The following is a 115343-nucleotide window of genomic DNA, read 5'->3' as shown; positions in this document are numbered from 1 at the left end:
CACGGCCTCCATCCCATAGGTGCCGCCGCCGGGGACAAGCGCCACCGCATCGGCGTTATAAACCTCTTTCAGCATGCCAGAGATGTCGCGCATCACCTTCTGAAAGGCCGCCGACATATGGTTCAGCGACCGGTCCGTAAACACCACCGAAAATTCGTCCAGCCCCGTGGGGTCGATCTGATCAAGCAAAGCCATCCGCAATCTCCTTTTGTTGCGCAGTGGCTACTCGTTTGGCCGCGATTTGGCAAAGAGATTAAGCGCTCAGATAGGTCCCGGCAAACGCTCTTCGCTGAGCAGCACGTTGGCATCGAGGTTGCCCATCCCGGGCAGGGTCATGATCCGCCGCCGCAGAACGCGTTCGAAATCCGAGATATCGCGCGCGACCACCCGCAGGCGATAGTCATAAATGCCAAGGACGTGTTCGATGGTCTGGACCTCTGGGATGGCGCTGACGGCGCGTTCGAAATCCTGCAAGGACACGCGCCCCTTGGTGGCGAGCTTTACCCCCAGAAACACCGTGACGCCAAATCCCATCGCCTCGCGGTCCAGATCCAGCCGCAGGCCGCGAAACACCCCCGCCTCGCGCAGGCGTTTGATCCGCCGCCAGCAGGCCGGTTGCGACAGACCCAGATCGCGCCCGAGCGCTCCGGCGCTTTGCGTGGCATCCTGCGCCAAGGCGCGGATCAGCGCGCGGTCTGTGTCATCAAGATCAATCACAACGGCAGGCTTTCGTCGGTCTTGAGCCGCGCCACATGCATCAGCGCATCCACATCGGTGATGTGCGGCAGGGTCAGGATCTGCCCGCGATAGACCTGCTGATAATGCGCCATGTCGCGGGCGATCACCGACAGGCGCGCATCCACCTGCCCGAGAAAGGTCTGAATCTCGATCACCTCGGGCACAACCCGCGCGGCGGCGGCGAATTCGTCAAAGGCGCGCGGCTCGGATTTGTCCAGCGTGACGCGCAGGGACACCTCGACCGAATAGCCAAGCACCTTCCAATCGATCTCGGCCCGCACGCCGCGCAGAATGCCGGTGTCGCGCAACCGCTCGACGCGTCGTGACAGGGTCGCAGGCGACAGCCCTGCCCGTTCGGCCAGCTCTGCGCCGGTCACGTCTGGGGCCGCCTGCATCTGGCGCAGAATGCGCCGGTCGGTGTCATCAAGCATGAAACCCTCATAAATCCATAATCTGACGAATGATCCTTCTTCTCTTTCCCAAATACGCAAAATAAACGCAACCACACACGCGCCGTTCAAGGTAATGTGCGGCGCATAACAACGGATAAAAATCCACGGAAGGAAGACACCATGCGCGTTTATTATGACCGCGATTGCGACATCAACCTCATCAAGGACATGAAGGTCGCGATTCTCGGCTATGGCAGCCAGGGCCATGCCCATGCGCTTAACCTGCGCGATTCGGGCGCGAAGAACGTTGTCGTCGCCCTGCGCGAAGACTCTCCCTCGGCCAAGAAAGCCGAAGGCGAAGGTCTCAAAGTCATGGGTATTGCCGAAGCGGCAGCCTGGTGCGACCTGATCATGTTCACCATGCCCGACGAGTTGCAGGCCGAAACCTACAAAAAATACGTGCATGACAACCTGAAGGACGGTGCGGCGATTGCGTTCGCCCACGGCCTGAACGTGCACTTTGGTCTGATCGAGCCCAAGCCCGGCACAGACGTCATCATGATGGCGCCCAAAGGCCCCGGCCACACCGTGCGCGGCGAATACACCAAAGGCGGCGGCGTGCCCTGCCTTGTTGCGGTTCACAACGACGCCTCCGGCAAAGCGCTGGAAATCGGCCTGTCCTATTGCTCGGCCATCGGTGGCGGGCGTTCCGGCATCATCGAAACCAACTTCCGTCAGGAATGCGAAACCGACCTGTTCGGCGAACAGGCCGTTCTCTGCGGTGGTCTGGTCGAGCTGATCCGCATGGGTTTCGAGACGCTGGTCGAGGCCGGTTACGAGCCCGAGATGGCGTATTTCGAATGCCTGCACGAAGTGAAGCTGATCGTGGACCTGATCTACGAAGGCGGCATCGCGAACATGAACTACTCGATCTCGAACACCGCTGAATATGGCGAGTATGTTTCGGGCCCGCGCATCCTGCCCTACGACGAAACCAAGGCACGGATGAAAGCGGTTCTGACCGACATCCAGAACGGCAAGTTCGTGCGTGACTTCATGCAGGAAAACACCGTCGGCCAGCCGTTCTTCAAGGCAACGCGCCGTCTGAACGACGAGCACCAGATCGAACAGGTCGGTGAAAAGCTGCGCGCCATGATGCCGTGGATCTCGGCCGGCAAGATGGTCGACAAGGCCAAGAACTAAGGCAACCCCGATTTCCGCTACTGCAAAGGGCGCCCTGATGGGCGCCCTTTTTTCAATCTATTGGCCCGAACCGAGTTACTTTTCACCCGGGGTGGGACCGTCCGATGCCAGCGCGCTTTTGGGCGCTGTCGGATCATTCTTGCGCTGTTCGGTCTTGTGCTTGCTCCAAAGCGAAAACACGATCACCGCAAACATGGTCATCAGGGCCAAGACGGGCACGATGAAATTTACTTCCATTGGTCTCTCCTGTTCTTGAATGTCAGCAAACGCTCTAACGCTAGGGTTGTTCCCGGGGCGACGGTACAACTTGGGCCCCCGTGCGCCTCTCACGTCCCTATTTCAGACATGAAACAGGGCTATTTCGGCAAACCTCCGCCTAAATCTACAAAAGATCGCGGGCGCAGGGCACAATTTAGGCTTTCGCGCATTCTTCTTCCATGTAAGCCCGCAGATCCCCGGACTGGGGCAAGAGGAGATGGATATGCGCCTAACACTGCTTGACGGATTCCGGGGATTCTTTCTCCTCTTCATGATGATTGCTCATGTGAATGGGTCGTTTGACGCTGTGATGGGCAATTACAACCATCACATGCTGGGCTGGGTCGAGGATGCGCAGGGTTTTGTTTTTATATCGGGGTTTGTGGTGGGGCTGGTCTATACCAAAACGCTTGATCGCAAGGGTCCTGGGGGCATGGGTATCGCCGTGATGCGGCGCATCCGCACGATATACACCTATCAGGCAGCGATGATCCTGTCCTTCTGTGCCGTCGCCCTCGGACTTGCCGCATGGGGACTGGAGCCATCTGTACTCGATCAATATGTCGACGACCCCGTTGTCTTTACTCTTGCCTCACTCATGCTGGTGACAGGATCACTTCACATGGGCATCCTCGCGCTTTACATCTGGCTGATGCTGCTCACGCCCTTCGCGCTTTTGGCATTTCACAGGGGCTGGGCAAAATGGTGGGCTCTCGCCTGCGTTGCAGCCTGGCTTCTTGCACAATCTGGTCTACCGGATGCCGCACAGATTCCAGTGGAATCTGCGCTTAAGGATGCAGGTCACGGCATCAATATCGGCATCTATTTCAACGTCTTCGGCTGGCAGACACTCTATTTTCTCGGCCTGTTCCTGGGTTTTCTCTTTGCCCGCGACCGGCTTGATACCTCTTTCCTGCGTGATCCTCATATGCGCCCGGTCTTCTGGCTGGCGGTGGCCGGAATGGTGGCCTTCGCGATTTTCGACCGCGCCATGAGCCTTGGCTGGATCGAAAAGGATCTGCGCAGCACACTGTGGAGCCAGATCGATAGGGGCAACATGCACATCGTCTATCTCGCGAACTTCCTGCTCGACCTGTTCGTGATCAGCTGGTTGCTTGTTGCTGGCCCGACCAGCGGCAACCGCGTGCTTTCCGCGCTCGGCCACGGGATCGGCTGGCTGTTCACGCGGCGTCCGCTTGTGTTTCTGGGCCAGCATTCGCTGCAGGTCTTCGCCGCCCATGTGGTGCTGACATACATCATCATGTGGGCCATGACCGGGCGGGAACTCCATGCATTCTGGGACAACCTGCTGCTTCTTCTGTCCGTAGGCGCGCTTTTTGTCGTGGCGTGGGGACATGCGAAGCTGCAATCCCTGTTGCGCCCACGCAATAGGCCCACCCCAGGCCCGCTGCCAACCGCACAGCGCAGCACCGCAAGCTGATCCCACTTTACCGCATGACAAAGGCCCTGACGTTCAAACGTCAGGGCCTTTGATATTTCAAAAAGCGTCGACACCGCTATCCAGATCTCGGCTCTGGAAGGCTGCGATATCCCAATCACATGTCGTTTTTCAGTTGGTAAACACACCAGCCCAGCAGAACGATGAGGATAAAGATCGGCAGAATGTAAAACATGATTTCCTCCATTCAAACTTCCCCAAAGGTAATGGTAGAGGCGAAAAGGACAAGCATCCGCAACGGCTGATGCCCCAATCGGCAAGCCTGGTGGTCAAAACAAATGCAGACGGACGCAACGCCCCTTCCCCAGATCAGCAGGACAAGCTGGCTCATGGTGGTCAGTCTTGGCCTGGTCTGGGGCAGCACCTTTGTGGTGATCGAAGTTGCCCTGCGCGGCATCACCCCGTTCTGGCTGGCGGCAGCACGGATCAGTTTTGCCATGCTGCTGATGCTCATGTTCTGGTCGCTGCGGGGATTTCCCCTGTTCCTGAGCAGGGCAAGGCCATGGGGGCGACTGGCGTTGATCGGTCTGCTGTCCTCGGCGCTGCCCTTCACCCTTCTGGGCTGGGGTCAGCAATATGTCACCTCGGGCTTTGCAGGGGTCTGCATGGCCGCCGTCGCGCTGATGGTCCTGCCTCTGGCGCATGTCTTTCTGCCAGGAGAGCGCATGACACTGCGCCGAACGACCGGGTTCCTCATTGGTTTTGCCGGAGTTTCCTTGCTGATCGGTGCCGAGGCGTTTCAGTCCAGCGGCGCCACACTTGAACCGCTCGGGCGCCTTGCCTGCCTTGGAGCTGCCTGCTGCTATGCGGTCAGCGCGGTTGTCATGCGCCGTCTGCCGCCGATGGATCCGATCGGCATCGCCACCGTACCTCTGATTTTTGGCACGCTGATGGTCATTCCCACCGCCTGGGTCGCCGAAGGCCCGCCACCGCTCCCCCCGGCGCAGACGCTTCTGGTGCTATTATTTTTGGGGCTGATTCCGACTGCGGCTGCAAACATGCTGCGGGTGCTGGTGATCCGCAGCGCCGGCCCAGTGTTCATGAGCCTGACCAACTATCAGGTGCCGATGTGGTCCGTTCTTTTGGGCGTGCTGCTGCTGGGGGAACCGATGCGCGCCAGTCTGCTGGCGGCACTGGCGCTGATCCTGATGGGGGTCGCCATCAGCCAGTGGGGCGCTCTCCTGCGGCTGTTCCCCGCAGCACGCTAAGCCGGTCCAGCTTACCTTTCTTTCGAGATACGCCGGGGGCCGCCCATCAGGGCGACGGGGCAGCGCACCCGCCACCCCCAGATCCAAACGAAAAGTTGCGATCACTCCCAGCAGCTGACCAGCACAGTCATGCCCACAGCCAGCACCGTCAGATCCTCGGGTGCAAGGTCAGCGCCGCCCTGCGCGACCGTGGCGCGCAGACCGGCGCGGGTCAGCAGCGCCTGTATTTCATCGGCCCCGGTGGCAAAGCTCACGTCTTCGGGCAATTGCCGGTTGCTGTCCTCGCGGGGCAACAGCATTCCCAGCACCGATCCACCGGCATCAAGTACCGGACCGCCTACATCGCCGGGCAGCGAAGCAAGCGCCAGCCGCTGTATGTTTTCTTCCCCCGCAAGCCCGCGAACATCCTCCAGCGTGCCAAAGGTCAGCGTCGGCGCGCTCAGCACGCCGCCAAAGGAATAGCCCGACACCGCCACCTCGGATTTCAAAAGCGGCAGACCAGAGCGGAACGCCGCCACAGATTGCGGCGCGAGCGTCTTGTCAGTGCGCAAGACGGCCACGCCCGTCGCCGCATCCTCAGCCAAAACCCGCGCGTCATACTGATCCTCAAGCGTGATCCGCCCGCAACTCTGCACAGCTTCCCGCGCCGTCACGACGGTGCCGACGCCATCGACGTAAAACCCCGATGCCGTGCCCTTGGGCTGGCGGATCTGCAGTCCCGCCAGCAGATCGACCGAAGGCTCTGTGCCAGGTCGCGCACTTGACTCAAGCACATCCGGAATGGTTTCGAAACTCGCCTGCATCGCCTGCAAAACCCGGGTGCGCCGCTCTTCGTCATTGGATGGCCAGACAAGGGTAAAGCCTTTGATCTGCCCGTTCTCCAGCCGAACCTCGGTGTGGGACACGATTCGCGCATTTGTCCCGCTCAGCGTGAATCCATCGCGCCGCAGTTCACGCGCGCCTTCAAGTGGCACAATTTCCAGCGTCTGCATGATCTGATACAGCCCGTTCAGGGTGCTCTGATCGCCCTGCAGGCTGATCAGAAAAACCTGCACCGGCAAATCCCCGGTCGGCTCATAGCGCACAAAGGGGGCAGCATAGGTGTCAAAGGCCACAACCCCTGTCGGCATCTGGATCGATATGCCGGAACGCGTGTCGGTGATCTGACGCATCTCCAGACCGTCAAGCACGGCATTATACTCGCCCAGCAGTGCTGCGCGCTGACGACTGGTCAGGATGCCCGTTTCCTCATAGCCGTTCGCCTGCTGCCAGGCTGCCATGGAATTGCGTGTGCCCTGACCGAATGCGCCATCAATGCCGGAATTGTAAAAGCCCGCCCACCGCAACGCGATCTGCAGCTGTTCCCGCTCACGGCTGTTCAACCGCGCTTCACCAGCAGCGGCCTCTCTCGGGGTTTCCTCCACGAACAGCGGCTCTGTGATAGCGGCATCAGCCGGCTGACCAGAGTCAGGAAACTGGCCCGCATCGGGGACCTGGTCCAGCGGCGTTTCGGTGATCGGATCAGTTGTGATCTGACCTGCGACGCCTGCAGCGCCCACAGGCCAGAACTGACGCCCGAAAAAATCGGGACCGGCAACATAGCTGTCCTGCGGGATCTGCCCCTGAATGCGCAGCTGACGCAGGCGGGCCTCGGCCTCGGCCCGGTCATAAGGCCCAAGCGCGATGCCGTACCATCCGTTGTTGAGCGCAAAGCCGTTCACATCCCGCAAGTATGACGAATAATCCCGTGCTCTCTGCTCGGCCCGGACAAGCGCCGGCTGCGCCTCGATTTGGATATAGGTCGCATCCTGCGCGACAACCGCTTGGGCCGTCAGAAAAACGGCCGCCAGAAGCGCCATCACCAATCGTGTCATACCGTCGTCTTCCCCGAACCAATTGCCTGTTTCCCTGCTCTTATCCAAATATTGTTGGGGCCACATCCCCTATGGGTCAAAATATGGCGAGTGGTGCAATTGACCCCCGCCCGCCTAAAGCCTAAGCAGTCGGAAACGCATCTCGGGGCATTTCGCATGGACCAGACCACCGGAACAAATGCGGGCAAACCGCGCAGCTTTCAGGAAATCATTCTGCGGCTGCAGAATTATTGGGCGGCCAAGGGCTGCGCGATCCTGCAGCCATATGATATGGAGGTCGGGGCTGGCACGTTTCACCCGGCCACGACGCTCCGTTCTTTGGGCACGCAGCCCTGGGCTGCGGCCTATGTGCAGCCTTCACGACGTCCCACCGACGGGCGCTACGGTGAAAACCCAAACCGCCTTCAGCATTACTATCAGTACCAGGTGCTGATGAAGCCCTCGCCGCCAGATATGCAGGCGCTGTATCTGGGCTCACTGCAGGCAATCGGCATCGACATGGGGCTGCACGACGTCCGCTTTGTCGAAGACGACTGGGAATCCCCCACGCTCGGCGCTTGGGGTCTGGGCTGGGAGGTCTGGTGTGACGGCATGGAAGTGTCGCAGTTCACCTATTTCCAACAGGTCGGCGGACATGACTGTCACCCGGTTTCGGGCGAGTTGACATATGGCCTCGAACGGCTGGCGATGTACGTTCTTGGCATCGACCATGTGATGGACATGCCGTTCAACGATCCGCATTCCCCCATTCCGCTGACATATGGCGATATCTTCCGTCAGACCGAAGAGGAATACAGCCGCTGGAATTTCGACGTTGCCGACACCGCGATCCTGCTGCAGCATTTCATCGATGCTGAAACGGAATGTGCACGCATTCTGGATCAGGCTGCAGAGGACCCCAAGACCGGCAAACGTATCGTCATGGCCCACCCGGCCTATGACCAGTGCATCAAGGCCTCGCATCTCTTCAACCTGCTCGACGCGCGTGGCGTGATCTCCGTCACTGAACGGCAGGCCTATATCGGGCGGGTCCGCACTCTGGCAAAACGCTGTGCAGATGCTTTCGTCACAACGCCGGCTGGCGGCTGGGCCGCCTGATGGCAGACTGCCCCGTCGCGATCAAACTGAACTGGACATAGACCTTGGCGCAGAACATCACTGGCAAGATCATGGTCGCTTTCATTGTGGTCACGGCACTTTTCGCAGGCGGATTGCTTTATTACACGCAGGTCTATGCCTATTACTACGAAGTTACAGCCACCGGCACCGACGATGTCCAGCTGACGGGCATGGTGTCGGGCCTGCCAGAGACAATCCTTTACGAGGATTTCCGCGCCATCGATGCAGATTCCTCGCCCATCCGGTATCGCGCGTGTTTCACAACCCCCTCGCCCGCTGACCAGTTGCGCGACACCTACAAGCTGTATCCCGGGGCAGAGCCGCGCGTTGCGCCCAGCTGGTTCGACTGCTTCAATGCCGAGGCCATCGGTGAAGATCTGGCCGCGGGACGCGCGGTGGCCTTTACCGGTCAGCGCAACATCACCTATGGCATTGACCGCGTTGTGGCCGTCACACAGGATGGTCACGGCTACATCTGGCATGAAATCAACGAATGCGGCGACAAGGCCTACGACGGCACACCCTTGGGTGACGATTGCCCAGAGCGGGAATAAGCGCATCCTGACAGCGTCAACAATGTAAGCCGCAAAACCAAAGACTTGACTTTGTCCTTTGCGAAAACCGGGAACCGCGGGGCGCCTCCGTGCGCTACTCCTGCGTCAGAGGAGTGTTCCAGAATGTCCAACACAGCCCCACCCTGGGTGGTACCAGTCATGCGTGCCGGATACGCGGCACGCGGCGCCGTATATACTGTCGTCGGCGGCCTCGCCCTCGGCGCGGCCTTCGATGGGCGCGAGGCCGAAGGCACGACCAGCGCCCTTGCCGAATTGCGTGATGAAGTTTGGGGAATTCCCATGCTCTGGGCCATCGCCCTTGGCCTTTGGGCCTACACAATTTGGCGCCTGATCGACGCCGCGCTGGATCTTGAGGATTACGGAGCCGATGCCAAGGGCCTGATCGCCCGCGGCGGACAGATCGTGACCGGGCTCATCCACGCCACGATTGGTATTTCCGTCGCAGGGCTGGCTTTGGGTCAAAGCAGCGGCGGGGGCGACAGTGCAAAGGACTGGACCGCAAAGATCATGACCCTGCCCTATGGACCCTCCCTCATCATTGGCGTGGGCCTCGTGACCTTGTGCGCCGGGATCTTCTATATCCACAAGGGTCTCGCTGGAAAATACAAGCGTACGCTGCGTGTCACGCCCCTGACAGAACGGCTCGACCCGGCCATGAAATACGGTTTTGTCGCGCAGGGCGTGGTGATAGGCATCATCGGCGCACTGATCGTCTATGCCGGTTTCACAACCGACCCCGAACAGGCAGGCGGTGTAGGCGAAGCCCTTCATCAGTTGCGCGGCGTCGCCTATGGCCGTATCTTGCTGGGCGTGGTCGCGCTTGGCCTCATCGCCTTTGCGGTCGAGAATTTTGTCGAATCCGTCTACCGCATCATTCCGCGTTGTGCGGGGCCGGACATCCGCACCCTCGCCATGCAGGCCAAAGCCAAGGCGCAACAGGCTGCATCCTGACCAATCGGCTGGACGTCGGGCGCCCATAGGTCTATCCAGCTTTCGACTGACCGCGCGCCCTTTCGCGCGCGGCACTTCGAAGATTTGGTGACCCGATGCCCGACCTGCTGATCGAACTCTTTTCCGAGGAAATCCCCGCACGGATGCAGACCCGCGCCGCAGAGGATCTGAAATCCCGCGTGACCAACGGTCTTGTCGAGGCGGGGCTGACCTATGCCGGCGCCGCCGCCTTTTCGACCCCGCGCCGTCTGACCCTGGCCATCCAAGGCCTGCTCGACAAAAGCCCGACCTTGCGCGAAGAGCGCAAAGGCCCCCGCGTCGATGCACCCGAAAAGGCGATTGAGGGCTTCCTGCGCGGTGCTGGTCTTACCCGGGATCAGCTGATCGAACGGGACGAGAAAAAGGGCCGCGTGTTCTATGCCCTGATCGAAAAGCCGGGCCGCCCCGCTGCAGAGATCATCGCCGAGGTGCTGGAGGATACGATCCGCAACTTCCCCTGGCCCAAGTCAATGCGCTGGGGCGCGGGATCGCTGCGCTGGGTCCGCCCGCTGCACCGTATCCTGTGCGTGATGACAACCGAGGCCGGGTCCGAGATCGTTGCGATGGACGTGGACGGCATCACGGCAAGCAACGTGACCGAAGGCCATCGCTTCATGGCCCCCGCGCCCTTCGCTGTTCACTCGTTCGAGGACTATGCCGCTAAACTCAAGCGTGCGCATGTGATCCTGTCTGCTGAGGAACGTGCCGAGGCAATCTGGCACGACGCCACCAACATGGCCTTTGCCAGCGGTCTTGAGGTGGTCCAAGACAAGGGCCTGCTGGCCGAGGTTGCCGGTCTGGTGGAATGCCCCGTGGTGCTGATGGGCCAGATCGGTGCCGCCTTCCTTGATCTGCCGCCCGAGGTGCTGCAAACCTCGATGAAGGAACATCAGAAGTTCTTTTCGGTGAAAAACCCCAAGACGGGTCGGATCGAACGGTTCATCACCGTCGCCAACCGCGAAACGGCGGACCATGGCGCGACGATCCTTGCAGGCAATCAAAAGGTGCTGTCGGCGCGGCTGTCGGACGCGAAATTCTTCTGGGAAAACGACCTGCGCGTGGCAAAGTCAGAGGCGGGATTGTCGGTCTGGACCGATCAGCTGTCCAACGTCACCTTCCACAACAAGCTGGGCAGCCAGAAGGACCGGATTGAGCGCATCGCCGCATTGGCCCGCGAACTGGCCCCGATGGTCGGCGCAGATGCAGATCACGCGGAACAGGCCGCGCGCGTCGCCAAGGCCGATCTGCAATCGCAGATGGTTGGCGAATTCCCGGAACTGCAGGGCCTAATGGGTCGCTACTACGCTGCGGCCGCTGGCCTGCCGTCCGATGTGGCCGCCGCCTGTCAGGAACATTACTCGCCCCTCGGCCCGTCCGATGACGTGCCGACCGCGCCGGTTTCCGTCGCTGTGGCACTGGCTGACAAGCTCGACACGCTGACTGGGTTCTGGGCGATTGATGAAAAGCCGACAGGGTCCAAGGACCCCTTTGCGCTGCGGCGGGCGGCTTTGGGGGTGGTACGGCTCATTTTGAATAATGATCTGAAAGTATCATTGCTTGAAACTGTTTGGCGAGCATTTAGCGATTTGCCAGATGCTTTGCTCGAGACCACGCTCGAAAAAATCGCCGACTTTGAGGATCAAGTTGCGAATTATCTTGATATGGACGTGAACGAAGTTTTCGACGCGCGCTTATCACGCGAGGATAAAAGTGGGGAATTGACGCTAACCAACGCAATGGCTGAAAATCCTCTCTCTCAGCTTATTGAGATTGGCCCTAGAGCTTTGCTTGGCTTCGACCTCCTCAACTTCTTCCACGACCGCCTCAAGGTCTATCTGCGCGACGAAGGCATCCGCCACGATGTCATCGACGCCTGCCTTGCCATGCCCGGCAATGACAACCTCTCCCTGCTGGTCGCCCGCGCCCGCGCCCTGTCGGACACGCTCAAGACCGAAGACGGCACCAATCTTGTCCAGGGCTTCAAGCGGGCCAACAACATCCTCAGCCAGGCCGAGGAAAAGGACGGCGTCGAATATTCCTTTGGCGCCGATCCGAAATATGCCAGTGACCCTGCAGAACATGCCCTGTTCGACGCGCTGGATCTGGCAGAGGCAAAGATCACGCCCGCCATGACATCCGAGGATTTCGCCACGGCGATGCAGGCCATGGCGGCAATGCGTCCCGCCGTCGATGCCTTCTTTGACGCGGTGCAGGTCAATGCCGACAGCGACGTGTTGCGCCGCAACCGGCTCAACCTGCTCAGCCGCATCCGCACAATCTGCCTACAGGTGGCGGACCTCACCAAACTCGACGGCTGACACAACAGCTCCCACCCGGCGTCATGGCCTTTGCTCCGCGCCGGGTTTGCCAGCCTCTGACGCTGCGTGCCAGGCCAAAGCGCATGCTTTACTTAAGCCGCTTCAGGCGTATTCTGCCAAAAGCAAAAAGGTGCTGCAGTGCAGAATATCGACCCGATCATCCCCACAGAGACGCCTGACCCGGATGTGACGCTGATCCGTCCGGCGGCGCCCATCGCCACGCCCACCCATGGCGGACGCGCGAAATGCCTGCAGCGGCTTTTGCGGCTTGATCTGCCTGTGCCCTGCACCGTCGCCCTGTCGTTCAAGACTGTTTACGGCATCGCCCATGGCCGTATGCCCGATCTGGACAGCATCCTGCAGTATTTTGATCCCGATGCCCTGCTGTGCGTGCGCCCCTCTTCGGAAGATCCCGATTGGGGCGGGCCGGGGGCTGTGCTCAACATCGGGATGAACGATGCGCGCTATGTGACTCTGACAGCACGTTTGGGCACGGAGGCGGCGACCAACCTTTATCTGCGGTTCATCAAATCCTATGCCATCCATGTGGCACGGCTGGACCCCGACCTGTTCGACAGCATCGCGGACGACGGGAAAAAGGCGCTGATGCAGGCGCTGCTGACCTATGAGGAAGAAGCCGAAGAGCCCTTTCCCCAGACCCCGGCCCGCCAGTTGGCCGAGGTCCTGCGGTCGATGGCCCGCGCATGGGAGGGAACGACAGCCCGCCTGCTGCGTCAGGCCAAGGGCGCGCCGGTGAATGCGGGACTGGGACTGGTGGTGCAGGAAATGGCGCTGGGGCTGGGCAATGGCGAATGCGGATCTGGCGTGCTGCAACTGGTGAATTCCGACACCGGCGCGCTGCAGATCACCGGACGATATCTGAGCCAGAGTCAGGGCCGGGATGCGCTGCAGCGCGGTGCGGCGTCACTTTTTTTGGAACGTGACCAGCGTGGCCCGTCCCTGGAAGAGCTGGCCCCAGAGGCGTTTGCCGAGCTCAAGGCCGACGCCGCACTGATGCGCAAACGCCTGCGCGCCGAGATGCAGATCGAATTTACCATCGAAAACGGCAGGTTGCACATTCTGGACGGCGTGCGTGTGCGCCGCTCCTCGCGGGCATCTGTTCGGATTTCGGTGGGTCTGGCACAGGATGGGATCATCACCCCGCAAGAGGCGCTGCTGCGGGTGGAACCCCGCGCGCTGTCGGAACTGCTGCACCGCCAGATTGCCGAGGATGCGCCGCGTGACATGATCGGCAAGGGTATCGCCGCCAGCCCCGGTGCTGCCACGGGCCGGATCGTGTTTTCCGCCGCTGATGCGCAGTCCAGCGCCGCGCGGGGCGAAGCTTGCGTTCTGGTTCGGCGCGAAACCTCCCCCGAGGATATCCGGGGCATGCACGCGGCCTGTGCGGTGCTGACTGAACGGGGCGGCATCACCAGCCACGCAGCGGTGATCGGTCGCGGCATGGGCCTCCCCTGCGTCGTCGGTGCGGCGCGCATGCATTTCCATCTTCGCCGCAAGATACTGATCTCTGAAGATGGCCGCAACTTTCGCGAAGGCGATGTGATCACAGTTGACGGTACCAACGGCCAGATTCTGGCAGGCGCACCACAGATGGTGGAACCGCTGCTGGACGACAGTTTCCAGACGCTGATGGCCTGGGCCGATGCAGAACGCGACATCGGCGTGCGGGCCAATGCGGACACACCCGCCGATGCCCAGACCGCGCGCAACTTCATGGCTCAGGGAATCGGCCTCTGCCGGACAGAGCACATGTTCTTTGAACCCGGACGCCTGACCGTCATGCGAGAGATGATCTTTGCCGATGATGTTGAAGATCGCCGCGCTGCTCTGGAATTGTTGCTTCCTATGCAACGTGCTGATTTCAAAAAACTTTTTACTATCATGAAAGGTCAGCCGGTCTGCATCCGCCTGTTCGATCCGCCCCTGCACGAATTCCTGCCAACCGACCGTGCAGGACTGCGCGACCTGGCCGAGGCACTGGATCTGCCAGTGTCAGACGTGACCAGACGGGTCGAGGCGATGGGCGAATACAACCCCATGCTGGGCATGCGCGGCGTGCGTCTGGGCATCACAGTGCCTGAAATCTATGACATGCAGGCACGCGCCATCTTCGAGGCGACGATCGAGACGAGCCTAGACGGCGATGCGGTGGTCCCGGAAATCATGATCCCCCTCGTCTCTGCCAGCCGCGAGGTTGAAATCGTGCGCAAGCGGATCGATGCCGTTGCGTCTGCCGTGCGCAGCGAACGCGGCGTGGATTTCACCTATCGGTTGGGGGTGATGGCCGAAACGCCCCGCGCCTGCCTGCGCGCCCACGAGATCGTGCAACACGCACATTTCCTGAGTTTTGGCACCAATGACCTCACCCAGATGACCTATGGCCTGTCGCGCGACGATGCAGGGCGGTTCATGTCGGAATACGTCCGCCAAGGGGTGTTTCCCGAGGATCCGTTCCACCGCCTGGACACCGATGGCGTGGGCGAATTGTTACGCATCGGAGCCGAGCGGGCACGTGCCGGTCGACCACATGTGACCCTGTCGATCTGCGGCGAACATGGCGGCGACCCCGAATCGATTGCCTTTTGTAGGGCTGCTGGATTCGATTATGTCAGCTGCTCACCGTTTCGCGTTCCACTTGCGCGTCTCGCAGCAGCACAACTTGCAGTAAAAGATAAGATTTCTTAAAACCCCCTGAAATTCCACTTGATTTTTTAAAAGCCTGTCTCGATGGGCGGTCTTACGCCGATTGCGACTCTCCCAAACTTTACCTCACTGCCGTTTCTGCCTAAACCGCCCGAGTTTTACGCGGTCTGAAAACTGCTCGAAACCATCCGCAGAGGTAGAGGCAAGACATGTTCAAAGTACTTTCAGTCGCAATTTTGGCGACCCTGGCGTTTTATCAACCGGCCTATGCCGAGCGCCAAATCACCAATGCAGACACATTGATCAAAGTCGAACAGCGCGGACTACGTGCGGCAAAACCAGCGCATCTTCGAAAGCTTCTGACACCCATGGGCCAACCCGAGGCCACCGCCGTCGCCTACAATCGCGACTGGATCAACCAGCAGCCCAAGGCTGTGGGCGACAAGCAATGGCAGTGCCTCGCCGAGGCACTGTATTTCGAGGCCCGCGGTGAAAGCGTCAAAGGCCAGTTTGCCGTCGCCGAGGTCATCCTCAACCGCGTGGACAGCCCGCGCTATCCCAATTCGGTCTGCGGTGTCGTCCATCAGGGCACCGGCAAGAAGTATAGCTGCCAGTTTTCTTACACTTGTGACGGCAATCCGGAATCCATCCACGAACCCAAGGCCTTTGCCGAAGTCGGCAAGGTGGCCAAGCTCATGCTCTCGGGCGCGCCCCGCGCGCTGACCGACGGCGCTACGCATTATCATACTGGAAAAGTAAAGCCTAAGTGGGCTAGAAAGTTCCCGCTGACCGCGCAGATCGGCACTCATCTTTTCTATCGCCAGCCCACCCGACTGAGCCTGAACTGAGAAAACCGATACCAAAGATGGCACAAACCGTCGCTTTCGGCGGATGTGCCCGGCGCCCGGCGCTGATAGAGTGATCACAACACCGCCGCCCCGGAAGACCGCCATGACCAACGATATCCATCTTGCCTTTTCGCACCCCTCTGAACGGTCGCTTGTAACGGCTGGAGAGGACCCGCGCGATCGCATCTCGCTGCGTGACCATATTGCCGAGGTCGAGATCGGCGCATTTCAGGCGGAACGCGGCACCACCCAGCGAATCTGTTTCAACGTCGTGGTCGAGGTCACGCCGTTCACCGGGCCATTGGACGACGATGTGGATCGCATTCTGTCCTATGACCGGGTGACAGAGGCGATTGCCCATGAGCTTGCCGCCGAACGTCTGAACCTACTGGAGACTTTGGCCGAAAAGGTGGCCGAGCGGATCCTGCTGGAACCCCAGGCGCTGCGCACCTTTGTACGGATCGAAAAGCTGGACCGCGGTCCTGGCGCCCTTGGGGTCGAAATCGTGCGCTCCCGCCGTGATCTGGGCGCGCGCCTGCAAGAAGTCGCACAGGAACGCCCGCACCCCCGGGTGATCTATCTTTCCAACCCCGCCATCGGGTCAGACAGCCTTAAGGGCTGGATCGACAGGCTGCAGGCCTCGGACGTCCCCGCAATCCTGTGTGTCGGATTGCCCGATGTCACCCTTCCCCATGCCGGGCACAAGCTCGCCCAACGCCGGATTGATCTGCTGGGGATAGAGCAGAACGCCTGGGTGTTGGCAGGTCGCGATCCGCGCTGCAAGGTGGTCGCCACCCGGACGGAACTGGACTGGGCCATGAAGAACGGGCAGATCTGTGTTTGGGCACCTTCCAAGATGGTGCTGGACGCAGCCCATGGGGCAAGCCTGCCACGTGGTGATGCCACCGCCCTTGCCGCCTGGTTTGGCGAACAACTGACTGCACGCGAACTGCTGATCATCGGCGGAGAGCCGCCCGAACGCGCCACGATCCCGGTTCGCGTCACAGAGGTGCAGGACAGCGCCATCTGATTGCTTGCCAACCCCTGCCAGATACCCCATTCAGAGCCGCATGAGTGACTATTTTCGACCCCTAATTTTAAATGATCTGCAACGCCCCGAGGACGCAGTTCCGCTGGCGGGCGGCTCTGGATGGTTCACAGATGTTGAACATCTGCGGCGGGATCGCCCCAGCGAAATCCTGCCAGCAAGCGCTTTGCCAGACAACGCGCTCAATGCCTTGTCTGAACCCCGCCAGCCCATCTGCGGGCTCAGCATGGACAAGCCGCGGATCATGGGCATCCTCAACGTAACCCCGGACAGCTTTTCCGACGGCGGCAAATTCAGCGGCCCTGCCCTTGCGGCGGCCCACGGCCGCCAGATGGTTGCCGATGGTGTCGACATGATCGACGTCGGTGGCGAATCCACCCGTCCAGGCGCGCAGACCGTGCCGGTGGAATCTGAGATCGCCCGTGTCGAGCCGGTGATCACCGCACTGCGTCACGCAGTGAGTGTTCCCATCTCGATCGACACGCGGAAATCGACCGTTGCCGACGCCGCAGTCGCGGCTGGCGCGACCTTGGTGAACGACGTGTCCGGCTTTACCTATGACAAGATGCTGGCACTCTACTGCGCGCGCAATGATCTGCCGGTCTGCGTCATGCACGCCCGGGGTGATCCGGAGACGATGCAAAAGGATCCCCGATACGAGGATGTACTGCTGGACGTCTACGACTTTCTCGCCGCGCAGGTGTTGATGCTGCAAGAGCTCGGTATTCCGCGCAGCCGGATTATCGTAGATCCGGGCATCGGCTTCGGAAAGAATCAGACCCACAACCTGAAGATCCTGCGTAATGTCAGCCTGTTTCACGGGCTGGGATGTACTGTGCTGATTGGTGCATCGCGCAAAGGTTTCATCGGTCGGATCTCGGGCGTGGGCGAAGCAGCGCGGCGCATCCCTGGCTCTGTCGCCGTTGCCCTCGCCTGCGTCGCGCAGGGCGTTCAGATCCTGCGGGTTCATGACGTGCCCGAAACGGTTCAGGCAATTGCACTCTGGAAAGCGGTAGAGACAGGAGAAAACGATGTCGCGTAAGCTCTTTGGCACTGATGGCGTGCGCGGCACAGCCAACACCCATCCGATGACAGCCCCCATGGCACTGGCCATCGGCGCCGCGGCAGGACGCTACTTCCGCCGTGAACACAGCGGTGTGCATCGGGTGGTGATCGGCAAGGACACGCGCCTGTCGGGCTACATGTTCGAAACCGCGCTGACCGCCGGTCTCACCTCGACTGGCATGAACGTGCTTCTTCTGGGCCCGGTGCCGACGCCGGCTGTGGGCCTGCTCACGCCGTCAATGCGCGCCGATCTCGGCATCATGATCTCGGCCTCACACAACCCCAGCGCGGACAACGGGATCAAGTTCTTCGGCCCGGACGGCTTCAAGCTGTCGGACGATGTGGAAGCTGAGATTGAAGCGCTGATCGACACGGGCGTCGAACCGGCGGCAGCGGATAATATCGGCCGGGCCAAACGCATCGATGACGGTCGCTCAAGGTATCAGGAGCGGGTGAAATCCACCTTTCCGGCGGGCATGCGCCTGGACGGCATGAAAGTGGTCATCGACTGCGCCAATGGCGCGGCCTACCGCGCTGCGCCAGAGGTGCTCTGGGAATTGGGCGCCGATGTGATCCCCATCGGGGTTTCGCCCAACGGCAAGAACATCAACCTCAACTGCGGCTCGACCAAGCCGCGCGTCGCCGCCGAAACGGTCGTCGCCCATGGTGCCGATATCGGTATCTGCCTAGATGGCGATGCCGATCGCGTGATCATCATCGACGAAACCGGCAAGGTGGCCGATGGCGACCAGATCATGGCGCTGATGGCCGCCCGCTGGGCCGAGGAAGGCCGCCTGAACGACAACACACTGGTGGCAACCGTGATGTCCAACCTTGGGCTGGAACGGTTCCTGCAGGAGCGTGGTCTTCGGCTGGAACGCACCGGCGTTGGCGATCGCTATGTAGTCGAGGCGATGCGTCGCGGCGGCTGGAATCTGGGTGGAGAGCAGTCCGGACATATCGTGATGACCGATCATGCCACCACCGGCGACGGCCTCATGGCAGGGCTGCAGTTCCTGGCAGAGATGGTGCGGACGGCACAGCCAGCCAGCGCGCTGGCGCGCAATTTCGAACCTGTGCCGCAGCTGCTCAAGAACGTGCGCTATTCTGCCGGTCAGAAACCGCTGGAAACTTCGGCGGTGAAAGACGCAATTTCGGCGGCGCAATCGGCCCTTGGCCTCAAAGGCAGGTTGCTGATCCGCAAATCCGGGACAGAGCCGCTGATCCGTGTCATGGCAGAATGCGAGGATGAGGACCTGCTGACCCAAGTCGTCGACAGCATCGTGGACGAGGTCACAGCCGCCGTCTGATCCCTCGGTCGGAATGCCAAGAGTTTTCATAAAACTCTTGGCAAAACTCTTTTAAAGAGTTTCGGGTCCTGACCCAATGCCGAGCCTGAGCTGGCAAGCACGCAAGGTTGGCCGTATCAACCGAAAACCCTTGCGCGCCCGGCGATTTCAGCGCTGGGTCAAACCATAGATCGCTGCGACCTTTTCCACGGCGACCTCGGGCGAAAGCTCTTCGCTTTCCCCCGTACGGCGCGAGGTCAGTTCGACAACGCCATTTTTCAGCCCGCGCGGGCCGACCGTGATCCGCCAAGGCAGACCGATCAGATCCATCGTCGCGAATTTGGCCCCGGCCCGCTCCTCCCGATCATCGTAGAGCGACTCAAGCCCAAGCGCATTCAGCGCATCATAAAGCGCCTGACAGGCTGCATCAGCCTCTGCATCGCCCTGCTTGAGGTTCACAATCCCGCAATGGAACGGCGTGACACCTTCGGGCCAGATGATGCCCTTGTCGTCATGATTGGCCTCGATGATCGCCCCCAGAAGACGCGACACGCCGATCCCGTGCGAGCCCATGTGTACAGGAACCTTCGCTCCCGTCTCATCGGTCACGGTGGCGCCCATTGCATCGGAATATTTGGTGCCGAAGTAGAAGATCTGACCCACTTCGATCCCGCGTGCCACGCGGCGGCGCGCCTCGGGCACCTGCTCGAACAGAGCCGCATCATGCGTCTCGTCCGTGCGGGCATAGCGCGACGTGAATTCCTCAAGCACAGCCTGACACTGCTCGACCGAATCGTAATCAATCGCCCTGTCGCCGAATTTCAGATCGGTGATCTCAGCATCGTAGAAGACTTCGGATTCACCGGTCTCAGCCAGCACCAGGAATTCGTGCGTGTCGTCACCGCCAATGGGGCCGGAATCCGCGCGCATTGGGATCGCCTGCAGACCCATGCGCTCATACGAGCGCAGATAGGACACCAGATGCCGGTTGTAGGCGTGCAGCGCATCCTCTTTGGTCAAATCAAAGTTGTAGCCGTCCTTCATCAGAAACTCTCGGCCCCGCATCACACCAAAGCGTGGGCGCATCTCGTCGCGGAATTTCCACTGGATGTGGTATAGTGTCATCGGCAGATCCTTGTAGGACCCGACGTGGCTGCGGAAGATATCCGTGATCATCTCTTCGTTGGTGGGACCATAGAGCATCTCACGGTCCTGGCGGTCCTTGAAGCGCAGCATCTCGGGGCCATAGGCATCATAACGCCCCGACTCTTTCCAAAGATCGGCAGATTGCAGGGTCGGCATCAGCATCGGAATATGCCCGGCGCGCTGCTGTTCCTCGTGAACGATCTTTTCGATGTTGCGCAGCACCTTGTAACCCAGCGGCAGCCAGGAATAGATCCCGGCGGCAGCCTGCTTGATCATGCCGGCGCGCAGCATATAGCGGTGGCTGACGATCTGCGCCTCGGCGGGGGTCTCGCGCAGCACGGGCATAAAGTAACGGCTCAGGCGCATCAGGTCTTCCTCTGGTCGAAAAAATTGGGTCGTCTCGGGTTGTGAGCCAAGGGGCGCAACTTGGCAAGGGGGCCGAAACGCCGGATAAGGTTGCAAAGCCCCACTGTCAGTGCAGGCACTGGGCCAGTTGGGCGGGTGAGCTCGCTCTCTGGACCGCAGACCTCTTGAAACCTGACCTGTAAACAGCGATGTAAAGACCTAACCCCGAGCCCGGAAAGGACCCTGGCGTTGTCCGCACGTGATCAACTAAAATACTGGGGCATCGCAACGCTCATCATTGCGGTGACTCTCTGGTATCTGGGCGATGTCCTGCTGCCTTTCCTGATCGGCGGGGCAGTGGCTTATTTCCTTGATCCGGTTGCGGACAGGTTGCAACGCCTCGGGTTCAGCCGGTCCCTGGCAACCGCGACCATCACTCTGGTTGCCCTGCTGATCTTTGTCATTCTGATGCTGCTGGTCGTGCCGCTGCTGATCCAGCAGACCGGCCAGTTGATCAACACCGCGCCGCAGCTTTTTGACAATCTCCAGACCTTTCTGGCGGAACGCTTCCCGAACCTGCTGGATGAAGGCGGTGTGGTACGCGAAACGCTGATTTCTCTGGGCAATGTGATCCGAGACAAGGGCGGAGAGTTGCTGAACACCGCGATTTCATCGGCCGCATCACTGATCAACATCGCGCTGCTTTTTGTGATCGTGCCGGTTGTGTCTGTCTATCTGCTTCTGGACTGGGACCGCATGGTGGCACGCGTCGATGACCTGCTGCCCCGCGATCACGCCCCCACAGTGCGCAAGATCGCAGGCGAGATCGACAACACACTGGCTTCCTTCATCCGTGGAATGGGCACCGTCTGCCTGATTTTGGGCACCTATTACGCGATTGCGCTGATGCTGGTCGGATTGCAGTTCGGCCTTGTGGTCGGGTTTATCGCAGGACTCATCACCTTCATTCCCTATGTCGGGGCGTTGGTGGGCGGGACGCTGGCCATTGGACTGGGCCTGTTTCAGTTCTGGGGCGACTGGCTGTCTCTGGGGATGGTGGCGGCGATCTTTGTGCTGGGTCAGGTGATCGAAGGAAACGTGCTTACCCCAAAACTTGTCGGGAACTCCGTTGGCCTGCATCCGGTCTGGCTGATCTTTTCGCTGTCCGTTTTCGGCACGCTCTTCGGCTTTGTCGGCATGCTGATCGCCGTACCCGTGGCCGCAGCCTGCGGCGTTGTTGCCCGGTTCGCTGTGGCTCAATACAAGGACAGTCGGCTCTACCGTGGTGGAACTGATGGCCTGGCGCGCAGCGCGGCTGACGTCCGGGACTAGCGAATGGCGCGCCAGCTGAAACTCAAGCTTCCGTTCCGGATCGCACTGGGGCGCGGTGATTTCTATGTCTCTCGCACCAACGCGCTGGCCACCGCCCAGATCGACCGCTGGCGCGACTGGGTGGGGCGCAAGCTGGTGCTGACCGGGCCGCAGGGATCCGGCAAGACCCACCTCGCCCATGTCTGGAGTTCGGAATCGGGCGCCACCATCCTTCGCTCGCGCGATCTGATCGACGCAGATATTCCGCGTCTTGCCGAAGGGCATGTCTGTGTCGAGGATGTGCCTCAGATTGCAGCGAACGAAGAAGCCGAACAGGCCCTGTTTCACCTTCACAACCTCACCCTTGCCGAGGGGCATTCACTGATGTTGACAGCCCTGACACCCCCGTCTCACTGGCAGCTGAGCCTGCCGGATCTGTCCAGTCGTGTCATGGGCATGCAGATGGCGCGCCTATCCCCACCCGATGACGACCTGCTCAGCGCCGTGATGGCCAAGATGTTCGCAGATCGTCAAATCGTGCCGGCCCCGGATGTGATACCCTATCTCGTGCGCCACATGCCCCGCTCCTTTGCCATGGCGGGTCGGCTCGTGGATGCGATCGATGATGCCGCCCTTGGCACACCAAAAGGCGCAAGCCGCCTGCTGGCCCGCCGCATACTTGCAGAGCTTGAACCACAAATCGTCGACGGCGCCCCTGACGTCATATAGTTTTTACAAGACCCACGGATAAGGCACTCATGACACAAGCAGATTTCCTCAAAGCCCCGCTTCCAGAGCCGGTCGAAATGCCCGATCTTGACCTCTCAGGCCCTAGCCGTTTCTACAACCGAGAGCTGAGTTGGCTCGGCTTCAACTGGCGGGTGCTGGAAGAGGCAGAGAATCCGCGTGTCCCTCTCCTCGAACGCCTGCGCTTTGTTTCGATCTCTGCGGCGAACCTTGATGAATTTTACACTGTCCGCGTCGCGGGCCTGCGCGAACTCGCCCAGGCGGGCAACACGACCCCTGCCGCCGACGGGCTGACGCCCCTCGCCCAGCTGATTCTGATCAACGAAGACGCGCGCAAGCTTATGGCCGCGCAGCAGCGCGTTCTGACCGCCCTGCGCGCAGAGATGGAGACGCAGGGAATAACCATCGTTTCGCGTGCTGAACTGACACCCGAGGACGCGGAGCATCTGCGCGAAACGTTTCTCGAACAGATCTTTCCGGTCTTATCGCCTCTGGCCATTGATCCGGCGCATCCCTTCCCCTTCATCGCAAACAACGGCTACTGCCTTGCCCTGCAACTGGAGCGCAGCCGGGACAAACGCGGCCTGCAGGCGCTTTTGCCGATCCCGGCACAGATCGACCGCTTTGTTGCCATGCCCGCCCCTGAAGGGCAGCACCGGTTCATCTTCCTTGAGGATGTGTTGCTCGTGCATATCGACAGCTTGTTTCCGGGCTACCGGGTCAAGGATCAGTTCGGCTTCCGCGTGCTGCGCGACAGTGACCTTGAGGTCGAGGAAGAGGCCGAGGATCTGGTTCGCGAATTCGAGGTGGCGCTGAAACGCCGCCGTCGCGGTGAAGTCGTGCGTCTGACCATCTCTGCCGGTGCACCCAAAAGCCTGAAATCCGTTGTGATGCGTGAATTGCACGTCAAGGATGACGAGGTCATCGAACTTGAGGGCATGATAGGTGCCGCCGATCTTAAGGAACTGGTACTGGACGAACGCCCTGACCTGCTGTGGCCCCTGTTCACCCCGCGTGTGCCGGAACGTGTGCAGGACCACGACGGCGACATGTTTGCCGCGATCCAGCAAAAAGACATGCTGCTGCACCACCCTTATGAGACCTTCGAGATGGTGACGCGGTTCCTGGCCCAGGCCGCCCGTGATCCAAACGTGGTGGCGATCAAGCAGACGCTGTATCGGACCTCGCGCAACTCTCCCATCGTCGATGCGCTGTGCGAAGCGGCCGAGGACGGCAAATCGGTGACTGCGCTGGTCGAGCTCAAGGCTCGTTTTGACGAGGCGGCCAACATCCGCCAGTCACGCCGTCTGGAACGATCCGGCGCGCATGTGGTCTATGGCTTCCTCGACTGGAAGACCCATGCCAAGATTTCTGCGGTGGTGCGCCGCGAAGGCGCAAAGCTGGTGACCTACACCCATTTCGGCACCGGGAACTATCACCCGATCACCGCCAAGATCTATACAGACCTGTCGTTTTTCACATGTGATGCGAAACTGGGACGCGATGCGTCAAAGGTCTTCAACTATCTCTCGGGCTATGCACTTCCCGAGCGGCTGGAAAACCTTGCGATCTCACCCCATTCACTGAAGCCCAAGATCCTCGAGATGATCGCCGCAGAGGCCGAGCATGCCCGCAATGGCAGGCACGCGCAGATCTGGGTCAAGATGAACTCTCTGATCGAGCCAGACATCATCGACGCGCTCTATGCCGCATCTCAGGCCGGAGTAAAAATCGATCTGGTCATCCGCGGCATCTGTGGCATTCGCCCCGGGATCAAGGGACTGTCTGAGAATATCCGGGTGAAATCCATCGTCGGGCGGTTCCTGGAACACAGCCGGATCGCCTGCTTTGGCAACGGCCACGGGCTGCCGCACCGCAAGTCGCGGGTCTTCATCTCATCCGCAGACTGGATGGGGCGCAACCTGAGCAGACGCGTCGAAACTCTGGTCGAGATCGAGAATGACACAGTCAAGGCCCAGATCGTCAGCCAGATCATGGCCGCAAATCTGGCGGACACGGCTCAAAGCTGGGTGATGGAACCGTCCGGCGCCTTTGTCCGTCATCCAATGGCCGAAGGCGAATTCTCCTTCAACTGCCACCGCTTCTTTATGGAAAACCCGTCGCTTTCCGGGCGCGGCTCCGCAGGGGCAAAGGATGTTCCGCAGCTGACCCATACCGATGATAACTGAAAGATCACATCGCATATGGCGTCACAGTCAAACAGCAAGTTGCGCCATATTTCGGTCAAAATAACGCCCCGAAAACGCCTGTTTCTATCAACGAAACTTTAACTGGTGTTGCCGCATATTAATATTTGTCCGGAAACGTTGTGATCCACAGGTCAGTGTATGACCTGTGCATTTCCAAATGGATAACAACAGCTGACATTAGTGTCAGACGACTGCGTAGAACGCGCTTCATGAAAAATATGGGTGTTTTATGTCCAGTATCCTGACAAACCAAGGGTCCATGGTGGCGCTGCAAACCTTGCGCTCTGTAAATCACGGCCTCGCACAAACGCGGATCGAGATAGCCACAGGAAAATCTGTGGCGACCTCCGCCGACAACGCGTCAATCTGGTCAATCTCAAAGGTGATGGAGTCGGATGTATTCAGTTTCAGAAAGATTTCCGACAGCCTGACATTGGGCGACTCCACCATTGCGGTTGCGCGCCAAGGGGCCGAAACGATCACCGACCTGCTGAGCAACATGAAAAAACTGATCGTCTCCGCCCAGGTCGGCAATGTCGACCGTGAAAAAATCCAGACCAACATCACAAAATTGAAGGAACAGATCGAAGGGATCGTCGGCATGGCGAGCTTTAACGGTCAGAACCTACTGCAAAATACCGCAACAACTGCAAAGTCGGGCAAAATCTCAATCCTGTCCTCTCTGGACCGCACTTCAAGCTCCATCGACTCTTCGCATATCTCTGTCCGTCGCCGCGACATGAACACGGGCGCAGCGACCATTGCCGCATCCGGGGGCTCCTACACGGCGAATACTGTCACAGCGACCCTGGACGCCACCCAATCCGTGACGCTCGACGCCAGCGCAGTGCAGGTCGAGGCGGGCGCCGCCTATTCTCTGTCAATCTTTGGCACCGATGCAGATTTATCCGTTTTCAACACTTCTGATCTGAACAGCGCTGCAGGCGCGATCCAGAGTCAGGCGGAAATGGCAGCCTCTGAACTCAGCTATGTTGCTCGCGACGGCGACACGATGAGCGATGTGGCACGCGCCCTGACTCTGAAATTTGCGGGATATGCGGCGCGGCGCGAAATCGACAGTTCTGTTCTGACCCTCACCGCCACGGGAAGCACCATAACGGCACGCTCTGACGTCACCAGCGGTACCGATACGATCGCGATTGGCCTGAATCTGCTTGAGGCCGATGCCGGTAACACCATCGGCGGCGGGCTGGACATGCTGAGCACGTTGAACGTGACCACGGATGAGGGCGCCCGCGCCGCATTGGGCCAGATCGAGGGAATGATCCAAACCTCGATTGATGCCGCTGCTGCTTTGGGTTCGGATCAGGGGCGGCTGGAAACCCAGTCAGAGTTCATATCAAGCATCAGCACAGCACTGAAAAGCGGTATCGGACAGATGGTTGATTTTGACCTGATCGAAACTTCGGCCCGCCTGCAGGCCCTTCAGGTGCAGCAACAGCTCACAATACAGGCCCTGTCGATTGCCAATGATGCTCCGCGCGCGCTGCTGCCATTGTTCCGCTGACCTGCCGCTTTGGCGACGTGCCTTGACAGCAGGGGCAGCACTGGCAGCCTTGCCCACCCTCGTGTAATGTGGGCATCCCAAGCACCTGTGACGTAAAGAAAACCCTCTGCTTTCTTGACGCGAGGGGACCGGTAAGCCATGTTGCGCCCAAGCTTCAGGGGATGATCATGAACAGCATTTCGGACCCATCTCATCCCGAATGGGGGCCTTTTGGTCGACCGCTGTTCGACGATCCACTCGCCCGGGCGCTCTCACGTGTGGGCGTTATCGACATTGGGTCCAACTCTGTCCGCCTGGTGGTGTTTGATGGGGCAGCTCGATCTCCTGCATATTTCTACAATGAAAAGATCATGTGCGGTCTCGGTGCGGGCATGTCCGACACCGGTCGTCTGAACCCCGAAGGCAAGGTGCGCGCCTTTGCGGCAATCCGCCGGTTCCAAATGCTGGCCGAAGGAATGAACCTGCCGCCGCTCACCGCCGTCGCAACAGCCGCCATGCGCGAGGCCGAGGATGGCCCGGCCTTTCGCGAAGAGGTCGAAGCGGCCACCGGTCTGCGGATCTGGGTGATTGATGGCGAGGAAGAGGCCCGCCTGTCAGCGCAAGGCGTGCTTCTGGGCTGGCCCGGGGCCTACGGGTTGATCTGCGACATCGGCGGGTCGTCCATGGAACTGGCAGAAATCGCAGATGGCCGGGTGGGCCGCCGGGTCAGTTCGAAGCTCGGCCCGCTTAAATTGCGTGATCAGCCGGGCGGCAAGAAACAACGCGACATCGTGATCCGCGAGGCTATGAATCAATTGTCCCAGACCATGGGCACACAGCGCGACCGGCTGTTCCTGGTCGGCGGTTCTTGGCGGGCCATTGCGCGGATCGACATGCACCGTCAGGCCTATCCGCTTCACGTGCTGCACGAATACCGCATGACTGCAAAGACCGTGCAGGCCACGATCAAATACATCGAAAAGGCCGACCTTGAGACGTTGCGCAGCGAGTGCAACCTGTCCTCTGCCCGGATGTCCCTTGTGCCCTATGCCGCCGAAGTGCTGCGCCGTCTGATTCAGGTATTCAAACCCAAGGACATCGCGATTTCGAGCTACGGCATCCGTGAAGGTCTGCTGTATGAGCAGATGCCGCAAAGCCTGCGCGACCGCGATCCACTGGTCGAATCCTGCCGCTTTGCCGAGGCAAAGGATGCCCGTCTGCCCGGCTTTGGCAAGACGCTGTACAAATTCGTTTTTCCGATCTTTCGCAACGCTCCCGAAGCAAAGCTGCGTCTGGTCAAGGCCGCATGCCTGTTGCACGATGTCAGCTGGCGCGCCCACCCCGACTATCGGGCCGAGACCTGTTTTGACAACGCCACCCGCGCCAACCTCGGCGGGCTGAGCCATGCGGAACGCGTGTTCCTTGGCCTTGCGCTTCTGCACCGCTACCGAAACAAACGCGAAGGCACCCGGTTCGAGGATCTTTACGTTCTGCTGGATGAAAAGGGCAAGCAACAGGCCGAAATCTTGGGCAAGGCCATGCGATTCGGCGCCATGCTCTGGATGTCCGACACCTCGCAGGCAGGCGCATCGCTGGAATGGCAGCCCAAGAATAAGGTTCTGAAACTGAAACTCACCAAGGCGGCCCAGCCGCTTTTTGGCGAAGTGGCCGAGTCGCGTTTTGGCTCTCTAGCCCGATCGATGGGGGCACAAAGCCAAGTCATCCGGGTCTAAAGCGTCCCGCCTTAAACTTGGATCGATTGTTCGCTGCCTGTCGGCTGCGCCTCCAACGCTAAAAGCGATGAGTGTGTTTCAGGTTAAAGCCGAGACGCTCTGGATCCTGTGCCTTCAACGTCAGTCCCGAAGCCAGCCCGCACGCAGTTAATCCGGTAAAAACGATCTTCCTGCTGTCGGCGTGCCCTTGATCAAGAGTATGGAGCGTCATATCTCGATTTCTTCGGCTTCCGGCTCCGGCGCCAGTTCTTCGGGAGTTTTGTGGCGCATGATGATGTCACCGTTGGGCAGCATTTCAGGCGGATGATAGACTGACCAGTCGTCCACTTCGCCCATCAGATCACTCAGCGCCGGGCCCATCTGCTGAACAAAGTCCCGCATCTTGGGACCCATTTCTCCGGTCAGATCCTGCATATCGCCCAGAACTGGCCCCATCTGCTGCATCAGCCCGCGAAACAATTGGCGCGCGCCTTCTTTCATGAGGTCAAAACCTTCACCCTCAGCCTCCTGCGCATGCAGGGGTGTGGCGAGTGTGACAACAAGGGCGGCGGCTGTAAGTTTTTTCATGGGATCAATATAGTCACGCCAAACCCACGCTGTAAGGGGTCCGCCGCAATATCAAACCCGACGTCCATAGATCCAGCCTCGCACACCACGACGTTTCGACTTGGACCCGAAACAAGCTCAAGTCGAAACGTTTTATGCCGTCGCTCGGGACGACACCTCTTGCCAAGCGCGGTTGATATCGATCAGGCGGCGTTCAGACATCTTAACCGCTTCGGGGGGCACACCACGCGCAATCATGCGGTCCGGGTGGCTTTCGCGCACAAGTGCCTTCCAGGCTCGGCGCACTTCGGAAATTGGCGTATCTGGGGCGACCCCAAGAACGCTGAACGGATCAGGCGCGGCATCGGGCACAAAGCGCGTGCGCAGAGCAAGAAACTGACTTTGCGACAGGCCAAAAATCTGCGCCACCCGCTCCAGAAAGGCATCTTCGGCCGGATGATAAACGCCATCGGCCATGGCGATGCGGAACAGCCCTTCCATAAGATCGCAAAGCGCGGCGGTTTCTGTCCCGAACATCGCGCGGATGCGGCGGGCATATTCCTCGAATCCCGCCACGTCCTGTCGGGCAAGGTTGAAGACACGCGCCGCCCCCGCCTCATCCTCGGGAGCGATGTGAAAGATCTCGCGAAAGGCAGTCACCTCGGCCCGGGTGACCAGACCGTCGGCCTTGGCCATCTTGGCGCTTAGGGCAATGACCGCAATCGTGAAGGCGACAGACCGTTCCGGCGGTGAGCGCAGCTTTTCAAAGACGGCAGACAGCCCTTCGCCCTTTGTCAGGGCGGCGACGGCATCGGATATGCGTTTCCAGATCGACATGGTGTCATTTTATGCTAACCGCGCCGGATTGTCAGCGCGGTTCGTCAAATTGCAGCAATTCTGTCGCCCCTGTGATCAGGCCGTGGGCGACCCTCCACTCAAAGCCTCTTTTGCATCAGGATTAGGTCGATCCAACGATCAAATTTATGACCGACCTCGGGCAAACGGGCGATCTCGGTAAAGCCAAGAGCGGCATGAAACGGCACGGCAGCGGGATTTTCGGCGCTGATCCCGGCCCAAAGACTGTGCACCCCTTCGGCGCGTGCGTGATCACACAGCGCCGACATCAACCCACGCCCCACACCCTGGCCGCGCGCCTGAGGTGCCAGCATAATGGAATGCTCCTTGGTGCGGGCATATCCGGGGCCATTGCGAAACGGGCCATAGGTGGCAAATCCGACAACCTGTCCCTCCAGATCCGCCACCTGAAAGGCGGCGCTGCGCGCAGCAATATCTGCACAAATACCGGCCTCTGTCTTGAGTTCGGTGGTAAAGGTGATTGCAGTGCCTTCAATGACATCGTTCCAGATTGTCACAATCTGGTCCGCATCCCGGCCCTGTGCCGCGCGCACCTTCACTGCAGGATTCTCCGACCCGCCTTGGTCACGAAATCTGCCACAAGTCCCGGCGCGTCACCCCTTTCGAAAGACACACGGCCATCGGCAAGCACCGGCTGCAAAATCTGACGCAGTTCATCCGCCTCTGGATGGCACACGCGCAGCCTTTGCAGCTCTGGACCGCCAGTGTCCATCGACGTGCCGGGCGGCACCGGGCTGTGCCATTGGATCAGCGCAGGAAACAGGCCGTCAAACCACAGCTGCCCGTCCGCGGGCACCGCCATGGACCATTCAAGCGTGCCGCGGCTCAGCCGCACCGGAAGTCCCGCCCTCGGCAGTCTCTTAAGCGCCGCATCCAGATCCTCGACGCGACAGATCCATTTATCCAGCCGCGGACGCCCGGAAAAACCGTCCAGACCGAACCAGCGCGGATAGGATTTTGGTGGCGCAGCTGGGTCTATGGCAATCGCTTCGAGGTAAAGGCCGTCAGCAAGCCCGAGAAGCCGGTTATGGGTGGCGTAATGTTCGTGTTTGCCGCCGGGCAAAAGCGGAAGGCCCAGCGCAGTTTCAACATAAACGGCGGCTTCGTCCAACGTTTCGCCCAGTACGGCGATGTGATCCAGAACCAACACTCTTTCGCCCCCTTCTAGATATTCTTGCGGCGACGATAGGCCAGAGCGTGGGAACTGAACAGACACAAGGCATTGCGACATTCTGGTGTGTCAGCCGGGCAACGGGGCCAACACCAACTGGCGTCCCGCCGCCGCGGATAAGACAGCCGTGCGGGATGCTCTTTTGGGTCTTGTTCAGGCCCGCGCCGCGCGGATCAGTTTCAGGATGTCCTGCGCCGCTGTCGGGATGTTGGTGCCCGGTCCAAAGATCGCCTTGACCCCCGCATCATACAGAAACTGGTAATCCTGCTGCGGGATCACGCCACCACACACCACCAGAATATCCCCGGCCCCCGCATCCTTGAGCGCCTGAACAAGTTTCGGCGCCAGCGTCTTGTGCCCCGCCGCCTGAGACGAAATGCCGATCACGTGCACATCGTTGTCAACAGCATCCTGCGCCGCCTCTTCGGGGGTCTGGAACAGGGGGCCGACATCGACGTCGAACCCGATATCGGCAAAGGCGGTGGCGATGACCTTGGCGCCGCGGTCGTGGCCGTCCTGCCCCATCTTGACCACCAGCATACGCGGGCGACGCCCCTCTTCCTCGGCGAAATCCTCGACCGATTTCTGGATCGCGGCAAAGCCTGCATCCCCTTCATAGGCCGCACCATAGACGCCGGCCAAGGTCTTGACCTCGGCCCGGTGGCGGCCAAACACCTTTTCCATCGCCATGCTGATTTCCCCCACAGTGGCCCGCGCCCGGGCGGCATTGACCGCACCGTCGAGCAGATTGCCACCCTCGGACGAGCGACGTGTCAACTCTTCGAGGGCTGCGGTACAGGCCGCCTCGTCCCGGGTGGCGCGGATGCTCTTGAGCCGGGCAATCTGGCTCTCGCGGACTTCGTCATTGTCGATGTCGCGAATGTCGAGCGGGTCTTCCTTGTCCTTGCGGTACTTGTTGACACCCACAATGACCTCGGTGCCCCGGTCGATATCAGCCTGACGACGGGCGGCGGTTTCCTCGATCCGCAGCTTCGGCATGCCGGTGGCAACGGCCTTGGTCATGCCGCCCATTTCATCGACTTCCTCGATGATCTCCCAGGCGGCTTCGGCCAGATCGGCAGTCAGCTTTTCCACGTAATACGAGCCAGCCAGCGGATCGACCACGTTGGTCACGCCGGTTTCCTCTTGCAGGATCAGCTGGGTGTTGCGCGCGATCCGGGCAGAGAAATCGGTGGGCAGGGCAATCGCCTCGTCCAGCGCGTTGGTGTGGAGGGATTGCGTGCCGCCCAGAACCGCGCTCATCGCTTCATAAGCCGTTCGGATCACGTTGTTATAGGGGTCCTGTTCGGCCAGCGTCACACCGGAGGTCTGACAATGGGTGCGCAGCATCTTGGATTTCGGGTCCTGCGCGCCAAGTTCGGTCATGATCCGGTGCCAAAGCATACGGGCCGCGCGCAGCTTGGCCACCTCCATGAAGAAATTCTTGCCGATGGCGAAAAAGAACGACAGCCGTCCGGCGAATTTGTCGATGTCCATGCCGCGCGCCATGGCGGTTTTGACGTATTCCTTGCCGTCGGCAAGGGTAAATGCCAGCTCCTGCACCAGGTTCGCGCCGGCCTCTTGCATGTGATAGCCGCTGATGCTGATCGAATTGAACTTTGGCATCTCGGCGCTGGTATATTCGATGATATCCGCAATGATCCGCATCGACGGCTCGGGCGGGTAGACATAGGTGTTGCGGACCATGAATTCCTTGAGGATGTCGTTCTGGATCGTTCCAGACAGCACTTTGCGGTCATGTCCCTGCTCTTCGCCCGCGACGATAAAAGAGGCAAGGATCGGGATCACCGCGCCGTTCATCGTCATTGACACAGAGACCTGATCCAGCGGGATGCCGTCGAACAGGATCTTCATATCCTCAACGGAATCGATAGCGACACCGGCCTTGCCCACATCGCCCTCGACCCTCGGGTGGTCGCTGTCATAGCCACGGTGCGTCGCCAAATCAAAGGCAACAGAGACACCCTGCTGACCGGCGGCCAGATTGCGGCGGTAAAAGGCGTTGGATTCCTCGGCGGTTGAGAAACCGGCATATTGACGGATGGTCCAGGGACGGCCGGCATACATCGTCGCCTTCACGCCCCGGGTGAACGGCTCCTGCCCCGGCAACGTTCCCAGATGTTCCAGGCCTTCGACATCCTCGGCCGTATAGACCGGCTGCACGGCGATGCCTTCGAGCGTCATCCAAGTCAGATCGTCGACACTGCGCCCGCGCAGCTCTTTTTCGGCAAGTGCGCGCCATTGCTCGTTGGTGGCTGTCATGGTCCTGTCGTCCTCTTGTCAGAAGCTCCGGAGGTCAATCTCTGGCCTCGTCTGGTTCTCTGGGTTGGCGTTCCGGGCTGGCGCGCGCCTGTGAAACCACGCACCATAGCAAACTTTTCTTGGCTCCTGGCGCTTTGGCAGTTCGCTTTGGCAGCGCGAGCCCCTATATCTCTTTGTATGAGAACAGGCTTTGCCCTTGCTGTCGCAGCATTTTTCGCCATCACGCAGCCGGTCCTTGCGGCCGGCGCGGATGCCATGCCCGACACCGACGAGATGATCATCTCTGCTGAAGGGCATGACCTGAGCGAATTCAAATGGTTGAAACGACCCGTCGTAGTGTTGGCCAACAATCCGGCAGACCCGCGATATGTGCAGCAGATGGAGCTGATCACCGAACGGCTCGACGTACTGGCCGAACGCGATGTGGTGGTGATCACCGACACCGATCCTGCCGCCAAGACCGCGATCCGCGAACAGTTGCGGGCACGGGATTTCATGGTTGTGCTGCTGTCCAAGGAAGGCACCATCGTGCTGCGCAAACCATTCCCCTGGGATGTGCGCGAACTGTCGCGCGCCATAGACAAACTGCCGCTGCGCCAGCAGGAATACCGTGACCGGCGCGATATGCTGCGGCGCTGAGGGAAACCACAGCGCACCTGCCCCGAACACAGCCCCTCAGCCCCGATTGCACGGCGGGTTGAAACACGGGTCTGGGGCAGGACGCGCGGCATCGGCCTATTCGAACTCCAGGATCACATCATCCACAGCAAGACTGTCACCAGCGGCGGCATTGACCTTGGCCACGATGCCCTTGCGTTCGGCACGCAGGATGTTTTCCATCTTCATCGCCTCGACCGTGCAGAGCGCCTGACCTTCCTGCACCTCATCACCGGCCTCGACATTGACCTTCACGATCAGGCCCGGCATCGGGCAGAGCAGCAGTTTTGATGTGTCGGCGGGCACTTTTTCAGGCATGAGACGCGCAAGTTCCGCCTGACGCGGGCTGCGCACATGCACCTTGAGATCCGCGCCGCGCGAGCGGATGCGGAAGCCGCCCGAGATCTTGCCAACCTTGAGCACCAGAGGCGCGCCATCGACATCCATCGTGGCCAGCTGATCGCCCGGCGTCCAGTTGCCCGAGACGCGCAGAGTCGCACCGTCGGCAAAGGTGACGCTGGCGCCGTCGTGATCGGCCGCGATGGTCACATCATGGCTTTGGCCCTGAAGTGTCACGTTCCAATTGTTGCCAACCTTACGTTCGTGGTTGTCCAGCGTGCCCGATACCCGCGCGCGGCGAATTTCGGCAACGCGGTTCATCGCAACACAGGTGGCCGCAATCCGGCGCAGCGCATCATCTGAAAGGTCGACCCCGTTGAAGCCCTCGGGATATTCCTCGGCGATAAAGGCGGTGGTGATGTTGCCGCTGACGAATTTGGGATGGTCCATGACGGCAGACAGGAACGGCAGGTTGTGACCGATCCCCTCAACCTCGAACGCATCCAGCGCGTTGCGCATCGCCTCGATCGCCTGTGCGCGGTCGGGGGCCCATGTGCACAGCTTGGCGATCATCGGGTCGTAATACATGCTGATCTCGCCGCCCTCGAATACACCGGTGTCATTGCGCACCTTGGCACCTTCGACGGCGATTTCGGCGGGCGGGCGATAGCGGGTGAGACGTCCGATCGAGGGCAGGAAACCGCGATAGGGATCTTCGGCATAGAGGCGGCTTTCCATCGCCCAGCCGTTCAATTTCACATCATCTTGGGTGATGCTGAGCGCTTCGCCATTGGCGACGCGGATCATCTGTTCGACAAGGTCGATGCCGGTGATCAGCTCGGTCACCGGATGTTCCACCTGCAGACGGGTGTTCATTTCGAGGAAGTAGAAATTCCTGTCACCATCAACGATGAATTCAACCGTTCCAGCGCTGGTATAGCCCACGGCCTGAGCCAGCGCGCAGGCCTGTTCGCCCATCGCCTTGCGGGTTTCGGGATCAAGGAAGGGGCTGGGCGCCTCTTCGATAACCTTCTGGTTGCGGCGCTGGATCGAACATTCGCGCTCGCCTAGGTAAATGCAGTTGCCATGGGCGTCGGCCAGCACCTGAATTTCGATATGGCGGGGTTGTGTGACGAACTTTTCGATAAAGATCCGGTCATCACCAAAGCTGCTTGCTGCCTCGTTCTTGGAGGATTGAAAGCCGTCACGAACCTCGTCCTCTTTCCAAGCGATGCGCATGCCTTTACCGCCGCCGCCGGCAGAGGCCTTGATCATCACCGGATAGCCGATCTCGCCCGAAATCTTGATCGCCTCATCCCCGTCGGCGATCAGACCCATATAGCCGGGAACGGTACTTACCCCCGCCTCCTGCGCGATTTTCTTGCTGGTGATCTTGTCGCCCATCTTTTCGATGGCGCCGACCGGCGGGCCGACAAAGGCGACGCCCGCTGCGGCAAGAGCCTCGGCAAATTTCGGATTTTCAGACAAGAACCCATAGCCCGGGTGCACCGCCTGTGCGCCACTTTTCCGGACGGCCTCCATCACCTTGTCGATCACGATATAGGATTGGTTGGCGGGGGATGGCCCGATATGCACCGACTCATCCGCCATTTCGACATGCAGGGCATTGCGGTCGGCATCAGAATAGATCGCAACCGTTTTGATCCCCATCTTGCGGGCGGTCTTTATGACCCGGCAGGCAATCTCGCCCCGGTTGGCGATCAAAATCTTATTGAACATACCTGTCCCCCTTCAACGCATGTCTTGGCCGTCGGGAAATCCCGCAGCATCGCAAACAAAAAAACCACCAGAGCACGAGGCTCTGATGGCTTTAATTGGTCTGATAGGGCCGCGTGTGGCCCGGAATCTCAGATCAGCGGCAAACGTTCCGTGCAACGTTGTCACAGGTAACGCCTGCTGCGATACCCGCAGCCGCGCCGATGGTGCCGTCACCGCCAAGGGCACGGTCAACGGCATAACCGCCAACACCGCCCAGCGCGCCACGCTCAAGATCACTACCTTCACACGCCGCAAGGCCGGTGAGAGCGAGAATAGCTGTGAGTTTTGCAAAGTTCCGCATCGAATGGACTCCCTATTTTTCATGCCTGTCGATAACCGCATAACTCTCAAACGTGATGCATTGTTCCAGCCAAATCTGAAAACACCCATCTCGTCGGCGGAGCTCCGCCTGTAGGCGGCCTTTCCTTCTGCCCCGCTGCCAACGCATGCGCAACGGTCGGGTTTGGCGGCAGAACGCACCCCCGACGCGCTGCGCATCTGCATCGGCTGGGGCAGAAGGTTCACGTCCAAAGACCCTTTTCAAAGGCATCCGGGAAGGAACGGCGCGCTATCTGCTCGTCTATGACCAGCAATGCCTCATAACTTTCGGGATCGAACGGATCTTCCACGGGCAACACTTCGCGCCCGAACAGCCAGCTCAGCCGCCCCGCGTCCAGATTGCCACGCTCGAAAGGCTCATCCCCGAAATGCGCCCAAAGCGCCGCCATGAACCACAAATCGGCGCGCTTGTCCGGTGGTCGGCGGTCCGCATAGCGTTCGCGCTTGGTCAGGGGCGTTGCGCCCTTCGGGTTAGCGCGACGGACGACGAATTGAAAATCTGTGCCGGGCAATCGCCCGGGAAAGCCACGGTGCTTCAGCAAAAGCGGCCCTCCTCTTTTTGAAGGACCATGAAATGGCCGGAAACGGTGGCGCGGTGCGGGACAGGCCTCAGGGCCCGTCCCGGCGTCTTATTACTTATACTTACCAGTGTACACAGGCTCGGCAGTGATCGGCTCCGGCGCGACAACCACATACTCTTCTTCCTGCTGTTGCTGGCCACATGCAGACAGCGCGGCGACAAAGCCGAACATTGCAAACAATTTGATGCTCTTGGACATTTCATACTCCTGACAGATTCAACGGAACCGACATAGCCCGACGGGCCAGCCAATCCTCGTCCTTTTCGAACGGTCACTCTGATGTAACCGTTCCCACGATTATCGAAAAAATTGCGAAAAAGAAATGGAATGCCCGCTGAGCGGGTAACCTGTGCCCCTAAAGCCTCACAAAGCGGCACCGCCTCACGCTCAGGCTCCCTGCACACCCTCATCAGAACGGCTCCCAGACGCAGCGACCATCGTTAAGGCTGTAAGATTCAAAGAACTGGGTGATCTCAGGCGAGGGCACGCCAAAGTCAGTCGGCGCTTGAGAGAGGGAGATCACGATCAGCGATGGGCGCGCCCTCAGATCTGGCAGTCTGCCCAAGGCGTAGCTTTGACACAGCTCCTCCATATCCGCGGTCACGCGGTCATACTCCGCACCATCCGCGACCCAAGGCGCGACAAAGCGGAACCGCGCGACCGGTGCCATCCCCGACGCGTCCTCGATCACTTCCTGAAGCTGCGCGGTATCTCCGGATGACAAGGTGATGATTTCCTCCGTGACATCACTCGCCGCAGAACTGGCTTGCCCCAAAGAACCCGCTGCCAACATCATTATGACAAAGACGCCGCCGCGCCCCCGTTGCAGAACGCCTTGCGCTGGGGACGTGCGGTACTGGGTCAGGCCCACGGTTCTATGCACTGGCCTCAAAGACATCAGCCCTGCCCCCCAACCCGCGCCCAAGTGCACCAGCGTGCACGGCGCGCCGGATCGTTCAACAGCACCTCAATCCGCTGCACAGCAGACCTTGTCGCAGGGCCAGACATCAGTCGCCCCCCGGCACGCACGCACACGCTATCGCCGTCTTGTGACACCTCGACCACCGGGGAAAACCCCCGCAACCCCTGCAATTCGCGCCAGAGGTCCTGCCGGATCTGCCGCGCCAGTCGGCTGGCCTTCACCCGGGGCAAACGGGTGCTGGCGCAGAGGTCAAACCGGGCGGGCAAGTGGCGCGACAGAGTATAGCTGCCCGCAATACGGGTCACATACCAGCCGTCGCGCAGACGCACGCCGGTTTGCGCCAGCGGCATCTGCGCGCCATCAGCGCGCGACACATCCAGAGATTTGATAACGTCAGTCACATCGGCCTCTTGCCACCGGGGCATTGCGTATAAAATCCATCAGAAACAGGGCATCAAAGCGGAATATTATCGTGTTTTTTCCAAGGGTTGGTCAGTTTCTTGCCGCGCAGCGCGGCAAAGGCCCGACTGACCCGCTTGCGGGTGCTGCGCGGTTGGATCACTTCGTCGATAAAGCCACGTTCGGCGGCGACAAAAGGATTGGCAAAGCGGTCCTCATAGCTTTTGGCATGGGCGGCAATCTTTTCAGCATCCCCAAGATCCGCACGGTGAATGATCTCGGTCGCGCCCTTGGCGCCCATAACGGCGATTTCCGCCGTGGGCCAAGCATAGTTGTAATCGCCCCGCAAATGCTTTGACGACATCACGTCATAGGCCCCGCCATAGGCCTTGCGGGTGATCACCGTCACTTTGGGCACCGTCGCCTCGCCATAGGCGAACAGCAGCTTGGCGCCGTGCTTGATCACACCGCCGAATTCCTGCGACGTGCCCGGAAGGAAGCCCGGAACATCAACCAGCGTCAGGATCGGGATTTCAAACGCATCGCAAAACCGCACGAACCGTGCTGCCTTGCGCGAGCTGTCGATGTCGAGGCATCCAGCCAGCACCATCGGCTGGTTCGCCACCACACCCACGGTCTGCCCCTCAAGGCGCATGAACCCGGTGATGATGTTCTTCGCGAAATTCTCCTGAATCTCGTAGAAATCCGCCTCGTCCGCAATCTTGAGGATCAGTTCCTTCATGTCATAGGGCGTATTGGCATTTTCGGGGATCAGCGTGTCGAGCGATTTTTCCACCCGGCCCGGTTCGTCAAAGAACGGGCGCACCGGCGGCTTTTCACGATTGGAGAGCGGCAGAAAATCCACCAGACGCCGCACTTCGGCCAGCGCCTCGACGTCATTCTCAAACGCGCCGTCTGCGACGGACGACTTGCGCGTGTGGGTCGAGGCGCCGCCAAGTTCCTCGGCAGTCACCACCTCGTTCGTCACCGTCTTGACCACATCGGGGCCCGTCACGAACATGTAGGACGAATCCTGCACCATAAAGATGAAATCCGTCATCGCGGGGGAATAGACCGCGCCTCCGGCGCAAGGGCCCATGATCAGCGAAATCTGCGGCACCACGCCGGACGCCATCACGTTTCGCTGAAACACCTCTGCATAACCGGCAAGCGAGGCCACACCCTCCTGAATACGCGCACCGCCGGAATCGTTGATGCCGATCACCGGCGCACCATTCTGCATCGCCATATCCATGATCTTACAGATCTTCTGGGCATGGGTTTCCGAAAGCGACCCGCCCAGAACAGTGAAATCCTGACTGAAGACATAGACCATACGCCCGTTGATCGTGCCCCATCCGGTCACAACCCCGTCGCCATAAACCTTGTTCTGCTCCATGCCGAAATCGGTACAGCGGTGGGTGACGAACATGTCGAATTCTTCAAAACTGTCCTCGTCCAGCAACAGCTCGACCCGTTCGCGCGCGGTCAGCTTGCCTTTGGCATGCTGCGCGTCGATGCGGTTCTGACCTCCGCCAAGGCGGGCTTCGGCGCGACGGCCTTCGAGTACCTGAAGAATATCTTTCATGGTGGTCTCCCTCGTTTGGGCAGAAAATACAGGGCCTGAGACTTGGCTCAAGTGTCTTTTAGCAAATTTGCAAACTTTGGAGACGAGACATAATGCAAAATGCAAATTTGCATATTCGCTGCTTTTTGCAACCTGTCATTGGACATGGCCTCAGCATCGGCTTAAGTCGCTGCAGATGCAAGATACTCCGATCGTCCGGTTTCTGGACCGCTCCACGCCGCCCCATATCTCGACCTTGATCCTGCTCGCAGGATTATCGGCATTGGCGATGAACGTTTTTCTGCCCAGCCTGCCGCATATGACCGAGTTCTTCGACACCGAATACCGGTTGATGCAGCTCTCTGTGGCGATCTATCTGGCGGTGAACGCCCTGCTGCAGGTGTTCATCGGCCCGATTTCGGACAAGCTCGGCCGCCGCCCCGTGCTGCTGGGCGGTATTGCGATCTTCTGTGTCGCCACTTTGGGCTGTCTTCTGGCGCGGGACGTCTATGTGTTCCTGACCTTCCGCATGCTGCAGGCGGTGATCGTCTCTGCAATGGTGCTGTCACGGGCCGTGGTGCGCGATATGGTTCCACAGGAACAGGCCGCGTCGATGATCGGCTATGTCACCATGGGCGTGTCGGTGGTGCCGATGATCGGTCCCGCCATCGGCGGCCTGCTGGACGAAGCTTTTGGCTGGCAATCCACCTTTTGGCTGCTGCTGGTCCTTGGCCTCGGGCTGCTATGGCTCACCTGGCGCGATCTGGGCGAGACGGCCACGAAAAGCACCCTGACACTGGGCCAGCAGTTCCGCGAATACCCTGAACTGCTGCGCGCCCCGCGATTCTGGGGCTATGCGCTGGCCTCCGGTTTTGCTTCGGGCGCGTTCTTTGCCTATCTGGGCGGTGCTCCTTTTGTCGGCTCGGTGGTGTTTTCCCTCAGCCCCTCTGCTCTGGGCCTTTACTTTGGTGCGCCCGCCATCGGGTATTTCGCGGGCAACTTCCTGTCCGGGCGCTATTCCACCAGCGTCGGCGTGAACCGGATGGTCTACTGGGGCACCCTGTTCAACGCCCTCGGGATTGGCCTGAACCTGCTGGTGCTGGCCCTCGGCCTTGGCACGGTCGAAACCTTCTTCGGCCTCATGATTTTTGTCGGCCTTGGCAACGGCATGTCGATCCCAAATGCCACGGCGGGCATGCTGTCGGTGCGTCCGCATCTCGCCGGCACAGCCAGCGGCCTTGGCGGCGCGATCATGATCGGCGGCGGCGCGGCCCTGTCCGCGCTGGCCGGTGCGCTGCTACAACCCGGAACTGGTGCCTGGCCGCTGCTTTGGATCATGTTCGTGACAAGCCTGCTGGCCGTTGTCTGCATCCGCTTCGTGATCTGGCGCGAAAAGCAGCTGATAGGGCTGGACCCAGCCTGACTTCTTTGCAAACCTGACACAGCAGGTTTGCAAAGGATCCCGCGATGTCCGCCAGAAAGCTTTACGCCGGCGCCAAGCTGCGCGAGATCCGCACGCGGCTCAGCCTCACGCAAAAGGATTTTGCAACCAAACTGGGCGTCTCGCTGCCCTATCTCAACCAGATGGAAAATAACAATCGCCCGGTCAGCACGACGGTGGTTCTGGCGCTGGCGCAAGAATTCGGTCTGGACGTCACCGAACTGGGCCAAGGCGATTCCGAACGGCTGGTCAGCGACATGCGAGAGGCGTTGGCAGATCCGGTGTTCGGCGATGCCGCGCCGCCCTTGGCCGATCTGCGCCTGACAGCCTCAAACGCCCCTGCCTTTGCCCGCGCCTTTCTGGAATTGCACAAGGCGTACCGCCAAACCCATGAACGCCTTGCCAGTCTGGACGAGGCTTTGGGGCGCGAAGGCGCACAACTGCAACCCAGCCCCTGGGAAGAGGTGCGCGACTTCTTCCACTATTGCGACAATTACATCGATGCGGTGGACCGCACGGCCGAACGCTTTGCTGATCTGCTGCAGGGCGAAGGCGACATTCGCAGCGCCACCATCGCCCGCCTGGCGCGCAAGGGCATCACTGTGCGCTTTGACCACACCAGCCCCCTGCGGCAGTTCGATCCAAAGACCGGGGTTCTGACCCTGTCCACCCTTGCCCCGCCCGAAACCCAGACCTTTCAGCTGCTGCTGCAGGTGGCGCTGCTGCGTCAGGATCTGCCGCTGGAGGCAACGCTGGATCTGGCCAAGTTCCAGACCGAGGCGGCGCGCAGCATCGCCAAGATCGGCCTTGCGAACTACTTTGCCGGGGCGGCGATGATGCCCTATGCTGCCTTCCTGCGCGCCGCACAGGACACGCGCCACGATCTCGAACGCCTCGCCACGCTGTTTGGCGCCTCGATCGAACAGGTGGCGCATCGGCTGTCCACACTACAGCGTCCCGGCGCCAAGGGAATTCCCTTTTTCTTTGTGCGCGTCGATCAGGCTGGCACAATCACCAAGCGCCATTCCTCGACTCGGCTGCAATTTGCCCGCTTTGGCGGGGCCTGCCCGCTGTGGAACGTGCACGGGGCATTTGAAACGCCCGGGCAGTTCCTGCGCCAGCTGGCAGAAACCCCGGATGGCGTGCGCTATATCAGCCTCGCGCGGGATGTGAGCAAACCCGGCGGCCATTTTGGTGCCCCGGTACGGCGCTACGCGATTGCTCTGGGGTGCGAAGTGAAACATGCCCGCGCTATGGTCTACGCCGATGGGATGGATCTGGACCGCGATGCCGCGTTCGAACCCATCGGGATCTCGTGCCGCATCTGTGAGCGGACAAGCTGCCATCAGCGCTCTGTCCCCCCCCTGGAACGCAGGCTCTATGTCACGCCCAACCGGCGCGGCGTACTACCTTACGAGCTGGAATAGCGGCAGCTGACAGGCCCTGCCTCAGCCCGCAGGCCAGCGCGCAGCAAGATCGGCCATGAGGGCCGTGTCAGCGTCGCAAACCGCGCCGCCCGCCCCGGGGCGAAACCGCTCACGGAAGGCCTGCAACAACAGCGCTTCACCCCCCTCAGGCAGAGCATAGCCAAAACGCTGAGCATCGCGGTAAAAATCTCCACCAGCGCGGACTTCGGGCCAGATGGATAACCCCAGACGCGCCAGCCGCCGCCAGTCGAACCTTGGACCCGGATCGATCTTGCGCCCCAGCGCCATATCCGCATGGCCGATCACACCTTTAGGCGCGATGCCCCAGCGCGTCTGGATACCGATCAACAGATCGTCCAGCACCGCCATCTGCGGTTCTGAAAAGGGTTGCGCGCCGGTATTGGCCAGCTCGATCCCGATAGAATGGGAATTGACGTCCCTGACCGTGCCCCACTGCCCCGCCCCGGCATGCCAGGCGCGCTGCTCTTCGGCCACCAGATGCCAGATCTGCCCCTTGGGGCAGATCACGTAATGCGCCGACACCTCTGCCTGCGGATCACACAAGCGATCCCGCGCCGCGATTGCCGTTTGCATCGCTGTATAGTGGATCACCACCAAAGACGGTACCGCGCCATCCCGACGCGGACCGCAATTCGGCGAGGGATGCCAGAGCGCCGTCAGTTCCTGCGGACCGCGCGATAGGGGCTCGGATCCCAGGCGCAGGCATAGCCGTCACCATCGGGATCGAGGCTATAGCGGTCCCGCTCGGGGCCACCCGCAGCCAGAAACGCCTCCTGCGCCAGATCGGGCGAAGCATAGCCCGCACAGGCGCGCGCAGCCTTTGTTTCGGATTTGAACACCGAGCGGGTGTAAAGCGGCGTGCCGATGGAATTCGAGGTGTTCAGCGCATAGGCGACGATATTGGGCCCGCTGGCCCCCGCCCGGCTGGGCAGCGCCGTGGGCTGGATCACCTGATACTGCGCGCGGTTGCGTGCAATCATCGCGGCATCGGCTGCGATGTCCCGCTCACCCGACACGGCATCAAAGTTGTTCTCTTGCGAAATGCCGGCCGCATTGGTCGCCACCTGCGGCTCCAGATTGGACCCCGCGCTGCTGAAAGTCGATCCGCCCAGCGCGGATTCAGCCGCGGCAATCGCCGGATCGCCATTATCAAGATTCGAGGACATCACCCCGGCCGGTGCCGGAACAAAGCCGCCCTGACCGCTGTCCTGCGCATTGCCCAGCAGCTCTGCCTCGCGGCGGGCCTGACGATCGCTGATATCAGTGCCAGATCCGGCACAACCCGCCAGCGTCAGCGCCGCCACACCACATAAGAGAAACTGTTTCATCCGTCCTGTCATCCTTTGCGTCCCCAAGCCGCCTCTTACCACCATTTGGCAGGCTTTGCGACAAAACCCGCAGCCTGCTCAAGAGCATAGGCCGTGTTCAACAAATCGCCCTCTTCCCAGGGCCGCCCGATCAGTTGCAGCCCCAGCGGCAACCCCTGCTTGTCCAAACCCGCCGGAACACAAACGCCTGGAAGCCCCGCAAGGTTCACGGTGACGGTGAAAACATCATTCAGATACATCTGAACCGGGTCCGCATGGCTCATCTCACCCAGACCAAAGGCCGCCGACGGTGTCGCAGGCGTCAGGATCGCGTCGATGCCATCGGCAAAGACGGTTTCAAAGTCGCGCTTGATCAATGTGCGTACCTTGCGGGCGCGATTGTAATACGCGTCATAAAAGCCTGCTGACAACACGTAGGTGCCGATCATCACTCGGCGCTGTACCTCGGGGCCAAAGCCTTCGGCGCGGGTCTTTTCATACATCTCGGTGATGCCGTCACCCTGCCCCAGCTGCGCACGGTGGCCATAGCGCACTCCGTCATACCGCGCGAGGTTCGAAGATGCCTCGGCCGGAGCAATCACATAATACGCAGGCAGCGCGTATTTCGTATGCGGCAAAGAGATATCGACGATCTCGGCACCTGCATCCTTCAGCATCTTGGTGCCCTCAGCCCAGAGCGCCTCGATCTCCTGCGGCATGCCGTCCATGCGATACTCACGCGGGATACCGATCTTCTTGCCGCGGATGTCGCCGGTCAGCATCGCCTCGAAATCCGGCACCGCCAGATCGGCGGATGTGGAATCCTTCGGGTCAAAGCCGCACATGCCCTGCAGCATGATCGCCGCGTCGCGCACATCTTTGGTCATCGGCCCCGCCTGATCGAGCGAAGAGGCAAAGGCCACGATCCCCCAGCGCGAACAGCGCCCGTAGGTCGGCTTGATCCCAGTGATGCCGACAAAGGCCGCAGGCTGGCGTATCGACCCGCCGGTATCGGTGCCTGTGGCACCCAGACACAGATCTGCCGCAACCGCCGAGGCAGAGCCGCCGGACGAGCCGCCCGGGGTCAGTGCCGTATCGTCGTCGCTGCGCCGCCACGGGTTGACCGCATTGCCATAGGCCGAGGTCTCGTTGGACGAGCCCATGGCGAATTCATCCATGTTGAGCTTGCCCAGCATGACCGCGCCCGCATCAAACAGCTGGCTGGTCACGGTGCTTTCATACTCGGGCTTGAACCCCTGCAGAATGCGGCTCGCCGCCTGGCTCGGCACACCCTTGGTGCAGAACAGATCCTTGATCCCCAGCGGAATACCGCAGAGGTCCGGGCTTTCACCAGCTTTGATCCGCGCATCAGCCGCCTTGGCCTGCTCCAGCGCCAGATCAGGCGTCTTGTGCACAAAGGCGTTCAGCGCGCCGGCCCCTTCGATGGCAGACAGACAGGCCTCGGTCAGCGCAACCGAGGTCAGATCCCCCTTGCGCAGCGCATCGCGCGCCTCGGAAATCTTGAGCTTGGTCAGATCCGGCATCATTCCACCACCTTCGGTACGGCAAAGAATCCTTCGCGGGCATCGGGCGCGTTGGCCAGGATCTTGTCCTGCATCCCGCCATCCGTTACCCCGTCCTGCCGGCGCGGCAGGCGCATCGGCGTGACCGACACCATCGGTTCGACCCCGTCAACATCCACCTCCCCAAGCTGCTCTATGAACCCCAGAATGGTGTTGAACTCTTCGGCAAGCGCCGGCAGGGCGTCTTCAGCCACCTTGATACGGGCCAGCTTGGCCACGCGGGCGGCGGTCTCTACGTCAATGGACATGGGGGCCTCTTTGGTCTGAACTCGGACGTGTGCTCTTGAAAGATGCGTTTACCCGTGCCCGGCGCCGCCCGCAAGCATCTGGCCCGCCAAAACCACGTGCCGCTGCAAATCACGCCCCCTGCGTTCCCTTTTCTGGTTTCATCTGCCCCTAAATATCCCGGGGAGTGTGAGGGGCTGGCCCCTCACGGCGCTGCTCTCGACTTGCCCGAAGACCAGATCATACTTACCTGCGGTGCAAACATCACAAAGGACAGTTCCCCATGAACATCATCTGGCTCGGCCACAGCGGCTTTCGCATTGAAATTGCAGGGCAGGTGCTGCTGCTTGATCCCTGGCTCAATGGCAATCCCATGCTGCCCGAAGATCAGCACGCCGCAGCAACCGACGGCGCGACACATATCCTGCTGACCCATGCCCATGGCGATCACGCGGCTGACGTGCTGCCGCTGGCGAAAAAGGCCGGCATCCCGGTGGTTGGCCAATATGACCTCATGAGCCATTGGGAAGCCACCGAAGGGATCGAGGTTGTCGGCTTCAACAAGGGCGGCACGGTTTCCCTGGGCGATGTCAGCGTGACCATGGTTCATGCCACGCATTCCACATCGATCTCGACCCCCGGCGGCCCGCAGGTCACGGGCAGCGAATGCGGCTTCATGATTTCCGGCGAAGGGCACACAATCTATGTTTCGGGGGACACCGATGTGATGGCCGACATGGGGGTGTTCCAGGCGCTGCACCAACCCGATATCGGCATTCTCTGCGCAGGCGGGCATTTCACCATGGACATGCGCCGCGCCGCTTATGCCGCCAAAACCTTTTTTGACTTCAAGACGCTGATCCCCTGCCATTACCGCACCTTCCCGCTGCTCGAACAATCCGCAGACCTGCTGGTGCGCGAACTGCCCGGCGTCGACGTCGTTGAACCTCAGGTGATGTCGCCCATCACACTCTGAAGACTGCTGCCACCCTCAGCCGCGCCGGGGCCCTCATTACAAAGGACCCCGGCCACGCGTCACTTGGCGCGATACCAGTCAGCGATGTTCCAGATCTGGCTGTCCCAACTGTTCATCCGCACCCCGGCCAGCGTTCTGGCCTTGCCAGAAATGATACGGCGATGGATCAGCGGCACGATGGAATAGGACTCGATCAGCAGATCATTCATCTTGCGCGCGATCTCGCCCCGCGCTTCCAGCGACGCCGCCGTGCGGAACTCCGTGATCAGCGCCTCATACGCGTCCGAGCAGAAACGCTGGATATTGTTGCCCTGCCACTGCGTTTCGGGGGACGGGATGTTCGCGCAGCTCCAGTTGCCCAGAAATGCCTCGGGGTCCTGCCCCTTGGAATTGTCGGTATACATCTGAACATCGGCAAAGAACTTCTGCCGCGTGTCCGGTGACCCGGGGTCCGCGCCGAAAAAGACCGAGGCGTCGATGTTGCGCAGCTCGGTTTCCACGCCGATCTGGCCCCACCAATCCTTGATCATCGCCTGACTGTCCTGACGCACGCCATTGGTCGAGGTCTGGAACAGGATCGACAGCGGCCTGCCATCCTTGTCCCGCACCCCGTCACCATCGCTGTCGCTCCAGCCTGCCGCATCCAGCAGCGCCTTGGCACCCTCCAGGTCTTGGACCACGCAGCCATCATTGGCATTCGACGTGTACAGATCCGGCGCAGGTACAACGGCGCAGCCCGCCTGACCCGCATCCCCATACAGCGTCTCGGCGATCAGGGTCCGGTCGATGGCCATCGACAGCGCCTTGCCCACACGCGGATCGCTCAGAAACGGATGTGCGCGCCCCGCCGCGGTGGACCGCGCCTCGCCCAGTTCGGGATCAGGATCGCTCTGGTTCAGGAACAGGAATTCCACCGCCGGACCATCGCCGGTGATCATCTCGCCGGGACCATCCGACATCTGGGTCAGCACATCCGGCGAAAGCTGCAGGTTCCATGCGTAATCCACCTCGCCCGTCTGCAACACGGCGCGCGCGGCCGAGGACGGATCACCACCGCCCTTGATGGTCACCGTGGCAAAGGCCGGCTTGTCCGCCTCGCGATACTGCGGGTTCAGGACATAGGTGATCACATCATTGGCGCGGAAATCGTCGACCATATAGGGGCCGGTACCGATGGGATGGGTATTCTGTTCGGTGCATTGCGCCACGCGCGCACCGGTGCAATCTGCAAACTGGACCGCTTGCAGAAGCGGCGCTTCAGAGCTGACAAAAGCGTTGTAGGGATAGGGCTTCGGTTCAGAAAACTGCACCTCGATCGTGCGCTCATCCAGCGCCACAATATCCGCGACCCCATCGAACTGCGACAGCGCCGCGCAGCCGCTTGCCTCGTCCGTGCAGTATTGCCAGGTAAAGATCGCATCCTGCGCCGTCACCGCGCTGCCATCTGACCAGCGCAGCCCGTCGCGCAACCGCCAGGTGATCTTTTTCAGATCCGCGCTGACACCGCCATTTTCGATTGTGGGAATATCCTCGGCCAGGATCGGCACCAGCGCGCCCGTCTCGTCAAACCGCGCCAGCGGTTCCAGCACCAGTGACGCCGCTTCGACCTCCTTGGCGATGCCCGACAGATAGGGGTTCATCGTCGATGCGGCCTGCCAGTACAGGATGCGCAAGGCCCCGTCGCTGCCGCGCTCTGCGCTGGCAGTCATCGGAAGCAGCGACAGCGCCGTTCCGACCATCAGTGCAAATGTCTTCATCAGAGGACTCTCCTGTTGGATCTTTGCCCGAACACATGTGCGCGTCCGGCCAGATGGGTGCGCCCGGCCCTGGCAATCTTGCGTCGCCTGTCGGAGCATTTGTAATAAATGTTGCGCAGCATTCAGCAATCAGTCAATATGTATCAAACAATACACGTCGGATTTTTTGGCGCCCCCATGGATTATTCTGAAAACCTTGCAGCGCTGCTGCGCAATTCGGCCGTCTCTGCCGCCGAACGCAAACTGGCCTCGGCCTTTGCCGACAACTTTCCCACAAGCGCCCTCGGCACGGTCGAGGCGCTGGCCACCCGCGCCGGGGTCAGCGGGCCCACCGTGCTGCGCTACCTCACCAAACTTGGCTTCGCGCGCTTTGCGGATTTCCAGACCGCCGTGAGGCAAGAGGTCGACCGCCAGCTGGGCTCCCCCCTGTTGCAGCTTGAACAGCCCGTCGGGCAGGACCCGCAGGATGAACATCTGTACCGCCGGGTGCTGCTGATGCAGGCAGAAAGCTTTCGGCGGATGGCGGATCGGGTCGTACCGGCCGAATTTGACGCGATTGCCGATCTGCTGGCCGATCCGAAACTGTCGATCAAGGCGCTTGGCGGGCGCTACAGCCGCAACCTCGCCCAGCGCCTCGCGCTGCAGCTGGGTCAGGTGCGGGCCAATGTGGCGCTGCTCGACCAGTCGCTTGGCTTTGCCTATGACCAGCTGATCGACCTTGGGCCGCGCGATGTGATCATCCTGTTCGACTATCGCCGTTATCAGCCAGAGATGCTTCACTTTGCCAAAGGCGCGCGGGCGGCAGGTGCACGGATCGTCCTGCTGACAGATTTCTGGCGCTCTCCCATCGCGGCACTGTCCGAGGCGGTGCTGACCGCCCCGGACGACTCCGCCTCTCCCTTCGGATCGCGCGTCGTGCCCACCGCCCAGGTCGAAGCCCTGATCGCCGCCGTGGTAGAACGGGACCGCGACACCGCTCGCCAGCGGCTGGCACGGCTGGAAGCGCTGCGCAAAGGCAACGATCAGCCAAAGGGTGACACGCAACATGACTGAACATCCCATCGTGCTGAACCCCGAGGGACGCTTTCCCGGGCTGATCGTGGTTGACCACGCGGGCACCTCGACACCCCTGCGCTTTGGCGGGTTGGGCCTTGCCGAACATTGGCACGACACCCACCATTTCTGCGACCTCGGTGTTGCGCCGCTGGCCCGTGCGCTGGCAGAGCGGCTGGATGCACCAGTCATCCTGGGCACTGTCAGTCGGCTGGTGATCGACCTCAACCGCTGGCTCGACGATCCGCGCTCGATCCTCACCCATGCCGAAGGCAGGTTGATCCCCGGGAACCTGTCGCTCAGCGATGCGCGGCGCAAAACCCGTCAGGATCAGATCTTCTGGCCCTATCACGCGACAATCACCCAGCTCTGGACCCGGATCGCAGCGCGGCATGTGGATCCGATCTTCTTTGCGCTGCACAGCTGCACCCGGGATTTCGATGGCCAGCGCCGCCCATGGGATGGCGGAACAATCTGGAACGAATCCCCGCGCCTCGCCCATGCCCTGCTGGACGCGCTTGGCCCCTCGGGCGATCTGGCCTTTGGCGACAACCAGCCCTATTCCGGCCGCGACGGCGTCTATACGCTGGACCGCCACACCTGGGGCAGCGGCCACCGCGCCTGCGGATTCGAGGTCAGCAATGACCTGTTGAAGACTGAGCAGGGTCAGGCGAACTGGTCCGCGCGGCTGGGCGGCGCACTTGCCAGCCTCGCCGGGGCAGAGCTGCACCTATGACTTGCCCCGCTGTCGTGACCGAACCGCCCTATGCCCTCAGCGCGCCCGCAGCACCCGACGCCCCGCCGCTTGACACCAGCCTGACGGTGGATGTCGCCCTGGTCGGGGCCGGGTTCAGCGGCACAATCGCCGCGCTGGATCTGGCCCGGCGCGGCCTGTCTGTTGCCCTGATCGAAGCGGGTGAGATCGGACAGGGCGGATCGGGGCGCAACCACGGGCAATGCATCCCCGTCTTTGGCTATCTCGACCAGAACACGCTGCCCCGCCACGGCTTTAACCTGCTGCGCGACTCCGGGCGGCTTGTCTTCGATCAGATCGCCGCGCTTGGAATTGACTGCGAGCCGGTGCAAAACGGCTGGCTGAATGCCGCACATGATGCCGCCGGACTGGTGCGGGCACGCGCCGCGCATGCAAAATACGCAGCCCTTGGCAAATCGGGCGCCTTCCTTGGCCCGGACGAGGTCACAGCCCTCAGCGGCATTCCCGGCTATCTTGGCGGCTGGCTGCACCGCGATGGTGGCCATCTTAACCCGCTGGCCTATGTGCGCGGGCTGGCGCAGGCCGCGCAGACCGCAGGTGTCACCATTCATACCCGCACCCCGCTCAGCGGACTGAGACGCGCGCCAGACGGCACGTGGCTGCTGACCACGCCGCAGGGATCAATCACAGCCCGCAAGGTCGGTCTTGCCACCAATGCCTATGGCACTGCCGCAATTCCCGCCCGGATGCGCGCCAGCATCGTGCCGATGACCTCTTATGGGGTGGCCAGCGAACCGCTCAGCCCTGCACAGCGCGCCGCCGTTCTGCCCTCTGGCGTGAATTTCAGTGACACCCGCCGCGATCCGATGTTCTTTCGCGTCGATGCCGCCGGGCGCATCATCACCGGCGGGCTGGTGGAACTGCGCCGGGGCCGCGTTGCTGCACCAACCTTTGCCGCGGCAGGCCAACGGCTGACCGCACGCTACCCGGTGCTGCAGGGGCTGCAGTGGGGGCATCACTGGACCGGAACCGTCGGCATTTCTGCCAAACAGCGCCCCGCGATCTTTGAACTGGACGACGGCCTCTGGGGGCTGCTCGGCTACTGCGGGCGCGGCGTGCCCACCTCTGCGGTACTAGGCCGGGCCTTTGCGGCCACCCTTGTCGATCCGGCAGATGGGGCAAGGCTCTGGCCCGCAGACAGCCCCGCAATCATCCCTGCCGCCCGCGCCATCGGCCTGGCGGTGCAGACCCTGCGCGGCCCGCTCAACAAACTGCGCGATGGCCTGTCGTTCTGACGGGGCGGGATCTTTCTTAACCATTTGCACCTAGCGTTGGTGCGCCTGCAGGCTCTGCGGATGCGACCCTCGGGCAAACCTGCGCCCTGCTTTGACAATCCTTGGCGAAATGAGGATGGTTCGGAACTGAGCTGCAAAGACACATGCCCGCATTGAGCGCCCGTCCCCGCCAAAAACGGCCCAATCATGACGCAAGACCGGTCTGAAACCAAAGACATACTGAACAAAATGAACCCAGAATTCGAAATCCTCAGGACACGGACCGTCATCAATCCCAGACAGCTCCAGTCCCGCATAGGAAACGAAACGCTGGTTGTATGCGGCTCTCCCCGGGGCATGACATCGCTTGTGGCCTTCAGCATCTACGAACTGGGGTATTTTATCGGCCATCACCTTGGCGCCAAGAACTTCGAAGATCAGGATTTTCTGGGTGCCATTCCGCCCGCAACTTAGCTGCCCGTCTCGCTCATCAACCGAAAGAAGTTTGTGGATCTGGTGGCAGACCGAAATGCCAGCCACACGCGCTGCGGATTCAAGCTGCCCCGTGCCTCTGAACATATCCCTGCGCTCAGAAAACATCTGCGCAATCCGATTTTTGTGGTCTGTGCCCGCAATCCCTTGGGGATCGCCTGTTCCGTGCAGCACCGCCAAGCCCAGTTCGACGGCACCCTGCGCGATCTGCTGACCATCGGCACACGCTACATTCAGGCCATTGAATTGTTGTCTCAGGACACGGAAACGCCGCCGATCATCGTAAATGTGGAAGAAGCGTCACACATCCCCGCAGTCTTTCTGCAGGAGTTGTCCGAAACACTTGGCCTGCAAGGGGACGCTGCGGCCATAAAGAACCGGATCACCGGCTGGGGCTATAAGGAAGGATCGCCGCGCGACGGTGTGACCTTCAAGAACCAATAGCCTGCATCGCCTCCGTTGCCCGGCCCGCCTCTATCGCCTAGACAGGGTCAGGTATTTTCAAGGGAGGAGATCATCATGACTGACGGACCCAGCTACGGCTTTGACACGCTGCAGATTCACGCGGGGGCACGCCCCGACCCCGCCACGGGCGCGCGGCAGACGCCGATCTATCAGACCACGGCCTATGTGTTCCGCGACGCCGAACATGCCGCCGCACTGTTTAACCTGCAGGAGGTCGGCTATATCTATTCGCGCCTGACCAACCCCACGGTTGCGGTGCTGCAGGAACGCGTGGCCACGCTTGAGGGCGGCGTCGGCGCGGTTTGCTGTTCCTCGGGTCACGCGGCGCAGATCATGGCGCTGTTTCCGCTGATGTCCCCGGGCAAGAACGTCGTCGTCTCGACCCGGCTCTACGGCGGCACGGTCACCCAGTTCAGCCAGACGATCAAGAAATTCGGCTGGTCTGCGACATTTGTCGATTTTGACGACAGCGCTGCCGTCAAGGCCGCGATCAACGACGACACCCGCGCGGTGTTCTGCGAATCTATTGCCAATCCGGGCGGCTACATCACCGACCTCGACGCGATCTCCACGATCTCGGACGCAGCAGGCATTCCGCTGATCGTCGACAACACGAGTGCAACGCCCTACCTATGCCGCCCCATCGAACATGGCGCCACACTGGTGGTGCATTCGCTGACCAAATACATGACCGGCAACGGCACCGTCACCGGTGGCTGCGTGGTGGATTCGGGCAAGTTCGACTGGTCCGCCAGCGACAAGTTCCCCGCCCTGTCGCAACCCGAGCCCGCCTATCACGGCCTCAAGTTTCACGAGACCTTCGGCCCGCTTGCCTTTACCTTCAACTCCATTGCCATCGGCCTGCGCGATCTGGGCATGACGCTGAACCCACAGGCGGCGCATTACACGCTGATGGGGATCGAGACGCTGTCGCTGCGGATGGACCGCCACGTGCAGAACGCGGTCAAGATCGCGGGCTGGCTGGAAACGCATCCGGCGGTTGAGACTGTAACCTACGCGGGCCTCGAATCCTCGCCCTATCACGACCGCGTGGCGCGAATCTGCCCCAAGGGCGCGGGCGGCTTGTTCACCATCGCGCTCAAGGGGGGGTACGAATCCTGTATCAAGTTTGTCGAATCGCTGGAGATCTTCAGCCATGTGGCCAACCTTGGCGACACGCGCAGCCTGGTGATCCACTCGGCCTCGACCACGCACCGCCAGCTGACCGAGGCGCAGCAGGTCGCGGCTGGTGCGGCGCCGAACGTCGTGCGCATCTCGATCGGGATCGAGGATGCAAAGGATCTCATCGCCGATCTGGATCAGGCTCTGACCAAAGCGAACGCCTGAAACGCAAACGCCGGGGCACTGTGCCCCGGCGTCCTTTTTTCTGAATGCTGCAGGGCCAAAGCCCGCCGATCACTCGCCGATGGCAAACACCATGTTGACCGACGCGGTGATACCGGTTTCGCCCTCGGCGACCGGCACCTTCATGTCCGCCGCCCGCATCGACATCATCGCCTCGGGGCGCGGCGTTGACGTGCCGCCTTCGCTGATCGACAGCACCGGCCCCAGCGTCAGACCCGCCGCTTCGGCATAGGCCTTGGCCCGTTCCATCGCATCCGTCACAGCATCACGCCGCGCCTCGACCAGCAGCGGCTTGGAATCCTTCAGACCAAAGCTCAGCCCGCCCAGACGGTTGGCACCATCTTCCAGCACGGCGCCCAGCACATCCCCCAGCGAATCAAGCTGCTGCACCCGGATCGTCACCTGATTCGACGCCTCATAGCCTGAAATCTTCGGCTGTTGATTGTCCTGCGGCTCATTTGACCAGACGGGGTTCAGCGACAGATCGGATGTCTGCACATCCCGCGGCTCGATTCCCATCTCGCCCAGACGTGCCAGAATGCGCGCGCCGGTTTCAGAGGTTTGGGCCATCGCATCAGCGGCATTTTCCGCCTGCGCCGTGACGCCCAGCGTGATAGTGGCAACGTCCGGCACGGCATAGGCTGTGCCTTCACCGCTCACCGAAATGGATGGCGCGGGTCTTTCCTGCGCGAAGGCGGGCACCGCCAGCAACAGGGCCAGAGGCAGAACAGCGGTAACAAGAGCGTTTCGGCGCATGAATTATCCTTTGCAGATCCTTGCGATCCTCCCATATGTGGTGTTCAGAGGTCATGGCTGCAACCAGTCTTTGCAGCCTTCGGCAAAGTCTTGCTCTAAAATAAATCGTGATCGAACTGCAGACTCCCCCCATGTCGGGATCAATGGTAAATCTATGACCATGAAGCTGAATTTTGCACTGTCGCTGTCGTTTGAAGGCATTTCTTTGCTGGGCCGTGTGCCCGGTGGCTGGGCCGTTCTGGATGAGGTCGCGCTGGACGCCCGCGATCTGCACGGCGCACTCGGGGCGCTGCGCGCCACCGCCGACAGACACGGCGCCATTGATGGCCAGGTCAAACTGGTGATCCCCAACGAACAGATCCGCTACCTCAGCCTGCCGAAATCCAAAGGGGATCAGAACGCCGACATCCAGCGCCTGCTGGACGGGGCGACGCCCTATCCCGTGGCAACTCTGGCATATGACACGACACAAATCGGCGACATGCTGATGGTCGCCGCCGTCGCGCAAGAGACGCTGGATGAGGCGGAAACCTTTGCCCGGGATCATTTCTTTGTTCCGGTCAGCTTCGTTGCCCGTGCCCCGGCAGGTCAGTTCGCGGGCGAGGTGTTCTTTGGCACCGTGTCCCGCTGGAAAGGGGAACCGCCGCTGCGGGACCCCCTCGCAATGACGCTCCTGCCCCGGCCCGACACGGTATCCGAGCCTGTGGCCCTGGCCGTGGCAGGAACCGCCGCGACCACGCCCGCGCCGCAGGCTCAGAAAGCCCCGGCAGAGGCTGTCGTCCCGCCTAGGCCTGCACCCGTGGCGGGCGAACCACTGGTTGCAGCCGGATCTGGCACTGACACACGCAGAATCCCCTTAGAGGACAGGCCTGCCTCGCCAGCCCGGACCGTCGCGGCCGAAAAATCCGCCCCCGCGAGGACTGCTCCCCCCGTCGAGCCCCCCTTCGTCCAGACCCCGGCAGACAAGCCCCCCACCGTGTCGAACCGCCGCCCCGTGGCATCCCGGGCCGCTGTTCGGCAGCGCAGTGCGGCACCCGCCTCCAGATCCCTGCCAGCCGCAGACAGCCCCACCCCGGCAGAGCCTTCTGCCGCCTTTGTCAGCCTGCGCGCGAGCCGCAACATGTCCGATGACACGGCGGATCAGCCGATGACACAGGCGCCTCCACAGGATCATGTCAGGCCTCTGCCCCAGCCCCCCAGACCGCAGCCAAAGGTGGCAGCGCCGCTGCCGCCGCGGACCAGCGGTGCAAAAACCGAACCCGAGGTCCCAGATACGGCGGCTCAGGCGCCGATTGACAGCCTGTCGCGACCCTCTGTGCTCGCCTCGGACCTGCCTCTGGACGAGACGGCCAAACCGGCCCCGAGCCGAAGGCTCACCGGCATCTTCAGCCGCCGCAGCCCGCAGCGGCAAGACTCCGCTCCGGCCGCGCCCCCGTCCGGAAGGCTGAGCCGCACCGGCCCCGGCGCTCCTCTGCCGCCAGATCCCGAGCCCGCACCCCCGGTGCCCGTGCTCGCGCCCCCAGTCAAGGTCAACCCGACGCCGGACACTCCTGTTGTGGGCAAGAGCGCTCTGAACAAAGTCCCGGACAGAGCCGCGCCACCTATGACGCGGGCCCTGCCCATGGGCACCAACAGCACGCGCAAGCTCAGCGCCAAGGAAGAAGAGCGGCTGCGCATGACAGTCTTCGGCGCGCGCCCAAAGGCGGACGAACAGATCCAGGGCAAGCCGCGCTTTCTGGGGCTGATGCTGACCATCGCGTTGCTGCTGATCCTCGCCGGTGTCGCGGCCTGGGCAAATACCTATGTGGACGGTGGCCTCGCACGGCTGTTGCGTCCAGACGCAACGTCGCAGATCGAAACCACCCAAGGCACCCCCGCGCAGATCGACAGCTCTGATTCGCAAGCCAAGTCCGACACAGATCTGGCCGCCCTGTCCGACGAGCTGTCGACGGATACGCCCGCCCTGACGGACAGCACCCCGGCCGAAATGTTTTCCCTGCCCGAACCCCGCCGCATCCTGACCCCGTCAGAGGCGGATACCGCCTATGCGTCCAGCGGCATCTGGCAACTCGCCCCGCCCCCCCCGCAAGAACCGCCGCTAAGCGGGATCGAGGATCTTTATGTCGCCTCAATCGACGCGGCCGTGCCGGAATCCGATGCCATCGCCCTGCCGGCCATCTCCAGCCTGCGCAGCGACATACCATTTGACGCGCCGCACTCGCCCCTCTCGGCGGATGTGACCTTTGACCTTGATGAACGCGGCCTTGTGCGCGCCACGACCAAAGGTGCGATCAATCCGGATGGCGTGATGATCTATGCGGGCCTGCCGCCGCTGGTGCCGCCTGCGGCCATCGGGCAGCCAGTGCTGACGCAACCTGACCTTACGCCTGAGGAAAACGTCGCAGCCGTGGCGCAACAGATCCGCCTACAGGCCAACTCTCCGAAGGCACGGCCCGACAATCTGATCGAACGCAACCAGCGCGCGACCCTTGCGGGCGCCTCGCTGGCCGAACTCTCCGCGCTGCGCCCCAAACTGCGCCCGGACCTGCCCCCCGCAGCCGCCACAGCACCCACCACAGCATCCGCCACATCGCTCGAAGGCTCGGAAGAGGCGAATGAGCCAGAAATCGCCGCAACCGAATTGGCCATCGCCTCCTCGGTCAAACCCTCACAGCGTCCCAATGACATCCAGCGCATCGTCAACGCCGTGCAAAGCGCCCCGGCGCAACCGGTCGAGGTCGCCTCTGTCGCGCCCCGCAGCGTGCAACCGTCGATCCCCTCCAGCACCTCGGTGGCGCGCGAGGCGACCGTGAGCAATGCGATCAACCTGCGCGACGTCAACCTGATCGGCGTCTTTGGCAAGGATTCGGGTCGCCACGCGCTGGTGCGGCTGTCGAACGGCCGCTACCAGAAGGTCAAGATCGGCGATTCCATCGACGGCGGCCGCGTCGCCGCCATCGGAGAAGCGGAACTGCATTACATCAAAGGCGGGCGCAACGTCGTCCTGCAGATGCCCCGGGGCTAACCCATCCAAACGACACTGTTTTCAGCAGACGCAGCACCGCCTTTCGCCTGCCGAAACAATTCATCGGCCCGTCTGCCAAAGACCCTGCTGAATTGAACCGCGCAGCGCACACCCACAAAGCTGAACGCCACACGCCTGCGTGAGTTTACAGACATTTCATGCTGAAACGCGCATCTTCGGTTGTGCTTGTAGGACCTGCGCCCTCATCATGAGGGAAGGATAACAAAGGGTCGTATTCGGATGGAATCGTTCCTGTTTCAGGCGTCAGTGTATTTGCTGGCTGCGGTAATCGCCGTGCCTCTCGCCGCGAGGTTGGGGCTGGGATCGGTACTGGGCTATCTTCTGGCCGGGATCGTCATCGGTCCGGTCTTCGGATTTGCCTCTGAAACCAGCGATCTGCAGCATTTCGCGGAATTCGGCGTGGTGATGATGCTGTTCCTGATCGGGCTTGAACTGGAACCCCGCGCGCTCTGGGATATGCGCCACCGGCTGATCGGTCTGGGCGGGCTGCAGATCGCGCTGACCACACTGGCCGTCATGGGCGGCGGCATGCTGCTGGGGCTGGCCTGGGCGCCCGCTCTGGCTGTCGGGCTGCTGATGGCGCTGTCCTCGACCGCCATCGTGCTGCAGACGCTCAGCGAAAAGAACCTGATGCAGACCGGCGGCGGGCGCTCTGCCTTTTCCGTGCTGCTGACACAGGACATCGCGGTGATCCCGATGCTGATCCTGCTGCCGCTTCTGGCGGGTGTGGCAGAGCCGGTTCTGGGACTGGACGGGTCGATCCAGCGGGTTGTAAACGGAACACACGCCGTCGCCGATGCCAGCCATGGCGCGCCCATGTCGCTGGTCGATGGCCTGCCCGGCTGGGGTGTCACGCTGGTCACGCTGGGCGCTGTCGCCGCGATCATTCTGGGCGGCGTCTATGGCGCGCGCCCCCTGTTCCGCTTCATCAATGCCGCGCGTCTGCCGGAAATGTTCACCGCCGTCGCCCTGCTGATCGTGGTCGGTATTGCCTTTCTGATGCTGATGGTGGGCCTGTCGCCTGCCCTTGGCACCTTCCTCGCGGGCGTCGTGCTGGCCAACAGCGAATTCCGCCATCAGCTCGAATCCGATATCGAACCGTTCAAGGGCCTGCTGCTGGGCCTGTTCTTCATCACCGTCGGTGCGGGCATCGACTTTGGCGCTTTCCTCTCGGCGCCCTTCATCATCCTCGGGCTCGCCCTTGGCATCATGGCGATCAAGGGCGCGGTGCTGTTCGGCCTCAGCCTTCTGTTCGGCCTGCGCGGACGGGACAAATGGCTGTTCACCCTCAGCCTTGCCCAGGCGGGCGAATTTGGCTTTGTGCTGATCTCCTTCTCGGTACAGCAGAACGTCGTCACCAGCATGCTGGGTGAACGGCTGCTGCTGGTCGTGGCCCTGTCGATGCTGATCACCCCGCTGCTGTTCATCCTCTACGACGTGCTCTCCAGCCGTTTGGTGGACAAGGACGACAGACCCGCAGATGACGAAATCGACGACGAAGGCCCCGTCATCATCGCAGGGATCGGGCGATTTGGTCAGATCGTGAACCGGCTGGTGCAATCCTCTGGGTTCAAGACGGTCGTGCTCGACAACGACCTCAAGACCATCCAGCTGATGCGCAGGTTCGGCTTCAAGGGCTTCTTTGGCGATCCGAACCGCCCCGAACTGCTGCACGCGGCAGGGATCGACAAGGCGCGCGTTCTGGTCGCGGCAATGGATGATCCGGCAGCCGTGACCAAGCTGGTGGCCTATGCAAAGCGGCTGCGCCCCGACCTGCATGTGGTCGCCCGGGCACATGACCGCCAGCATGTCTATGCGCTCTATCAGGCGGGGGCCGATGATATCGTGCGCGAAATGTTTGATTCCTCGCTGCGCGCCGGGCGCTACGTTCTCGAAAACATCGGCCTCAGCGAATACGAGGCCGCACAGGCGCAGGAAACCTTTTTCCATCATGACCGCCACACCGTGCGCGAACTTGCCGGGCTGTGGAATCCGAACATTCCCGCTTACGACAATGCCCCCTATATCGAACGCGCCAAAGAGCTTGAGAAGGATCTGGAAACCGCGCTTCTGGCCACGCTCGACAACAAGAGCGACGCGGCTTGACCCGATCAGACAAACAAAAACCGCGCCAAAGGGCGCGGTTTTTCTGACGTGAAAGTGATCCGCAAATCAGGCGGCGCGGCCGACCAGAACTTCACCCACCTGCTTGGCGGCTGCCAGCTCATCCCCACCGGACACGGCGGCAACTTCGCGGGTCAGACGTTCCAGCGCGGCTTCGTACAGCTGACGCTCTGAATAGCTCTGCTCGCGCTGATCGTCGGCGCGGTGCAGATCGCGCACCACTTCGGCAATGGCGATCAGATCACCCGAGTTGATCTTTTGTTCGTATTCTTGCGCACGGCGCGACCACATGGCCCGCTTGACCTTGGCTTTGCCCTTCAGCGTCTTCATCGCCTGGCTGACCACATCGGGCGAGCTGAGCGAACGCATGCCGATTTCCGTCGCCTTGTGCGTAGGAACACGCAGCGTCATCTTGTCTTTTTCAAACGAGATGACGAAGAGTTCAAGCGAGATACCCGCAATGTCCTGCTCTTCAATCGACAGGATCTGACCCACGCCATGGGCGGGATAGACAACATAATCGTTGGGGCGGAATTCGGACTTCTTCGACTTTGTCATTCAGTGCTTCCTTACAAGCTCACCCGCGCACAGGCGACAAGAAGGCGACCGGAGGAAGCCCTCCGCCCACCTGGCTCAACGTCTTGGGATTATCCCCCGGTGTGCTGCATGACCGGGCCGTATGCGCGTGATGTCATCATTTGTGACATCATCATAACACAAAATTTGATCACTTCCTAGCGCGGTTCGGAGAACACAAATTTATAAGCGGCATCAAAAGCTTGCACCGCACATTCACGCTCATGTCACTGCCGCCGACCCTTGGGCGGCGAATCAGGCGTCAGCCGCCCTCGCCCGGCGCCTCGGAAAAGTATTTCTCAAGCTTGCCGGTTTCTCCGTCGCGTTCTTCGGCCTCAGGCAGAGGGTCCTTCTTCGTGATGATGACTGGCCACAGCTCGGAATACTTGCGGTTGAATTCAACCCACTTTTCCGCATCCGGCTCTGTGTCCGGGCGGATGGCATCAGCGGGGCATTCCGGCTCGCAGACGCCACAGTCGATACACTCATCCGGGTGAATCACCAACATGTTCTCACCCTCGTAGAAACAATCTACGGGGCACACCTCAACACAGTCGGTGAATTTGCAGGCAATGCAGGCGTCGTTGACGATATAGGTCATTCTGGCTCGGTCCGTAACTTTGTCCAAGCCTTGCTAGTTCACTCGTCCGGATCAATCAAGCGCCTGACCGCGGGTTTGATCCATCAGACGGCGATCCCGTTTCGTCGGCCGCCCCTTGCCCTCGAATTTCGGCACCTGGGGTTGCAGCGCGCGCTCTTCGCGGGGCAGCGGCGGCGCCAGATCCTCATAAAGCATCTGCGCTTCGGGGGCAGGTCCGCGCCGGGTGCCGGGGGCGACAACCTTGATAACGCGGGTCTCTTTGGCCTGGGGAAAGGTCAGCACGTCACCCGCGCCGATCAGGGCCGCCGGTTTGGCCACGCGCGCGCCGTTCAACTGCACGTGACCACCCGTTACAACCTTGGCCGACAGGCTGCGGGTCTTGAAGAACCGCGCCTGCCAGAGCCATTTGTCCAGCCGGATTCTTTCCGCCGGACCCGTCATTTAGGACTTGTCCTTGAACCCCATCAGCGCTGCGGCAAAGGGGTTGTCGGGATCGATCGCCTTTTCACGGCGGGGGGGACGCGCCTCAAAGGACTTGGCGCCCTTGTCCTCACGCTCGGGGCGATTGCCACCGGGTTTGCCACCCGGCTTGCCGCGGCCCTTGCCACGCGGACGCTCGCCCGCGGCACCTTCGCCGCCACGACCCTGTCCGCCTTCGGGGCGCCGTCTCTGGCCACCCTCGCCACCCCGTGCCTGTGCGCCTTCGCCGCCTGCCTGCGTCGTGTCAGAACGACGGCCACGATTGCCCTGACCACCCTCTCGGCGGGGGCCGCGTTCGCGGTTCGCGCGATTGCCACCCCAAGTGAAGGAATAAAACACTTCCAGCTCACCACCGGCCACAGGCGCATCCGGCGCTGTGCCAATCGGCACGTCTTCAGCGGCAACATCGGCCACAGGGGCCTCGGGCGCGGGCTCTGCGGGCTCTGCCGGTTCTTCGGAAATCGGCGCTTCGCCCACATCGGGAACGGCGGTCACCGCCTCGGGAGCCTCGGGAACGGCATCCGTCACCTCGGGCTGTTCGGTGATGGCGCCCTCTTCGGCCACCTGACCCGCATCGAACACCGGCGTGTCGGCATTCGCTTCGGCAGGTGTCTCTTCCAGCGGACGCGCAACTTCGGCTTCGGCATCCTTGGGCACAACCGTGTCCACGGCCTTGACCTTGGTCCGCTCGCCTTTTTCCGCCTTGTAGCCCATGCCGCCCATCAGGTCGGCGAACTGCTCCAGCGTCATGCCGGTGATCGACAGCATGTCGGCCTTGGCCTCAAACCCTGCGCGGCTGTCTTCGGCGCGCAGCAGATCCGCCAGACGTTCCAGCATGTCGATGCGAATCGCCCTCTGACCGGACTTGCGATAACCCGCGATCATATAATGATCGGCCGGGATATCCTCGATGTTGGGCACGGTCACCAGACCCGCAGGCGGCGCCTCGGGGAAGGTGTCCAGACCCTGCTTGAGGCTCCACAGCACAAGACGCAGGCGCGTCGGTGCCGGTTTCAGCAGCAGCGGCATAAAGATCGTGTACTGACCGAATCGGATGCCGTGCTTGCGCAGGGCTGACCGGGCCTCTTGATCCAGCGACTTCACATCCTCGGCAATCTCGACCCGGGGAATGATCCCCATCGATTCGACGATGCGGAAGCCAAAGCCGCGCGCCAGACCGGTCAGCGTCTCATCGTGCTGGATGTTCAGCAGCGGCTCGAACAGCGCGGCAATCTTGCGGTCGATGAAATGCTGCAACCGGCGCTGCACCTTTTGCAGCACATCTGGCCCCGCCTCATCATCGACAAAGGCCACGACACGCGGTTTCAGCGCGTCATCCCCCGGCGTCAGCTTGCCCACCGCCTGGGTGCCCCACATAAGGCCGCCCTGCTCGGTGAAATCAATCTCGGTATCCGGCGCGTTATAGAAACGATCCGCCCGCAGATGGAAATGCGGCGCAAGCGCCTGCAGCGACGCTGTTTTCAGCGTCTTGGCCTCTTGTCCTGTCGCGTCCTTGTCCTGACGAAACCGGAATCCTTCAAGTTTCCCGACGAATTCACCTTCGACGGTCACTTCACCCTTGTCATTCACTTCGGCCAAGAGGGCCTCCTTCTGCTTCAACCGGCGCAACAGAACTGATGTCCGCCGGTCAACAAATCTTTGCGTCAACCGCTCATGCAAGGCGTCTGACACCCGATCTTCTACAGCGCGAGTCTCCTCACGCCAATGCAATTCGTCACGCACCCAGCCCTTGCGTTGTGCCACATAGGTCCATGTGCGGATATAAGCCAGACGTTTCGACAATGTATCGATGTCGCCATCGATCCGATCGATCCGTCTGACCTGCCCCGCCATGAAGTCATCGGGCACGCCCCCGCGCTGGTGCAGGTGACCGAATATAACTTCCAACAGGCCCGCATGTTCCGAATGACTTATACCACGAAAATCAGGGATTCGGCAGACGTCCCACAGCAACTTGACCGATGCCGGGTCCGACGCCCGCGCCATGACCTCGCCCACCTGCCCCAGGGTCCTGAGCGACATGAGGTCATCGGCATCCCGCGCCCTGACCAGACGTTCATCCGTGGGTGCCTTTTCCAGCGACTGGATCAGCCGCTCGATGCTGCCAAAACTCAGATCCGCATTGCGCCAGTTGAGCTTGCGCAGCGGTGTGAACTGGTGATTGCAGATCGCCTCGGCCCATTCATCGGGCAGCGGACCGGCTTCGCCCGTCACGCCAAAGGTGCCGTTGGACATGCCGCGCCCGGCGCGCCCGGCGATCTGGGCCAGCTCATTGGGCTGCAGATCGCGCATCCGCCGCCCGTCAAATTTGGTCAGCGACGAAAACGCCACATGGTCGATGTCAAGGTTCAGACCCATGCCGATGGCATCGGTCGCCACCAGAAAATCCACATCACCGTTCTGATACAGCTCGACCTGCGCGTTCCGGGTGCGCGGGCTCAGCGCGCCCATCACAACAGCGGCCCCGCCCTTCTGACGGCGCAACAGCTCGGCAATGGCATAGACGTTGTCCACCGAAAACCCGACGATGGCACTGCGCGGCGCAAGGCGGGAAATCTTCTTGGATCCGGTATAACTCAGCTGGCTCATGCGTTCGCGGCGCACAAATTCGCAGCCCGGCACCAGCGCGGCAATCGGCCCGCGCATCGTGTCCGACCCCATGAAAAGCGTCTCATGCTGGCCACGCATGCGCAGCAGCCGGTCGGTGAACACATGGCCCCGCTCGGGATCGGCGCAGAGCTGGATCTCGTCCACACCGACAAAATCCGTGCCCATGCCCTCGGGCATCGCCTCCACCGTACAGACCCAGTATTTGGCGCGGGGCGGTACGATGCGTTCCTCGCCCGTCACCAGCGCGACCACGCCGGGGCCGCGCACCGACACGATCTTGTCATAGACCTCGCGCGCCAAAAGGCGCAGCGGCAGGCCGATCATACCTGTGCGGTACCCCAGCATTCTTTCGATGGCATAATGGGTTTTGCCAGTGTTGGTCGGGCCAAGAATGGCCGCGATCCGTGCGCGTTCGGCCATGAACCGCCCTTTATTTCTGTCTGAAGCTGATTACAGCTCGGTGCCACGCACCCGTGTTTCTAGCCGTTTCAGTGCTTCCTCGACATCCGTGTCATGCGGACGGATCTCCAGTACCCGTGAATAGGCGTCATAAGCAAGGGCCGGCTGATCCAGCTCTTCGAACACCGCCCCCAGTCCGCGCAGCGCGCCAAAGTGGCGGGGGTTAAGCGCAAGCGTATGTTCCAGCGCATCCGCCGTCAGCCCCAGCCTGTCCGCCTGAAAATAGGCCAGCGCCAGCCCGTGCCAGCCTTCGGCAAAGTCAGGCGCATGATCGGTCAGCGCGGTGAAATGATTGATCGCCTTGGGGATGTCGTTGACCTCCATCGCATCCTGCCCGCGCTTGAGCAGCAGATCCATCGCCGCAGACCCGCTCTTGGACCATTCCAGACGAATCTCCCGCTCCAACCGCTCGGCACCCGCCGCATCTGCCTGCGCCAGATCGCTCAGCAAGGCATCGCTGCGCGCACTCATCTGCGCCTGCGCCGCCAGCGGCAGGGAAAAACTGACAAGGACAAGAAATGCCGTTACGGTAGATTTGTATTTCATCTGCACCACGCTCATATCTTTTGTACAGATTAGTGCGGGAAACTTAAAATACCACCCGCCACAGCCATGCAAACAGCGGAGAGCACAGATGAGTGATTATATGAGCGAAGCCATGAAGGCCCTGAACGAAAAAATGGCCGGTGCAGACTTTGACGGCACCGCCAAATTCGATGTGACAGGCGAGGGCAGCTTTATGCTTGATTCGACCGGCGCCCATGCCGGGGACGGCGACTCTGATGTGACCCTGAAAGCTGATGCTGACACCTTCCGCGCGATCTTCGAAGGGGATCTGAATCCCACAAACGCCTTCATGTCGGGCAAGCTCGCCATTGACGGTGATATGGGCATGGCGATGAAGCTCGCCTCGGTGCTGGGCTAGACCTCAGATGGAACTGCCCACCGCCCCCTTCCGCGCCGATCTGGCCGAAGGCCCGGTCGGGGCACACGCTTACTGGGTCCATGCCGATGATGGCGTGCGCCTGCGTGTGGCGCGGTATCCCTCCGCCGGCCCCTCCGAAGGCACCCCATCAAAGGGCACCGTGCTGCTCTTTCCCGGGCGCACCGAATATGTCGAAAAATATGGCCGCACCGCAGCGGATCTTTCGGCGGCGGGCTATGACACACTGACCATCGACTGGCGCGGTCAGGGCCTGTCGGACCGGTTGCTGGCTAACGGGCTTGTCGGCCATGTGCAGCTGTTCACCGACTACCAGCGTGATGTCGCCGCCCTGCTGACGGCGGCCCGCGAACTGGCCCTGCCCCAGCCGATGCATCTGATCAGCCATTCCATGGGCGGCGCCATCGGCCTGCGCGCTGTGATGGATGGACTGCCGGTGGCCTCCTGCGTCTTTACCGGGCCCATGTGGGGCATCCGCATCGCGCCCGCCATCCGGCCCGCCGCCTGGGCGCTTGGCTGGGGCAGCGGGCATATCGGCCTCGGGCATCTTTATTCCCCCGGCACCAAACCGGCCAGCTACGTGATCAGCGAACCGTTCAAGGACAACATGCTGACCCGCGACGCCGACATGTATGCCTATATGCGCCGTCAGGTGGCCGAGGTGCCGGCACTGGCGCTTGGTGGCCCGTCGCTGCGCTGGCTGCACCAGTCGCTGCTGGAATGCCGCACGCTTGAACGGCGCGCCTCTCCCGATCTGCCCTGCCTGACCTTTGTCGGCTTGAAAGAACGCATCGTCGATGTCCCCCGTATCCGAAACCGCATGGCCCGCTGGCCGCACGGCAGGCTGGAACTGGTCGCGGGCGCAGAACATGAGGTGCTGATGGACAGCGCCGAAACCCGCAAGGCGGTCATGTCCCAGATCGTCGCCCTGTTCGACAGCGCCTCCGCCAAGCCCCACAGCGCCCAATCCGCCTGACCCCACTGGCAGGCGGCACCACCACCCCTATATCAACCCCATGCGCGCACCCGTCCTCACCTTCACCGACCGGGGCATCTTCTGTCCCGCAGGCGGCTTTCACATCGACCCTTGGCGCCCGGTTGACCGCGCGCTGATCACCCATGGCCACGCCGATCACGCCCGCCCGGGGCACGGGCACTATCTGGCCACCCAACAGGCCGCACCGGTCATCCGCCACCGGCTGGGCAACATCGTCATCGACACAATCCGCTATGGCGAAACGCTGCGCATCGGTGATGCTGCGGTCTCTTTCCACCCCGCCGGACATATCCCCGGCTCGGCCCAGATCCGTGTCGCTGTGGCGGGCGAGGTCTGGGTGGTGTCGGGTGACTACAAGGTTGCGCCGGACGGGCTGTCCGAACCGTTCGAACCGCTGCCCTGCCACAGCTTCATCACCGAATGCACCTTTGGCCTGCCCGTGTTCAAATGGCCAGATCAGGCTAAGGTTGCACGCGACCTTAACGCATGGTGGGCGGGGAATGCCGCTGCGGGCAAGACCGCGCTCCTCGGTGCCTACTCGCTGGGCAAGGCCCAGCGCCTGATGAAGATGCTGAACACAGACATCGGCCCCCTGCTGACCCATGGCGCGGTCGAGGCGACAAATGCCGTGCTGCGCGCTCAGGGCTACACTCTGCCCGACACGCAACAGGTCACGCCCGACCTCAGGATCAAGGATCACCCCGGCGCCCTTGTCATCGCGCCACCTGCCGCCCTTGGCACACCCTGGGCGCGCAAGCTTGGGGCGAGCTCCACCGGCTTCGCCTCGGGCTGGATGCGTCTGCGCGGCGTGCGGCGGCGGCGCGCGGCGGATCGCGGCTTTGTCCTCTCTGACCATGCCGACTGGGACGGGCTGCTGTCAGCGATCCGCACCACCGGGGCTGAAAACATCTATGCCACCCACGGCTATACCGACATCTTTGCCCGTGCTCTGACCGAGATGGGCTGGAACGCACAGGTCGTCCCCACCCAATTCGGCGGGGATGAGGATAGCGCAGAAGAGGCTGCCGCATGAAGGATTTCGCCAACCTCTTCACCACCCTCGACCAGACCACCAGAACCAGCCTCAAAACACAGGCGCTGGCCGCGTATTTCACCGACGCCGCCGATACGGACAAACTCTGGACCATCGCGCTGTTTTCAGGCCGCCGCCCCAAACGCGCCGTAACCACAACCCAGCTGCGCGAATGGGCGGCTGAAAAGGCCGGTGTCCCCCTCTGGCTGCTGGAAGAATCCTATCCCATCGTTGGCGATCTGGCCGAAACCATCGCACTGATCCTGCCAGAGGCCGCAGCGACCTCTGATCTGCCCTTATCTCACTGGATCAACACCTTGCGCGCCCTCTCGAACGTGCCCCCGGAAGAGCGCAAGCACCAGATCCTTGCCGCGTGGGACCAGCTCGACGCGACCGAACGCTTTCTGTTCAACAAGCTGATCACCGGCGGCTTTCGCATCGGCGTGAGCCAGAAACTGATGACCCGCGCCCTCGCGCAAGCAACGGGTCAGGACGAAGCCAGCCTTGCCCACCGGCTTATGGGCGGCTGGACGCCCGACACCACCACCTATCACGCCCTGATCGAGGCGGAGGACAAGGCCGCCGATCTCTCGCGCCCCTATCCCTTTTATCTTGCGTATCAGCTCGACGACACACCCGACGCCCTGGGCGACCCAGCCGACTGGCAAGCCGAATGGAAATGGGACGGCATCCGCGGTCAGCTGATCCTGCGCGCCGGAGAACACCATATCTGGTCGCGGGGGGAAGAGCTGATCACCGACCGCTTCCCCGAACTGGCCCGGGCAAAGGATTTCCTGCCCGACGGCACGGTTCTGGATGGAGAGATTGTGACCTGGGACGGCACCGCCCCGATGTCCTTCAACACGCTGCAATCGCGAATCGGGCGCAAGACCGTGCCCAAAAAACTGCTGAAAGACGCCCCCGTGATCCTGCTCGCCTATGACCTGCTCGAAGAAAACGGTCAGGACCTGCGCGGCACCCCCTTGCGTGAACGCCGCGCGCACCTCGACAAACTGCTTGCCAACCTCCCCCCCGACGCCCCCCTCAAACCCTCCGCCCCGATCCCCTTCACGAACTGGCAATCTCTGAGCGACACCCGCGCCAAGTCCCGCGAGATGCGCGCCGAAGGCCTCATGCTCAAACGTCTCGACAGCCCCTACCTTGCAGGCCGCAAGAAGGGCGACTGGTGGAAATGGAAGCTCGATCCGCTGACCATCGACGCCGTGATGATCTATGCCCAGCAGGGCCACGGGCGCCGCGCCAACCTTTTCACCGACTTCACCTTTGCCGTCTGGCAGGGAAACGACCTCGTGCCCTTCACCAAGGCCTACAGCGGCCTCACCGACGTCGAATTCACCCAGATCACCGCCTGGGTGCGCAAGAACACCCTTCAACGCTTTGGCCCGGTGCGGCAGGTCCGCCCCGAACACGTGTTTGAAATCGCCTTTGAGGGCATCTTTGAAAGCCCCCGGCACAAATCAGGCGTCGCCCTGCGCTTTCCCCGCATGGCGCGCTGGCGCCACGACAAACCGGTGGCCGAGGCGAACACACTGGACGATCTGCGCGCCATCCTGACCGCCTATGCCTGACGCAACCGCCCAAGGGGGCCAGCCCCCGTCGCGCAAGCGCGACTCCCCCGGGATATTTAGGGGCAGATGAAGACAGGTCGGTTTGCTCTTGAGGACGGACGCATCGCACCCTACCTCTTGGTGCAAGAAATATCAGGAGAGACCCATGACCCAGCGCCCGCTTTTCGATGCCAATGCCTCTGCCGGGGGCAAGGACTTTGGCGACCTGCCCGAATGGGACTTGAGCGACCTCTACACCAGCCCCGACGCGCCGGAGCTCAAGCGTGATCTGGACTGGCTGGAACAGGCCTGCGCCAGCTTTGCCGCCGATTATCAGGGCAAACTGGGGGATCTCGACGCTGAAGGTTTCCTCACCGCCATCCACCGCCATGAGAAAATCGAAAACGTCGCCGGGCGCATCATGTCCTTTGCGGGCCTGCGCTATTACCAGCTGACCACCGACAGCGCGCGCACCAAATTCCTGTCCGACACCCAGGAAAAGATCACCATCTACACCACGCCGCTGGTGTTCTTCACGCTGGAACTGAACCGGCTCGACGATGCCGTGCTGGACACGCTTTTTGCCAGCAACAGCGACCTCGCCCGCTACAAGCCCGCCTTTGACCGCATCCGCGCGATGAAACCCTATCAGCTGTCGGACGAGATGGAGAATTTCCTGCACGACATGGGCGTGGTCGGTGACGCCTGGGAACGGCTGTTTGATGAAACCATCGCCGGGCTCGAATTTGAGATCGACGGCGACGCCCTGCCGATCGAGGCCACGCTGAACCTTCTCACCGATCCCGACCGCACCAAACGTCAGGCCGCTGCCGAGGAACTCGCCCGCGTCTTTGGTGCCAACATCCGCACCTTTGCCCGTGTGCACAACACCTCGGCCAAAGAGAAAGAGATCATGGATCGCTGGCGCGGCATGCCCACCGCCCAGACCGGTCGGCACCTGTCAAACCATGTGGAACCCGAGGTGGTCGAGGCGCTGCGCAACGCCGTGGTTGCCGCCTACCCCAAGCTTTCGCACCGCTATTACAATCTCAAACGCAAATGGCTGGGGTTGGACGTGATGCAGGTCTGGGACCGCAACGCGCCCCTGCCCCTGGAAGACCCCAAAGTGGTCAGCTGGGACGACGCCCGTGCCACCGTCATGAATGCCTATGCGGAATTTGATCCCCGCATGGCTGACATCGCGCAGCCGTTCTTTGACAAGGGCTGGATCGACGCCGCCGTGAAACCCGGCAAGGCACCCGGCGCCTTTGCCCATCCCACCGTGACAGATGTGCACCCATACGTGATGCTCAACTACCTTGGCAAACCGCGTGACGTGATGACGCTGGCGCATGAGCTTGGCCACGGCGTGCATCAGGTGCTGGCGGCCGGTCAGGGCGAAATGCTGTCCTCCACCCCGCTGACCCTTGCCGAAACCGCGTCGGTGTTCGGCGAAATGCTCACCTTCCGCCGCATGCTCGACAACGCCAAGACCGACGCCGAACGCAAGGTTCTGCTCGCGGGCAAGGTCGAGGATATGATCAACACGGTGGTCCGCCAGATCGCGTTCTACGACTTCGAGTGCAAGCTCCACGCCGCCCGTCGCGGCGGAGAGCTGACGCCTGACGACATCAACGCGCTCTGGATGTCAGTACAGGCCGAATCCCTGGGTGAGGCGTTTGACTACATGCCGGGATACGAGACGTTCTGGGCCTATATCCCGCATTTCGTCCACTCGCCCTTCTACGTCTACGCCTATGCCTTTGGCGACGGGTTGGTGAACGCGCTTTACGCCGTCTATCAGGAACAACCCGAAGGCTTTCAGGAAAAGTACTTTGACATGCTCAAGGCCGGTGGCTCCAAACACCACAAGGCGCTGCTGGCCCCCTTCGGCCTCGACGCCTCAGACCCCAAGTTCTGGGACAAGGGCCTGTCGATGATCTCGGGCTTCATTGATGAATTGGAAGCAATGGAGGGATAATCCCTCCAAATCCACAGTACGCCCGCCCGGACTCACGCGCAAAGCGCGCCGGGCGAGCGTCTGGCCGATCCGACGCTTCCGTGGCGTTCCGAAACGCATCAAACTGGGGTCTTTAAGATTTCTCGATCAGCGAACGGGCATCAGCAGGCATATAAATGTGCTTCATCCCGAGATCAGAAAGCACATTTATCCCCCCTCACTTCAACTGCGAATCCTTTGATCCCCGCCGGTTGATCCCGCTGCGTGCCTTGAACGTGCCGTCGCGTTCCTGCTGGCAGTCGATGCACAGCTTTACGCCCGGGATCGCGACGCGCCGCGCCTCGGGGATCTCCTCTTCGCATTCCACACAGACCAAGGCGCTTTCGCCCACCGGCCCGCGCCGGGACTTGAGCCGCGCCAATTCATCCGCAATGGATGCTTCGATCTGTTCATTTACCGCGCCGTCGCGCGACCAGCCACCTGCCATGGGATGTCCTCCGTAAAGCTAAAAGATAATCACGCATCTGTGCGTTGCCTAGGGGGCCAAAACGCTCTTGAAACGCCCTCCCCTGTGCTATCTTTCAACGCAGGAGGCGCCAAAATGATCCGTACCCTGACCGCTCTTGCCCTGACCCTGACCACCGCCCTGCCCGCCGCAGCGCTGGAAACCTTCACATTTGCAAATATCGATGGTGGTGAAATCAGCTCTGCCGACTGGGCCGGGCATCCGGTTCTGGTGGTCAACACCGCGTCCAGATGCGGCTTTACCCCGCAATATGACGGGCTTCAGGCGCTTTACGATGACTACAAGGATCAGGGCCTGATCGTGCTCGCCGTGCCTTCGGATGATTTCCGCCAGGAGCTGTCTAGCGCCGAGGAGGTCAAGGAATTCTGCGATGTGAATTTTGGCCTGACCCTGCCGATGACCGACATCACCCATGTGCGCGGCGATGCGGCGCATCCGTTTTACAAATGGGTGGCAGACACGGCAGGCTTCACCCCGGGATGGAATTTCAACAAGGTGCTGATCGCCCCCGATGGCAGCATCGCCGCCACCTTCGGATCATTGGCGCGCCCGCAATCCAGCGCGATCACCGACCCGATCAAGGCAATGCTCGCCGGGTCGTGATTATCATCGCTGCGCTTTTCGCCAGCCTGCCTTGACCGCTTCAGCCTCGGAGCAGAACCAGTGCTCGCCCGCCCCTTCGTTGATACGGGTCTTGTCGTAAAACGCCTGCCCGGGGACGTGATAGATCCGCGTGCCATCGCGCGACACGTTTCCCTTTATGGCACAGCCCTGAACCTCGGGCTGTTGCGGTTTTTTCGGTGCGGGCCGCTGCGCCTTGCGATACTCTGACGGCAGTTGCATCTGTTCACTGTGCAAACCAACGCCTGCCACCGCCGCCGCCTTTTCCGTCAGATCGTAATCCCAACCGTACTGCCGGTAAGCAAAGGCCAATCCGTCGGAAACAAGAGCTGCACCGACGTCCTGCCCGTTCACCGAACAGCGCGCCACCACCCGGCCATAGCGGTCGGTATCCGTCGCCTCGCAGATCGCCCATTGCCCCTGATAGCGCTTGCGCACCTCCTGCGTGACCCAAGCCCCGCAGGCCCAGGCAGGCGTGCCACAGGTCTGCGCCTGTTCCGGCGCATCCACCGCGTGCAACCGCACCCTGACCTTGCCGACATCAAAGGTATCGCCATCAATGACCCGCAGAATCCCATTTGGCGCCGCCAGAACCGACGACGCCAAAGCACATAGAACGAATATCGAACAAATTCTTAACATTTGGTGTATATCACGGGGCGCGCCCCGGACATCAACCCGAATTCGTCAACAATATTAACGTTGTGCGGTTTCCCACCGGGGGCTGATCCAGGGCGCGTCATTCGCCGGGGGCAACTGCCGCTCCAGCACATGATCAGCGATCTTTTCACCCACCATGATCGATGGCCCGTTCAGATTGCCATTGGTGATGCGCGGAAAGATCGAGGAATCCGCCACCCGCAGCCCCTCGACCCCGATCACCCGGCCCTGCGGATCGACAACCGCATCAGGATCACCCGCCGCCCCCATCCGGCAGGTGCCGCAGGGATGATAGGCGCTTTCTGCATGTTCGGCGATGAACGCATCCAGATCGGCGTCCGACTGCACGTCCGCCCCCGGCTGAATTTCGTGCCCCACATAAGGCGCAAACGCCTCCTGTTCAAAGATCTCGCGCGTCAGACGGATGCAGGTGCGGAAATCCTCCCAATCTTCGGGATGGCTCATGTAGTTGAATTTGATCACCGGATCATCACCCGGATTGGCAGACCGCAGCGTCACCGCCCCGCGCGACTTTGACCGCATCGGGCCAACATGGGCCTGAAATCCATGCCCCTCGGCCGCGACCTTGCCGTCATAGCGCACGGCGAGCGGCAGGAAATGATACTGGATGTCGGGATAGGGCACCCCGGCTTTGGAACGCACAAAGGCTGCCGATTCAAACTGGTTCGACGCGCCGGGCCCATCCTTGCGCAGCATCCAGCGCGCGCCGACATAGGCCTTGCCCAACAGGTTCCAGTATTTGAACAGCGTCACGGGCTGCGTCGCCTTCATCTGCAGATAGAGCTCAAGGTGATCCTGCAGATTCTGCCCCACGCCGGGGCGATCCGCCACAACCTCGATCCCATGCTCGGCCAGATGCGCCGCCGGGCCGATCCCCGACAACATCAGCAACTTGGGCGAGTTGAGAGAGGAGGCCGCCAGAATGACCTCTTTATGCGCTGTAATGACCTCGGTCTTGCCCGCGCGCACAACCTCGACCCCGACGGCGCGCCCGTCCTGCATCACCACCTTCTGCGCCAGCGCGCGCACCACCTGTGCCCCCAGCTTTTCCGCCGGGCGCAGATAGGCCTTGGCCGCGGACCAGCGTTCCCCCTTGTAGATGGTCGCCTCCATCGGGCCAAAGCCTTCCTGCTTTTCGCCGTTGTAATCCTCAGTCGCCTCATAGCCGGCCTGAACACCCGCCTCGACAAACGCCTTGACCAGCGGATTCTCCCGCTTGCCGCGCGTCACATGCAGCGGCCCCTTGGCGCCGCGCCAGTCGGATGTGCCGCCATGCCAATGCTCCATGCGCCGGAAATAGGGCAGCACATCGGCGTAGCCCCAGCCGTCGGCACCGGATTCGCGCCAGTGGTCGAAATCCATCGCATGGCCGCGCACATAGACCATGCCGTTGATGCTGGACGATCCGCCAATCACCTTGCCCCGCGGACAGGCCAGCTTGCGACCCCCCAGATGCGCCTCAGGCTCGCTCTCATAGCCCCAGTCATACATCTTCATGTTCATCGGATAGCTCAGCGCGCCGGGCATGTTGATGAACGGCCCCGCATCCGACCCGCCATGTTCGATGACCAGCACCGATTTCCCGGCCTCGGCCAAACGATACGCCATGGCGCAGCCCGCTGACCCCGCCCCTACAATTACATAATCCGCTTCCATCTTTTCCACCTTTCCTCGGTGAGTCTGCCGTGGGTCAAGGTTCGGCACAGCCGACGCCTTGAGGCATGGGAGACTCGCCTCATAAACTCGCCTGAGCACAGGGATGGGCAGACCTGCCCATCACCCGCGTCTCAGCACATTGTCTTCTTTGCCCTCTCCCCCCAACGCCACGCCGCGCGCTTTGCGGCGCGGGGCGGGCGGGTGGGAGCGACGCAAAGCGCGCCTCAGTAAGGCGCTTCCACATGGCCCATGCGCACATAGACCGTCTTCAGCTGCGAATAATGCTCGATCGCGGCCTTGGAGTTTTCACGCCCCACGCCGGAGTTCTTCATGCCGCCAAACGGCGCCTCGACCGGCGCATCGTTGTAGGAGTTGATGAAACAGGTCCCGGCCTCAAGCTGCGCGATCACCCGGTGCGCGCGGGTGAAATCATTGGTGAACACCCCCGCCGACAGGCCGAATTCGGTGGCATTCGCCCGGGCGATCACCTCATCCTCATCCTCGAACTCCAGCACCGACAGCACCGGGCCAAAGATCTCTTCGCGCGCAATGGTCATCTCATCGGTGACACCGTCAAAGATCACCGGTGTGATCCAGAACCCCGGCTTGTCCAGCCGCTCACCGCCGCACACCAGCGTGGCGCCTTCTGCGACACCCTTGGCGATATAGCCCTGCACGATCTCCATCTGGCGCGCACTGACCAGCGGGCCGAAATTCGTCTCGGGGTCCATCGGATCGCCAATCACCGCAGTGCCCAGACGTTCGGCCAGCCGTTTCACGAATGCCGCGCGAAGGCCCTTTTGCACAAAGACCCGCGTGCCGTTGGAACAGATCTGGCCGGAAGAATAGAAATTCGCCAAAATCGCGCCGCCCACGGCATCCTCAAGGTTTGCATCGTCAAAGATCACCAGCGGCGACTTGCCGCCCAGCTCCATGGTCACATGCTTGATGCCCGCAGCTGCGGCGGCATAGACCTTCTTACCCGTCGGCACCGACCCGGTCAGCGACACCTTGTCAACGCGCGGGTCCGTCACCAGCGACGCACCCACCGCGCCCATGCCCTGCACGACGTTGTAGAGGCCCGCAGGGGCGCCAGCTTCCATCAGGATCTCGGCCACCTTCAGCGCACACAGCGGCGTGTTTTCCGAGGGTTTGAAAATCATCGCATTGCCGCAGGCCAGCGCCGGTGCGCCCTTCCAGCAGGCGATCTGCGTCGGATAGTTCCAGGCGCCAATGCCCACGCACAGACCCAGCGGTTCACGACGGGTATAGACCCAATCATCCCCCAGCTGGATATGCTCGCCGGTCAGCGACCCGGCCAGCCCGCCGAAATATTCCAGCGCATCCGCGCCACTGGTGGCATCCGCGACAGATGTCTCCTGATAGGGCTTGCCGGTGTCATAGGTCTCAAGCACCGACAGGTCGTGATTGCGTTCGCGCATGATGTCCGCAGCGCGGCGCAGCACACGGCCCCGCGCGGTGCCGCTCATCTTGGCCCAGTCCTTCTGGGCGCGATGGGCCGCCGTGATGGCCTGCTCGATGATCGCGGGTGTTGCGGCATGGACCTTGGCGATCACCTCGCCCGTGGCCGGATAGACCACCTCGATCAGCTCACCGCTGGTATCTTCGACATACTGCCCGTCAATGAAATGGCTGGCTTTAGGTTGCGTCTGCATCGTGTCTCTTTCCTTTTCGGGTCCGCCCCGGACCCTGTGGCTCGGGGCGTCAGGCGCTTAATCGAGGTCAAGCGCCGGTTTCTTGTAGGTTCCCTTCACATCGCTCAGCACCTCGCGGTGGCGCATGGCGATGGTGACCAGCACGCCGACATAGAGCGCGATAACCACGCCGCCGACCCATTCGATCTGCAGCCACTGGCTCTTGAACAGCAGCGTCAGCACAAACAGCACCGCCGTGTTGCCCGCCACATAGGTCCATTTGCCAAAGCGTTCGGTCGTCAGGTTCAGGTTGTCGGTGTAAAGCCGGATCAGCGAATCAAGCGAATTGATCACAAAGGTCGTGCCGACAAACACCATCGCCCAGTTCACCAGACCATCGGTCGAAATGCCGTTCTGATAGTAGAAATACAGCACCGAAAACCACACAGCCAGCGGGATGGACGGGATGATCATCAGCGCCGCCAGCATGTGCTGCACCTTCATGCCGCCCACAAAGCGGGACGTGAACTGCCCGATCATCACCGACCAGGCGAACCACCAGAACAGATAGAATTCGTGATAATCCGTCAGTGGCAGCACAAACCGTTCGATATTTGCGAAATACCCGCCGACATTGCTGATGGTTGTGCCAAATTCGCTGATCGACATGCCCGCATAGATCCACATGCCGACAATCAGCCCCAGAAACAGCAGGGTTGACCCGATGCTCAGCACCTTCACGAACTTGATGTCTGTCGAACTGTAGGACGCCGCCAGGATCACCGCAAAGACGATGACATAGAAGGTGGTGACCACCGTTTCCCCATCGCCGATGCGGGGCAGATAATAGGGCAAGTAAATCAGGAACAGCGACCCGGTAAAGGCGCAGGTGGTGACGATCACCATGTTATTGACCAGCCGCACAAACGGCTTTTCAAAGAACTTCACCCGCGGCTCGATCGCGCAGAAGTAAAACGCCGTCAGGAAATAAAAGGCCCAGATCAGAAAGCCCCAGAACCCGAATTCCAGCGCCAGCGGATTGGTAAAGGCATAGGCCGGGTTCGCCTCTGTGTCCGCATAAAGCGGAAAGTCGAAGGCCAGCGGGAACATGATCAGCCCCACATCCAGACCCGAGGTGAACAGGATCGCGATAAACACGAACATCGGCACCGGGTCCGGCCCGATCAACCGCAGGTTCCACCATTTGATGGTCACAAAGATCACAAGACCAAAGGCCATCAGGATCCCGAATGAGATAAGGTAGGTCATGAACGTGTCCCCTTGTTGTTTCTTCTTATCCGGCTTGCCGCCGGTTCGGATGTCACAGGACAACAGGCCCTGCCCGCCATTGTTCCTCGTTTTCGGCGGAAATCTGCTAAGTCACTCTCCTCTAGGGAACCTTTTGTCCCCTTCCAGATCGTTCAGATCCATGTGATTGCGCATGTAACGCTCGCTGGCCTTCTGCAGCGGCTGGTAATCCCAGGGGTAATATCCCCCCTGCCGCAGCGCGCCGTAAACCACCCAGCGCTGCGCCTGACTTGCACGCACATCCGCGTCTAACGCCTCCAGATCCCAGCGCTCGGCGGCCATGATGCGGAACCGCTCCAGCACCTTTGCCTGCGCGAGATCCTCGGCCAGATTGCTCAGCTCATGCGGATCGGCCTCAAGGTCAAACAGCTGCTCGGGGTCCAGCGCGCAGTTGGTGTATTTCCACCGCCCCTGCCGCAGCGCCACCATAGGCGCATAAGACGCCTCTGCTGCATATTCCATCGCCACCGGACTTGCGCGCGTGCCACCCTGCCCCAGCGGCATCAGGCTCTCTCCCGTGGTCCAGGGCATGACCTCGTCCATGCTCACCCCCGCCAGCGCGCAAAGCGTCGGACAGATGTCGATATTGCTCACCGGCGTTGCGACCCGTCCCGGCGTCATCTGGGGCGCTGCGATCATCATCGGCACCCGCGACGACCCCTCAAGAAAGGACATCTTGTACCACAGCCCGCGCTCGCCCAGCATATCGCCATGGTCGCTGACAAAGACCACAATCGCCTCTTGGCGGGTGCGCTCCAGCACATCCAGCACCTCCCCGATCTTGTCATCAAGATACGAGATATTGGCGAAATAGGCCCGGCGCGCCCGGCGGATATGCTCTTCGGTGATGTCATAGGACCGCCAGTCATTGGCGTCAAAGATGCGCTGCGCATGCGGATCATGATCGTCATAGGACATCGCCGGAACCTCTGGCAGCAGATGTTCGCAGTGTTCGTAAAGGTCCCAGTATTTGCGCCGCGCGACGTAAGGATCATGCGGGTGGGTGAAACTCACCGTAAGGCACCAGGGCCGCGCATCCGCCCCGCGCGCAAGGTCATACAGCTTCTGTTGCGCCAGAAAGGCGACCTCGTCATCATATTCCATCTGGTTCGACGTCTCGGCCACCCCGGCGCCGGTGACCGACCCCATGTTGTGATACCACCAGTCAATCCGCTCGCCGGGTTTGCGGTAATCGGGCGTCCAGCCGAAATCGGCGGGATAGATGTCGGTGGTCAGGCGCTGCTCGAACCCGTGCAGCTGATCCGGCCCGACAAAATGCATCTTGCCCGAGAGGCAAGTCTGATACCCCGCCCGGCGCAGATGATGCGCATAGGTCGGGATAGAAGACGCAAATTCCGCCGCATTGTCATAGACCCCAGTGCCGCTGGGCAACTGGCCAGACATGAACGCCGCCCGCCCCGGCGCGCACAGCGGTGAGGCAGTATAGGCATTGGCAAACCGGGTAGAGCGCGCCGCCAGCCGCTTCAGGTTCGGCGCATGCAGCCACTCGGCGGGCCCATCCGGAAACAGTGTGCCGTTCAGCTGGTCCACCATCACGATCAATATGTTTTGTGTCATGTGTTCTGCTCTCTGATCAGTGCCTCGACACAGGTCATGACCTGCGCTGCGGCGTCCTCTTCAAATCCCGCGCCACCCAGGGCCGCGCGCAGATACATCCCGTCAATCAACGCAGCCAGCAACTCGGCGGCGGGGCCGGGCCGCGCCATATGGGCGCGCAGCGCGTGTTTCAGGTTCGACCGCAGCCGCCCCTGATAGATCCGCAACAGCCGCCCCGCCTCTGGGTCGCGCTGCGCCAGCACGTAAAAATTCAGCCAGGCCGAAATCACCGCCGGCTCGAAACAGCTGTCGGCAAAGTTCGCCGCAATCACCGCGCGCAGCCGGTCCTGCGGCCCCTGCGCCGCCACCAGCGCCTCGCGCACCTCGCGCGAATAATCTGACAGAATGTGCCGCATGGCCGCAGACAGGATCTGCGCCTTGCTGCCAAAATAATGATGTGCCAGCGCGCTGGACACGCCCGCGCGGCGCGCAATCTGACCCACGGTGACGTTCAGCGACCCCGCCGCCCCGATCTCGCAGATCGCGGCCTGAACCAGCGCCGCCCGGCGCTTCGGCTCCATTCCGATCTTCGGCATAACGATTCCCCTATAAGGCAGGCAGCATGGCGTTGATTGATTGATCAGTCAATCAAAACGCAAAACGCCCGCCCGCCGCCTAAACTTTGGTCGCCGGGGACGGCGGCGTCACATAGCGCCGCTTCAGCCGCGCCTCCCGCCAGGTGATAAAGCTGACAGCGGCAAGGATGACACAGCCCCCCGCGACCACCCAAGGGTCGATCGGCTCGCCAAAGACCGCAAGCCCCACCATAACCGACCAGACCAGCTGCAAAAAGGTCACGGGCTGCGTGAGCGTCACCGGTGCTGCGGCAAAGGCCAGCGTCATGGCATAATGCCCCGCCGTGGCAAAGCAGGCCACACAGAACAGGATGCCGACATCCCCCAGGCGCGGCGTCACCCAGACGGCATAGGCAAAGGGCGCAAGGCCAATCGTCACCATCACCGACAGCAGTGCCACAACCACCACCGCCGACAGCTCATCCGACAGGATCTTGGCGGTAAGATAGGACGCAGAATAGAGCACCGCCGTCCCCAGCATGGCAAAATGCCCCGGATCCAACTCGCGAAACCCGGGCCGCAGGATCAGCATCGCCCCCCCGAGGGCGGCACAGATCGCCAGGATCCGCCGCACCGCCAGCCGCTCGCCCAGCACGATCACCGCAAGGATCGTCACCCCCACCGGCGTTAAATATCCCATCGCCGTGACCTCGGCCAAGGGCAGGCGCGACATGGCAAAGAACCACAGCAGAACCCCCACAGAATGCACCGCGCCGCGCAGGGTGAACAACCGCCATTGCCGCCGCGTCAGGCGCAGCGCCACAAGCTCGCGCCACACCGGAATCAGAAACACCAACCCCATCAGATACCGCAGAAACGCGCTCTCGGCCGCCGGCACCCGCCCGTGCAGCGTCTTGACCAGCGCGGTCACCCCGACAAAGCACAGCCCCGTCACCACCATCCACAGAATGCCCGCCAAAGGCCGCTGCCCGGCCACACGGGGCGCCACCGCTGCCGCAGAAGAAGATGTCATGTCGTGGTCCCGCTCTTTAAGTCCCGAATGACCTGCCGCGCGCGCGCCCCGCATGCAAGCAAAATCCCCCCGTTTCACCTGTCCCCAAATATCCCGGGGGGGGGCGCCGTCAGGCGGACCGGGGGCAGCGCCCCCTGACACTCTTTCGTCGCGCACAGCGCGACGGGGGCAGCGCCCCCTACAACATCTCGACGCGGCACAGCGCGACGGGGGGCCCCGCCCCCCGATAATCACCTGTCGCGCACAACGCGACGGGGCCGCGCCCCTATCCCACCAGCAGCGACACCGCGATCAGCCACATCATCCCACCGATCGCGCCGTCCAGCACCCGCCAGGCCCCGGGACGCGCCAGCAGCGGCGACAACAGCCGTGCGCCATATCCCAGCGCAAAGAAGAACACAAAAGACGCCGCCATCGCCCCCAGCGCAAACCCCAGCCGGTCCTCATATTGCGCCGCCACCGCGCCCAGCAACACCACCGTGTCCAGATAGACATGCGGGTTCAGCCAGGTCAGCGCGATGCAGGTCAGCAGCGCCGCGCGCAGCGACGGAGCACCCGTACCGGCGCGCAACACTTCGCCTCCCCGCCAGGCCGCCGCCAGCGACCGCGCGCCATACCAAAACAGGAATCCCGCCCCGAACAGCCGCATCCCCCATTCCAGCCCCGGCACCGCCTGCGTCAGCGCACCGAACCCCGCCACCCCGGCGGCAATCAGCACCGCATCAGACAGCGCACAGGTCAGACAGACCGCAAACACATGCGCGCGCCCCAGCCCCTGCCGCAGCACAAAGGCATTCTGCGCCCCGATCGCCAAAATCAGGCTCAGCCCCAATCCGAATCCCGCCAGTGCCGCCTGCATACCCACCCACCTTGTTGTTGTGACAGGGGCAGCCCTAGCCGGTGATCCATGATAAGAGTAATTAAACTTTCTCATGCTGATGAAGGATTGCTAAAGCGTCTTGCATTTTATCTGACTCAGGTACATCGCAAGATGCGTTCGACCGAAGGGAGAGGCCGCGTCTTGCTGTTCAAATCAAATGCAAAGTGCTCTAATGCAGCTTGATGCCGCCCAGCTTGCCGCGCTCTCGGCCATTCTCACCCATGGCAGCTTTGACGCCGCCGCGGCGGCGCTTTCGGTCACCCCCTCCGCCATCTCTCAGCGGCTGCGCGCTCTCGAAGACCGGGTCGGCACGCCGCTCGTGCTGCGCACCAGCCCCTGCACCGCCACGCAAACCGGCGCACGCCTCGCCCGGCATGCCGATGAACGCGCCCTGCTCGAAGCAGAACTCGCCTCGGATCTCGGCCAGTCCTCCAGCCCCGCGCGGGTGCGCATCGCCGTCACCGCAGACAGTCTTGCCACCTGGGTGCTGCCCGCGCTCGCCGCGACGCGGGGGCTGATCTTTGACATCGTCACCGATGATCAGGCCCATGCCGCACACTGGCTGCGCCGGGGCGAGGTTTCGGCCGCCATCACCGACCATGCCCGCCCGGTACAGGGCTGCACCGCCCATCCGATGGGGGCCTTGCGCTACATTGCCACCTGTTCGCCGGACTTTCAGGCCCGGCACTTCGCCACAGGTGTCAGCACGGCAACACTCGCCGCCGCGCCGATGCTGCGCTTCAATCAAAAGGATGGATTGCAGGAACAATGGATGCGCCAGACCTTCGGTCAGGCGGTCTCGGCCCCGACACATCACCTGCCCTCGTCACATGGTTTTGTCGATGCCTGTCGGCTGGGCCTTGGCTGGGGGATGAATCCCGCACCGCTGGTGCAGCAGGATCTGGAACAGGGGCGTCTGGTCCCCCTCAGGGCGGACACTGCCCTTGATGTGCCGCTGATCTGGCAGGTGCGCCGTCTGGTCGAACGCCCGCTTGTCCCCGTCACCCGCGCCCTGCGCAAGGCGGCCCAGAGCCATCTGCAACAATGACGGCACCACTGAAAGCTCCACGGGGCGGGGTTTCCCCCGCCCCGCTGGAAATCCACTCCCCAGACCCCCGCCATATGAAAACCATACGCACTCCATACGGTTTCCATACGCGGTTTTCAGGGGGTTGCGGCGCAGATCAAAGCTGCGCCATGACCTCGTCGCTGGCTTCAAAATTGGTGGTGACGCGCTGCACGTCGTCGTCATCTTCCAGCGCCTCGACCAGCTTCATCAGCGACTGCATGCCATCCAGATCCAGCTCGGTCGTGGTGCCCGGGCGCCAGACCAGCTTGGTCGAGTCCGATTCCCCCAGCGCCGGTTCCAGCGCGGTGGCCACCTCGTTAAGATCCGTGTCCGCACACCAGATGATGTGGCCCTCTTCCGACGATTCCACATCCTCTGCCCCGGCTTCAATCGCCGCCATCATCACCGTGTCGGAATCGCCGACCTTGACCGGATAGGTGATCTCGCCTTTGCGCTCGAACATGAAAGCAACGGAATTCGTCTCTCCCAGATTGCCGCCGTTCTTGGTAAAGGTCGACCGCACATTGGATGCGGTGCGATTGCGGTTGTCGGTCATCGCCTCGACAATCACCGCGACACCATTGGGGCCATAGCCCTCATAACGGATCTCGTCATAGTTTTCCGCATCGCCACCGATGGATTTTTTGATAGCGCGATCAATGACATCCTTGGGAACGGATACCGATTTCGCCTCTTTCACCGCCAGCCGCAGACGCGGGTTCTTTTCCGGATCCGGGTCGCCCATCCGGGCCGCCACGGTGATCTCTTTCGAGAGCTTGGAAAACAGTTTCGACCGCACAGCGTCCTGACGCCCCTTGCGGTGCTGGATGTTGGCCCACTTGGAATGCCCCGCCATGGTCATGCCCCTTTGAAAATGCCTGAATTTCGCCCGGTCTTATAGGGCAGAGCATGGGTCACTAGCAAGCCCGTCCAGACAGGCAATCTGGACGGGCCACAGGCTAGGGCTGCGGCAGTTCCAGCGGCCAAAGCAGCGGAATCGCAATCGAGGCCAGAACACCGATCACCACGTTCATCGGAATCCCGACCCGCAGGAAATCGCTGAACCGATAGCCCCCGGGGCCATAAACCATGGTGTTGGTCTGATAGCCGATCGGTGTCGCAAAACTGCAGGACGCTGCCACCATCACCGCAATCACCAGCGGGCGCGGATCGACGCCCAGCGCCGTGCCAAGGCCGATGGCAATGGGTGTCACAACCACCGCCACGGCGTTGTTGCTGACCATCTCTGTCAGGGTCGAGGTCAGCAGGAACACCGCCCCCACAAGGAAAACATGCGGCAATGCAGCAAGGTAGGGTGCAATCCCCCCCACGATCAGCTCGACCGCGCCCGAGGATTCAAGGGCCGCGCCGATCGCCAGCATGGCAAAGATCAGCGCCAGCAACTGCCCCTCGACAAAGGAAAACGCCTCGTCCGCATCAATGCAGCGGGTCAGCAGGACAACCGCCACGGCAATCACCGCCAGCGCAAGAATCGGTGCCACGTTAAAGGTCGACAGCGCCACGATGCCGATCAGCGCCCCAATCGCCACAGGCGCATGGCCCCGCCGGTAGGCCCGCGCCGAGGGCTGCGAGACATCAACCAACGCCATCTCCTCGGCCAGCCGCTTGATATCCACCGGCGCGCCTTCCAGCAGCAGTGTGTCGCCCACCCGCACCACAAGCTCGTCCAACTGCCGCCCGATGTTCTGGTTGCGACGATGCACAGCCAGCGGATAGACCCCGAACCGCCGCCGCAGTCGCAGCGCGCCCAGCGACCGCCCGACCATCTTGCACCCCGGCGTGATCAGCACCTCAACGGTAGATGTTTCGACTGCCGACACCTGATCCACACGCTTCAGCTGAGGATTGCTCTGCAGGCTCAGAAGTTCACTCATCTGCGTGCGCAGAACCACCCGATCGCCGACCTGCAACGACACCCGGACCAGATCGCGACGCAGTGATTCATCGCCCCGGATCACGTCGATCAGACGCACACCTTCGCGTTTGAACAGCTGCACGCTCAGCACTTCGCGCCCGATCAGGTTGCTGTCAGGGGGAATCACCGCCTCGGTGAAGAACTTCATGCGGCTGCGGTCGCTCAGCATTCCTGCCATGCTGGTCCGGTTGGGCAACAGGAAACGCCCCGCCAGCGCCAGATAGCCCATCCCCCCGGCCACAAGAATCAGCGCCAGCGGCGTCACCTCGAAAATCGTAAAAGGCTCCAGCCCCTGCGTGCGTGCCACCCCGTCCACCAACAGGTTGGTCGAGGTCCCAATCAGTGTCGTCGTTCCGCCCAGAATCGCCGCATAGCTGAGCGGGATCAACAACTTGGACGGCGCCACACCCAGCACCCGCGCCAGCTGAACAAAGATCGGCAGCATCACAACCACAACCGGCGTGTTGTTCAGAAAGGCCGAGGCGACCAGCACAAAAGAAAAGATGCCCATCATCGCCACCTTGGGCCGCTTTTGCACCTGCGTCTGCGCAACGCTGGTAAAGGCATCCAGCGCCCCCGTCCGCACAAGCGCGCCCATGACAATGAACATCGCGGCGATGGTCCAGGGGGCCGGGTTGGACAGCACGTTCAGCGCATCATCATAAGACAGCACGCCCAGCGCCAGCAGCACAGCGCTGCCACCGATGGCCACCACTTCGGTCGGATAGACCTCGCGCACAAACAGCACGAACATGCCCACCACGACCGCAATCGTGATAATCGCCTGTGCGTTCTGGCTCAGTTCGATAAATTGCATTCTGAATGACTTCCCTGCGCGTTAAACACCTGCAATTTGACGGACAGGCCTGCCTAGTACAAGCAGCCCTCGCTGTCGCAGTGCTACCAAAGTCGGACATGCCCAAATAAGGGCCGGATCGCACTCCTATCTTTCCCTCACCACACGAGACGGAACTGGACAACCCGAAAAAAGCTTCTCATTTCCAAGCCGAAGGTAGTTTCCATCGACTGGGGTAAAAATAATCACCGACGGAATTAACCCTGCACAACCGGGCCTCCCCGAAAATAAAAAAACATCTCAGGTCAGGGAAACCCCGGCCGTCCGTGCCCGTGGCAAAAGGCTCTGTCGCGCCGAAACCAAGAACCACAAAGCCACCCGCCAAAGGCCTGTCACGGCGCGGCCTGTTCCAGCCGTCCGCCCTGGCGTATCATGCGGATCTGCGTGGCCTTGCCCGTGCGGTCGTCGGTTTCGACGTAAACCCCGCTCAGCGTTGCCTCACCCAGGGCGGGCTGGAACCGCGTCTTGCCCATGCCGGTGACAAAGCGGCGCATCGGTTCGGCCTTGTCCATGCCGATGACCGAATTGTAATCGCCGCACATGCCCGCATCGGACAGAAAGGCCGTGCCACCCGGCAGGATCTGCGCATCACCTGTGGGCACATGGGTGTGCGTGCCGACCACAAGGCTCGCGCGGCCGTCGCAGAAATGACCCATGCCCATCTTTTCGCTGGTCGCTTCACAATGCATGTCCACAAGGATCATCTGCGCCTGCCCGCCCAGCGGATGTGCCCGCAGAACCGCGTCAGCCGCCGAGAACGGATCGTCAAAGGCGCGCTTCATAAAGACCTGCCCCAGCACCTGCAGCACCAGAACCTTGCGCCCGCGCGCATCCGAGAAAAGCCGATGGCCCCGTCCCGGCGCCTGCTTGGCAAAATTGATCGGGCGCACGATCCGGGTCTCGGATTCGATAAAGCTCATCATGTCCTTCTGATCAAAGGCATGATCGCCCAGCGTCACGCAATCGGCGCCCGCATCCAGGATCCCCTTGGCATGTTCGCCCGTCAGCCCGGCCCCGGACGACGCGTTCTCGCCGTTGACCACAACAAAATCAAGCTTCCACTCGGCGCGCAGCCGGGGAAGGTTTTCACTGATGGCGGCGCGCCCGGCACGTCCCATCACATCACCCAGGAAAAGTGTTCTCATGCGGCGTTGCGTAATCTTTGGAACGCAGAAAGCAAAGAGGTATTTGGCGCCTTGTCGCGTGGATCGAGCGCTTGATTGGGGGCCAACCCCCAAACCCCCGGGATATTTATGGGCAGATGAAGATCAAGGGCGTGCGGGGGTGATGGCCTCGGCTTCGGTCACGATCAGGTCAAGAGGCTGATCGGTGGGTTCAAGGGGCAGATCCTGCGCCTCTTGGGCGCCGTAGGCAAAGCCGATGGCAAGGATCGGGCCCTGACTGCGCAGCAGTTCCAGCGTACGGTCGTAAAAGCCGCCGCCATAGCCCAGCCGCCCGCCCGCGCGGCTGAAGGCCACCAGCGGCACGATCAGAATCTCAGTAAGGATAAAGCGGTCCACAGCGGGCACCATCGCACCGAACGGACCGTCACGCAGGGCACAGCCCGGCTCCCACAGCGAAAATTGCAGCGGCTGTCCCTTGCCCAGGATCACCGGCACGGCAACAGGACCATGGGCCGCGGCCTCCTCCATCGCCACGCGCGGATCGATTTCGGTGCGGATCGGCAGGAACCCCGCCACCGGCACCCCGCGATAGCCCGCAAGAACGCTGGACAGGATGGCGGCACTGTTGCCTTTGTCCGCCTCATACGCCGCCTTGCGCCGGGCAAAAGCCGCCTTGCGCGCCTCTGCCTTCGCAGTCTCCAGGTTCACAACAGCACCAGAACCGCAAGGCCCAGAAAGGCGAAGAAGCCGACCACATCCGTCACCGTCGTCACAAAAGCCCCCGATGCCAGCGCCGGATCCACCCCGGCCCGTTCCATCAGGATCGGGATACCGATGCCCGCAAGCCCGGCCACCACAAGGTTGATCACCATGGCCGAGGCGATCACATATCCCAGCTGTACCGAGCCGAACCAGAACAGCCCAACCAGCCCCATGATCACCGCAAAGGCCAGACCGTTGACCAGCCCCACCGCCACCTCGCGCCGGATCACCCGCCAGACGTTCGACCCGGTAAGGTCCTTGGTCGCCAGCGCACGCACTGCCACGGTCAGCGCCTGCGTGCCCGCATTGCCCCCCATTGACGCCACAATGGGCATCAGCACCGCCAGCGCCACCAACTGTGCAATCGCCACCTCGAACTGTGCGATCACCATCGACGCCATCACGGCGGTCACCAGGTTCACCGCGAGCCAGGGAAAGCGCTGCTTGGTCGTCTCGAACACCGAATCCGACAGCGAGCTTTCGCCAACCCCCGCAAGACGCAGGATATCCTCTTCGTGTTCTTCATCCAGAACGGACATGGCATCGTCGATCGTGATCACCCCGACAAGCCGTTCGCTTTCATCCACGACCGGGGCCGAGATAAGGTGGTACTGGTTGAACGCATAGGCCACGTCGCCGTCATAGCGCGTCACCGGGATCACATGGAACGTCTCCTCGAGGATCGAACTCAGCATCACCTCGCGCCGCGCCGCCATCAGCTTGCCCAGCGCGACATTGCCCACCGGGCGCAGACGCGGATCGACCAGCACAATGTGATAGAAATGATCCGGCAGTTCGTCAGTGTTGCGCAGATAATCGATCGCCTCGCCCACGTTCCAGTGTTCGGGCGCCATCACCACCTCGCGCTGCATCAGACGACCGGCGGAATATTCCGGATAGGTCATCGACTGCTGCACTGCGACCCGGTCGCTGTCTTCCAGCACCTCAAGGATGGCGTCCTGCTGGGTCTGTTCCAGATCCTCGATCAGGTCGACCACATCGTCGCTGTCCAGCTCGCGCACCGCCTCGGCCAGCACCTCGGGCGACAGCAGGTTGATCACCTCTTCGCGGATGGATTCGTCAAGTTCGGTCAGGATCTCGCCGTCGAATTCCCTACCGTAAAGCTTGATCAGACGCATCCGGTCAAAGGCGTTGATCTGTTCCAGCATGTCCGCGATGTCCGCCGGGTGCAGCGGCTCCATCAGCTCGATCAGCTTTTCGCGGTCATTGATATCGACCGCATAAAGGATCGCCGCGACCGCCTTACGTTCCAGCGTATAAGCGTCTTCTTCGTGCTCAGCCTCGGGGGCCAGAACCTCTGTCTCGTCGCTCATGGTCGCACCTCGCTGCCGCCTGCTTGTTGCGAGTGATCTTAGAAGATAGATCTGACAAACGACAGGGCCGAGACGTGATTTCCCTTTGCCGGGCGCCCTATCAGCATTGCATTCTAGCGATAAGCAGGGCCCCATATGTCACATGACACGCTACTTCTGGGACAGACGCTGTCCTTTGACAGCTCTCCCTTTGAAAACGGCCCCGAAGCGGCGCGTCACCTCACCCACGGCGGGGTTCTGATCCGCGACGGGAGGATCCTGGAAACCGACGACGGCGCGACCCTTCGCGCGGCCCATCCCCAGGCGCGGGTCGAGGATCATGGCAATGCCCTGCTCTGCGCGGGATTCATCGACGCCCATGTGCATTATCCCCAGACCGCGATGATCGCGAGCTGGGGCAAGCGGCTGATCGACTGGCTCAACAGTTACACCTTCCCCGAAGAAATGCGCTTTGCCGACCCCGACTATGCCGCTGACATCGCCGGGCGGTATCTTGATCTGACCGTCGCCAACGGCACCACCACCGTCTGCAGCTATGGCACCATCCACCCGGCCAGCGTCGATGCGCTGATGGGCGCTGCGCAGGCACGCGGCCAGCGGCTGCTGGCGGGCAAGACCTGCATGGATCGCAACGCGCCCGACGATCTGCGCGACACGGCGCAATCGGCCTATGACGACAGCAAGGCATTGATTGAAAAGTGGCACGGGCAGGACCGGCTGTACTATGTGATCACGCCGCGGTTTTCCCCCACCTCGACGCCCGAGCAGCTGTCGGCGCTTGGCGCGCTGTGGGCCGAACACCCGGATCTGCTGATGCAGACCCATCTGTCGGAACAGGTGGATGAAATTGACTGGGTCAGATCGCTGTACCCCACCGCGCGCGACTATCTCGACACTTATGAAATGCACGGGCTGCTGGGGGCTAATGGCGTCTATGGCCATGCGATCCATCTGGAGCCGCGTGAACAGGACCGGCTGGCCGAGGTTGGCGCGGCGCTGGTGCATTGTCCGACCTCGAACACCTTTATCGGGTCGGGACTGTTCGACATGGCCGGGATGATGGCGGCAGGGCAGCGGGTGGGGCTGGCCACGGATACCGGCGGCGGGTCATCCTTTTCCATGCTGCGCACCATGGCGGCGGCCTATGAGATCGGCCAGCTGCGCGGCTGCGCGCTGCACCCCTCCGAGCTACTGTGGCTGGCAACCGTCGGGTCGGCGCAGGCGCTACGGATCGACCAGCATGTGGGCACGCTGGCGCCGGGAAAAGAGGCGGATATCATCGCGCTCGACCTCTCCTCGACCCCCGCGATCGCGCAGAGGGCAAACCGCGGCGGAGATATCTGGGAGGCGCTGTTTCCCACCATCATGATGGGCGATGACCGCGCCATCAAGGCGGTGTGGATTGGCGGGCGCGCCGTGGCGCTGGCCTGAGGGCTGTGGCCGCAAAGGCCTGCAGCGCGTTGGATCAGCAGCCTTCGCGCCCCAGCTCCATCACCCAGATATTGCCTTTGGCTCGGGCCAGTCCAAACACCCGCACATCGCGTTTCAGCATGTTGCGCCGGTGCCCGGGGGATCCGGCCCAGCCCGCCATGACCGCCTCAAGCGATTTCTGCCCCTTGGCGATATTCTCGGCCAGGGAACAATAGCGAAAGCCCACCGCACCCGCCCGGGCCGCAATATCCGACCCGTTCGCCCCGGTGTGCGAGAAATAGCCCCGCTGCGCCATGTCCTGCGCATGTCTTTCAGCGGCAAGCTGGAGCTTTTCAGAAATCACAAGCGGCGGCAGGCCCTGCTGCGCGCGCAAAGCGTTCAGCGCCTGCGCGGCCCCGGTCACAGGCTCTGCCGCGACAGAACTGGCCATCATCAGGATCAGAATGCACAGAAAGCGCATGTTAAAGCCTCCATTGTTGTTATTTTTTTTAAATCACATCGCCTCGGCAAGACGGCGCGCCAGCATGTTTTGGTGCGCAATCACCGCGCCAAGGTCCAGCGTCGTCACCTGCCCGTCGCGCACGATCTGGCGCCCTTCGACAATCAGATGCCGCACCTTGGACGGCCCCGCCAAGAGCAGCGCGCCGGCGTCCCAGTTTCCCGCCGCCTCGATGCCAGACATATCCCATAGCGCAAGATCGGCGCGTTTGCCCACCGCGATCTGCCCGCAATCGTCGCGGCCCAGCACCTCGGCCCCGCCGCGCGTCGCGATCCACAGCGCCTCGCGCGCGGACATGGCATCGGCGCCGCGCGCCACCCGTTGCAACAATAGCGCCTGACGCGCCTCGCCCACCAGCGACCCAGTGTCGTTGCTGGCAGAGCCATCCACGCCCAGACCAACCCGCACCCCGGCGTCACGCATGGCCCGCACGGGGGCGATACCGCTGCCCAGACGGCAGTTGGAACAGGGGCAATGGGCGTCGCCGGTGCGGGTTCTGGCAAACAGATCAATCTCTTGCGCATCGAGCTTCACGCAATGGGCGTGCCAGACATCCTCGCCGGTCCAACCCAGATCCTCGGCATATTGCCCGGGGCGGCAGCCGAATTTGGCGAGGGAATAGGCGACATCCTCGTCATTTTCTGCCAGATGGGTGTGCAGGCGCACGCCCTTGTCCCGCGCCAGCAGGGCGGCGTCGCGCATCAGTTCGCGGCTGACCGAAAACGGCGAACAGGGCGCGACACCCACCCGCACCATCGCGCCGGGATTGGGGTCGTGAAAGGCGTCGATCACCCGGAGGCAATCGTCAAGGATCGCGGCCTCGGATTCTACCAGCGAATCCGGCGGCAGGCCCCCGGCGGATTCCCCGATGCTCATCGCGCCGCGCGTGGGGTGAAACCGCATCCCGATCTCGGTCGCGGCGTCAATCGTATCGTCTAGCCGCGCGCCATTGGGGTAGAGGTAAAGATGATCCGAGGTCATCGTACAGCCCGACAGCGCCAGCTCGGCCAGCCCGGTCAGGGCCGAGACCCGCATCTCTTCTGGGCCAAAGCGCGCCCAGATCGGATAAAGTGTGCGCAGCCAGCCGAACAGCAGCGCATCCTGCCCGCCCGGCACCGCCTTGGTCAGGCTTTGATACAGGTGATGATGGGTGTTGATCAGGCCCGGCGTCACCAGACAGCCCGACGCCTCGATCACCTCGCCCACAGGGGGCAGGTTTGGCCCAATCGCAGCGATGACCCCGCCCCGCAGCAGGATATCACAGCTTTCATGTTCGCTTTGCGCGTCATCCATCGTCAGGATTTTGCGCGCATTTCTAATAAGGATTGGTGACAAGGACAGCCTCCACACATCAGCTTGCGCCCTTTTCGGTGTGAAGTCTGCCGCCGGATGACAGAAAAGGGTCTCAAGGACTCATCCGGCAGACACTTTTAGGCCGCACTGCCCGATTCGTCAGCCCCCAAGCAGCGCAAGCGCCTGCGCATGCAGCGCAGGTGTGGCCGCAGCAATGATCCGCCCGCCCGGATGGGCCGCCCCCCCCTGCCAATCGGTCACGATCCCGCCCGCCGCCTCAATCACGGCAATCGGTGCGTGAATGTCATAGGGGTTAAGACCGGCCTCGATCACCAGATCGACCTGCCCCGCCGCCAGCAGCGCATAGGCGTAACAATCCATGCCATAGCGCGTCAGCTTGACCTGCTCAGAGACGCGCCTGAACGCGGCCCCCTCCTCGGCTGTGCCGACTTCGGGAAAGGTGGTGAACAACACCGCCTCGTCCAGCTGCACCGTGTCGCGTACCGCCAGCGCACCGCCACCCTGCGGACCTGTATACAAAGCGCGCCCAAAGCCACCCTCGAACCGCTCGCCAATATAGGGCTGATCGATCAGACCATAGCGCGGCCCACTCACATCAGACAGGGCAATCAGAACGCCCCATGTCGGCGTGCCGCTGATAAAGCCCCGCGTTCCGTCAATCGGGTCCAGCACCCAGGTCAGGCCACTGCTGCCGGCTCGCGCACCAAACTCCTCGCCCAACACGGCATCCTCGGGGCGGTCCCGTTTCAGAATCTCGCGCATCTCGGTTTCAGCCGCACGATCCGCGGCAGTCACCGGGTCAAAGCCCTGGCTCAGCTTGTTGTCAGACCGCAGCCCCGGACTGCGGAAATAGGGCAGGACGGCCCGACGTGCAGCATCTGCCAACGTATGGGCCGTCTCAATGATATTCTGCTGATCTTCGGTCGAAATATTGATCATGCGGTGCTCCTGCAGTCTGCTGTCCCCAGCTACTGCAGGCATCGTGCAGGCTCAAGCAACGTCGGACAGGACCCGCGCAAGTTCGAAAAGGCGGCGCCGCTGATTTTCCGGAATGGCGTAATAGGAACGCACCAGATCCAGCGCCTCCTTGTCACCAAACAGATCGGCAGGCACACCATCGTGAACGGGCGTACCGGAGTCCTCGGTGGACAGACCTTCAAAGAAAAAGCTCACCGGAACTTCCAGCGCATCTGCAATATCCCAAAGACGCGACGCACTTACGCGGTTCGCACCTGTTTCGTATTTCTGAATCTGCTGAAACTTTATGCCAACGCGCTCAGCCAGCTGCTGTTGCGTCATACCCACCAGCCAACGGCGGTGGCGAACACGTTTTCCGACATGGACATCTACAGGGTGCGTCATTAATTGTTCTTCCTTCGGCTACTAAATCAGAAAAGCAGATGCAGCCAGGAAAATACCTCGCGACATCATCACACATTCGGCTGAGCACCCCTTCAGCCTTCCAGAAACTACAGCTTAAAAGTTTGGATACGCAAGAAAATTGATATCCATAAACTGTATTAGGTTAATCAAATGCAGCTTCCGCGCGAGGCACAAAGCGCCAAAAGCCTTATCCCCTAAATCTATCATAGTCTCTAAGCATTTGACAATAAGATGAAATAACGCAGTACTGAAATTCAGGACAAAAGGATTCAGCAAATGCGTGTCTTTATGACTATGTCACATGACATAGCGCCCTCTTTGGGGACCCTTCCGGTGCCGGATCCGGCTGCCAAAGAGATTCGCGTCAAAGTTGCGGCCTGCGGGCTGAACTTTGCAGACCTCCTGATGGCCAGCGGCAGCTATCAGGAAACACCGCCCCTGCCCTTCACTTTGGGGATGGAAGTGGCAGGAACCATCGACGCCCTGGGCCACGATGTCTCGGGCTTTGCGCTGGGGGACCGGGTCGCGGTGTTTGGCGGGCAGGGTGGCCTGGCCGAGTATGGCTGCTTTGACGCCACCCGCGCCGTGCATCTGCCCGATGCCATGCCCTTCACCGATGCCGCCGCCTTTCAGGTCGCCTATGGCACCAGCCATCTGGCCCTGTCCCACCGCGCCCGCCTGCAACCCGGCGAGACGCTCCTGGTGCTGGGGGCCGCGGGCGGTGTCGGCCTCACCGCAGTCGAAATCGGCAAACTCATGGGTGCCCGCGTTGTGGCTTGCGCACGCGGCGCGGACAAGCTTGCAGCCGCACAGGCCGCAGGCGCCGATGTCCTGATCGACGCACAGACCGACGATCTGCGCGCGGTGATGAAGGACCTCGGCGGCTCGGATGTGGTCTACGACCCGGTCGGCGGCGATCAGTTCACCGCCGCCTTCCGCTCCTGCCGACCAGAGGCGCGCATTCTCAGCATCGGGTTCGCCAGCGGCGCCGTGCCGCAGATCAAGGCCAACCACCTGCTGGTCAAGAACATCACCGTGCACGGTGTCTACTGGGGCGGCTATCTGCAGTTCAGCCCCAAGGTGCTGACCGACAGTCTGGCCACCCTGATGGCCTGGTACAGCGCGGGCCGGATAAAACCCCATGTCAGCCACATCCTGCCCCTCGAACAGGCGGCAGAGGGGATGGAACTGCTGCGCAGCCGCGCCTCGACCGGCAAGGTGGTGATTAAAATCACCTGATCCCCCGGTTTCATCTGCCCCTAAATATCCCCGCCGGAGGCACTCCACCCCTCCACACAAACAGCCGCCCGACACAGCGCGTCACGGTGCAACCAGACTGAGGCTCCGCTCTGCAAGGGCGGGGCCGAGGCATCCGTGCCTGCCCCCATCCGGGGCAGGCTCCTCAGGATCGTAGCGCAGCAGGATCACAGCGCCGCGAATCCCTGCCGGATCATGTCCGACAGGGCGCGCAGGGGCTCGCCTTTTGCACCGCCGGAATGCAAGTTGATCTTCATCGTGCCCAGATCGGGCAGGGCCTCGCCCACGTCAATCGCCGCCAGCTGCGGCGGCGCATGCCCTTCGAGAAGCGCGACCACCCCCAGATCCGCACTCACCGTCGCCTCGATGCTGCGGTCACTGTCCGAATCGATCACCTGAAACCACGGCACACCAGCCGCATCCAGCCGCCGGATCACCGATGAGCGAAACGCGCAGATCCGCGCCTGAGCATAGGGCAGTGGCCGCTGCCGCCAGGCTGTCCCGCCCGGCGCCCCGTGCCAGCGCAACGGCGTCTCCTGCAAGGTCTCGCCATGGCTGTGTTCCTCAGTGGTCAGGATGATGTCGACCTCTCCGCGCCCGTATTCCTGCAACAGGGTAAAGGTGTTCGACGTCTTCAGATGCACCTGCATTCGCGGAAACGCCGCGTTGAACCTGCGCAGCACCTGCGGGACGACCGGGTACAGAATATCCTCGGGCACCCCGAAATAGACCTCGCCCTCATAGATCTGATCCGTCAGTTTAACATAGATCTCATCGTTGAGATCAATCATCCGCTGCGCATAGGTCAGCAACTGCTCACCCGACGGCGTCAGTGCAACCCCCCGCCCCGACCGGTCCAGCAGGTTCAGATCCAGCATCTCTTCGAGCCGCTTGAGCTGCATCGACACCGCAGATTGCGTCAGGTTCAGAAACCCGGCCGCGCGGGTCACGCCCCCGGATTGGGCGACCGCCACGAAAGAGCGCAGCGTCGTGATGTCCAGATTTCGCATTCATCACATTCCTTGATGGCACATCTCAATAACATTCGTTTCACATATGTATCACAGGGCACATATACATCAAGCAACAACATACGACTCACCAACCTCATCACCAGAACTGAAGGAGGCTCCCATGGCCCTCACAGCAACACTCGCCCGCCTGCAACCCCGCCCCTCGCGCAGTCTGCTCACAACCTTGCTCGCCGCCGCCGCGCTTTATCGTCAGCGCCGCGCCCTCGCCCGTCTGGACGATCACGCCCTGAACGATCTGGGCCTGACCCGCAGCGACGCCCTGCGCGAAGCAAACCGCCCGATCTGGGATGCCCCGGTGAACTGGCAGGCCTGACCCATCCGCAGCACACGACCGGCCCTGATTTGCAACAAATCCGCAGAATCCCCCGCTGCCTGAACCCTTTGGGGGATTCATGACCATAAAGCTCGGTTTTGGCGCTATGTCGCACCGATAAACCTTGAATACACGACTTCGATTGCCAATATTAATGACACGCGCCGGGCTCCCGGCAGACATGTTCTTTTTTCGGAGGCTTCAATGGCTGAATTCAAAACAATCGGGACGACGACGGCATCCGGTGCCCGCGCCCAGATTGATCAGGGTCTTCGGACCCACATGAACAAAGTCTATGGAACGATGTCCGTTGGCATGCTGCTGACGTTCCTCGTCGCATGGGCAGTGGGCACCAGCCCGGATCTCTTCAACATCCTGCGCGATCCCACGACGGGCAGCATGACCATTCTCGGCTGGGTCGTGATGTTCGCGCCGCTGATCATGGTCTTCGCCTTCAGCGCGATGATCAACAAATTCTCGGCAGCTGCCGCACAGGCCTTCTTTTATGCCTTCGCCGCCGTGATGGGTCTGTCGCTGGCCTGGATCTTTGTTGCCTTCACCGGCATGTCGATCGCGCAGGTCTTCCTCGTGACCTCAATCTCCTTCGCCGCGCTGTCGCTGTACGGCTACACCACCAAGAAGGACCTGTCCGCCATGGGCACCTTCCTGATGATGGGTGTGATTGGCCTGATCGTGGCTTCGGTGATCAACATCTTCATCGGCTCGCCCGCGATCATGTTCGCGATCTCGATCCTCGGTGTGCTGATCTTTGCTGGCCTCACCGCCTATGACACGCAGTCGATCAAGAACGAATATATCGAACATGCCCGCCACGCGGACAGCGAATGGCTTGGCAAGTCGGCGATCATGGGCGCGCTGCGTCTCTACCTCGACTTCATCAACATGTTCATGTTCCTGCTGCAGCTGTTCGGCAACCGCAACTAAGCGACCCCACAGTCCCATAAGAACCACAAAGGCCGGTCTTCTGACCGGCCTTTTTTATGGTGCGCAGGCACCGACCTGCCGTCGCCGGGGAGCGGGTTGCGCGAACGACAGCGCAGCGTCCCGCGCGCATCGGCAGTGCAAAAGCGCCCCAGCAAGCCCCCTCTCGCCCCGCCGGAGACAGGCCGCCAACGCCCTGCATCCACGCCCTGCCAGCACTGCCGGATCGCAAATACCTCAGCCTTGGCCCTCATCCTGCAAAAGCGGCGCAGCACACACATCTCCAAACGCAAAAACGCCACACCGGATTTCTCCGATGTGGCGTTTTCCTGTCCCTCGGGTATCCCGAGTTCGGAAGGGCGATCTTATTTGATCTTGCCTTCCTTGTATTCGACATGCTTGCGCACAATGGGGTCGTATTTATTGACCGCCATTTTCTCTGTCATCGTGCGTGCATTTTTCTTGGTCACGTAGAAGTGGCCGGTGCCTGCTGTCGAATTCAGGCGGATCTTGATTGTTGTCGGCTTCGCCATGGTCTGTCTCCTGCAACAGGCCGTCCGCGGCCCGTGAAATCATAGAACCCGCCTTTTACCTATGGCACCGCCCAAGTCAACGGCTGAACAGAGAATAAATTGCGCGGAGGGCCTGTAAGCCGGATTCTGTCTGCGACAGGTTGCCCTGCCGGAGATGGCCATTCCTCTAGGCCACGCATTACTACGTGGCTCAAGCTGCCAACCCGGACCCCTGGGCTGAAGCGGCCCTGCAGTGATATCCCCGTAAGGATCAATCCCGCGCGGGGTCCCTATTCGGCGTTGCTCCCGGTGGGGCTTGCCATGCGGGTCCTGTTGCCAGTCCCCCGGTGGGCTCTTACCCCACCGTTTCACCCTTACCCGCCGCAATCTCCGTCGGCACACCTCTGGAATGTCCATTGGCGCACCTTCGGTGCGACGGGCGGTCTGTTCTCTGTGGCGCTGTCCGTCAAGTTGCCCTGCCCGGGCGTTACCCGGCACCGTTGCTTTATGGAGTCCGGACTTTCCTCGAAGGGGACAAGCCCCCTCGCGACCATCCAGCCCTCCGCGCCCCTGCGCCATAAGCGTCGCCGCCGCCGCGGTCAATGGCCCAACACCGCACCGGGCCGTGCCTGTCGGAATTGCGAGTGTAGATTATGAAGACGGGCAAAGCCGCGTTCTTCATCTGCTTCCAGATCCGCATCTTCATATTTCAGCCTCTTGCACGGGCCAACGGCCAAGGCACCTTGGCGCAGCCAGAGGCAGGCCACGCGCACCGCAGGCCGCCAGACGGACAAGAGTCGCAGGACGTCGCGCGCACGCGCTCGCTCAGGCCCCGCGCGCTCACAATTTCGCGCCGCGCGCCCACCTGCCCCTTGCACACGGCCGCAGGGCATGGCTAATCGGCACCATGAACGTGACCACCCTCATCCTGGGCGCCGGGGCAGCCGGCCTGATGGCAGCAGCCCATGCGGGCCCCGGCACTTTGCTGATTGATCACGCCCGCGCCCCCGGAGAAAAGATCCGGATTTCTGGCGGCGGGCGCTGCAATTTCACCAATATGCACAGCGATTTCAAAAACTTCCTGGGCGAAAATCCGCATTTCCACAAATCCGCGCTCAGCCGCTACACCCAGTGGGATTTCCTCGACCTCGTGCAACGCCACGCGATCCCCTGGCATGAAAAGACGCTGGGCCAGCTGTTCTGTGACCGCTCGGCCAAGGATATCGTCGCCATGCTGCTGGCCGAAGCTGAGGCCGCGCGCGCCCAGCTCTGGCTGCAGACCCGCATCAGCGATCTGCGCAAGACAGAGGACGGCTTTGCCGCCACCCTCGAACGCGACGGCAAAACCACCAACGTCACCGCGCAGAATCTGGTAGTCGCCACCGGGGGCAAGTCGATCCCCAAAATGGGCGCCACCGGCCTCGCCTATGACATTGCCCGGCAGTTCGGCATGGCCATGACCGACACCCGCCCCGGCCTCGTGCCGCTCACCTTTGCCGAAGACCGCTTTGTCCCGCTGGCCGGGATCGCCACCCCGGCGCGCGTGACCAGCGGCACCACCCATTTCGACGAGGCGCTGCTGTTCACCCATCGCGGGTTGTCGGGACCGGCGATCCTTCAGATCTCAAGCTACTGGCGGGAAGGCGGGGATATCGCCGTCGACCTCTTGCCGACCACCCCGCTGGCGCAGATCCTGCGCGACAAGCGCCAGACCGAAGGCCGGCGCGCCCTGACCACGGAACTCGCCCGCCACCTGCCTGCGCGCCTTGTGGACCACCTGGCCCAGAGCATGGATTTCAAAGGCAACCTTGGCGATTTGTCCGACACGCGAATCGACGCGCTTTCGGACGCGCTCAGCCGCTGGATCCTGACCCCCGGCGGCTCCGAAGGCTACCGCACCGCCGAAGTGACCCTGGGCGGCGTCGACACCAACGGTCTGTCCTCGTCCAGCATGATGTCCAAGACCGTTCCGGGTCTCTATTTCATCGGCGAAGCGGTGGATGTGACCGGATGGCTGGGCGGCTACAACTTTCAATGGGCCTGGTCGTCGGGCCACGCAGCCGGCACAGCGATTCGAACAGCGATTCCCAATGCGGGCGACCGTCGCAGCTAGCCCATCTGCAACAGACCACCCTCACGGCGGAAAGCAGCCGAATCTGCAGCAAAGTGCTTCCACGGGGCCTTGATTGCTTCAGGCTGCTCAACCGTTTGTGAGCATTCTCACACCTCACCCAACTTGAAAAATCATGGAAACGTCATAAAGTAGTCCACTAACTGTTACAGATGGCGTCTCCATGGCTTTTGCTGACCACCCCACCCTGCACCCGCTCAATCTGCGGCGCTCGATCGAAGCACATGTGCCGCGCAAGGCCATGCGCGACTGGTGGAACCGCGTCCTTTATGGCCCCGATGCCCCAAGGTCGGATGAATGCATCTATGTCCGGCCACGCGATGTGAACTTTCACTACACGAGGGGCAAGGAAGGCCGCAGCCTGCGACGTCAGCAAAGTGGACGCATCGTGGATGGCGACTGGGACCTGCAACGCCAGAGGGTTGAAAGCTATATAAAGTACGACAGCTGCAGAATGCACTTTATCGACGGCGTCCCGTGGGAGCAGACGCCACAGGTTCAGGAGATGATCCGCCAGGTGGCCGAAGGCCGCACTCCGGACGCCTGCACCAGCAGAGAGGACGTCATGGCCCGCTACGCCGGTCTTGATCGTGTGTTCGACGAGGTTCAGCGCCTTGGCCGTCTTCTGACGCGGGCGGAAATGCCGGAGTATTTCCGCCGCGAACATGGCGGCATCCTGATCCACGTGGGCCGCGACGGCACATTGCTGCGCGCGAGCGGCGGCATCCACCGCTTTGCGATTGCCAAGATTCTGGACCTGCCTGAAATACCGGCGCAGCTGGGCGTCGTGCATCCGCAGGCGATCTACATGAACCTGCTGGCGCCTTTGCGCAAATCCATCCACGACAGCTGACCAAGTCCACCTCTGGTCTACACAGGCCACCCAGCCCTCAAAGCGCCCTGCGACGTCTGAAGCGGCAGAGCTGAGTCAACAACTCCGCCTCTCAGACGCGCGATGTGGCCCGCGCAAGGGGGATGGCCTGATGACTCTCAGCTTTCAGTCGAAACCTCCTGGCTCAGGCCGAGCCCCTCGCGCACCCGCGCCATGAAATCATTACCGCGCTGCTCGAAATTGTCATATTGATCAAAGCTGGCCGTCGCCGGAGCCAGCAGGACCACATCCCCCGGCTCGGCCTCTGCCATCGCATGGGCCACGGCCACCTGCATCGTGGTGCAGATCTCTGCCTCTGTCCCGCCAAGGCCAAGCGCAAACCCCGCGGCCTCGCGCCCGATGACATAGGCCTTGCGCACATTGCCCAGCCCCGGTGCCAGCCCGTCCAGCCCACCGTCCTTCTGCAATCCGCCACAGATCCAGCGAATGTTGTCAAAAGCCAGCAGCGCCTTCACGGCCGAATCGACATTCGTCGCCTTGGAATCGTTCACATAGCTCACGCCACCCGCCTCTGCCACGATCTGGCTGCGGTGCGGCAACCCGCTGAAGCTGTGCAGCGCCGCCTCGATCTGCTTGGGTCCCATGCCCAGCGCGCGACACACCGCAAAGGCGGCGCAGGCGTTCTGATGGTTATGCGCCCCCGGCAGCCCCTTGATGCCGCGCAGATCGACAGAGGCCACCTGCCGCCCCTTGCGCCATTCACTCAGGAATCCCTTGCGCGCAAAGACATCCCAGCCCGGACCACCCAGCTTCTGACCCGAAGAGATGCGGATCACCCGGTCATCCCCCGGCCCCTCGCTCAGCTGATTGGCCATATATTGCCCCTCAGCCTCGTCGACGCCGATCACCGCGCGGTCGGGGCCGCCTTCGGCAAACAGCCGCCGCTTGGCCGCGAAATAGCCGCCAAGCCCTGCATGCCGGTCCAGATGGTCGGGCGAAAGATTGGTGAACACCGCCACATCCGGCGTCAGGGACCGGGCCAGATCGGTCTGATAGGAACTCAGCTCCAGCACCACGACACCCGCCTCTCCCGGCGGGTCGATGTCCAGCACGCCCCGGCCGATGTTTCCCGCCAGCTGGCTTTCCCGCCCCGACTCGCTCAGGATATGATGGATCAGCGCAGAGGTGGTGGATTTGCCGTTCGACCCGGTCACCGCCACCACGCGCGGCAGCACATCATACTGATCCCAGTCGCTCAGGGCGAGCGAGCGGAAGAACATCCCGATATCATTGTCAACCGGCACCCCCGCCGCCCAGGCGGCCGAGATCACCGGATTGGGCGCCGGATAAAGATGCGCAATACCCGGGCTGACCACCAGAGAGGCGATATCGTCAAACGCCCCGGCGCGGGTCAGTTCGCGCACCGCAAAACCCTCGGCCATGGCACGTTCGCGCGCCTCTGGGCTGTCATCCCAGCAGACCGGCACGGCATCCCCCGCAACCAGCGCCCGCGCCGCCGCAAGCCCAGAGCGTCCCAGCCCCAGCACGGCCACGTTCTGACCTTCAAATCCCTGAACCGGTATCATGTTGCCCCCAAAGAAAACCTGCGCCAGCGCTATCCGATCCCGCCCTCCCTTGCCAGAGCCTCCCCGGTTTCATCTGCCCAAAAATATCCCGGGGGAGTCGCGCCCGCGCGACCGGGGGCAGAGCCCCCGGACCCACGTCTCATCCGCCCCGGCGCGACGGGGGCAGAGCCCCCGGATCCACGTCTCAACCTCCCCGGCGCGACCGGGGGCAGAGCCGCCGGTCACCTCTCGACTGACCCAAAGCGGTGAGGGCAGCACCTCCGCCCCCCTCTCATCCGCCCCTGCATGAGCAGGACAGCGCCCCGAAGCCCGCCTGCAAGCGGCACACCCTAACCTCAGTCCCGCCGTTCACCCTCACCCGGGACCAGCCCATAGCGTGCCGCCACCCGCCAGACATGGCCCGGCACCATGTTCTTGATCCGCGCCGGATAGGCCCGGCGCAGATGCAGGATCGTCTCTACCGCCTTCATCTCGACCCGCGCCCGGGCGAACTCCAGACCCCGCGGCCCGACCCGCGGCTGCAGAAACGACACCACCGGGCGCAGCCAGTCCGGCATCCGCCGCAAGGGCATCCCCCCGGCGGCGCGCTCGGTATTGGCCATGAACCCCTTCACCGCCCCCTCGCGCTTGCCCTTGTCGCTCAGCGCGCCAAAGACCACCCGCTCACCCAGCAGGTCCAGCACCTTGGCGCCCCGCTCGTTGCGCACGATCAGCCACTGATCCCCATCGCCGCCCATGTAGCCCACGGTGATATCCGCCAGCCGGTTGGTGTAATCGACGCAGGTCTTGCAGGTCATCGGAAAGAAGTCTGCCGGCAGATCGGAAATCGGCAGCGACAGGAACGGCACCAGCCGCCGCTTGCGCCCGTCGTCAAAGCGCAGCTCCACCTTGAAATCCGTGCGAAACTCCAGATAGGAAATCGTCTCGGGCCGCGAGTCCAGCAGGCTCAGGAAATGGTGGAAATTCTCGGTTGTGGTGTTGTCCGAACAGGGTGTACCGATCACCGTGATCGCCTCGAACCCCAGCTGCGCCTCCAGCGCGCGCAGGGCATAGACCTGACAGGGAATGCCCACCACCGCGATGCGCTTGTACCCCGCCGCCGCCGCAGGCTCCAGCAGCGCCAGAAGCGGGCCAAATCCCATGCGCATGCCCCGGCAGCGGGCCATCTCGTCCGGGTCGGTCACGATCACCGGCAGCGGCTTCCAGCGGTCTTCGGGGTCCGGCGCGGTGGCCAGCACCGCCTCCACCGCGCCGCTGCGCAACAGCGCCTCGGCCAGTGCAGTGGTCAGCCCCGTCCATTGCGCGCCGCTGGCCGCAGGCACCAGCCGCGCGCGGTGCATGGCCAGCGTCACGCCAAAAAATGCCTCATCCCCCTGACCGGGGTCGGCCACCCGCCCGTGAACCCGCGCCTCAAGCCCCGGATAATCCGGCTGGATGAACTGACAGGCCGCGCCGCAGCCCTTGCCATCGCCCATCCGCGACACACCGCAATCGGTGCACAGCCCCGGCCGCGCCGCACCGGTGATCACCGGTGCCTCTATTCCTATGGTCCCGTCCCGCACATCTGCCTCCTGCCCATCCTGAACAGAACACTAGGGGACGCAGCGCAAAAAGCCAGATCTGCGCAACCGCACGCCAAAACCCCGGCAGGCATGTTACAGCCCGCATGCAGGCAGAGGTGGCAGAGCCCCTCTGGCAGAATGATTCACACCCCCTCAGCGGCGCTCAGATCACGCCAGTGCGCGCATGGACAGATCAGCGGACCTTCAGCGTCGCAAGGCCAATGATGGCAAGGATGAGCGAGATGATCCAGAACCGGATCACGATGGTCGGCTCGGCCCAGCCCTTCTTTTCATAGTGGTGATGGATCGGTGCCATCAGGAACACACGTTTACCCGTGCGTTTGAAATAGAGCACCTGAATGATGACCGACAGCGCCTCGACCACAAACAGCCCGCCGACAATGCCCAGCACGATCTCGTGCTTGGTCGCGACCGCAATCGCACCCAGTGCCCCACCCAGAGCCAGAGATCCGGTATCGCCCATGAACACCGCCGCTGGGGGCGCGTTATACCACAAAAAGCCCAGTCCCCCGCCGATAAGCGCCGCCGTAAAGATCAGGATCTCGCCCGTGCCCGGCACATAATGCACATCAAGGTAGTCGGAAAAGTCGACCCGCCCCACCGCATAGGCGATCACACCCAGCGTGCCAGCCGCAATCATCACCGGCATGATGGCAAGGCCATCCAGACCATCGGTCAGGTTCACCGCATTGGCCGACCCGACGATGACGAACATCGCAAACGGGATAAACAGCCACCCCATATGGATCAGCGTGTTCTTGAACACCGGCAGCGCCAGCTCGTTGGTCAGCTCTGCGGGATGATAGACAGAGGCCCAGTAGGCCGCGATCCCGGCAATCAGAAAGCCCAGCAGCAACCGCACCCGCCCCGACACCCCGGCCGAGCTTTGCTTGCGCACCTTCGCGTAATCATCGGCAAAACCGATGGCGGCAAAGGACATGGTGACAAACAGCACCATCCAGATGAACGGATTGTCCAGCCGCGCCCAAAGCAAAGTCGAGGTCAGCAGCGCGCCAACGATCAGCAAACCACCCATGGTCGGCGTACCGGCCTTGATGAAATGCCCCTCGGGGCCGTCGGACCGGATCGGCTGACCCTTGCCCTGACTGCGGCGCAGCACGTTGATCAGCGGCAGACCAAAGATGAACCCGAACACCAGCGCGGTGATAAAGGCCCCGCCGGCACGAAAGGTGATATAACGGAAAAGGTTGAAGAAATCTCCGCCATCCGACAGTCCGGTCAGCCAGTACAACATGTCGCTTGTCCTTGTTCAGGTCTTTTTGCGCCCTCAGGCGTCAGCCAAGCCCGCGCCTTGGCGCATTTTGCGGATCGCGTCAACCACACGCGCCAAACCCATGCTCAACGATGCCTTGACCAGCACAACATCGCCTGCGTCCAGATCGTGGCGCACCGTTTCGGACATCTGAACGCTGGTTTTTGTCCAGCGTCCGCGCTTTTCGATCGGCAGCGCCTCGTACAGGGTGTGCATCAGCGGACCCACGCAATGCACAACGTCGATCTTCTCCATCGCCACCTGCTCGGCCAATTGCGCATGCAGTGCTGTCTCGGATTCGCCCAGCTCTTTCATGTCGCCAAGATAGGCGATACGGCGGCCCTTGCTGACCCGGCCAAGGTCGTTGTGCACCTCAGCCGCCGCCAGCACCTCCAGCGCCGCCGCCATCGAGGCGGGATTGGCGTTATAGGCATCGTCGATCAGCTCAAAAGTCATCTGGGTCTCGACCGCATCCATGGCGATGGTCTCGCGCATGCCGCGCCCGGCGCCCGGTTGCCAGCGACCCAGATCCGCCAGCGCCGTGGCACGGTCCAAGCCCAGCGCCCAGGCCGTGGCGACCACACCCATGGCGTTCACCGCAAAATGCCGCCCCGGAACCGAAATTTTGTACAGCACCGGCGTGCGCCAGGCCCGCCCCTGCACCACGGTGGCCTTGTCCCCGATCCGCAAGGTGCTGACCCGGTGATGACAGCCGGCACTTTCGCCAAAGGTCACGACCTTGGCACCCTTGGCCCGCGCCGCGTCGATCAGAATGTCCGACGTGTCCAGATCGCCGTTCAGAATGGCCACGCCCTTCGGCTCCAGCCCCTCGACGATTGACGCCTTTTCCCGCGCGATGCCCGCAAGGCCATCAAAGGCCGCAAGATGCGCCGGGGCCACGATGGTCACCAGCGCAACATGCGGGCGCGCCATGCGGCTCAGCGGCGCAATCTCTCCGGGGTGGTTCATGCCGATCTCGATCACCGCGAAATCAGAATCCTGCGGCATCCGCGCCAGCGTCAGCGGCACGCCCCAGTGGTTGTTATAGCTCGCCTCGGCGGCATGGGTTTTCCCCTGCCCGCTCAGCACGGTGCGCAGCATCTCCTTGGTCGAGGTCTTGCCAACCGACCCGGTCACCGCAACCACCCGCGCCTTGCAGCGCGCGCGCGCCGCCACGCCCAGCGCCTCAAGTCCGGCCTGCACATCCGCCACGATCAGCAGGGGCGCATCGTCGGGCACGCCCTCGGGCACCCGCTCGACCAACGCCGCCGCCGCCCCGGCCTTCAGTGCCTGCGCAACAAAGTCATGCCCGTCGCGCGCCACTTTCAGCGCCACGAACAGATCGCCATACATCAGGGTGCGGGTGTCGATGGACACGCCCGACGCCACCCAATCCCCGATGGCACGCCCCCCGGTGGCCGCTGCGGCCTCGGCTGCGCTCCACAAACTCATGCCATGTTCCCATCCAGCGCCGACACGGCAAGGCTCGCCTGTTCGGCATCGTCAAAGGGAAACACCGTATCGCCCACGATCTGGCCGGTCTCGTGCCCCTTGCCGCAGATCAGCAACGCATCACCCGGCCCCAGCGCGTCAACGCCGCGCAGGATCGCCTCGGCCCGGTCACCGACTTCCATCGCTCCCGGCGCACCCTCCATCACGGCGGCGCGGATCAGCGCAGGATCTTCCGAACGCGGATTGTCATCGGTCACAATGACCTGATCCGCCGCCCCCATGGCAGCACTGCCCATCAGCGGGCGCTTGCCCGGATCGCGGTCGCCCCCGGCGCCGACGATGGCCACCAGACGGCCCATCACATGCGGGCGCAGTGCACGGATCGCCTTGTCCACCGCATCGGGCGTATGGGCAAAATCCACATAGACCGCCGCACCGTTTTCGCGGGTCGCCGCCAGCTGCATCCGCCCCCGCACGGTGTTCAGGAACGGCAGGGTGTCAAAGACACGGTCAGCATCCGCGCCGCAGGCAATGACCAGCCCCGCCGCCAGCAGCACGTTTTCCGCCTGAAAGCCGCCGATCAGATCCAGCCGCATCTGGCGCACGCGGCCATCCCAGCGAACGCGCACCTCCTGCCCGGTGGCATCATAGCGTTGCGCCATCAGGCACAGATGCGCGCCCTCTGCGGTGCCGACAGTGATCAGCCCTTGCCCCCGCGCCCGGGCAATGGCCGCCATGTCGATGCCGCGCGCATCGTCAATGTTGACCACCGCCACGCCATCCTCGGGCAGAACCCGCGCGAACAGCCCCGCCTTGGCGGCAAAATAATCCTCAAAGCTCGCGTGGTAATCCAGATGATCCTGAGTGAAGTTGGTGAACCCCGCCGCACGCAGCTGCACTCCGTCCAGACGACGCTGTTCCAGCCCGTGCGACGACGCCTCCATCGCGCCATATGCGACACCCGCCTCGGCGGCCGCGGCCAGCAGGCGGTGCAGGGTGATCGGCTCGGGCGTGGTATGGCGCAGCGGCGCCTGCCAGTCGCCCTCGACCCCCGTGGTGCCGACATTGACCGCCCTCAGATCCAGCTCCTGCCAGATCTTGCGCACAAAGGTCGCAACCGATGTCTTGCCGTTTGTTCCGGTCACCGCCACCATGGTTTCGGGCTGCTCGCCGAACCACAGCGCCGCGGTAAAGGCCAGCGTCTGGCGCGGATCTGCGGCAATCACCAGCGCCGCTCGCGACGCCGCCAACTCCGTCCGCGCAATGCGCGCCCCGTCGGCGTCCGTCAGGATCGCCGTCGCGCCCAGGCTCAGCGCGTAATGGATAAAGGTCGCGCCATGAATGCGCGTGCCCGGCAGGGCGGCAAACAGATAGCCCGGCTTCACATCGCGGCTGTCCACCGCCACGCCCCGGATCTGCGCATCGCGTCCTGCCCGGGCGGTCAGGCCCAGCTGGCTCAGTGTCTTTACGGTTTCGCCCATGAAAGGCCCCCAGCCTTTGATCTGCGTCACACGCGCCGCCCCCTTCAGTTGCGGGACAGCACGATGCCCGCTTGTTGCATCGGTTCCGCCTCGGGACGCAAGCCCAGAAGCGGCGCAATCCGGCCGATCAGCTCGGCGGCAACGGGCACAGCCGTCCAGCCGGCAGTGCGGCGCGGCTTGTCACCGCTGTTGTCGGACGGCTCGTCCAGCGTCAGGATCAGCACGTATTTCGGATCCGTCGTCGGAAACATCGACGCGAAGGTCGCGATAAGCTTGTCCTTGTAATAGCCGCCGCCGTTTTCCTTGGGTTTGTCGGCGCTGCCCGTCTTGCCGCCCACCGAATACCCCGGCACATCGCCAAAGCTCGCAGTGCCATCCGTCACCACCTTGCGCAGCATCCTGCGCGCCGCCGCCGTGGTGGTTTCGGACATGATACGCTCGCCCAGCTGCGGGTTCTTTTGCTTGAGCAGCGTCGGATGCACCACATGCCCGCCATTCGCGATGGCGGAATATCCCGCCGCCAGATGCAGCGGTGAGGTGCTGATGCCATGACCATAGCCAACGGTCACGGTGCTCAGATCCGTCCATTTCGCAGGAATCAGCGGCTTGCCGCCGGCCGCCTCGACAATTTCCAGTCCGGTCGGCACGAACAGACCCATGGACTTCAGGAACTCCTGCTGGCGCTGCGGGCCGATGGCCAGGGCAATCTTGCCCGTGCCTCGGTTCGAGGAATGCTCGATGATGCCTTCGACCGTCAGCTTGCCATAGTTCTTGCCGTTGAATTCGCCAATCGAATGCCCCCCCACCCGGAACGGCGGCGAGGTGTCGATGATTGTCTCGGGCGTGACCAGCCCCAGCTCTAGCGCCTGCGCGACCGCAAAGATCTTGAAGGTCGAGCCAAGCTCATAGACCCCCTGCACCGCACGGTTGAACAGCGGGTTGTCGCCCGGCCTGCCCTTCGAGGGATTCGACGGACGGTCGTTGGGGTCAAAATCCGGCAGGCTGGCGATGGCAATCACCTCACCTGTGTGCACATCCATCAGCACCGCCGCCGCGCCCTTGGCATTCATCAGCCGCATGCCGCCGCCCAGAACCTGCTCCATCGCCGCCTGAATCGTCAGATCAATGGACAGCTCCAGCGGCGCGCCTTCGCGGGCCGGATCACGCAGTTCCTCGTCAAAGAATTTCTCGATCCCTGCCGTGCCGATCACCTCGGCGGAATGCACACCTTCGCGCCCGAAACTCGACCCGCCCAGCACATGCGCGGCCAGATGACCGTTGGGATAAAGCCGCATCTCGCGCGGGCCGAACAGCAGCCCGGGCTCGCCGATGTCATGCACTTCCTGCTTCTGCTCGGGCGACAGCTTCTTGCGCACCCACAGGAACTTGCGCGGGCCGGTGAAATCCTTGCGCAGCCGCTCCTCGTTCAGCTCGGGAAAGATGCGGACCAGCTCCTTGATCGCCCGTTCGCGGTCGACCATCTGCTGGGGATGCGCATACAAACTATAGGTGTCCATGTTGGTCGCCAGAATGCGGCCCCGCCGGTCAACGATATCGGCGCGCTGCGCGATGATCGACCCACCGGCCACCTGCGCGCGCGGCTCGGACGGTTCTGAATTGGCCAGAACCCCCATCTGCACCCCGATGACGACAAAGGCGCAAAAGAACATGACACCCAGCACCAGAAGCCGCCCCTCGGCGCGGCTGCGGGCCTTGTCGCGCATCTGTTCATGCCGGATGCGCAGATTTTCGCGTTCGATCGCGTCGGGGTTTTCGCCCTTTGCACGGGCTTGCAGAATACGCGCCAGCGGGCGCAAGGGGGTGCGGATCATGGCTGTTGTGCTCCTGATCTCTGATCTTCAGCTTCATCTTCAACGGGGACGGGTTCCGGCTCGGGCGGATAGACGACCTGATCCACCCGTCCGAAATGGCTGGGCCGCAGCGGCAGCAGCCCCAGACGTTCGAAATTGGTATCGGCCAGATCGCGCAGCCGGTCGGGCCGGTTCTGATAGGCCCATTCCGCCCGCAACACCGCCAGACGTTCGCGCGCAGCGCCGATGTCGCGCTGCAGCTTCTGCACCTCGCCCAGCGCATCCTGGGTCTTGTAGTTTTCCTGATAGGCCCAGAACGCCAGTCCGATCATTCCCAGAAACGTGGTGACATACAGCAGGGAACGCATCAGCGGCCGCCCTTCGACCGCGCCGTGCCATCGGATTTCGACAGCATCGGCATGGCGATGGATTTGGCGTCGATCTCGCCCGAGGGCGCATCGGTGCGCCGCGCCAGCCGCATCTTGGCAGACCGGGCGCGCGGGTTTTCGTCCAGCTCTTCCGGATCCGGCCCCACCGCCTTGCGCCCGATCAGCTCGAACTGCGGCGGCTCGGTCTCAAGCACGGGGGCAAAGCGGTTGGCATTTCCGGTTGCACCCGCCCGCGCCTGCAGGAACCGTTTGACCATCCGGTCCTCGACCGAATGAAAGGTGACAACCGCCAGCGTGCCGCCGGGCTTCAGCGCGCGTTCAGCGGCCATCAGCCCCGCAAACAGCGCGCCATATTCGTCATTCACCGCGATGCGCAGCGCCTGAAAGCTGCGCGTTGCCGGATGGCTCTGCCCGGGTTTCGACCGGGGCAGGCAGGATTCGATCAACCCGGACAGCCGCAAGGTCGAGGTGATGGGCGCATCCTCGCGCGAACGCACAATCGACTTGGCAATGCGGCGCGACGCGCGTTCCTCGCCATAGACGAACAGGATCTCGGCCAGCGCCACCTCGTCCAGCTCGTTCACCAGATCCGCCGCCGACGGGCCGTCCTGACTCATCCGCATGTCCAGCGGACCTTCCTTCATAAAGGAAAAACCGCGCTCGGCCCGGTCCAGCTGCATCGAACTGACCCCAAGGTCCAGAACAACACCATCGACCCCGGTGGCAGCCTCGTCCATCTGCGCGAAATTGCTCTGCACCAGCCGCAGCCGGTCGCCATACTCTGCCACCCAGGGCGCGGCCATCTCATGCGCCAGCGGGTCACGGTCGATGCCGATGACCTGCGCCGCCCCTGCCTCAAGCAATCCCCGCGTATAGCCGCCCGCGCCGAATGTGCCGTCGATCCACACACCCTCTACAGGGGCGACAGCCCGCAAGAGCGGGCGCAGCAGGACGGGAACATGGGGGGCTTTTTCGGGGGTCTTCTCTGTCATCGCTCAGTCGTCCAACTTCACGCCATCCAGCAAGCTGAGCGGATCAAAATCATCGGGCAACCCGTCAAGCCATTCCTCGGTCTTGGCGACCTCTTCGGTTTCATAGGTCTCGGGTTTCCAGATCTGAAAGGTGTCGCCACTGGCGATAAAGAAGGCCTCGCCCTCAAGTCCGATCTTCTGGCGCACCTTGATCGGCAGCACAAGCCGGCCGGTTTCGTCCACACTGGTGGTGTGACTCTGGCCGGTGAACAACCGCTCCAGCATCTTGCGCTCCATCGAGCCGCGCGGCAGGGCGTCGATCTGGTCTTCGACCTCTTCCATCGCCTCGATCGTGTAGCATTCCAGGAATTTGCGGCGGTGATCGCCATAGACGATGACCAGCTCGGGGTTCAGGCCCTCGGTCCAGTTCGGATCGGACGCTTCAAGCACACGACGGAAAGAAGCCGGGATCGACACCCTGCCCTTTCCGTCTACCTTGTGCTGGCTTTCGCCTCTGAACCTGCGACCCACTGCCCCGTGTGCCCTTTTTGCCTGCCCCCTGAATATGAAAACGCCGGGATGATCCGCTGCCACTGATCAACCCGGCGTCTCTGTCCCGCTTATGCGGGAGTGACCAGCTACGCGCGCCATCTGGGGGGATGTCTGCTCGCTCGCGCGCTGGATCTCGTTTCTTACGATGAAGTCCGGGGCCTGTATGAAACCTGCCGAATTTTTTTGCTTTTATGGTCTTGGGATTGTGCGCTGGGGCTCTTGATGGCCCGCTGTCTTCCCCGTCCCTCATCGTGTGCCTTATGGATGACATGGGAATTCATGGTAATCAACTGGTTTCTACACCACCCCATGGCATAGATCCGCCGAGAGCCTGCACAAAGACGTGCAACCTAGAGGTGGTACGGGGACAGTTATCGGCTAATTGGTGAGGTTAATGCCTCACTAACACAAGATGTGGTAACTCAATCGCATTTGTAAAATTTCACACAAACCTCAAAAAAAATTATGCAGCGGCGCCTGAAAGGGAGCTTACCTAAGGATAACTCTGCCTAAACATGATCGAATCGATCATTTCAAGCTATTTATTAACCATTTGATTCGCTTTCGCTACGCTTTCCGCCTCTTGCCCATGAATTCCCGTGAGTTCCATCCATTCCCACGCGAAACCACCACCAGGCTCTCAGAGTCCGGCAGACTGTCACGGTGATGTCACATATCTGGCCGGATCCGGCGAACGGCACTGGGCCGCACCGGGCAGCACACCGATTGAAGCCTTGATTTCGGCCCGCACCCCCACTACCCATTCCCTGCCTTGGTCCGGATGGCGACATCCGGTGAATAGGGAACGTGGTGCGTGCGGCTCAGGCCCCGTGCAAATCCACGACTGCCCCCGCAACTGTAAGCGGCGAGCGGTGCCGGAACATGCCACTGGGGCTCAGACCCCGGGAAGGCCCGGCCATCGCAGCGACCCGCAAGTCAGGAGACCTGCCAAGGTGATCACCCTACCCCAGCGCGGGGCGCGCACGGGTTACGGTTCTCCGTAGTGGTGACGATTTTCACCGTTTGCGGAGGGGTTCCCCTTTCCAATGACACCAAGGACGAGTCTCAAGCCCCGCCACACCTGCGGGTATGATCTGGAAAGGATCACCATGTCCCACCTTCTGCGTGGCGCCTCGCTCTTTGCGCTGGCGGCTTTCCCTGCCTCCATCGCCCCCGCCCAAACGTTCGACCTCGACCAGATCACCGTCTACGCCAACCAGAGCGATCTTCCCGTGTCGCGCACCGGCACCACAGTGGACGTGGTTGATCAGGACGCGCTGGACACCGCACCGCAAACGCGGCTCTCGGACTATCTGTCGACCCTGCCGGGGATCAGCGTCACCTCCAACGGTGGCCTCGGCACCACCACCACCCTGCGGATGCGCGGACTGCCCGGGTATTATGTGCCCGTACTGATCAACGGGATCGACGTGTCGGATCCCTCCGGGCCCCAGACCAGCTTTGACTGGTCCAACCTCGTGATGGGAGACATTTCCCGGGTCGAGGTGGTCAAGGGATCGCAATCCGCGCTCTACGGCTCTGACGCGATCGGCGGCATTGTCGCCATCACCACAGCGCTCGCGCCGGATGAACCGGGCACCGAAACCACCCTGCGCGTCGAGGCCGGCAGCAACAAGACCCGCCGCAGCAACCTCTCTGTTGGCACCGCGACCGAACGCGCAGGCCTTGCCTTCAGCATCGCGCGCGCCACCAGCGACGGCTTTTCCAGCCGCGAAGGGGACGGGTTCACCGAAGCCGACGGATACACCGGCACCCAGCTCAGCTTTGACAGCTATCTGGACCTGACCGATTCCCTGCGCGTCGGCGTGACCGCCTATGCTCTGGATGCAAAAGCCGATTATGACACCGGCCCCTATGGTGTCGTGCCCGAAAGCGGCCTGAACGAAACCGAAACCCGTGCCATCCGGGCTTACAGCGAACTTGACGCCGGGGGCATCACGCACAGCTTTGACGTCACCCGCTACCGGATCACGCGCGATCTGAGCGCAGATGGCACAACCACCCGCTACGACGGCGAACGCGACTCCCTCACCTACAAGGGCACAACCACGATAGATTCGACGACGCTCAGCTTTGGCGCTGACTGGACCCGCGAAGGCAAGAACGACGCAGATGACAGACGCGTCACCGGAGTCTTTTCCGAGGTGCTGTTCGCCCCGCGCGGCGACCTCGACCTGTCCCTGTCGCTGCGCCACGATGAGGATTCGGATTTTGGCGGTCACAACTCCCTGCGCGCCGCGCTGGCCTGGCGCCCGATCACGGATCTGACCCTGCGCGCCGTGCTGTCCAACGGCTTTCGCGCGCCGTCGCTTTATGAACTTTATGATCCGACCTATGGCAACCCGGGTATGGATGCCGAAACCAGCCGCAATGCGGAACTGGGAGTGGAAAAACTCTTTGGCTACGGCGCCTCGGCGCAGGCGACACTGTTCTACACCGAAATCGACAACCTCATCGACTACAACTTCACGACCAACCGCTACAGTCAGGTGCCGGGAACCACGGTTTCGAAGGGCCTCGAACTGTCGGGCCGCTTGCCCCTCACCGATCGCGCCACCCTGATCGGCGCTTTCACCTATACGGATTCCCGTGACCGCAACGACGATCCCTCCGCGCGTGTACCGCGCTATGACCTGTCCCTTGGTGTCGATGCCCGGCTGACGGACAAGCTGCGCGGCATGCTGAACGTCAAACGCATCGCCGATGTACCGGACGACTACGGTCCGACAAGCATGGATCCGGATGTCCCGGTAAAAGACTACACCCTCCTCAGCGCCAGCGTCGATTATGCAGTCACTGACAAGGTCAGCGCCTATCTGCGCATCGAAAACCTGACAGATGAACAGTATCAGGTGATCCCGGGCTATCAGACCTCGGACCGGGCCGCCTATTTCGGCGTTGTCGCCACGTTCTAAGGCGCACCGCCCCACAGAACCCCGTCGCGGTGCCCGCAGCAGTGATCCCGGGCGCCGCAGAATTTTCCCAAGGCGCTGCCAAAGCAGATAAAGCATGGACATGAAACTCGCCCTGATCCTGTCGGCCCTGCTCGCGGTGCTGTTCACCGCCTCGCTCTGCCTTGGCAGCGTCGGCCTCACGCCTGTGATCGCGCTCAGCGCACTGCTGGGCTGGGGCGATCCGGTGCATATCCTCATCCTGCAGGAAATCCGCCTGCCCCGCGCCCTGCTCGCGGCGATGGTCGGCGGCTCTCTGGGCCTCTCGGGTGCTGCGATGCAGGGCTATCTGCGCAATCCTCTGGCCGAACCCGGCCTGATCGGTGTGTCGGGCGCCGCTGCCCTTGGCGCTGTCATCGCGCTGCAAACCGGCATCGCCGCGCTGTTCACCCTCGCCCTGCCCCTCGCCGCGCTGCTGTTTGCGCTGGTCGCCGTGGGTCTGATCCTGCTGCTCGCCGGGCCGCGCGGCGGCTCGATGACCCTGATCCTTGCGGGCATCGCCATGTCCGCCCTCGCCGGGGCGCTCACCTCCCTCGTGCTCAACCTGTCACCCAACCCCTATGCCGCGTCCGAAATTGTCTTCTGGATGATGGGTTCCGTGGCTGACCGCTCCATGAGCCACGTCGTCCTCGCCCTGCCGATCATGCTGCTGGGCTGGGCGCTGCTCGCCACGCTGGGCCGGGGCCTTGATGCGCTGACACTGGGCGAAGACGCGGCCGAGGCGCTGGGGATGTCCATGCGTGCTCTGCGCCTGCGCCTGCTGATCGGCATCGCCGCCGCCGTGGGTGCGGCCACCGCCGTGACCGGCGCTGTCGGCTTTGTCGGCCTGATAGTGCCGCATCTGCTGCGCCGCCTGACCGGCGGGCGTCCCTCGGCCCTGCTCTGGGCGTCGTTCCTGGGCGGCGCCTCCATGGTGCTGGCGGCGGACATCGCTGTGCGGCTCATCCTGCCCTCACGCGATCTGAAACTCGGCGTCGTCATGGCCCTGATCGGCGCCCCCCTGTTCCTGCACCTTATATATAGAACGCGGAGAGAGCTGCCATGACCCTGCTGCACCTCTCTGATCTGACGGTCACGCGCGGGCAATGCCCGGTGGTGGACCGCGTGTCGCTGACCATCGCGCCCGGCGAATGCGTCGGCCTGATCGGCCCCAACGGATCGGGCAAGACCACGCTGATGCGCGCCGCCCTTGGCCTGCTGCCCCACACCGGCACCAGCTCGCTTGCCCGGATGCCGCCGCGCGCCCGTGCCGCACAGGCCGCATGGCTGCC

The 115343-nt window shown here is 62.0% G+C and carries 103 protein-coding genes, 1 other RNA gene and 1 riboswitch (1 of these 105 running past the window's edge); of the genes, 45 read left to right on the top strand and 59 right to left on the bottom strand.

The annotated features are described in order from the left end of the window. The 3 genes from P775_RS17570 to P775_RS17560 form a co-directional block, all read right to left on the bottom strand. On the bottom strand, nucleotides 1-195 hold the beginning of the coding sequence (locus P775_RS17570) for an aminotransferase class V-fold PLP-dependent enzyme (protein ID WP_099912198.1). It extends 930 nt beyond the left edge of the window; the window shows 195 of its 1125 coding nt (coding positions 1-195); its start codon is at nucleotides 193-195; its stop codon lies beyond the left edge, outside the window. 66 nt (nucleotides 196-261) lie between these two features. Beyond that, nucleotides 262-717, bottom strand: a complete 456-nt coding sequence (locus P775_RS17565; RefSeq protein ID WP_099912197.1) for an Lrp/AsnC family transcriptional regulator — start codon at nucleotides 715-717, stop codon at nucleotides 262-264. Continuing rightward, entirely contained in the window at nucleotides 714-1169 is a 456-nt protein-coding gene (locus tag P775_RS17560) for an Lrp/AsnC family transcriptional regulator (protein ID WP_099912196.1), read from the bottom strand. The genes P775_RS17565 and P775_RS17560 overlap by 4 nt, the downstream gene beginning before the upstream one ends. A gap of 141 nt (nucleotides 1170-1310) precedes the next feature. Between P775_RS17560 and ilvC the strand changes: the two genes are divergently transcribed. Further along, complete coding sequence (ilvC, locus tag P775_RS17555; RefSeq protein WP_099912195.1) at nucleotides 1311-2333, top strand: ketol-acid reductoisomerase; 1023 nt, start codon at nucleotides 1311-1313, stop codon at nucleotides 2331-2333. A 75-nt stretch (nucleotides 2334-2408) separates the two neighbouring features. Here the strand turns inward: ilvC and P775_RS28150 are convergent, their stop codons facing one another. Then, complete coding sequence (locus P775_RS28150) at nucleotides 2409-2570, bottom strand: hypothetical protein (protein ID WP_180287487.1); 162 nt, start codon at nucleotides 2568-2570, stop codon at nucleotides 2409-2411. A 244-nt stretch (nucleotides 2571-2814) separates the two neighbouring features. Between P775_RS28150 and P775_RS17550 the strand changes: the two genes are divergently transcribed. After that, nucleotides 2815-4032, top strand: a complete 1218-nt coding sequence (locus tag P775_RS17550; protein ID WP_180287486.1) for an OpgC family protein — start codon at nucleotides 2815-2817, stop codon at nucleotides 4030-4032. A gap of 296 nt (nucleotides 4033-4328) precedes the next feature. Next, complete coding sequence (locus P775_RS17545; protein ID WP_245875744.1) at nucleotides 4329-5258, top strand: DMT family transporter; 930 nt, start codon at nucleotides 4329-4331, stop codon at nucleotides 5256-5258. Between the two features lie 101 nt (nucleotides 5259-5359). On the opposite strand, the gene P775_RS17540 is transcribed toward P775_RS17545, so the two are convergent. After that, the gene (locus tag P775_RS17540) at nucleotides 5360-7132 is read right to left on the bottom strand and encodes a serine protease (protein ID WP_099912192.1); all 1773 of its coding nucleotides are present in this window, start codon (nucleotides 7130-7132) and stop codon (nucleotides 5360-5362) included. Nucleotides 7133-7288: 156 nt separating this feature from the next. Between P775_RS17540 and P775_RS17535 the strand changes: the two genes are divergently transcribed. The 9 genes from P775_RS17535 (at nucleotide 7289) to glmM (ending at nucleotide 19069) form a co-directional block, all read left to right on the top strand. Then, nucleotides 7289-8230, top strand: a complete 942-nt coding sequence (locus P775_RS17535) for a glycine--tRNA ligase subunit alpha (RefSeq protein ID WP_099912191.1) — start codon at nucleotides 7289-7291, stop codon at nucleotides 8228-8230. A gap of 71 nt (nucleotides 8231-8301) precedes the next feature. Next, on the top strand, nucleotides 8302-8805 hold the full coding sequence (locus tag P775_RS17530) for a DUF6446 family protein (protein ID WP_099912437.1): 504 nt from the start codon (nucleotides 8302-8304) through the stop codon (nucleotides 8803-8805). Nucleotides 8806-8928: 123 nt separating this feature from the next. After that, nucleotides 8929-9777 carry a DUF1206 domain-containing protein gene (locus tag P775_RS17525; RefSeq protein ID WP_099912190.1) on the top strand — a complete coding sequence of 283 codons (849 nt, stop codon included), beginning with the start codon at nucleotides 8929-8931 and terminating at the stop codon, nucleotides 9775-9777. Between the two features lie 95 nt (nucleotides 9778-9872). Further along, on the top strand, nucleotides 9873-12134 hold the full coding sequence (gene glyS / locus P775_RS17520) for a glycine--tRNA ligase subunit beta (protein ID WP_099912189.1): 2262 nt from the start codon (nucleotides 9873-9875) through the stop codon (nucleotides 12132-12134). Between the two features lie 138 nt (nucleotides 12135-12272). After that, complete coding sequence (locus P775_RS17515) at nucleotides 12273-14840, top strand: putative PEP-binding protein (RefSeq protein WP_099912188.1); 2568 nt, start codon at nucleotides 12273-12275, stop codon at nucleotides 14838-14840. A gap of 167 nt (nucleotides 14841-15007) precedes the next feature. After that, complete coding sequence (locus P775_RS17510) at nucleotides 15008-15646, top strand: cell wall hydrolase (RefSeq protein WP_099912187.1); 639 nt, start codon at nucleotides 15008-15010, stop codon at nucleotides 15644-15646. Nucleotides 15647-15749: 103 nt separating this feature from the next. Continuing rightward, complete coding sequence (locus P775_RS17505; RefSeq protein ID WP_099912186.1) at nucleotides 15750-16676, top strand: dihydroneopterin aldolase; 927 nt, start codon at nucleotides 15750-15752, stop codon at nucleotides 16674-16676. A gap of 244 nt (nucleotides 16677-16920) precedes the next feature. Next, on the top strand, nucleotides 16921-17736 hold the full coding sequence (folP, locus tag P775_RS17500; RefSeq protein WP_342749666.1) for a dihydropteroate synthase: 816 nt from the start codon (nucleotides 16921-16923) through the stop codon (nucleotides 17734-17736). After that, nucleotides 17726-19069 carry a phosphoglucosamine mutase gene (gene glmM, locus P775_RS17495; RefSeq protein WP_099912184.1) on the top strand — a complete coding sequence of 448 codons (1344 nt, stop codon included), beginning with the start codon at nucleotides 17726-17728 and terminating at the stop codon, nucleotides 19067-19069. The genes folP and glmM overlap by 11 nt, the downstream gene beginning before the upstream one ends. Before the next feature lie 147 nt (nucleotides 19070-19216). Here glmM and proS read toward each other — a convergent pair whose 3' ends face one another. Next, the gene (gene proS / locus P775_RS17490; RefSeq protein WP_099912183.1) at nucleotides 19217-20560 is read right to left on the bottom strand and encodes a proline--tRNA ligase; all 1344 of its coding nucleotides are present in this window, start codon (nucleotides 20558-20560) and stop codon (nucleotides 19217-19219) included. A 222-nt stretch (nucleotides 20561-20782) separates the two neighbouring features. On the opposite strand from proS, the gene P775_RS17485 reads away from it, so the two are divergent. The 5 genes from P775_RS17485 to P775_RS17465 all read left to right on the top strand — a co-directional run bounded on the left by P775_RS17485 (nucleotide 20783) and on the right by P775_RS17465 (nucleotide 28047). Then, the gene (locus P775_RS17485) at nucleotides 20783-21871 is read left to right on the top strand and encodes an AI-2E family transporter (RefSeq protein WP_099912182.1); all 1089 of its coding nucleotides are present in this window, start codon (nucleotides 20783-20785) and stop codon (nucleotides 21869-21871) included. A gap of 3 nt (nucleotides 21872-21874) precedes the next feature. Next, complete coding sequence (locus P775_RS17480) at nucleotides 21875-22579, top strand: P-loop NTPase family protein (RefSeq protein WP_099912181.1); 705 nt, start codon at nucleotides 21875-21877, stop codon at nucleotides 22577-22579. A 29-nt stretch (nucleotides 22580-22608) separates the two neighbouring features. Continuing rightward, nucleotides 22609-24786, top strand: coding sequence for an RNA degradosome polyphosphate kinase (locus P775_RS17475; protein WP_099912180.1), 2178 nt, complete (start codon nucleotides 22609-22611; stop codon nucleotides 24784-24786). Nucleotides 24787-25036: 250 nt separating this feature from the next. Then, nucleotides 25037-26335: a flagellin N-terminal helical domain-containing protein gene (locus tag P775_RS17470; RefSeq protein WP_099912179.1), complete on the top strand. Its 1299-nt coding sequence runs from the start codon at nucleotides 25037-25039 to the stop codon at nucleotides 26333-26335. Between the two features lie 167 nt (nucleotides 26336-26502). Beyond that, nucleotides 26503-28047 (top strand): Ppx/GppA family phosphatase, encoded by a 1545-nt coding sequence (locus P775_RS17465; RefSeq protein ID WP_099912436.1) that lies wholly within the window; start codon nucleotides 26503-26505, stop codon nucleotides 28045-28047. Between the two features lie 207 nt (nucleotides 28048-28254). Here the strand turns inward: P775_RS17465 and P775_RS17460 are convergent, their stop codons facing one another. The 5 genes from P775_RS17460 to scpA all read right to left on the bottom strand — a co-directional run bounded on the left by P775_RS17460 (nucleotide 28255) and on the right by scpA (nucleotide 32923). Beyond that, the gene (locus P775_RS17460) at nucleotides 28255-28614 is read right to left on the bottom strand and encodes a hypothetical protein (RefSeq protein WP_099912178.1); all 360 of its coding nucleotides are present in this window, start codon (nucleotides 28612-28614) and stop codon (nucleotides 28255-28257) included. Nucleotides 28615-28746: 132 nt separating this feature from the next. Beyond that, nucleotides 28747-29430 carry a molecular chaperone DjiA gene (locus P775_RS17455; protein ID WP_099912177.1) on the bottom strand — a complete coding sequence of 228 codons (684 nt, stop codon included), beginning with the start codon at nucleotides 29428-29430 and terminating at the stop codon, nucleotides 28747-28749. Between the two features lie 98 nt (nucleotides 29431-29528). Continuing rightward, nucleotides 29529-30008: a GNAT family N-acetyltransferase gene (locus P775_RS17450; protein WP_099912176.1), complete on the bottom strand. Its 480-nt coding sequence runs from the start codon at nucleotides 30006-30008 to the stop codon at nucleotides 29529-29531. After that, the gene (locus tag P775_RS17445) at nucleotides 30005-30619 is read right to left on the bottom strand and encodes a VOC family protein (protein ID WP_245875743.1); all 615 of its coding nucleotides are present in this window, start codon (nucleotides 30617-30619) and stop codon (nucleotides 30005-30007) included. Before P775_RS17445 ends, P775_RS17450 begins: the two co-directional genes overlap by 4 nt. A gap of 174 nt (nucleotides 30620-30793) precedes the next feature. Then, entirely contained in the window at nucleotides 30794-32923 is a 2130-nt protein-coding gene (gene scpA, locus P775_RS17440; RefSeq protein WP_099912174.1) for a methylmalonyl-CoA mutase, read from the bottom strand. A gap of 255 nt (nucleotides 32924-33178) precedes the next feature. Between scpA and P775_RS17435 the strand changes: the two genes are divergently transcribed. After that, nucleotides 33179-33562, top strand: a complete 384-nt coding sequence (locus P775_RS17435) for a DUF4174 domain-containing protein (RefSeq protein WP_245875742.1) — start codon at nucleotides 33179-33181, stop codon at nucleotides 33560-33562. A 96-nt stretch (nucleotides 33563-33658) separates the two neighbouring features. Here P775_RS17435 and P775_RS17430 read toward each other — a convergent pair whose 3' ends face one another. From P775_RS17430 to P775_RS17405, 7 genes are all read right to left on the bottom strand, one after another. Beyond that, a complete protein-coding gene (locus tag P775_RS17430) occupies nucleotides 33659-35659 on the bottom strand; it encodes an acetyl-CoA carboxylase biotin carboxylase subunit (protein ID WP_099912172.1) in 2001 nt (666 codons plus the stop codon). 133 nt (nucleotides 35660-35792) lie between these two features. Next, complete coding sequence (locus P775_RS17425) at nucleotides 35793-35999, bottom strand: hypothetical protein (protein ID WP_099912171.1); 207 nt, start codon at nucleotides 35997-35999, stop codon at nucleotides 35793-35795. Between the two features lie 220 nt (nucleotides 36000-36219). Beyond that, nucleotides 36220-36579: a hypothetical protein gene (locus P775_RS17420; RefSeq protein ID WP_099912170.1), complete on the bottom strand. Its 360-nt coding sequence runs from the start codon at nucleotides 36577-36579 to the stop codon at nucleotides 36220-36222. 90 nt (nucleotides 36580-36669) lie between these two features. Then, nucleotides 36670-36816 carry a hypothetical protein gene (locus tag P775_RS28145; RefSeq protein WP_180287485.1) on the bottom strand — a complete coding sequence of 49 codons (147 nt, stop codon included), beginning with the start codon at nucleotides 36814-36816 and terminating at the stop codon, nucleotides 36670-36672. Nucleotides 36817-37027: 211 nt separating this feature from the next. Next, entirely contained in the window at nucleotides 37028-37411 is a 384-nt protein-coding gene (locus P775_RS27660; RefSeq protein WP_281256107.1) for a DUF6497 family protein, read from the bottom strand. A 104-nt stretch (nucleotides 37412-37515) separates the two neighbouring features. Then, nucleotides 37516-37941 (bottom strand): hypothetical protein, encoded by a 426-nt coding sequence (locus tag P775_RS17410; RefSeq protein ID WP_245875741.1) that lies wholly within the window; start codon nucleotides 37939-37941, stop codon nucleotides 37516-37518. A gap of 53 nt (nucleotides 37942-37994) precedes the next feature. After that, nucleotides 37995-39527 carry an acyl-CoA carboxylase subunit beta gene (locus tag P775_RS17405; RefSeq protein WP_099912168.1) on the bottom strand — a complete coding sequence of 511 codons (1533 nt, stop codon included), beginning with the start codon at nucleotides 39525-39527 and terminating at the stop codon, nucleotides 37995-37997. 175 nt (nucleotides 39528-39702) lie between these two features. Here P775_RS17405 and P775_RS17400 point away from each other — a divergent pair, with 175 nt between their 5' ends. Together P775_RS17400 and P775_RS17395 are read left to right on the top strand one after the other, a co-directional pair. After that, on the top strand, nucleotides 39703-40929 hold the full coding sequence (locus P775_RS17400; RefSeq protein WP_099912167.1) for a multidrug effflux MFS transporter: 1227 nt from the start codon (nucleotides 39703-39705) through the stop codon (nucleotides 40927-40929). A 44-nt stretch (nucleotides 40930-40973) separates the two neighbouring features. Beyond that, nucleotides 40974-42374: a helix-turn-helix domain-containing protein gene (locus tag P775_RS17395; protein WP_099912166.1), complete on the top strand. Its 1401-nt coding sequence runs from the start codon at nucleotides 40974-40976 to the stop codon at nucleotides 42372-42374. 21 nt (nucleotides 42375-42395) lie between these two features. On the opposite strand, the gene P775_RS17390 is transcribed toward P775_RS17395, so the two are convergent. From P775_RS17390 to gatC, 4 genes are read right to left on the bottom strand one after another with little or no spacing between them, the layout of a single operon-like run. Continuing rightward, on the bottom strand, nucleotides 42396-43091 hold the full coding sequence (locus P775_RS17390; protein WP_099912165.1) for an N-acetylmuramoyl-L-alanine amidase: 696 nt from the start codon (nucleotides 43089-43091) through the stop codon (nucleotides 42396-42398). After that, nucleotides 43052-43723 (bottom strand): hypothetical protein, encoded by a 672-nt coding sequence (locus tag P775_RS17385; RefSeq protein WP_099912164.1) that lies wholly within the window; start codon nucleotides 43721-43723, stop codon nucleotides 43052-43054. Before P775_RS17385 ends, P775_RS17390 begins: the two co-directional genes overlap by 40 nt. A gap of 35 nt (nucleotides 43724-43758) precedes the next feature. After that, the gene (gene gatA, locus P775_RS17380; RefSeq protein ID WP_099912434.1) at nucleotides 43759-45246 is read right to left on the bottom strand and encodes an Asp-tRNA(Asn)/Glu-tRNA(Gln) amidotransferase subunit GatA; all 1488 of its coding nucleotides are present in this window, start codon (nucleotides 45244-45246) and stop codon (nucleotides 43759-43761) included. Beyond that, nucleotides 45246-45533 carry an Asp-tRNA(Asn)/Glu-tRNA(Gln) amidotransferase subunit GatC gene (gene gatC, locus P775_RS17375; RefSeq protein ID WP_099912163.1) on the bottom strand — a complete coding sequence of 96 codons (288 nt, stop codon included), beginning with the start codon at nucleotides 45531-45533 and terminating at the stop codon, nucleotides 45246-45248. Before gatC ends, gatA begins: the two co-directional genes overlap by 1 nt. 260 nt (nucleotides 45534-45793) lie before the next feature. Here gatC and P775_RS17370 point away from each other — a divergent pair, with 260 nt between their 5' ends. Beyond that, nucleotides 45794-46486: a metal-dependent hydrolase gene (locus tag P775_RS17370; protein ID WP_099912162.1), complete on the top strand. Its 693-nt coding sequence runs from the start codon at nucleotides 45794-45796 to the stop codon at nucleotides 46484-46486. A gap of 59 nt (nucleotides 46487-46545) precedes the next feature. Here the strand turns inward: P775_RS17370 and P775_RS17365 are convergent, their stop codons facing one another. After that, nucleotides 46546-48243 (bottom strand): peptide ABC transporter substrate-binding protein, encoded by a 1698-nt coding sequence (locus tag P775_RS17365; RefSeq protein ID WP_099912161.1) that lies wholly within the window; start codon nucleotides 48241-48243, stop codon nucleotides 46546-46548. Between the two features lie 177 nt (nucleotides 48244-48420). On the opposite strand from P775_RS17365, the gene P775_RS17360 reads away from it, so the two are divergent. The 6 genes from P775_RS17360 to P775_RS17335 all read left to right on the top strand — a co-directional run bounded on the left by P775_RS17360 (nucleotide 48421) and on the right by P775_RS17335 (nucleotide 53589). Beyond that, nucleotides 48421-49296, top strand: a complete 876-nt coding sequence (locus P775_RS17360) for a MurR/RpiR family transcriptional regulator (RefSeq protein WP_099912433.1) — start codon at nucleotides 48421-48423, stop codon at nucleotides 49294-49296. After that, nucleotides 49289-50032, top strand: coding sequence for an N-formylglutamate amidohydrolase (locus P775_RS17355; protein WP_099912160.1), 744 nt, complete (start codon nucleotides 49289-49291; stop codon nucleotides 50030-50032). The genes P775_RS17360 and P775_RS17355 overlap by 8 nt, the downstream gene beginning before the upstream one ends. Next, on the top strand, nucleotides 50029-51306 hold the full coding sequence (locus P775_RS17350) for an NAD(P)/FAD-dependent oxidoreductase (protein ID WP_099912159.1): 1278 nt from the start codon (nucleotides 50029-50031) through the stop codon (nucleotides 51304-51306). The genes P775_RS17355 and P775_RS17350 overlap by 4 nt, the downstream gene beginning before the upstream one ends. A gap of 228 nt (nucleotides 51307-51534) precedes the next feature. Then, the gene (locus tag P775_RS17345; protein WP_143520943.1) at nucleotides 51535-51759 is read left to right on the top strand and encodes a hypothetical protein; all 225 of its coding nucleotides are present in this window, start codon (nucleotides 51535-51537) and stop codon (nucleotides 51757-51759) included. 33 nt (nucleotides 51760-51792) lie between these two features. After that, complete coding sequence (locus P775_RS17340; protein WP_099912157.1) at nucleotides 51793-52221, top strand: hypothetical protein; 429 nt, start codon at nucleotides 51793-51795, stop codon at nucleotides 52219-52221. A gap of 75 nt (nucleotides 52222-52296) precedes the next feature. After that, nucleotides 52297-53589, top strand: coding sequence for an O-acetylhomoserine aminocarboxypropyltransferase/cysteine synthase family protein (locus P775_RS17335; RefSeq protein WP_099912156.1), 1293 nt, complete (start codon nucleotides 52297-52299; stop codon nucleotides 53587-53589). Nucleotides 53590-53658: 69 nt separating this feature from the next. Here P775_RS17335 and P775_RS17330 read toward each other — a convergent pair whose 3' ends face one another. Then, nucleotides 53659-54363, bottom strand: coding sequence for an SIMPL domain-containing protein (locus P775_RS17330; protein ID WP_099912155.1), 705 nt, complete (start codon nucleotides 54361-54363; stop codon nucleotides 53659-53661). Between the two features lie 154 nt (nucleotides 54364-54517). On the opposite strand from P775_RS17330, the gene P775_RS17325 reads away from it, so the two are divergent. Continuing rightward, complete coding sequence (locus P775_RS17325) at nucleotides 54518-57388, top strand: hypothetical protein (protein ID WP_099912154.1); 2871 nt, start codon at nucleotides 54518-54520, stop codon at nucleotides 57386-57388. A gap of 240 nt (nucleotides 57389-57628) precedes the next feature. After that, nucleotides 57629-59515: a cation:proton antiporter domain-containing protein gene (locus P775_RS17320; protein WP_099912153.1), complete on the top strand. Its 1887-nt coding sequence runs from the start codon at nucleotides 57629-57631 to the stop codon at nucleotides 59513-59515. Nucleotides 59516-59581: 66 nt separating this feature from the next. On the opposite strand, the gene P775_RS17315 is transcribed toward P775_RS17320, so the two are convergent. From P775_RS17315 to P775_RS17295, 5 genes are all read right to left on the bottom strand, one after another. Next, the gene (locus P775_RS17315) at nucleotides 59582-60091 is read right to left on the bottom strand and encodes a CarD family transcriptional regulator (protein WP_099912152.1); all 510 of its coding nucleotides are present in this window, start codon (nucleotides 60089-60091) and stop codon (nucleotides 59582-59584) included. 280 nt (nucleotides 60092-60371) lie between these two features. After that, nucleotides 60372-60710, bottom strand: a complete 339-nt coding sequence (gene fdxA / locus P775_RS17310; protein ID WP_099912151.1) for a ferredoxin FdxA — start codon at nucleotides 60708-60710, stop codon at nucleotides 60372-60374. Nucleotides 60711-60761: 51 nt separating this feature from the next. Then, complete coding sequence (locus tag P775_RS17305) at nucleotides 60762-61151, bottom strand: RNA-binding S4 domain-containing protein (protein WP_099912150.1); 390 nt, start codon at nucleotides 61149-61151, stop codon at nucleotides 60762-60764. Continuing rightward, nucleotides 61152-64241 (bottom strand): helicase-related protein, encoded by a 3090-nt coding sequence (locus P775_RS17300; RefSeq protein WP_099912149.1) that lies wholly within the window; start codon nucleotides 64239-64241, stop codon nucleotides 61152-61154. Nucleotides 64242-64271: 30 nt separating this feature from the next. Then, nucleotides 64272-64841, bottom strand: coding sequence for a tetratricopeptide repeat protein (locus tag P775_RS17295; protein ID WP_099912148.1), 570 nt, complete (start codon nucleotides 64839-64841; stop codon nucleotides 64272-64274). Between the two features lie 73 nt (nucleotides 64842-64914). Here P775_RS17295 and P775_RS17290 point away from each other — a divergent pair, with 73 nt between their 5' ends. The 5 genes from P775_RS17290 (at nucleotide 64915) to P775_RS17270 (ending at nucleotide 70802) form a co-directional block, all read left to right on the top strand. Beyond that, a complete protein-coding gene (locus P775_RS17290; RefSeq protein ID WP_099912147.1) occupies nucleotides 64915-65205 on the top strand; it encodes an SCP2 sterol-binding domain-containing protein in 291 nt (96 codons plus the stop codon). Nucleotides 65206-65212: 7 nt separating this feature from the next. After that, nucleotides 65213-66199: an alpha/beta fold hydrolase gene (locus P775_RS17285; protein ID WP_099912146.1), complete on the top strand. Its 987-nt coding sequence runs from the start codon at nucleotides 65213-65215 to the stop codon at nucleotides 66197-66199. A gap of 40 nt (nucleotides 66200-66239) precedes the next feature. Beyond that, nucleotides 66240-67253, top strand: coding sequence for a ligase-associated DNA damage response exonuclease (locus tag P775_RS17280; protein ID WP_099912145.1), 1014 nt, complete (start codon nucleotides 66240-66242; stop codon nucleotides 67251-67253). Then, nucleotides 67250-68842 carry an ATP-dependent DNA ligase gene (locus P775_RS17275; RefSeq protein WP_099912144.1) on the top strand — a complete coding sequence of 531 codons (1593 nt, stop codon included), beginning with the start codon at nucleotides 67250-67252 and terminating at the stop codon, nucleotides 68840-68842. The genes P775_RS17280 and P775_RS17275 overlap by 4 nt, the downstream gene beginning before the upstream one ends. Before the next feature lie 145 nt (nucleotides 68843-68987). Beyond that, nucleotides 68988-70802 carry a M3 family oligoendopeptidase gene (locus P775_RS17270; protein WP_099912143.1) on the top strand — a complete coding sequence of 605 codons (1815 nt, stop codon included), beginning with the start codon at nucleotides 68988-68990 and terminating at the stop codon, nucleotides 70800-70802. Nucleotides 70803-70998: 196 nt separating this feature from the next. Here P775_RS17270 and P775_RS17265 read toward each other — a convergent pair whose 3' ends face one another. Further along, entirely contained in the window at nucleotides 70999-71268 is a 270-nt protein-coding gene (locus P775_RS17265) for a DksA/TraR family C4-type zinc finger protein (protein ID WP_099912142.1), read from the bottom strand. Between the two features lie 114 nt (nucleotides 71269-71382). On the opposite strand from P775_RS17265, the gene P775_RS17260 reads away from it, so the two are divergent. Continuing rightward, entirely contained in the window at nucleotides 71383-71910 is a 528-nt protein-coding gene (locus P775_RS17260) for a glutathione peroxidase (protein ID WP_099912141.1), read from the top strand. Nucleotides 71911-71913: 3 nt separating this feature from the next. Here the strand turns inward: P775_RS17260 and P775_RS17255 are convergent, their stop codons facing one another. From P775_RS17255 to P775_RS17220, 8 genes are all read right to left on the bottom strand, one after another. Continuing rightward, entirely contained in the window at nucleotides 71914-72570 is a 657-nt protein-coding gene (locus P775_RS17255; protein WP_099912140.1) for a thermonuclease family protein, read from the bottom strand. A 54-nt stretch (nucleotides 72571-72624) separates the two neighbouring features. After that, on the bottom strand, nucleotides 72625-74265 hold the full coding sequence (gene betA / locus P775_RS17250) for a choline dehydrogenase (RefSeq protein ID WP_099912139.1): 1641 nt from the start codon (nucleotides 74263-74265) through the stop codon (nucleotides 72625-72627). A 224-nt stretch (nucleotides 74266-74489) separates the two neighbouring features. Then, nucleotides 74490-75941 carry a betaine-aldehyde dehydrogenase gene (gene betB / locus P775_RS17245; protein WP_099912138.1) on the bottom strand — a complete coding sequence of 484 codons (1452 nt, stop codon included), beginning with the start codon at nucleotides 75939-75941 and terminating at the stop codon, nucleotides 74490-74492. Nucleotides 75942-75998: 57 nt separating this feature from the next. Continuing rightward, a complete protein-coding gene (locus tag P775_RS17240) occupies nucleotides 75999-77189 on the bottom strand; it encodes a BCCT family transporter (RefSeq protein WP_099912137.1) in 1191 nt (396 codons plus the stop codon). Nucleotides 77190-77300: 111 nt separating this feature from the next. Further along, nucleotides 77301-78806, bottom strand: coding sequence for a choline-sulfatase (gene betC / locus P775_RS17235; protein ID WP_099912136.1), 1506 nt, complete (start codon nucleotides 78804-78806; stop codon nucleotides 77301-77303). Beyond that, the gene (gene betI, locus P775_RS17230) at nucleotides 78803-79381 is read right to left on the bottom strand and encodes a choline-binding transcriptional repressor BetI (protein ID WP_099912135.1); all 579 of its coding nucleotides are present in this window, start codon (nucleotides 79379-79381) and stop codon (nucleotides 78803-78805) included. Before betI ends, betC begins: the two co-directional genes overlap by 4 nt. 79 nt (nucleotides 79382-79460) lie before the next feature. Then, on the bottom strand, nucleotides 79461-80393 hold the full coding sequence (locus P775_RS17225) for a DMT family transporter (RefSeq protein WP_245875739.1): 933 nt from the start codon (nucleotides 80391-80393) through the stop codon (nucleotides 79461-79463). Nucleotides 80394-80658: 265 nt separating this feature from the next. After that, complete coding sequence (locus P775_RS17220) at nucleotides 80659-81252, bottom strand: LysE/ArgO family amino acid transporter (protein WP_099912134.1); 594 nt, start codon at nucleotides 81250-81252, stop codon at nucleotides 80659-80661. A 193-nt stretch (nucleotides 81253-81445) separates the two neighbouring features. Here P775_RS17220 and P775_RS17215 point away from each other — a divergent pair, with 193 nt between their 5' ends. After that, on the top strand, nucleotides 81446-82321 hold the full coding sequence (locus P775_RS17215; RefSeq protein ID WP_099912133.1) for a LysR family transcriptional regulator ArgP: 876 nt from the start codon (nucleotides 81446-81448) through the stop codon (nucleotides 82319-82321). A 136-nt stretch (nucleotides 82322-82457) separates the two neighbouring features. Here the strand turns inward: P775_RS17215 and P775_RS17210 are convergent, their stop codons facing one another. The 5 genes from P775_RS17210 to mgtE form a co-directional block, all read right to left on the bottom strand. Beyond that, the gene (locus tag P775_RS17210; RefSeq protein WP_099912132.1) at nucleotides 82458-83198 is read right to left on the bottom strand and encodes a YebC/PmpR family DNA-binding transcriptional regulator; all 741 of its coding nucleotides are present in this window, start codon (nucleotides 83196-83198) and stop codon (nucleotides 82458-82460) included. 103 nt (nucleotides 83199-83301) lie between these two features. After that, nucleotides 83302-85095 (bottom strand): SLC13 family permease, encoded by a 1794-nt coding sequence (locus P775_RS17205; RefSeq protein WP_099912131.1) that lies wholly within the window; start codon nucleotides 85093-85095, stop codon nucleotides 83302-83304. A 371-nt stretch (nucleotides 85096-85466) separates the two neighbouring features. Beyond that, nucleotides 85467-86279, bottom strand: coding sequence for a TIGR00282 family metallophosphoesterase (locus tag P775_RS17200; protein ID WP_099912130.1), 813 nt, complete (start codon nucleotides 86277-86279; stop codon nucleotides 85467-85469). Nucleotides 86280-86402: 123 nt separating this feature from the next. Then, nucleotides 86403-86966 carry a 5-formyltetrahydrofolate cyclo-ligase gene (locus P775_RS17195; protein WP_099912129.1) on the bottom strand — a complete coding sequence of 188 codons (564 nt, stop codon included), beginning with the start codon at nucleotides 86964-86966 and terminating at the stop codon, nucleotides 86403-86405. Next, on the bottom strand, nucleotides 86963-88354 hold the full coding sequence (mgtE, locus tag P775_RS17190) for a magnesium transporter (RefSeq protein ID WP_099912128.1): 1392 nt from the start codon (nucleotides 88352-88354) through the stop codon (nucleotides 86963-86965). Before mgtE ends, P775_RS17195 begins: the two co-directional genes overlap by 4 nt. A gap of 135 nt (nucleotides 88355-88489) precedes the next feature. Between mgtE and guaD the strand changes: the two genes are divergently transcribed. Continuing rightward, on the top strand, nucleotides 88490-89785 hold the full coding sequence (gene guaD / locus P775_RS17185; RefSeq protein WP_099912127.1) for a guanine deaminase: 1296 nt from the start codon (nucleotides 88490-88492) through the stop codon (nucleotides 89783-89785). A 34-nt stretch (nucleotides 89786-89819) separates the two neighbouring features. On the opposite strand, the gene P775_RS17180 is transcribed toward guaD, so the two are convergent. The 4 genes from P775_RS17180 to P775_RS17165 form a co-directional block, all read right to left on the bottom strand. Beyond that, nucleotides 89820-90245: a CAP domain-containing protein gene (locus P775_RS17180; protein WP_099912126.1), complete on the bottom strand. Its 426-nt coding sequence runs from the start codon at nucleotides 90243-90245 to the stop codon at nucleotides 89820-89822. Between the two features lie 33 nt (nucleotides 90246-90278). Then, entirely contained in the window at nucleotides 90279-91619 is a 1341-nt protein-coding gene (locus P775_RS17175; RefSeq protein WP_099912125.1) for an 8-oxoguanine deaminase, read from the bottom strand. A 117-nt stretch (nucleotides 91620-91736) separates the two neighbouring features. Beyond that, nucleotides 91737-92537 carry a histidinol-phosphatase gene (hisN, locus tag P775_RS17170; RefSeq protein WP_099912124.1) on the bottom strand — a complete coding sequence of 267 codons (801 nt, stop codon included), beginning with the start codon at nucleotides 92535-92537 and terminating at the stop codon, nucleotides 91737-91739. Nucleotides 92538-92588: 51 nt separating this feature from the next. Continuing rightward, the gene (locus tag P775_RS17165) at nucleotides 92589-92960 is read right to left on the bottom strand and encodes a helix-turn-helix domain-containing protein (RefSeq protein WP_099912123.1); all 372 of its coding nucleotides are present in this window, start codon (nucleotides 92958-92960) and stop codon (nucleotides 92589-92591) included. A gap of 297 nt (nucleotides 92961-93257) precedes the next feature. On the opposite strand from P775_RS17165, the gene P775_RS17155 reads away from it, so the two are divergent. Further along, the gene (locus P775_RS17155; RefSeq protein ID WP_099912121.1) at nucleotides 93258-94220 is read left to right on the top strand and encodes an NADPH:quinone oxidoreductase family protein; all 963 of its coding nucleotides are present in this window, start codon (nucleotides 93258-93260) and stop codon (nucleotides 94218-94220) included. 185 nt (nucleotides 94221-94405) lie between these two features. Here the strand turns inward: P775_RS17155 and P775_RS17150 are convergent, their stop codons facing one another. Beyond that, the gene (locus P775_RS17150) at nucleotides 94406-95248 is read right to left on the bottom strand and encodes a LysR family transcriptional regulator (RefSeq protein WP_099912120.1); all 843 of its coding nucleotides are present in this window, start codon (nucleotides 95246-95248) and stop codon (nucleotides 94406-94408) included. A gap of 124 nt (nucleotides 95249-95372) precedes the next feature. On the opposite strand from P775_RS17150, the gene P775_RS17145 reads away from it, so the two are divergent. Beyond that, nucleotides 95373-95585 carry a DUF1127 domain-containing protein gene (locus P775_RS17145; RefSeq protein ID WP_099912119.1) on the top strand — a complete coding sequence of 71 codons (213 nt, stop codon included), beginning with the start codon at nucleotides 95373-95375 and terminating at the stop codon, nucleotides 95583-95585. Nucleotides 95586-95789: 204 nt separating this feature from the next. Continuing rightward, the gene (locus P775_RS17140; protein ID WP_099912118.1) at nucleotides 95790-96530 is read left to right on the top strand and encodes a Bax inhibitor-1/YccA family protein; all 741 of its coding nucleotides are present in this window, start codon (nucleotides 95790-95792) and stop codon (nucleotides 96528-96530) included. A 362-nt stretch (nucleotides 96531-96892) separates the two neighbouring features. Here the strand turns inward: P775_RS17140 and rpmG are convergent, their stop codons facing one another. Together rpmG and rnpB are read right to left on the bottom strand one after the other, a co-directional pair. Further along, nucleotides 96893-97060, bottom strand: coding sequence for a 50S ribosomal protein L33 (rpmG, locus tag P775_RS17135; protein WP_099912117.1), 168 nt, complete (start codon nucleotides 97058-97060; stop codon nucleotides 96893-96895). 99 nt (nucleotides 97061-97159) lie between these two features. After that, nucleotides 97160-97605: RNase P RNA component class A (rnpB, locus tag P775_RS17130), an RNA gene on the bottom strand. A gap of 341 nt (nucleotides 97606-97946) precedes the next feature. Between rnpB and P775_RS17120 the strand changes: the two genes are divergently transcribed. Both P775_RS17120 and P775_RS17115 read left to right on the top strand, forming a co-directional pair. Next, the gene (locus P775_RS17120; RefSeq protein ID WP_099912115.1) at nucleotides 97947-99152 is read left to right on the top strand and encodes a BaiN/RdsA family NAD(P)/FAD-dependent oxidoreductase; all 1206 of its coding nucleotides are present in this window, start codon (nucleotides 97947-97949) and stop codon (nucleotides 99150-99152) included. A 181-nt stretch (nucleotides 99153-99333) separates the two neighbouring features. Beyond that, nucleotides 99334-100023: a hypothetical protein gene (locus P775_RS17115; RefSeq protein WP_099912114.1), complete on the top strand. Its 690-nt coding sequence runs from the start codon at nucleotides 99334-99336 to the stop codon at nucleotides 100021-100023. A 137-nt stretch (nucleotides 100024-100160) separates the two neighbouring features. Here the strand turns inward: P775_RS17115 and murD are convergent, their stop codons facing one another. The 9 genes from murD to mraZ all read right to left on the bottom strand — a co-directional run bounded on the left by murD (nucleotide 100161) and on the right by mraZ (nucleotide 111079). Beyond that, nucleotides 100161-101588: a UDP-N-acetylmuramoyl-L-alanine--D-glutamate ligase gene (gene murD, locus P775_RS17110; RefSeq protein WP_099912113.1), complete on the bottom strand. Its 1428-nt coding sequence runs from the start codon at nucleotides 101586-101588 to the stop codon at nucleotides 100161-100163. 335 nt (nucleotides 101589-101923) lie between these two features. After that, nucleotides 101924-103150, bottom strand: a complete 1227-nt coding sequence (locus tag P775_RS17105; RefSeq protein ID WP_245875738.1) for a Coenzyme F420 hydrogenase/dehydrogenase, beta subunit C-terminal domain — start codon at nucleotides 103148-103150, stop codon at nucleotides 101924-101926. Between the two features lie 193 nt (nucleotides 103151-103343). Beyond that, nucleotides 103344-104426, bottom strand: a complete 1083-nt coding sequence (gene mraY, locus P775_RS17100) for a phospho-N-acetylmuramoyl-pentapeptide-transferase (RefSeq protein WP_099912112.1) — start codon at nucleotides 104424-104426, stop codon at nucleotides 103344-103346. Between the two features lie 33 nt (nucleotides 104427-104459). Beyond that, the gene (locus P775_RS17095) at nucleotides 104460-105896 is read right to left on the bottom strand and encodes a UDP-N-acetylmuramoyl-tripeptide--D-alanyl-D-alanine ligase (protein ID WP_099912111.1); all 1437 of its coding nucleotides are present in this window, start codon (nucleotides 105894-105896) and stop codon (nucleotides 104460-104462) included. After that, nucleotides 105893-107377, bottom strand: a complete 1485-nt coding sequence (locus P775_RS17090) for a UDP-N-acetylmuramoyl-L-alanyl-D-glutamate--2,6-diaminopimelate ligase (RefSeq protein WP_099912430.1) — start codon at nucleotides 107375-107377, stop codon at nucleotides 105893-105895. The genes P775_RS17095 and P775_RS17090 overlap by 4 nt, the downstream gene beginning before the upstream one ends. Before the next feature lie 44 nt (nucleotides 107378-107421). Then, nucleotides 107422-109209: a peptidoglycan D,D-transpeptidase FtsI family protein gene (locus P775_RS17085; RefSeq protein WP_099912110.1), complete on the bottom strand. Its 1788-nt coding sequence runs from the start codon at nucleotides 109207-109209 to the stop codon at nucleotides 107422-107424. Further along, nucleotides 109206-109556: a cell division protein FtsL gene (ftsL, locus tag P775_RS17080; RefSeq protein WP_099912109.1), complete on the bottom strand. Its 351-nt coding sequence runs from the start codon at nucleotides 109554-109556 to the stop codon at nucleotides 109206-109208. Before ftsL ends, P775_RS17085 begins: the two co-directional genes overlap by 4 nt. Then, on the bottom strand, nucleotides 109556-110569 hold the full coding sequence (rsmH, locus tag P775_RS17075; protein ID WP_099912108.1) for a 16S rRNA (cytosine(1402)-N(4))-methyltransferase RsmH: 1014 nt from the start codon (nucleotides 110567-110569) through the stop codon (nucleotides 109556-109558). The genes ftsL and rsmH overlap by 1 nt, the downstream gene beginning before the upstream one ends. A gap of 3 nt (nucleotides 110570-110572) precedes the next feature. After that, nucleotides 110573-111079 carry a division/cell wall cluster transcriptional repressor MraZ gene (gene mraZ, locus P775_RS17070; protein WP_099912107.1) on the bottom strand — a complete coding sequence of 169 codons (507 nt, stop codon included), beginning with the start codon at nucleotides 111077-111079 and terminating at the stop codon, nucleotides 110573-110575. A gap of 777 nt (nucleotides 111080-111856) precedes the next feature. After that, a riboswitch (cobalamin riboswitch) is annotated at nucleotides 111857-112067 on the top strand. A gap of 142 nt (nucleotides 112068-112209) precedes the next feature. Here mraZ and P775_RS17065 point away from each other — a divergent pair. From P775_RS17065 to P775_RS17055, 3 genes are all read left to right on the top strand, one after another. Next, the gene (locus tag P775_RS17065) at nucleotides 112210-114036 is read left to right on the top strand and encodes a TonB-dependent receptor plug domain-containing protein (protein WP_180287483.1); all 1827 of its coding nucleotides are present in this window, start codon (nucleotides 112210-112212) and stop codon (nucleotides 114034-114036) included. 100 nt (nucleotides 114037-114136) lie between these two features. Continuing rightward, the gene (locus P775_RS17060) at nucleotides 114137-115117 is read left to right on the top strand and encodes a FecCD family ABC transporter permease (protein ID WP_099912429.1); all 981 of its coding nucleotides are present in this window, start codon (nucleotides 114137-114139) and stop codon (nucleotides 115115-115117) included. Then, nucleotides 115114-115343, top strand: a 230-nt coding sequence (locus P775_RS17055; protein ID WP_143520941.1) for an ATP-binding cassette domain-containing protein, incomplete at its 3' end; no start/stop codon positions are given. The genes P775_RS17060 and P775_RS17055, both read left to right, overlap by 4 nt.

Origin of the sequence: Puniceibacterium antarcticum, from assembly GCF_002760615.1 — a bacterium.
GTDB classification, from domain to species: domain Bacteria; phylum Pseudomonadota; class Alphaproteobacteria; order Rhodobacterales; family Rhodobacteraceae; genus Puniceibacterium; species Puniceibacterium antarcticum.
The sequence above is the reverse complement of the archived record's forward strand: the minus strand, read 5'-3'. Positions and strand labels throughout refer to the sequence as shown.

Bases quoted from the DNA above. Each gene is read 5' to 3' on its own strand.
- P775_RS17560 (WP_099912196.1), bottom strand. From the start codon at position 1,169: ATGCTTGATGACACCGACCGGCGCATTCTGCGCCAGATGCAGGCGGCC.
- ilvC (WP_099912195.1), top strand. From the start codon at position 1,311: ATGCGCGTTTATTATGACCGCGATTGCGACATCAACCTCATCAAGGAC.
- P775_RS28150 (WP_180287487.1), bottom strand. From the start codon at position 2,570: ATGGAAGTAAATTTCATCGTGCCCGTCTTGGCCCTGATGACCATGTTT.
- P775_RS17550 (WP_180287486.1), top strand. From the start codon at position 2,815: ATGCGCCTAACACTGCTTGACGGATTCCGGGGATTCTTTCTCCTCTTC.
- P775_RS17545 (WP_245875744.1), top strand. From the start codon at position 4,329: ATGCAGACGGACGCAACGCCCCTTCCCCAGATCAGCAGGACAAGCTGG.
- P775_RS17540 (WP_099912192.1), bottom strand. From the start codon at position 7,132: ATGACACGATTGGTGATGGCGCTTCTGGCGGCCGTTTTTCTGACGGCC.
- P775_RS17535 (WP_099912191.1), top strand. From the start codon at position 7,289: ATGGACCAGACCACCGGAACAAATGCGGGCAAACCGCGCAGCTTTCAG.
- P775_RS17530 (WP_099912437.1), top strand. From the start codon at position 8,302: ATGGTCGCTTTCATTGTGGTCACGGCACTTTTCGCAGGCGGATTGCTT.
- P775_RS17525 (WP_099912190.1), top strand. From the start codon at position 8,929: ATGTCCAACACAGCCCCACCCTGGGTGGTACCAGTCATGCGTGCCGGA.
- glyS (WP_099912189.1), top strand. From the start codon at position 9,873: ATGCCCGACCTGCTGATCGAACTCTTTTCCGAGGAAATCCCCGCACGG.
- P775_RS17510 (WP_099912187.1), top strand. From the start codon at position 15,008: ATGTTCAAAGTACTTTCAGTCGCAATTTTGGCGACCCTGGCGTTTTAT.
- P775_RS17505 (WP_099912186.1), top strand. From the start codon at position 15,750: ATGACCAACGATATCCATCTTGCCTTTTCGCACCCCTCTGAACGGTCG.
- folP (WP_342749666.1), top strand. From the start codon at position 16,921: ATGGACAAGCCGCGGATCATGGGCATCCTCAACGTAACCCCGGACAGC.
- glmM (WP_099912184.1), top strand. From the start codon at position 17,726: ATGTCGCGTAAGCTCTTTGGCACTGATGGCGTGCGCGGCACAGCCAAC.
- proS (WP_099912183.1), bottom strand. From the start codon at position 20,560: ATGCGCCTGAGCCGTTACTTTATGCCCGTGCTGCGCGAGACCCCCGCC.
- P775_RS17480 (WP_099912181.1), top strand. From the start codon at position 21,875: ATGGCGCGCCAGCTGAAACTCAAGCTTCCGTTCCGGATCGCACTGGGG.
- P775_RS17475 (WP_099912180.1), top strand. From the start codon at position 22,609: ATGACACAAGCAGATTTCCTCAAAGCCCCGCTTCCAGAGCCGGTCGAA.
- P775_RS17470 (WP_099912179.1), top strand. From the start codon at position 25,037: ATGTCCAGTATCCTGACAAACCAAGGGTCCATGGTGGCGCTGCAAACC.
- P775_RS17465 (WP_099912436.1), top strand. From the start codon at position 26,503: ATGAACAGCATTTCGGACCCATCTCATCCCGAATGGGGGCCTTTTGGT.
- P775_RS17460 (WP_099912178.1), bottom strand. From the start codon at position 28,614: ATGAAAAAACTTACAGCCGCCGCCCTTGTTGTCACACTCGCCACACCC.
- P775_RS17455 (WP_099912177.1), bottom strand. From the start codon at position 29,430: ATGTCGATCTGGAAACGCATATCCGATGCCGTCGCCGCCCTGACAAAG.
- scpA (WP_099912174.1), bottom strand. From the start codon at position 32,923: ATGACAGCCACCAACGAGCAATGGCGCGCACTTGCCGAAAAAGAGCTG.
- P775_RS17435 (WP_245875742.1), top strand. From the start codon at position 33,179: ATGCCCGACACCGACGAGATGATCATCTCTGCTGAAGGGCATGACCTG.
- P775_RS17430 (WP_099912172.1), bottom strand. From the start codon at position 35,659: ATGTTCAATAAGATTTTGATCGCCAACCGGGGCGAGATTGCCTGCCGG.
- P775_RS17425 (WP_099912171.1), bottom strand. From the start codon at position 35,999: ATGCGGAACTTTGCAAAACTCACAGCTATTCTCGCTCTCACCGGCCTT.
- P775_RS28145 (WP_180287485.1), bottom strand. From the start codon at position 36,816: ATGTCCAAGAGCATCAAATTGTTTGCAATGTTCGGCTTTGTCGCCGCG.
- P775_RS27660 (WP_281256107.1), bottom strand. From the start codon at position 37,411: ATGTTGGCAGCGGGTTCTTTGGGGCAAGCCAGTTCTGCGGCGAGTGAT.
- P775_RS17405 (WP_099912168.1), bottom strand. From the start codon at position 39,527: ATGAAAGATATTCTTCAGGTACTCGAAGGCCGTCGCGCCGAAGCCCGC.
- P775_RS17400 (WP_099912167.1), top strand. From the start codon at position 39,703: ATGCAAGATACTCCGATCGTCCGGTTTCTGGACCGCTCCACGCCGCCC.
- P775_RS17395 (WP_099912166.1), top strand. From the start codon at position 40,974: ATGTCCGCCAGAAAGCTTTACGCCGGCGCCAAGCTGCGCGAGATCCGC.
- P775_RS17385 (WP_099912164.1), bottom strand. From the start codon at position 43,723: ATGAAACAGTTTCTCTTATGTGGTGTGGCGGCGCTGACGCTGGCGGGT.
- gatA (WP_099912434.1), bottom strand. From the start codon at position 45,246: ATGCCGGATCTGACCAAGCTCAAGATTTCCGAGGCGCGCGATGCGCTG.
- gatC (WP_099912163.1), bottom strand. From the start codon at position 45,533: ATGTCCATTGACGTAGAGACCGCCGCCCGCGTGGCCAAGCTGGCCCGT.
- P775_RS17370 (WP_099912162.1), top strand. From the start codon at position 45,794: ATGAACATCATCTGGCTCGGCCACAGCGGCTTTCGCATTGAAATTGCA.
- P775_RS17365 (WP_099912161.1), bottom strand. From the start codon at position 48,243: ATGAAGACATTTGCACTGATGGTCGGAACGGCGCTGTCGCTGCTTCCG.
- P775_RS17360 (WP_099912433.1), top strand. From the start codon at position 48,421: ATGGATTATTCTGAAAACCTTGCAGCGCTGCTGCGCAATTCGGCCGTC.
- P775_RS17355 (WP_099912160.1), top strand. From the start codon at position 49,289: ATGACTGAACATCCCATCGTGCTGAACCCCGAGGGACGCTTTCCCGGG.
- P775_RS17350 (WP_099912159.1), top strand. From the start codon at position 50,029: ATGACTTGCCCCGCTGTCGTGACCGAACCGCCCTATGCCCTCAGCGCG.
- P775_RS17345 (WP_143520943.1), top strand. From the start codon at position 51,535: ATGAACCCAGAATTCGAAATCCTCAGGACACGGACCGTCATCAATCCC.
- P775_RS17335 (WP_099912156.1), top strand. From the start codon at position 52,297: ATGACTGACGGACCCAGCTACGGCTTTGACACGCTGCAGATTCACGCG.
- P775_RS17330 (WP_099912155.1), bottom strand. From the start codon at position 54,363: ATGCGCCGAAACGCTCTTGTTACCGCTGTTCTGCCTCTGGCCCTGTTG.
- P775_RS17325 (WP_099912154.1), top strand. From the start codon at position 54,518: ATGACCATGAAGCTGAATTTTGCACTGTCGCTGTCGTTTGAAGGCATT.
- P775_RS17320 (WP_099912153.1), top strand. From the start codon at position 57,629: ATGGAATCGTTCCTGTTTCAGGCGTCAGTGTATTTGCTGGCTGCGGTA.
- P775_RS17315 (WP_099912152.1), bottom strand. From the start codon at position 60,091: ATGACAAAGTCGAAGAAGTCCGAATTCCGCCCCAACGATTATGTTGTC.
- fdxA (WP_099912151.1), bottom strand. From the start codon at position 60,710: ATGACCTATATCGTCAACGACGCCTGCATTGCCTGCAAATTCACCGAC.
- P775_RS17305 (WP_099912150.1), bottom strand. From the start codon at position 61,151: ATGACGGGTCCGGCGGAAAGAATCCGGCTGGACAAATGGCTCTGGCAG.
- P775_RS17300 (WP_099912149.1), bottom strand. From the start codon at position 64,241: ATGGCCGAACGCGCACGGATCGCGGCCATTCTTGGCCCGACCAACACT.
- P775_RS17295 (WP_099912148.1), bottom strand. From the start codon at position 64,841: ATGAGCGTGGTGCAGATGAAATACAAATCTACCGTAACGGCATTTCTT.
- P775_RS17290 (WP_099912147.1), top strand. From the start codon at position 64,915: ATGAGTGATTATATGAGCGAAGCCATGAAGGCCCTGAACGAAAAAATG.
- P775_RS17285 (WP_099912146.1), top strand. From the start codon at position 65,213: ATGGAACTGCCCACCGCCCCCTTCCGCGCCGATCTGGCCGAAGGCCCG.
- P775_RS17280 (WP_099912145.1), top strand. From the start codon at position 66,240: ATGCGCGCACCCGTCCTCACCTTCACCGACCGGGGCATCTTCTGTCCC.
- P775_RS17275 (WP_099912144.1), top strand. From the start codon at position 67,250: ATGAAGGATTTCGCCAACCTCTTCACCACCCTCGACCAGACCACCAGA.
- P775_RS17270 (WP_099912143.1), top strand. From the start codon at position 68,988: ATGACCCAGCGCCCGCTTTTCGATGCCAATGCCTCTGCCGGGGGCAAG.
- P775_RS17265 (WP_099912142.1), bottom strand. From the start codon at position 71,268: ATGGCAGGTGGCTGGTCGCGCGACGGCGCGGTAAATGAACAGATCGAA.
- P775_RS17260 (WP_099912141.1), top strand. From the start codon at position 71,383: ATGATCCGTACCCTGACCGCTCTTGCCCTGACCCTGACCACCGCCCTG.
- P775_RS17255 (WP_099912140.1), bottom strand. From the start codon at position 72,570: ATGTTAAGAATTTGTTCGATATTCGTTCTATGTGCTTTGGCGTCGTCG.
- betA (WP_099912139.1), bottom strand. From the start codon at position 74,265: ATGGAAGCGGATTATGTAATTGTAGGGGCGGGGTCAGCGGGCTGCGCC.
- betB (WP_099912138.1), bottom strand. From the start codon at position 75,941: ATGCAGACGCAACCTAAAGCCAGCCATTTCATTGACGGGCAGTATGTC.
- P775_RS17240 (WP_099912137.1), bottom strand. From the start codon at position 77,189: ATGACCTACCTTATCTCATTCGGGATCCTGATGGCCTTTGGTCTTGTG.
- betC (WP_099912136.1), bottom strand. From the start codon at position 78,806: ATGACACAAAACATATTGATCGTGATGGTGGACCAGCTGAACGGCACA.
- betI (WP_099912135.1), bottom strand. From the start codon at position 79,381: ATGCCGAAGATCGGAATGGAGCCGAAGCGCCGGGCGGCGCTGGTTCAG.
- P775_RS17225 (WP_245875739.1), bottom strand. From the start codon at position 80,393: ATGACATCTTCTTCTGCGGCAGCGGTGGCGCCCCGTGTGGCCGGGCAG.
- P775_RS17220 (WP_099912134.1), bottom strand. From the start codon at position 81,252: ATGCAGGCGGCACTGGCGGGATTCGGATTGGGGCTGAGCCTGATTTTG.
- P775_RS17215 (WP_099912133.1), top strand. From the start codon at position 81,446: ATGCAGCTTGATGCCGCCCAGCTTGCCGCGCTCTCGGCCATTCTCACC.
- P775_RS17210 (WP_099912132.1), bottom strand. From the start codon at position 83,198: ATGGCGGGGCATTCCAAGTGGGCCAACATCCAGCACCGCAAGGGGCGT.
- P775_RS17205 (WP_099912131.1), bottom strand. From the start codon at position 85,095: ATGCAATTTATCGAACTGAGCCAGAACGCACAGGCGATTATCACGATT.
- P775_RS17200 (WP_099912130.1), bottom strand. From the start codon at position 86,279: ATGAGAACACTTTTCCTGGGTGATGTGATGGGACGTGCCGGGCGCGCC.
- mgtE (WP_099912128.1), bottom strand. From the start codon at position 88,354: ATGAGCGACGAGACAGAGGTTCTGGCCCCCGAGGCTGAGCACGAAGAA.
- guaD (WP_099912127.1), top strand. From the start codon at position 88,490: ATGTCACATGACACGCTACTTCTGGGACAGACGCTGTCCTTTGACAGC.
- P775_RS17180 (WP_099912126.1), bottom strand. From the start codon at position 90,245: ATGCGCTTTCTGTGCATTCTGATCCTGATGATGGCCAGTTCTGTCGCG.
- hisN (WP_099912124.1), bottom strand. From the start codon at position 92,537: ATGATCAATATTTCGACCGAAGATCAGCAGAATATCATTGAGACGGCC.
- P775_RS17165 (WP_099912123.1), bottom strand. From the start codon at position 92,960: ATGACGCACCCTGTAGATGTCCATGTCGGAAAACGTGTTCGCCACCGC.
- P775_RS17155 (WP_099912121.1), top strand. From the start codon at position 93,258: ATGCGTGTCTTTATGACTATGTCACATGACATAGCGCCCTCTTTGGGG.
- P775_RS17150 (WP_099912120.1), bottom strand. From the start codon at position 95,248: ATGCGAAATCTGGACATCACGACGCTGCGCTCTTTCGTGGCGGTCGCC.
- P775_RS17145 (WP_099912119.1), top strand. From the start codon at position 95,373: ATGGCCCTCACAGCAACACTCGCCCGCCTGCAACCCCGCCCCTCGCGC.
- P775_RS17140 (WP_099912118.1), top strand. From the start codon at position 95,790: ATGGCTGAATTCAAAACAATCGGGACGACGACGGCATCCGGTGCCCGC.
- rpmG (WP_099912117.1), bottom strand. From the start codon at position 97,060: ATGGCGAAGCCGACAACAATCAAGATCCGCCTGAATTCGACAGCAGGC.
- P775_RS17120 (WP_099912115.1), top strand. From the start codon at position 97,947: ATGAACGTGACCACCCTCATCCTGGGCGCCGGGGCAGCCGGCCTGATG.
- P775_RS17115 (WP_099912114.1), top strand. From the start codon at position 99,334: ATGGCTTTTGCTGACCACCCCACCCTGCACCCGCTCAATCTGCGGCGC.
- murD (WP_099912113.1), bottom strand. From the start codon at position 101,588: ATGATACCGGTTCAGGGATTTGAAGGTCAGAACGTGGCCGTGCTGGGG.
- mraY (WP_099912112.1), bottom strand. From the start codon at position 104,426: ATGTTGTACTGGCTGACCGGACTGTCGGATGGCGGAGATTTCTTCAAC.
- P775_RS17095 (WP_099912111.1), bottom strand. From the start codon at position 105,896: ATGAGTTTGTGGAGCGCAGCCGAGGCCGCAGCGGCCACCGGGGGGCGT.
- P775_RS17090 (WP_099912430.1), bottom strand. From the start codon at position 107,377: ATGGGCGAAACCGTAAAGACACTGAGCCAGCTGGGCCTGACCGCCCGG.
- P775_RS17085 (WP_099912110.1), bottom strand. From the start codon at position 109,209: ATGATCCGCACCCCCTTGCGCCCGCTGGCGCGTATTCTGCAAGCCCGT.
- ftsL (WP_099912109.1), bottom strand. From the start codon at position 109,556: ATGCGTTCCCTGCTGTATGTCACCACGTTTCTGGGAATGATCGGACTG.
- rsmH (WP_099912108.1), bottom strand. From the start codon at position 110,569: ATGACAGAGAAGACCCCCGAAAAAGCCCCCCATGTTCCCGTCCTGCTG.
- P775_RS17065 (WP_180287483.1), top strand. From the start codon at position 112,210: ATGTCCCACCTTCTGCGTGGCGCCTCGCTCTTTGCGCTGGCGGCTTTC.
- P775_RS17060 (WP_099912429.1), top strand. From the start codon at position 114,137: ATGAAACTCGCCCTGATCCTGTCGGCCCTGCTCGCGGTGCTGTTCACC.